This window comes from Pseudomonas sp. TMW22080, from assembly GCF_022496745.1.
Lineage (GTDB): Bacteria > Pseudomonadota > Gammaproteobacteria > Pseudomonadales > Pseudomonadaceae > Aquipseudomonas > Aquipseudomonas bubulae.
Genome location: NZ_SCFF01000001.1, coordinates 284,505 through 399,847, shown reverse-complemented (window position 1 = coordinate 399,847; position 115,343 = coordinate 284,505). Strand labels below are relative to the sequence as shown.

At 58.5% G+C, this 115,343-nt stretch carries 94 protein-coding genes, 1 pseudogene and 2 riboswitches (1 of these 97 only partly in view); of the genes and pseudogenes, 37 read left to right on the top strand and 58 right to left on the bottom strand.

What is annotated here, in order from left to right; all coding sequences use genetic code 11:
* Positions 1-716 carry the 3' portion of a precorrin-6A synthase (deacetylating) gene (cobF, locus tag EQV96_RS01805; RefSeq protein WP_095032581.1) on the top strand. It extends 46 nt beyond the left edge of the window, so 716 of the gene's 762 nt are visible here — the last part of the coding sequence; its start codon lies off the left edge, out of view; it ends in the stop codon at positions 714-716.
* Positions 717-908: 192 nt separating this feature from the next.
* Entirely contained in the window at positions 909-3,170 is a 2,262-nt protein-coding gene (locus EQV96_RS01800) for a glycoside hydrolase (protein ID WP_240881151.1), read from the top strand.
* Here the strand turns inward: EQV96_RS01800 and EQV96_RS01795 are convergent, their stop codons facing one another.
* Positions 3,171-4,463: a glycosyltransferase gene (locus EQV96_RS01795; RefSeq protein ID WP_095024696.1), complete on the bottom strand. Its 1,293-nt coding sequence runs from the start codon at positions 4,461-4,463 to the stop codon at positions 3,171-3,173.
* A gap of 220 nt (positions 4,464-4,683) precedes the next feature.
* Positions 4,684-4,865: riboswitch (cobalamin riboswitch) on the top strand.
* A 93-nt stretch (positions 4,866-4,958) separates the two neighbouring features.
* Here EQV96_RS01795 and cobW point away from each other — a divergent pair.
* From cobW to EQV96_RS01775, 4 genes are all read left to right on the top strand, one after another.
* Entirely contained in the window at positions 4,959-6,029 is a 1,071-nt protein-coding gene (gene cobW, locus EQV96_RS01790; protein WP_240881587.1) for a cobalamin biosynthesis protein CobW, read from the top strand.
* Positions 6,030-6,032: 3 nt separating this feature from the next.
* The gene (gene cobN, locus EQV96_RS01785) at positions 6,033-9,803 is read left to right on the top strand and encodes a cobaltochelatase subunit CobN (protein ID WP_240881150.1); all 3,771 of its coding nucleotides are present in this window, start codon (positions 6,033-6,035) and stop codon (positions 9,801-9,803) included.
* A 165-nt stretch (positions 9,804-9,968) separates the two neighbouring features.
* A complete protein-coding gene (locus EQV96_RS01780) occupies positions 9,969-10,973 on the top strand; it encodes an AAA family ATPase (protein ID WP_138738000.1) in 1,005 nt (334 codons plus the stop codon).
* 98 nt (positions 10,974-11,071) lie between these two features.
* Positions 11,072-11,626: a VWA domain-containing protein gene (locus EQV96_RS01775; RefSeq protein WP_130871505.1), complete on the top strand. Its 555-nt coding sequence runs from the start codon at positions 11,072-11,074 to the stop codon at positions 11,624-11,626.
* Between the two features lie 48 nt (positions 11,627-11,674).
* Here the strand turns inward: EQV96_RS01775 and EQV96_RS01770 are convergent, their stop codons facing one another.
* Positions 11,675-11,941 carry a hypothetical protein gene (locus EQV96_RS01770; RefSeq protein ID WP_095000290.1) on the bottom strand — a complete coding sequence of 89 codons (267 nt, stop codon included), beginning with the start codon at positions 11,939-11,941 and terminating at the stop codon, positions 11,675-11,677.
* A 333-nt stretch (positions 11,942-12,274) separates the two neighbouring features.
* Between EQV96_RS01770 and EQV96_RS01765 the strand changes: the two genes are divergently transcribed.
* Entirely contained in the window at positions 12,275-13,600 is a 1,326-nt protein-coding gene (locus tag EQV96_RS01765; protein WP_095000289.1) for a sigma-54 dependent transcriptional regulator, read from the top strand.
* A gap of 48 nt (positions 13,601-13,648) precedes the next feature.
* Here the strand turns inward: EQV96_RS01765 and EQV96_RS01760 are convergent, their stop codons facing one another.
* The 21 genes from EQV96_RS01760 to EQV96_RS01660 form a co-directional block, all read right to left on the bottom strand.
* On the bottom strand, positions 13,649-14,938 hold the full coding sequence (locus tag EQV96_RS01760; RefSeq protein WP_095019208.1) for a transporter: 1,290 nt from the start codon (positions 14,936-14,938) through the stop codon (positions 13,649-13,651).
* A 46-nt stretch (positions 14,939-14,984) separates the two neighbouring features.
* The gene (locus EQV96_RS01755) at positions 14,985-15,722 is read right to left on the bottom strand and encodes a hypothetical protein (RefSeq protein ID WP_240881149.1); all 738 of its coding nucleotides are present in this window, start codon (positions 15,720-15,722) and stop codon (positions 14,985-14,987) included.
* Between the two features lie 46 nt (positions 15,723-15,768).
* Positions 15,769-16,449: a C39 family peptidase gene (locus tag EQV96_RS01750; protein WP_095000286.1), complete on the bottom strand. Its 681-nt coding sequence runs from the start codon at positions 16,447-16,449 to the stop codon at positions 15,769-15,771.
* A 62-nt stretch (positions 16,450-16,511) separates the two neighbouring features.
* Positions 16,512-17,306: a hypothetical protein gene (locus EQV96_RS01745; protein WP_095019959.1), complete on the bottom strand. Its 795-nt coding sequence runs from the start codon at positions 17,304-17,306 to the stop codon at positions 16,512-16,514.
* A gap of 70 nt (positions 17,307-17,376) precedes the next feature.
* On the bottom strand, positions 17,377-17,952 hold the full coding sequence (locus EQV96_RS01740) for an adhesin (protein WP_170943695.1): 576 nt from the start codon (positions 17,950-17,952) through the stop codon (positions 17,377-17,379).
* Position 17,953: 1 nt separating this feature from the next.
* Positions 17,954-18,394, bottom strand: coding sequence for a hypothetical protein (locus EQV96_RS01735; protein ID WP_240881148.1), 441 nt, complete (start codon positions 18,392-18,394; stop codon positions 17,954-17,956).
* A gap of 362 nt (positions 18,395-18,756) precedes the next feature.
* Positions 18,757-19,311 (bottom strand): AAA family ATPase, encoded by a 555-nt coding sequence (locus EQV96_RS01730; protein ID WP_095019956.1) that lies wholly within the window; start codon positions 19,309-19,311, stop codon positions 18,757-18,759.
* Entirely contained in the window at positions 19,308-19,871 is a 564-nt protein-coding gene (gene pnuC / locus EQV96_RS01725; RefSeq protein ID WP_095019203.1) for a nicotinamide riboside transporter PnuC, read from the bottom strand. The genes EQV96_RS01730 and pnuC overlap by 4 nt, the downstream gene beginning before the upstream one ends.
* A gap of 109 nt (positions 19,872-19,980) precedes the next feature.
* Complete coding sequence (locus tag EQV96_RS01720; protein WP_240881146.1) at positions 19,981-21,588, bottom strand: phospholipid carrier-dependent glycosyltransferase; 1,608 nt, start codon at positions 21,586-21,588, stop codon at positions 19,981-19,983.
* A 75-nt stretch (positions 21,589-21,663) separates the two neighbouring features.
* Complete coding sequence (locus EQV96_RS01715) at positions 21,664-23,022, bottom strand: UDP-glucose/GDP-mannose dehydrogenase family protein (RefSeq protein WP_095024691.1); 1,359 nt, start codon at positions 23,020-23,022, stop codon at positions 21,664-21,666.
* Entirely contained in the window at positions 23,019-23,420 is a 402-nt protein-coding gene (arnF, locus tag EQV96_RS01710; protein ID WP_095019200.1) for a 4-amino-4-deoxy-L-arabinose-phosphoundecaprenol flippase subunit ArnF, read from the bottom strand. The genes EQV96_RS01715 and arnF overlap by 4 nt, the downstream gene beginning before the upstream one ends.
* Complete coding sequence (gene arnE, locus EQV96_RS01705) at positions 23,417-23,761, bottom strand: 4-amino-4-deoxy-L-arabinose-phosphoundecaprenol flippase subunit ArnE (RefSeq protein WP_095000278.1); 345 nt, start codon at positions 23,759-23,761, stop codon at positions 23,417-23,419. Before arnE ends, arnF begins: the two co-directional genes overlap by 4 nt.
* Entirely contained in the window at positions 23,758-25,407 is a 1,650-nt protein-coding gene (gene arnT, locus EQV96_RS01700; protein WP_095000277.1) for a lipid IV(A) 4-amino-4-deoxy-L-arabinosyltransferase, read from the bottom strand. The genes arnE and arnT (EQV96_RS01700) overlap by 4 nt, the downstream gene beginning before the upstream one ends.
* Positions 25,404-26,288, bottom strand: a complete 885-nt coding sequence (gene arnD / locus EQV96_RS01695) for a 4-deoxy-4-formamido-L-arabinose-phosphoundecaprenol deformylase (protein WP_095019952.1) — start codon at positions 26,286-26,288, stop codon at positions 25,404-25,406. Before arnD ends, arnT (EQV96_RS01700) begins: the two co-directional genes overlap by 4 nt.
* Positions 26,288-28,279, bottom strand: coding sequence for a bifunctional UDP-4-amino-4-deoxy-L-arabinose formyltransferase/UDP-glucuronic acid oxidase ArnA (gene arnA, locus EQV96_RS01690; protein ID WP_095000275.1), 1,992 nt, complete (start codon positions 28,277-28,279; stop codon positions 26,288-26,290). Before arnA ends, arnD begins: the two co-directional genes overlap by 1 nt.
* Complete coding sequence (arnC, locus tag EQV96_RS01685; RefSeq protein ID WP_095000274.1) at positions 28,276-29,289, bottom strand: undecaprenyl-phosphate 4-deoxy-4-formamido-L-arabinose transferase; 1,014 nt, start codon at positions 29,287-29,289, stop codon at positions 28,276-28,278. Before arnC ends, arnA begins: the two co-directional genes overlap by 4 nt.
* 478 nt (positions 29,290-29,767) lie before the next feature.
* A complete protein-coding gene (efeO, locus tag EQV96_RS01680; RefSeq protein WP_095000273.1) occupies positions 29,768-30,592 on the bottom strand; it encodes an iron uptake system protein EfeO in 825 nt (274 codons plus the stop codon).
* A gap of 25 nt (positions 30,593-30,617) precedes the next feature.
* Positions 30,618-31,928, bottom strand: a complete 1,311-nt coding sequence (gene efeB, locus EQV96_RS01675) for an iron uptake transporter deferrochelatase/peroxidase subunit (protein ID WP_095026274.1) — start codon at positions 31,926-31,928, stop codon at positions 30,618-30,620.
* Positions 31,929-31,945: 17 nt separating this feature from the next.
* Positions 31,946-33,139: an iron uptake system protein EfeO gene (gene efeO / locus EQV96_RS01670; RefSeq protein WP_095019948.1), complete on the bottom strand. Its 1,194-nt coding sequence runs from the start codon at positions 33,137-33,139 to the stop codon at positions 31,946-31,948.
* 8 nt (positions 33,140-33,147) lie between these two features.
* Positions 33,148-33,990 carry an iron uptake transporter permease EfeU gene (gene efeU / locus EQV96_RS01665; RefSeq protein ID WP_095019194.1) on the bottom strand — a complete coding sequence of 281 codons (843 nt, stop codon included), beginning with the start codon at positions 33,988-33,990 and terminating at the stop codon, positions 33,148-33,150.
* Positions 33,991-34,151: 161 nt separating this feature from the next.
* Positions 34,152-35,159, bottom strand: coding sequence for a DNA-binding protein (locus EQV96_RS01660; RefSeq protein WP_240881139.1), 1,008 nt, complete (start codon positions 35,157-35,159; stop codon positions 34,152-34,154).
* A 178-nt stretch (positions 35,160-35,337) separates the two neighbouring features.
* Here EQV96_RS01660 and EQV96_RS01655 point away from each other — a divergent pair, with 178 nt between their 5' ends.
* The 3 genes from EQV96_RS01655 (at position 35,338) to ahpF (ending at position 38,702) form a co-directional block, all read left to right on the top strand.
* Complete coding sequence (locus EQV96_RS01655; protein ID WP_240881137.1) at positions 35,338-36,276, top strand: site-specific integrase; 939 nt, start codon at positions 35,338-35,340, stop codon at positions 36,274-36,276.
* Positions 36,277-36,448: 172 nt separating this feature from the next.
* Positions 36,449-37,012, top strand: coding sequence for an alkyl hydroperoxide reductase subunit C (gene ahpC, locus EQV96_RS01650; RefSeq protein WP_016780891.1), 564 nt, complete (start codon positions 36,449-36,451; stop codon positions 37,010-37,012).
* 127 nt (positions 37,013-37,139) lie between these two features.
* Positions 37,140-38,702 (top strand): alkyl hydroperoxide reductase subunit F, encoded by a 1,563-nt coding sequence (gene ahpF, locus EQV96_RS01645; protein WP_095000267.1) that lies wholly within the window; start codon positions 37,140-37,142, stop codon positions 38,700-38,702.
* Between the two features lie 56 nt (positions 38,703-38,758).
* Here ahpF and gloA read toward each other — a convergent pair whose 3' ends face one another.
* The 3 genes from gloA to EQV96_RS01630 form a co-directional block, all read right to left on the bottom strand.
* On the bottom strand, positions 38,759-39,280 hold the full coding sequence (gloA, locus tag EQV96_RS01640; RefSeq protein WP_095019190.1) for a lactoylglutathione lyase: 522 nt from the start codon (positions 39,278-39,280) through the stop codon (positions 38,759-38,761).
* A gap of 541 nt (positions 39,281-39,821) precedes the next feature.
* Entirely contained in the window at positions 39,822-40,181 is a 360-nt protein-coding gene (locus EQV96_RS01635) for a histone-like nucleoid-structuring protein, MvaT/MvaU family (protein ID WP_095019215.1), read from the bottom strand.
* Positions 40,182-40,424: 243 nt separating this feature from the next.
* A complete protein-coding gene (locus tag EQV96_RS01630; protein WP_095019189.1) occupies positions 40,425-41,972 on the bottom strand; it encodes an EAL domain-containing protein in 1,548 nt (515 codons plus the stop codon).
* Between the two features lie 337 nt (positions 41,973-42,309).
* Here EQV96_RS01630 and hppD point away from each other — a divergent pair, with 337 nt between their 5' ends.
* The gene (hppD, locus tag EQV96_RS01625) at positions 42,310-43,386 is read left to right on the top strand and encodes a 4-hydroxyphenylpyruvate dioxygenase (RefSeq protein WP_095000264.1); all 1,077 of its coding nucleotides are present in this window, start codon (positions 42,310-42,312) and stop codon (positions 43,384-43,386) included.
* A gap of 57 nt (positions 43,387-43,443) precedes the next feature.
* Here the strand turns inward: hppD and EQV96_RS01620 are convergent, their stop codons facing one another.
* The 3 genes from EQV96_RS01620 to EQV96_RS01610 are packed head-to-tail and all read right to left on the bottom strand — an operon-like array spanning position 43,444 to position 48,390.
* Complete coding sequence (locus tag EQV96_RS01620) at positions 43,444-44,079, bottom strand: DUF1345 domain-containing protein (RefSeq protein WP_095000263.1); 636 nt, start codon at positions 44,077-44,079, stop codon at positions 43,444-43,446.
* Positions 44,080-44,131: 52 nt separating this feature from the next.
* A complete protein-coding gene (locus tag EQV96_RS01615) occupies positions 44,132-47,233 on the bottom strand; it encodes an efflux RND transporter permease subunit (protein WP_095000262.1) in 3,102 nt (1,033 codons plus the stop codon).
* Positions 47,234-47,235: 2 nt separating this feature from the next.
* Positions 47,236-48,390, bottom strand: coding sequence for an efflux RND transporter periplasmic adaptor subunit (locus tag EQV96_RS01610; protein WP_095000261.1), 1,155 nt, complete (start codon positions 48,388-48,390; stop codon positions 47,236-47,238).
* A gap of 170 nt (positions 48,391-48,560) precedes the next feature.
* On the opposite strand from EQV96_RS01610, the gene EQV96_RS01605 reads away from it, so the two are divergent.
* Together EQV96_RS01605 and EQV96_RS01600 are read left to right on the top strand one after the other, a co-directional pair.
* Complete coding sequence (locus EQV96_RS01605) at positions 48,561-49,262, top strand: response regulator transcription factor (protein WP_095000260.1); 702 nt, start codon at positions 48,561-48,563, stop codon at positions 49,260-49,262.
* Positions 49,263-49,266: 4 nt separating this feature from the next.
* Positions 49,267-50,562: an ATP-binding protein gene (locus EQV96_RS01600; RefSeq protein WP_095019187.1), complete on the top strand. Its 1,296-nt coding sequence runs from the start codon at positions 49,267-49,269 to the stop codon at positions 50,560-50,562.
* A 16-nt stretch (positions 50,563-50,578) separates the two neighbouring features.
* Here EQV96_RS01600 and rarD (EQV96_RS01595) read toward each other — a convergent pair whose 3' ends face one another.
* The 3 genes from rarD (EQV96_RS01595) to EQV96_RS01585 form a co-directional block, all read right to left on the bottom strand.
* A complete protein-coding gene (rarD, locus tag EQV96_RS01595) occupies positions 50,579-51,460 on the bottom strand; it encodes an EamA family transporter RarD (RefSeq protein WP_240881134.1) in 882 nt (293 codons plus the stop codon).
* A 320-nt stretch (positions 51,461-51,780) separates the two neighbouring features.
* Entirely contained in the window at positions 51,781-52,665 is an 885-nt protein-coding gene (rarD, locus tag EQV96_RS01590) for an EamA family transporter RarD (protein WP_095000257.1), read from the bottom strand.
* Positions 52,666-52,868: 203 nt separating this feature from the next.
* Positions 52,869-54,182, bottom strand: coding sequence for an MFS transporter (locus EQV96_RS01585; RefSeq protein ID WP_095000256.1), 1,314 nt, complete (start codon positions 54,180-54,182; stop codon positions 52,869-52,871).
* Positions 54,183-54,340: 158 nt separating this feature from the next.
* On the opposite strand from EQV96_RS01585, the gene EQV96_RS01580 reads away from it, so the two are divergent.
* The 3 genes from EQV96_RS01580 to pssA all read left to right on the top strand — a co-directional run bounded on the left by EQV96_RS01580 (position 54,341) and on the right by pssA (position 58,190).
* Complete coding sequence (locus EQV96_RS01580) at positions 54,341-55,438, top strand: sugar diacid recognition domain-containing protein (protein ID WP_095000255.1); 1,098 nt, start codon at positions 54,341-54,343, stop codon at positions 55,436-55,438.
* Positions 55,439-55,546: 108 nt separating this feature from the next.
* The gene (locus EQV96_RS01575) at positions 55,547-56,683 is read left to right on the top strand and encodes a glycerate kinase (RefSeq protein ID WP_095023899.1); all 1,137 of its coding nucleotides are present in this window, start codon (positions 55,547-55,549) and stop codon (positions 56,681-56,683) included.
* A gap of 163 nt (positions 56,684-56,846) precedes the next feature.
* The gene (gene pssA, locus EQV96_RS01570) at positions 56,847-58,190 is read left to right on the top strand and encodes a CDP-diacylglycerol--serine O-phosphatidyltransferase (protein WP_240881132.1); all 1,344 of its coding nucleotides are present in this window, start codon (positions 56,847-56,849) and stop codon (positions 58,188-58,190) included.
* 100 nt (positions 58,191-58,290) lie between these two features.
* On the opposite strand, the gene EQV96_RS01565 is transcribed toward pssA, so the two are convergent.
* The 3 genes from EQV96_RS01565 to EQV96_RS01555 form a co-directional block, all read right to left on the bottom strand.
* Positions 58,291-59,808 (bottom strand): glycosyltransferase family 39 protein, encoded by a 1,518-nt coding sequence (locus tag EQV96_RS01565; RefSeq protein WP_095019214.1) that lies wholly within the window; start codon positions 59,806-59,808, stop codon positions 58,291-58,293.
* Between the two features lie 5 nt (positions 59,809-59,813).
* Positions 59,814-61,514, bottom strand: coding sequence for a lipid IV(A) 4-amino-4-deoxy-L-arabinosyltransferase (arnT, locus tag EQV96_RS01560; RefSeq protein WP_095019940.1), 1,701 nt, complete (start codon positions 61,512-61,514; stop codon positions 59,814-59,816).
* Positions 61,515-61,604: 90 nt separating this feature from the next.
* Complete coding sequence (locus EQV96_RS01555; protein WP_095019182.1) at positions 61,605-62,264, bottom strand: hypothetical protein; 660 nt, start codon at positions 62,262-62,264, stop codon at positions 61,605-61,607.
* Between the two features lie 124 nt (positions 62,265-62,388).
* Here EQV96_RS01555 and EQV96_RS01550 point away from each other — a divergent pair, with 124 nt between their 5' ends.
* From EQV96_RS01550 to EQV96_RS01540, 3 genes are all read left to right on the top strand, one after another.
* On the top strand, positions 62,389-63,792 hold the full coding sequence (locus EQV96_RS01550; RefSeq protein WP_240881128.1) for an MFS transporter: 1,404 nt from the start codon (positions 62,389-62,391) through the stop codon (positions 63,790-63,792).
* Between the two features lie 278 nt (positions 63,793-64,070).
* Positions 64,071-64,676 (top strand): SCO family protein, encoded by a 606-nt coding sequence (locus EQV96_RS01545; RefSeq protein ID WP_016780913.1) that lies wholly within the window; start codon positions 64,071-64,073, stop codon positions 64,674-64,676.
* 29 nt (positions 64,677-64,705) lie between these two features.
* The gene (locus EQV96_RS01540) at positions 64,706-65,170 is read left to right on the top strand and encodes a copper chaperone PCu(A)C (RefSeq protein WP_240881127.1); all 465 of its coding nucleotides are present in this window, start codon (positions 64,706-64,708) and stop codon (positions 65,168-65,170) included.
* A gap of 61 nt (positions 65,171-65,231) precedes the next feature.
* Here the strand turns inward: EQV96_RS01540 and EQV96_RS01535 are convergent, their stop codons facing one another.
* The 8 genes from EQV96_RS01535 to EQV96_RS01500 form a co-directional block, all read right to left on the bottom strand.
* A complete protein-coding gene (locus EQV96_RS01535; RefSeq protein ID WP_138737992.1) occupies positions 65,232-66,575 on the bottom strand; it encodes an OprD family porin in 1,344 nt (447 codons plus the stop codon).
* Positions 66,572-67,012, bottom strand: coding sequence for a pseudoazurin (locus EQV96_RS01530; protein WP_095038811.1), 441 nt, complete (start codon positions 67,010-67,012; stop codon positions 66,572-66,574). Before EQV96_RS01530 ends, EQV96_RS01535 begins: the two co-directional genes overlap by 4 nt.
* A 22-nt stretch (positions 67,013-67,034) precedes the next feature.
* Positions 67,035-67,796 (bottom strand): ABC transporter ATP-binding protein, encoded by a 762-nt coding sequence (locus tag EQV96_RS01525; protein WP_095019938.1) that lies wholly within the window; start codon positions 67,794-67,796, stop codon positions 67,035-67,037.
* Positions 67,793-68,809, bottom strand: a complete 1,017-nt coding sequence (locus tag EQV96_RS01520; RefSeq protein ID WP_095019937.1) for an iron ABC transporter permease — start codon at positions 68,807-68,809, stop codon at positions 67,793-67,795. Before EQV96_RS01520 ends, EQV96_RS01525 begins: the two co-directional genes overlap by 4 nt.
* On the bottom strand, positions 68,806-69,819 hold the full coding sequence (locus EQV96_RS01515) for an ABC transporter substrate-binding protein (protein WP_095024681.1): 1,014 nt from the start codon (positions 69,817-69,819) through the stop codon (positions 68,806-68,808). Before EQV96_RS01515 ends, EQV96_RS01520 begins: the two co-directional genes overlap by 4 nt.
* A 115-nt stretch (positions 69,820-69,934) precedes the next feature.
* Positions 69,935-70,133, bottom strand: a riboswitch (cobalamin riboswitch).
* A 33-nt stretch (positions 70,134-70,166) separates the two neighbouring features.
* Positions 70,167-71,324: a DUF1624 domain-containing protein gene (locus EQV96_RS01510; protein ID WP_240881125.1), complete on the bottom strand. Its 1,158-nt coding sequence runs from the start codon at positions 71,322-71,324 to the stop codon at positions 70,167-70,169.
* Between the two features lie 102 nt (positions 71,325-71,426).
* A complete protein-coding gene (locus EQV96_RS01505; RefSeq protein WP_240881124.1) occupies positions 71,427-72,725 on the bottom strand; it encodes an MFS transporter in 1,299 nt (432 codons plus the stop codon).
* Between the two features lie 34 nt (positions 72,726-72,759).
* Entirely contained in the window at positions 72,760-73,533 is a 774-nt protein-coding gene (locus EQV96_RS01500) for an SDR family NAD(P)-dependent oxidoreductase (protein ID WP_095000241.1), read from the bottom strand.
* A gap of 182 nt (positions 73,534-73,715) precedes the next feature.
* On the opposite strand from EQV96_RS01500, the gene EQV96_RS01495 reads away from it, so the two are divergent.
* The gene (locus EQV96_RS01495) at positions 73,716-74,051 is read left to right on the top strand and encodes an RcnB family protein (RefSeq protein ID WP_095000240.1); all 336 of its coding nucleotides are present in this window, start codon (positions 73,716-73,718) and stop codon (positions 74,049-74,051) included.
* A gap of 95 nt (positions 74,052-74,146) precedes the next feature.
* Here EQV96_RS01495 and EQV96_RS01490 read toward each other — a convergent pair whose 3' ends face one another.
* From EQV96_RS01490 to EQV96_RS01460, 7 genes are all read right to left on the bottom strand, one after another.
* A complete protein-coding gene (locus EQV96_RS01490) occupies positions 74,147-74,650 on the bottom strand; it encodes a PaaI family thioesterase (protein WP_240881122.1) in 504 nt (167 codons plus the stop codon).
* A gap of 77 nt (positions 74,651-74,727) precedes the next feature.
* Entirely contained in the window at positions 74,728-75,174 is a 447-nt protein-coding gene (locus EQV96_RS01485) for a MaoC/PaaZ C-terminal domain-containing protein (protein WP_095026262.1), read from the bottom strand.
* Positions 75,171-76,808, bottom strand: a complete 1,638-nt coding sequence (locus EQV96_RS01480; protein ID WP_240881121.1) for an AMP-binding protein — start codon at positions 76,806-76,808, stop codon at positions 75,171-75,173. The genes EQV96_RS01485 and EQV96_RS01480 overlap by 4 nt, the downstream gene beginning before the upstream one ends.
* A gap of 29 nt (positions 76,809-76,837) precedes the next feature.
* Positions 76,838-78,223, bottom strand: coding sequence for a GntP family permease (locus EQV96_RS01475; RefSeq protein WP_095000237.1), 1,386 nt, complete (start codon positions 78,221-78,223; stop codon positions 76,838-76,840).
* A gap of 105 nt (positions 78,224-78,328) precedes the next feature.
* The gene (locus EQV96_RS01470; protein ID WP_240881120.1) at positions 78,329-81,388 is read right to left on the bottom strand and encodes an efflux RND transporter permease subunit; all 3,060 of its coding nucleotides are present in this window, start codon (positions 81,386-81,388) and stop codon (positions 78,329-78,331) included.
* A gap of 9 nt (positions 81,389-81,397) precedes the next feature.
* A complete protein-coding gene (locus tag EQV96_RS01465; protein ID WP_179292895.1) occupies positions 81,398-82,510 on the bottom strand; it encodes an efflux RND transporter periplasmic adaptor subunit in 1,113 nt (370 codons plus the stop codon).
* Between the two features lie 89 nt (positions 82,511-82,599).
* Positions 82,600-84,147 carry an efflux transporter outer membrane subunit gene (locus tag EQV96_RS01460; protein WP_130871483.1) on the bottom strand — a complete coding sequence of 516 codons (1,548 nt, stop codon included), beginning with the start codon at positions 84,145-84,147 and terminating at the stop codon, positions 82,600-82,602.
* Positions 84,148-84,388: 241 nt separating this feature from the next.
* Between EQV96_RS01460 and EQV96_RS01455 the strand changes: the two genes are divergently transcribed.
* The 7 genes from EQV96_RS01455 to EQV96_RS01425 all read left to right on the top strand — a co-directional run bounded on the left by EQV96_RS01455 (position 84,389) and on the right by EQV96_RS01425 (position 93,464).
* On the top strand, positions 84,389-85,825 hold the full coding sequence (locus EQV96_RS01455; RefSeq protein WP_095019932.1) for a coniferyl aldehyde dehydrogenase: 1,437 nt from the start codon (positions 84,389-84,391) through the stop codon (positions 85,823-85,825).
* A gap of 112 nt (positions 85,826-85,937) precedes the next feature.
* Positions 85,938-87,107 carry an acyl-CoA dehydrogenase family protein gene (locus EQV96_RS01450; protein WP_095019168.1) on the top strand — a complete coding sequence of 390 codons (1,170 nt, stop codon included), beginning with the start codon at positions 85,938-85,940 and terminating at the stop codon, positions 87,105-87,107.
* A gap of 32 nt (positions 87,108-87,139) precedes the next feature.
* The gene (locus EQV96_RS01445; protein WP_240881119.1) at positions 87,140-89,002 is read left to right on the top strand and encodes a long-chain-acyl-CoA synthetase; all 1,863 of its coding nucleotides are present in this window, start codon (positions 87,140-87,142) and stop codon (positions 89,000-89,002) included.
* A 136-nt stretch (positions 89,003-89,138) separates the two neighbouring features.
* Positions 89,139-90,380, top strand: a complete 1,242-nt coding sequence (locus EQV96_RS01440) for a helix-turn-helix transcriptional regulator (protein WP_240881118.1) — start codon at positions 89,139-89,141, stop codon at positions 90,378-90,380.
* 101 nt (positions 90,381-90,481) lie between these two features.
* Positions 90,482-91,519: a Rieske 2Fe-2S domain-containing protein gene (locus tag EQV96_RS01435; protein ID WP_095000229.1), complete on the top strand. Its 1,038-nt coding sequence runs from the start codon at positions 90,482-90,484 to the stop codon at positions 91,517-91,519.
* A 23-nt stretch (positions 91,520-91,542) separates the two neighbouring features.
* Positions 91,543-92,733: an MFS transporter gene (locus tag EQV96_RS01430; RefSeq protein WP_095000228.1), complete on the top strand. Its 1,191-nt coding sequence runs from the start codon at positions 91,543-91,545 to the stop codon at positions 92,731-92,733.
* Positions 92,734-92,852: 119 nt separating this feature from the next.
* Positions 92,853-93,464, top strand: coding sequence for a dTMP kinase (locus tag EQV96_RS01425; protein ID WP_095024674.1), 612 nt, complete (start codon positions 92,853-92,855; stop codon positions 93,462-93,464).
* Between the two features lie 21 nt (positions 93,465-93,485).
* On the opposite strand, the pseudogene EQV96_RS01420 reads toward EQV96_RS01425, so the two are convergent.
* A pseudogene (locus tag EQV96_RS01420) lies at positions 93,486-94,452 on the bottom strand (endonuclease).
* A gap of 118 nt (positions 94,453-94,570) precedes the next feature.
* Complete coding sequence (locus EQV96_RS01415; RefSeq protein ID WP_240881110.1) at positions 94,571-96,394, bottom strand: NAD(P)/FAD-dependent oxidoreductase; 1,824 nt, start codon at positions 96,392-96,394, stop codon at positions 94,571-94,573.
* Between the two features lie 244 nt (positions 96,395-96,638).
* On the opposite strand from EQV96_RS01415, the gene EQV96_RS01410 reads away from it, so the two are divergent.
* The 3 genes from EQV96_RS01410 to EQV96_RS01400 all read left to right on the top strand — a co-directional run bounded on the left by EQV96_RS01410 (position 96,639) and on the right by EQV96_RS01400 (position 100,825).
* Positions 96,639-98,534 carry a sigma-54-dependent Fis family transcriptional regulator gene (locus EQV96_RS01410; RefSeq protein WP_095032302.1) on the top strand — a complete coding sequence of 632 codons (1,896 nt, stop codon included), beginning with the start codon at positions 96,639-96,641 and terminating at the stop codon, positions 98,532-98,534.
* A gap of 262 nt (positions 98,535-98,796) precedes the next feature.
* The gene (locus EQV96_RS01405; RefSeq protein ID WP_240881108.1) at positions 98,797-100,167 is read left to right on the top strand and encodes an amidohydrolase family protein; all 1,371 of its coding nucleotides are present in this window, start codon (positions 98,797-98,799) and stop codon (positions 100,165-100,167) included.
* A 28-nt stretch (positions 100,168-100,195) separates the two neighbouring features.
* Positions 100,196-100,825, top strand: a complete 630-nt coding sequence (locus EQV96_RS01400; RefSeq protein ID WP_095024669.1) for a glutathione S-transferase — start codon at positions 100,196-100,198, stop codon at positions 100,823-100,825.
* Between the two features lie 135 nt (positions 100,826-100,960).
* Here the strand turns inward: EQV96_RS01400 and EQV96_RS01395 are convergent, their stop codons facing one another.
* Genes EQV96_RS01395 through EQV96_RS01385 form a run of 3 tightly spaced genes read right to left on the bottom strand, consistent with a single transcriptional unit; the run spans position 100,961 to position 104,888 of the window.
* Positions 100,961-102,544, bottom strand: a complete 1,584-nt coding sequence (locus EQV96_RS01395) for an aldehyde dehydrogenase (NADP(+)) (protein ID WP_240881106.1) — start codon at positions 102,542-102,544, stop codon at positions 100,961-100,963.
* Positions 102,545-102,556: 12 nt separating this feature from the next.
* Entirely contained in the window at positions 102,557-103,549 is a 993-nt protein-coding gene (gene araD1 / locus EQV96_RS01390; RefSeq protein WP_095019923.1) for an AraD1 family protein, read from the bottom strand.
* Positions 103,550-103,565: 16 nt separating this feature from the next.
* Positions 103,566-104,888, bottom strand: a complete 1,323-nt coding sequence (locus EQV96_RS01385; RefSeq protein ID WP_095019922.1) for an MFS transporter — start codon at positions 104,886-104,888, stop codon at positions 103,566-103,568.
* Positions 104,889-105,078: 190 nt separating this feature from the next.
* Here EQV96_RS01385 and EQV96_RS01380 point away from each other — a divergent pair, with 190 nt between their 5' ends.
* From EQV96_RS01380 to EQV96_RS01370, 3 genes are all read left to right on the top strand, one after another.
* A complete protein-coding gene (locus EQV96_RS01380) occupies positions 105,079-106,815 on the top strand; it encodes an IlvD/Edd family dehydratase (RefSeq protein ID WP_095019921.1) in 1,737 nt (578 codons plus the stop codon).
* 106 nt (positions 106,816-106,921) lie between these two features.
* Positions 106,922-107,635, top strand: coding sequence for a FadR/GntR family transcriptional regulator (locus EQV96_RS01375; RefSeq protein ID WP_095019920.1), 714 nt, complete (start codon positions 106,922-106,924; stop codon positions 107,633-107,635).
* 384 nt (positions 107,636-108,019) lie between these two features.
* Positions 108,020-109,519: an MFS transporter gene (locus tag EQV96_RS01370; protein ID WP_346769597.1), complete on the top strand. Its 1,500-nt coding sequence runs from the start codon at positions 108,020-108,022 to the stop codon at positions 109,517-109,519.
* A 197-nt stretch (positions 109,520-109,716) separates the two neighbouring features.
* Here EQV96_RS01370 and EQV96_RS01365 read toward each other — a convergent pair whose 3' ends face one another.
* Positions 109,717-110,724 (bottom strand): hypothetical protein, encoded by a 1,008-nt coding sequence (locus tag EQV96_RS01365; protein ID WP_095038796.1) that lies wholly within the window; start codon positions 110,722-110,724, stop codon positions 109,717-109,719.
* 271 nt (positions 110,725-110,995) lie between these two features.
* On the opposite strand from EQV96_RS01365, the gene EQV96_RS01360 reads away from it, so the two are divergent.
* Complete coding sequence (locus EQV96_RS01360) at positions 110,996-111,484, top strand: GNAT family N-acetyltransferase (RefSeq protein ID WP_095019918.1); 489 nt, start codon at positions 110,996-110,998, stop codon at positions 111,482-111,484.
* Between the two features lie 518 nt (positions 111,485-112,002).
* Here the strand turns inward: EQV96_RS01360 and EQV96_RS01355 are convergent.
* Positions 112,003-112,245, bottom strand: a complete 243-nt coding sequence (locus EQV96_RS01355) for a hypothetical protein (RefSeq protein ID WP_240881104.1) — start codon at positions 112,243-112,245, stop codon at positions 112,003-112,005.
* Positions 112,246-112,265: 20 nt separating this feature from the next.
* On the opposite strand from EQV96_RS01355, the gene EQV96_RS01350 reads away from it, so the two are divergent.
* Entirely contained in the window at positions 112,266-112,469 is a 204-nt protein-coding gene (locus EQV96_RS01350) for an AbrB/MazE/SpoVT family DNA-binding domain-containing protein (RefSeq protein ID WP_240881102.1), read from the top strand.
* Positions 112,470-112,475: 6 nt separating this feature from the next.
* Positions 112,476-112,757, top strand: a complete 282-nt coding sequence (locus EQV96_RS01345; protein ID WP_240881100.1) for an XRE family transcriptional regulator — start codon at positions 112,476-112,478, stop codon at positions 112,755-112,757.
* A 332-nt stretch (positions 112,758-113,089) separates the two neighbouring features.
* On the opposite strand, the gene EQV96_RS01340 is transcribed toward EQV96_RS01345, so the two are convergent.
* Entirely contained in the window at positions 113,090-114,655 is a 1,566-nt protein-coding gene (locus EQV96_RS01340) for an alkaline phosphatase D family protein (protein WP_240881098.1), read from the bottom strand.
* Positions 114,656-114,837: 182 nt separating this feature from the next.
* Here EQV96_RS01340 and EQV96_RS01335 point away from each other — a divergent pair, with 182 nt between their 5' ends.
* Positions 114,838-115,320, top strand: coding sequence for a cupin domain-containing protein (locus EQV96_RS01335; protein ID WP_095019149.1), 483 nt, complete (start codon positions 114,838-114,840; stop codon positions 115,318-115,320).
* Positions 115,321-115,343 lie beyond the last annotated feature (23 nt).

Sequence of the window (115,343 nt, the reverse complement as noted above, 5' to 3'; positions counted from 1 at the left end):
ACATCACCGTCCAGGGGATCAACGCGCTGAATCGCGCCAATGTGCTGTTTGTGCTCGACAAGGGCCAGGCCACCGAAGACCTGGTGCGCATGCGCCTGCAGATCTGCCAGCGCTATATCCGTGAGCCGGGCTACCGTGTGGTGCAGGTCAACGACCCGCAGCGTGACAGCTCAACGGCGTGCTACACCGATGGCGTCGAGGATTGGCACCAACAGCGGGCCGAAGTGTTTACCCACTTGATCGAAGACCAACTGGCCGATGGCGAATGCGGGGCTTTTCTGTTGTGGGGCGACCCGGGGCTGTATGACAGCACCTTGCGTATTCTCGACCGTGTCCGGGCCGGGGGCTGCAGCGACTTCGAGCATGAGGTGATCCCCGGTATCAGCAGTGTGCAGGCCCTTGTCGCGCGCCATCGCATTGCGCTCAACACTATCGGCCAGCCGATCCGCATCACCACCGGACGCAAGCTGGTGGCCGAGGATCTGGATAATGTCGTGGTCATGCTCGACGCACATTGTGCCTTTGAAGCCTTTGTCGATGAAAATGTCGATATCTATTGGGGCGCCTATATCGGCACTGCGGACGAGATTCTGATCGCGGGCAAACTGAGCGAAGTGTGCGAGCAGATCAAGCAGGCCCGCAGTACTGCCCGAGCAAGCAAGGGCTGGATAATGGACACGTATCTGCTGCGCAGGCGCACCCACCTGAGTGAATAGGCAGTTGCGTCGAAGTCTTTTTCGTACATGTTTTGTAGAATTAGATTATGGCGTCAAGTTGATACAACTGCCTACAGTTTGGCTCCTGTATTGCGTCGTTTACATGAGTCAGCTATGAAAGCCCATCTTGCCTGTTTGCGTTGTTACCGTGGGTTCTTGTGTGTCCTGCTTTTTGCAGCATGGGGGCTTGTGATGCCGAGCCCTGCTAATGCCACTGGCAGAGCCAGTTTTGCTGTCGCTCAGGGTACCTTCGATGTGAACCGGGCAACCCTTGAGGTGTTCTTGCTACGGCCCGACAAAGCGCCCTTGTTGCTCAGTGGCGGTGCATTCAGGCAGGACAGCGAGGTCACTGAACTGGCTTCCGACAGCTGGACGATTAGCCAGGAGGGGAATCAATACCGGGTCGACATCAAGGTTGAGGACGACAGGTTGCGCGTTTCGATACAGGCGTCCCGCCCTGCAAGCTTGCGTTGGCCGCGCCTGCAAACCGGCATTCGTGCCTACGCCATTCCTTTTGGCGAGGGTAGCTATATACCGGCCAATGACCCCGGCTGGCTTAGCTGGCTGGTCAAGCGCTACTCCGGCGGGCAGTTGCTGGGTGAGTTGAGCATGCCGTTCTGGACTCAATTGCACGAGGACCTGTCGGTCACCTGGATAGTAGAAACGCCCTTCGACACCCTGTTTAGTATCAAGCGAGTCAAAAACACTGCGGTGCCGCAATTGCAGCATGACTTCAACCGGCTTGCACCTGATGCGCCCTTTGTGATCAGCATCGCCCCCGGCCCTGCACAACCGTTATATGGCGCAGGGCTATATCGCAAATGGCTCAAGAGCAACGGCCAGTTCGTTTCACTGACAGATAAAATTCGTGCGGTGCCGCAAACTGCCCTGCTCGGCGGTGCACCCCATATCTACGTTTGGGACGCAGGGCCGCTGAAAACCACAGACGTCCTCAACTGGGCAAGCTTTATCACGGCTTTTGACCGGGCGCGCCGTACCCCCGGGCATCTGGCTGCCAGTTTATGGGCAAGCTTTGATCCGCAAACCCGCAGCGTATTTGACATGAGTTTGTCGAGTACGCGCTCACGGCTACGAATGGTTTCACCGTTCAATCAACTGCAACTGGTTCGTGCCATCAACCAGGGAATGCGGCAGGTTGTAGCGGTACCCGCCAAGGAACCTCTGGACGGGGGGCATGATCCGGCTGGCGAGGTGCTGTGGGGGCAGGCGGCCAGAACTCAGCTGGTCGAGGCTTTCGGGCCTTACCTGTTACCGGCCGAGCGCTGGGGAGGAGGGCTGTCTGTGGATACGGTCAATGCGCTCAAACAAGCCGGGCTCACCCGTGCCTGGCTGGGAGCCAAGGACTGGCTTGATGCATTCTGGCACCCGCAGGCTGTGGCATTGGCCAAGCAAGCCGGGTTTCTGGTGGCGGTGTACGACAACTACGCAGACGCTCATGCACCCGCCGAACCGGAAACCTGGGCCGCTGCGCAAATGGGCGCGAACCTGGCCAGTGCAGGGCAGCATGACGCGAGCGGTACTACGAGCAAGGGGTTTAATGGCATTGGCGTCTTTGCCAATCCCCGGGAGGCCCAGGACTATGCGCGCCAGCGCATCAAGGCTGTGGCAGGTGCTGCCGGGCTCAACAGCTATTTTCTCGATGTCGATGCTGCGGTCACTGCACAGGCGGACTACACCCCCGGCCGGGAAACCAGTGAAAGTGAAAATGCCCGGGTGATTGCCCGGCGCCTGGATTACCCGGGCGAGTCGTTGGGGCTGGTCACGGGCAGCGAGGGGGCGGTTTCTACGTTTGCAGCCAATATTGCCTACAGCCACGGCATTGCCACACAACCATTCGACTGGACCGACCCTGACATGTCCGGTAATCAACAGTCACCTTTCTTTGTAGGGCAGTACTGGCCCCCGGAGACGCCAACACTGTTTTTCAAGACTGTTCCGATCAAACGGCAACTGGCAACCTATGTCCGCTCCTGGAAGTACCGCTTGCCGCTTTACCAAATGGTGCTTCACGACAGTCTGGTCAGCACGCATCACTGGGCCTACCCATCGTTGAAATTTTCCAATGAGCAGCAGAACACGGCACTGCTGCAGCTGTTGTACATGACGCCGCCCATGTACCACCTCAATGCCGCCGTGCTGGAGCGCGACTTGCCCTTTATCGCGGCCTACAACGAGGTTTTTTCGCCCTTGCATCAACGGCTTTTTACCCAGGCACTGGTTGATTTTCAGGTGCTCAGTGCAGACCGGAGCCTGCAGCGCACGGTGTTTGATGATGGAACCCGAATTACGGTCAATTTCAATCCAGACAATGCGCAAAGTGCCGACGCCATGCAATTTGCGCCAATGTCGGCAAGCGTCCAGATACCGGGCGAAAAAGACCGCATCATCATGATTGCCGAGATGTTCAAGGCGACGCGACTGGCACAGCCCTAGTCAAACCGTTCGATTCTTTGCCTCGATCCACTGCGACATGTACTGGGTACTTTTATGCTGATGATGGCGCAGCATGGCACCGGTGAAGTTGTTGCGCCGATGCTGTTGCAGGCCGGCGCGGCAGGCTTCGATGCACTCGACCAGTGCCGGGCCGTGGGTACTTTGCAAATAGCGCTGCGCCAGTAGTGCCGTTCCGTGCTGCTGGGCCTGATGCCAGGCGTCAGGGCTCTGATACAGCTGCACCGCAGCGGCAGCAATCGCACTGGCACTCTGTTCGATGGCACCTGCCCACGGCAGGTCGCCATGCATGCCTTCGGCGCCTACGGGAGTTGTGACGTTGGGCGTGCCGCAGAGCATGGCATCGGCGATTTTGCCCTTGATTCCTGCACCAAAGCGCAGGGGGGCCATGCAGATCCGCGCATTGCTCATCACCTCAAGCGCATCTTCGGCCCAGTTGAGCACGTGAAAACCCTGTGCCGGGTTGTGCAGTGCAGTGGCCTTGGGCGGGGTGTAAGCACCATAGACATGCAATTGCGCCGTGGGCAGTTGCTGACGGATCAATGGCCAGATCGCGGTTTTCATCCAGAGCACGGCATCCCAGTTGGGGGCATGACGGAAATTGCCGATGCTCAGGAAATGCTGGCGCTGGTCAAAGGGTACGAACTGCCCAGGTACGCTGTCGACCATCAACGGGCACCAGTGCAGCAGGGCTCGGGGCACCTTGAAGTGCTCTACGAGCAGATCGATTTCGTATTCGGAAATCATCAGGTTCAAGTCGCATCGATAAATCGCCGCGATCTCCCGTTGCGCCAGATCGGTAACGGCCATCTGCTCGAAGGTCTCCCGTTGTGCAGGGGCGAACAGGCTGCTGAAATCATCAGTGTCGGCGTCGAGTTTGAGGCGCGCCTTGAGCTGTTGCTGGCGGGCGTCGCGCAGGCTTTGCAGGTCGGAGGTTTCCAGCACGCGCAGGGCCTGCGGGCAATGCTTCTCCACGCGCCAGCCGAACTGCTCTTCCATCATGAAGCGGTCGAACAGCACGATATCCGGGGCCAGCTCGGTGATGAAGGTATCGAAGCTGCTGTTATTGAGCGCGATACTGACTTCATCAATGCCCAATGTCGCCAGATCAGCCTTGTGTTCGCCAATGCCTGCCGGGCTGCTGAAGGTGATGTGCCAGCCTTGCTGCAAGAAACTTTCGATGATCTGCATCATGTGTCCGCCCGCCGCCGAAGAGCGGGGCTCGGGCCACACGTAGCCAATAATCAGGACGCGGGTTGGGCGAGTGGACGGCATGGGCAGATCCTTGAAGAGCTATGGCTGAAAAAAAGGCGGCAATTAGAACACAAGTTGCCTACAACACCTGTGGTCGCTGCCTCTTACCTTGTGAGCGGCTACAGGAATACTGCACCTGTGGGAGCGAGCCTGCTCGCGAAGGTCGTTCGCGAGCAGGCTCGCTCCCACAATAGGTCAGGGTATCTAAACGTATCTGTGTTGACCTGTTACAAAGCACTGCGTAGCCTTGCGCGTTCGAGGTTCTTCGCAGCGCGAAGCTAAGAAGGGAACGCGGTATGCCGCGGCTGCCCCCGCAACTGTAAACGGTCGTTGATCTTGCAATGCCACTGCTTCACAGGCGGGAAGGCGCAAGGTAGGTATCAGCCGTAAGCCAGGAGACCTGCCTCGTAACAGATTCTTACTTCAACCGGGCGGGGTGATCCGGTGGCGAAGACTGACCGCGCACTGCTTGCGGCCGTCGTCCCGTATGCCCGCCGTTTTGCCAAAGGGCATCCGATGAAAACACTGGCCAAAACCCCCGTCACTATCGTTACCGGCTTTCTCGGTTCGGGCAAGACTACCTTGCTGCGTCATATGCTGGACAACGCCAACGGCCGTCGCATTGCAGTGATCGTCAACGAATTCGGCGAACTGGGTATCGATGGCGAAATCCTCAAGCAATGCACTATTGGCTGCACCGAAGAAGAGGCCAAGGGACGCGTCTATGAACTGGCCAATGGCTGCCTATGCTGCACGGTACAGGAAGAATTCTTCCCGGTGATGCGTGAGCTGGTGGCGCGCCGTGGCGATATCGACCATATCCTTATCGAAACCTCGGGCCTGGCCCTGCCAAAGCCGTTGGTTCAAGCCTTCCAGTGGCCGGAAATCCGCAGCGCCTGCACGGTTGACGCGGTGATTACCGTGGTCGACAGCCCGGCGGTGGCGGCTGGCACTTTCGCGGCCTTCCCGGATCAGGTAGATGCCCAGCGCAAGCTCGACCCTAACCTGGACCACGAGTCGCCGCTGCACGAGCTGTTTGCTGACCAACTGGCCAGTGCCGATCTGGTGATTCTCAACAAGGTTGACTTGATCAGCCCTGAAGACCTGGCCCGTGTACGTGCCGAAGTGGCTGAAGAACTGCCACCGGCGGTCAAGATCATCGAAGCCAGCAGCGGTCGCTTGCCGCTGGACGTGCTGCTGGGCCTGGAGACGGGTTCGGAAGACCATATCGATGGCCGCCACAGCCATCACGACCATCATCACGATGGCGATGATGACCACGACGACCACGATCACGATGCCTTCGACTCGATCTCTATCGAGCTGCCTCAGGCAGAGGAGCGCGCGCTGATGGATGCTCTGAGCCAACTGGTGGTCAAGCACGGCATTCTGCGGGTCAAGGGCTTTGCCGCGATTCCGGGCAAACCGATGCGCTTGCTGATCCAGGGCGTGGGCACGCGCTTTGACAAGCACTTCGATCGCGCCTGGGGCAGCGACGAAGCGCGCACCACCAAACTGGTGCTGATCGGCCAGGACCTGGACGCGGCCCTGCTCGAGTCCACCCTGCGTACAGCATTGAGCGCCTAAACCATGCATTTGCTCAGGACCCAGCCCGGCGGCTTTGTAGCGGACGACAATATTGCCGACCTCGGCCAGACCCCCGCCGAGCTGGTGATCCTGTGCAGCGGTGATTCAAGCCTGGCCCTGCTCGCCGAAGCGGCGCAGCAGTTGCCTGACGATTATCCAAGCCTGCGTCTGGCCAACCCGATGCAGGTGCAAAACCACGGCTCGGTCGACCTGTATGTCGATGAGGTCCTGCAACACGCCAAGGTGATTTTGTTGTCGCTGCACGGTGGCATCGGCTACTGGCGCTACGGCATTGAACGGCTGGTGCAACTGGCTGAACGCGGTGTGACCCTGATTCTGGTGCCGGGCGATGACCGCCCCGACCCGGAACTCAGCGCCCTGAGCACAGTGCCCGTCGAGCAGGCCGAACGGCTCTGGCACTTTTTGCGCCAGGGCGGGCGGCATAACGCCCTGCAGCTTTATCGTTGCCTGGCCAGCCAATGGCTGGGCCGCGACTATGCCTGGGACGAACCGCACACCTTGCCCCGTACTGCCATTTATCATCCGGCCCATTCCAGCCCTGCACTGCAGGACTGGCAAGGCGACTGGCAGCCGGGCCAACCGGTGGCGGCGCTCTTGTTCTATCGCTCGCATTTGCAGGCGGCCAATACGGCATTTGTCGATGTGTTCTGCCAGCGTCTGCAGGCGGCAGGGCTAAATCCGCTGCCGATTGCGGTCGCCAGCCTGAAGGAGCCGGGCTGCCTGGCGGTGGTACAGGACTTGCTCGATGAAGTCGGCGCAGGGGTCATTCTCAATACCACCGGGTTTGCCCAGTCCAGCCCGGAAGCTCCGCATTTGCGCCCGTTTCGCCGCAATATCCCGGTGATCCAGGCCATTTGTGCCCAGGACAACCAGCCCGGCTGGCAAGCCAGCGAGCAGGGTCTGGGCCCGCGGGACCTGGCCATGCACATTGCCTTGCCGGAACTGGACGGGCGGATCATCAGCCGGCCGATCAGCTTCAAGGACCTGGCGTGGCGCAGTGAGCGCAGTCAGTCGGATGTGGTGTGCTACAGAGCGCATCCCGAACGGATGGATTTTGTCGCAGAACTGGCACGGCGCTGGGTGGAGCTGGCACGTGTGCCGAACCCGCAAAAGCGTATCGCCCTGATCCTGGCCAACTACCCGACCCGCGATGGCCGTATCGGCAATGGCGTAGGGCTGGATACCCCGGCTGCGGCGCTGAATATTTTGCGCGCCTTGCAGGGCGAAGGCTACCCGGTGGCTGCTGAGCTCCCGGATACCGGCACCGCGTTGATTCAAGCTCTGTTGGGCGGTGTCAGCAACGACCTCGACAGCCTCGACCTGCGCCCGTGCCATCAAAGCCTTGGGCTGGATGAATACCAGGCGATGTTTAATCGTCTTCCAGAAGCCAATCGCCAGGCGGTGATTGAGCGTTGGGGCGAGCCACAGCACGACCCGATGTTTCGCAGCGGTCGCCTGATGATTGCCGGGCTGCGTTTTGGCCTGACCTTTGTCGGCATTCAACCGGCGCGGGGATATCAGGTAGATGCCAGTGCGGTCTACCATGACCCGGACCTGATACCGCCCCATGCTTATCTGGCGTTTTATTTCTGGCTGCGCAACACCTACGGCGCCCATGCGGTGGTGCATGTGGGCAAGCATGGCAATCTGGAATGGTTGCCGGGCAAGGGCGTCGGGCTGTCTGAACACTGCTGGCCGGATGCTATTTTGGGCCCCATGCCCAACGTCTATCCGTTTATCGTCAATGATCCGGGTGAGGGCGCACAGGCCAAGCGCCGGACCCAGGCGGTCATTATTGACCACTTGATGCCGCCGCTGACCCGGGCCGAAACCTATGGCCCTCTGCGTGACCTGGAGCTGCTGGCCGACGAGTATTACGAAGCGCAACTGCTTGATCCGCGCCGGGCGCGGGAGTTGCAACGGGATATTCTCAAGCTGGTGCGCGATACCCATATCGACCGCGAGCTGCAACTGGACGCACACCTCGACAGCGACAGCGATGCCGCAATCTGGCTGCCACGGCTGGATACCTACCTGTGCGACCTCAAGGAATCGCAAATCCGCGACGGCCTGCATATTTTTGGTGAGTCGCCTGCCGGGCGTCTGCGCATCGACACCTTGCTGGCATTGCTGCGCATCCCCCGCGGTGATGGCCGCGGGGCGCAATCAAGCGTGCTGCGGGCGTTGGCCAAAGCCTTCGGGCTGAGTTTTGATCCGCTGGACTGTGCGCTGGCCGAGCCCTGGACGGCACGTCGCCCCGCGCCTTTGCAAGCAGTCAGCGAGGCGCTGTGGCGCACCGCAGGCGATACCCGCGAACGTCTGGAACTGTATGCTGCGCAGCTGATCGAGCAGGCGTTGGCGGGCACGCTGCAATTGCCCGACACCGAGCAATGGAGCGAAGTGCGAGGGATTTTTGAGGAGTTGCTTGGGGTTGTTGCACCGCGTCTGGATGCCTGCGGCCCGGCCGAGATGCAGGGTCTGCTTGATGCTCTGGCGGGGCGTTTTGTCCCTGCCGGCCCCAGTGGTGCACCGAGCCGCGGGCGCCTGGACGTACTGCCTACCGGGCGTAATTTCTTTTCCGTGGATGTACGCAACTTGCCCACCACCACGGCCTGGCGTATCGGTTTTCAGTCGGCCAACCTGATTCTTGAGCGTCATTTGCAGGACCACGGCGATCACCTGCGTCAGCTCGGCCTGTCGGTATGGGGCACTGCGACCATGCGCACCGGCGGTGATGATATCGCCCAGGCCATGGCGCTGATGGGCGTGCGCCCGGTGTGGGCCACGGGTAGCCAGCGGGTGGATGACTTTGAAATCCTCCCGGTGAGCCTGCTGGACCGGCCGCGGGTGGACGTGACCTTGCGTGTATCCGGGTTCTTCCGTGATGCCTTTGCCAATCTTATTCGCCTGTTCGATGCCGCTGTTCAGGCGGTGGCGGCGCTGGACGAACCTGATGACCTGAATCCGCTCGCGGCAAAAGTGCGAAGCGAGCGTGAACAGCTGGAGCGCGAAGGGCTGGCCCCGGAACTGGCGGCCCGTCAGGCGGGCTGGCGGGTGTTTGGTGCCAAACCCGGGGCTTACGGTGCCGGGGTACAGAACGCAATCGATGGGCGTTTGTGGCAAAGCCGCGACGACCTGGCCGAGGTGTATCTGAACTGGGGCGGTTATGCCTATGGCGGCGCCGATGAAGGCACGGCGGCTCGCGGTCAGTTTGCCCAGCGATTGGGGCAGATGCAGGCGGTGGTACAAAATCAGGACAATCGTGAACATGACCTGCTCGATTCCAATGACTACTACCAGTTTCAGGGTGGCATGCTGGCGGCGGTAGAGAGCTTGCGTGGGGAGGCAGCAGCCAGCTACCACGGCGACCACAGCCAGCCGGATCTGCCGAAGATCCGTACGCTCAAGGAAGAGTTGAACCGGGTCATCCGTTCCCGTGCGGCCAACCCGAAATGGATAGAAGGGGTCAAACGCCATGGTTACAAAGGCGCATTTGAAATGGCCGCTACCCTGGACAACCTGTTTGCCTTTGATGCAACCACGCACCTGATCGATGATCATCAATATGCATTGCTGGCGGATGCCTATTTGCTGGACCCGGATACCCGTGAGTTTGTGCGTGAGCACAACCCGCATGCCCTGCGCGACATGACCGAACGCATGCTCGAAGCGCAGCAGCGCGGGCTGTGGAGTGAACCGGGGGAGTATCAAGCGGCGCTGGAGAATCTGTTGCTGGATATAGAGGAAGAGTAACCAGGCAACCCTCACCCTAACCCTCTCCCGGAGGGAGAGGGGACTGATCGGGGGATGTTCAGGATTTATACCTCACCAAAAATCGGCCCCCTCTCCCTTTGGGAGAGGGCTGGGGTGAGGGGCTATTAAGGCCGATCACTATTCTAAAATCTGGAGCCCGAAAACATGACTGACACCCCACATTTCCCGTTATCGGCGGTGGTCGGCGCGGACTCATTGAAACTGGCGCTGTGCCTGACCGCCATTGACCCGAAAATTGGCGGCGTACTCATCGAAGGCCCGCGCGGCATGGCCAAGTCGACGCTGGCACGCGGTCTGGCCGACCTGCTTGCCAGCGGCCAGTTTGTCACCTTGCCGTTGGGCGCAACCGAAGAGCGTCTGGTTGGTACCCTCGATCTGGATGCCGCACTGGGCCAGGGCAAGGCGCAGTTCTCCCCGGGGGTGCTGGCCAAGGCCGACGGCGGCGTGCTTTACGTCGATGAAGTCAACCTGCTTGCCGACCATCTGGTGGACGTGCTGCTGGACGTGGCAGCGAGCGGCACCAATGTGGTCGAGCGTGATGGTATCTCCCATCGGCATGCTGCGCGTTTCGTGCTGATTGGTACCATGAATCCGGAAGAAGGCGAGTTGCGCCCGCAGTTGCTCGACCGCTTCGGCCTGAATGTGATGCTCAGCGGCCAGCCGCAACCGGAAGAACGCAGCGAAATCATCCGCCGGCGCCTGGCCTTTGACGCTGATCCGCAGAAGTTTTGCGCGCAATGGTATGAGGCGCAAACGACCTTGCGCGAGCGCTGCCAGCAGGCCCGTGAACGGCTGGGCAGCATCGCTCTGGATGATCAGTCTCTGGCTGTTGTAACTGAGCGCTGTTTTGCCGCCGCGGTGGATGGCATGCGTGCCGACCTGGTTTGGCTGCGCGCAGCGCGGGCCCATGCCGCCTGGCGCGGGGCCGCGGCCATCAGCCTGGACGATATTGATGCCGTGGCCGAGTTTGCCTTGCGTCATCGCCGCCGAGAACCTAAAGGCCAGGCGTCAACACCACCGCCGCAGTCACCCCCTCAGGCCAGCAATGCTTCGCCTCAATCGGGGCAGGGCCAGTGGGGCGAACTGCCTGCACAGGTGCAACCCATGGGCGCGCGCCGTGAAGTGCCGAGCTGGCCAAAAAAGCCCTAGGCATCCGCCCCCGTTCTGCAGTGGGGGCGGATGCCAGGCCCCGGTCAGGTCAGCTCTCTGCGGGCAAGCAAGGCGCAAGCCGCAGCGCCGGCAGCGGGATGATCGACTGGGTGCAAACCCTGCTCGGCGGTCGTCCCCGGCTGCACGCTGATCTGGCCTGGAAAACCCGGCAAAGTGCAGCGCCGGAACTCTGGCTGGTGGTGGTGGATGCGTCTGCTTCAACCCGTCGCCATCAGGCGCTGAGTGACGCCAAGGGGCTACTGGCCCAACTGTTTGAAGATGCGTATCGTCAGCGTGTGCGGGTGGCGGTGATGACGGTCAGCGCAAAGGCGCCGCAGTGGCAGGTCATCGGCTCCAAGGCGTCTGCTGCCTTGAATGACTGGTTGCAGGGCTTGGGTGCTGGAGGCGGGACGCCTTTACTGGAGGCCTTGCAGGAAGTCGCTGACTGGCTTGAAAGGCGCCGCAAACAGTGTCCCGAGGAACAACAGCGCTTTTTACTGTTGACCGATGGCCGACTGAAAGAGTGGTCAACGCTGCCGGCCATTGACTGCCCGGGACTGTTGATCGATATCGAGCGTGGCCCGATTCGTTTGGGCCGCTCGCGTCAAATGGCCGCCGAGTTGAATGCAGAGTATGTGCACATTGATGGCTGATTATTTGTGGGAGCTGGTCAACCAGCTCCCAAATCAGTCAGCCGCTTCTCAAGCAGGCATGACCCAAGGCTGCAGGGTGTAGCCTTCGCTGCTGATCTCGGCGCGGGCTTGTGCCAGCAGGCTTTCCAGCTGAGCGGCGTCAGCGCAGGCGCTGCGCGGGATCTGTTTGCGGCCGATACGGGTATTGGTGCGATCGATAACAGTCAGGCTCAACTCGCCATGACCATCCTGTGCAGCCCAGGCAACGCATTGAAAAGGTTCAAAAGCGTGGCCGGCAATCAAAAGAGCTTCGTTGAAACGGAGCGGGGCGTTCATAGGGTGTTCTCTCAAGTATGCCCATCAAGTGATTAACCGTCGGCTGGGCTTACCGTTCGGTTGGTTACTTGTACTGATGACTTTAGAGGGGCATCAGGTCACACACTTTCGTCATATTTTTAAAAGTTTTTTTATATGACTGATCCAGATCAATTTTCAGTGAGTGTATCTATCGCCCCTGCTCTTGGAACGAGGCTGTACAGTTTGATTGGCTATTAGGGTTATAAACAAACGATCCAGAAAGCGCCCAATGGCTTGCTAAGGTTACGCGTAAGTTGAACAAGGGACTGTTTTTAATGCTGTTTTATGTTTTTCTGGCGCCAAGGAACAGTCATGCTTGCAATGTCCTCTCCCCGACGTCTGCTGGTGGTCGATCCCTGTGCGGATTGTCATGAATTGCTCCCCGGTCTGCGAACCATAGGCTGGGCGGTCGACAGCTGCACTCTGGCAACCGTTGTTGACCGCTCTTGCGATGTTGGCCTGTTCAGGCTGCAACCTTTTCATCTGGAACGTCCCGAAGCGGTAAAAGACATGATCAGTCGCAGTGGTACCGAGTGGATTGCGGCGCTCACCCCTGACGTACTGAAAATGAACAATGTGGGGGATTTTGTCTGCGAATGGTTTTTTGACTTTCACACCTTGCCCTTTGACGTCTCCCGGGTCCAAGTCACACTCGGCCGGGCCTTTGGCATGGCGTGCCTGCGAGGGCAAACTTCAACCCCGTCCGATGTACAGGAAGATGAACTGCTGGGTGACAGCCGATTGATGCGGGACCTGCGCATGACGGTTAGCAAATTTGCACCCACCCAGTCGCCCATCCTGATTCGCGGCGAGAGCGGTACGGGCAAGGAGCTGGTCGCCCGCACACTGCACCGTCAATCCCAGCGCAACGGCAAGCCCTTTATTGCAATCAATTGCGGCTCCATTCCCGACCACTTGATCCAGTCTGAGCTGTTCGGCCACGAAAAGGGCTCCTTCACCGGCGCCCATCAGCGCAGGGTTGGACGCATTGAGGCCGCGAATGGCGGTACGCTTTTTCTGGATGAAATTGGCGATCTGCCGTTGGAATTGCAAGCCAGCCTGTTGCGTTTTTTGCAGGAAAAACACATCGAGAGAGTCGGCGGCAACCAGCCGATCCCCATCGATGTTCGTATTCTGGCAGCGACCCATGTTGATCTCGAGGCGGCAGTCGCCAACGGTCAATTTCGTGAAGACCTGTATTACCGCCTCAACGTGTTGCAATTAACCACCGCCCCCTTGCGAGAGCGACATGGTGACCTGGCCATGCTGGCCAGTCACTTTGCCCGTTTCTACAGTCTGGAAACAGGCCGTCGCCCGCGTACGTTCAGTGACGAGGCGTTGATTGCCATGGGCAATCATGGCTGGCCGGGAAATGTCCGCGAGCTGGCCAACCGCGTGCGTCGTGGGCTGGTATTGGCCGAAGGGCGGCAGATCGAAGCGCATGATCTGGGCCTGGAGTTGCGCCCGTTGTTGGTCGGCACGATGAACACCCTTGAACAATACAAGGACCGCGCCGAACGCCAGGCACTGTGCGAGGTGCTGGACCGGCACAGCGACAATTTGAGCATGGCCGCCAAGGTGCTTGGGGTTTCGCGGCCGACGTTTTATCGGTTACTGCACAAGCATCACATTCGTTGAAAGCAGCAAAAGGCCCCCAGCGCTCAAGCGCGGAGGGCCTTTTGCTGTTTAGAAGTAGTAAGGGAATTTCAGGCTGAAGGTGAAGTCTGGCGCATCGTCGGTCAAGCCTATGGACAGGTTGGGCACGATGGTCAGGTTATCGGTCGCTGCTACGGTCATGCCGATATTGAAGTAACCGGCGTTGGCATCACTGGTGGTAACAGTTTGCCAGTCACCGCCATCCTGCTTGAGTTTGCTCTTTTTCTGAATCAGGTCGGACACGGAAAACGACATACTCATTTTTTCGTTGAGGGCAAAAGCAACCCCTGCGCCAATCTGGAAGCTGTCACCCAGTTTGACCTTGCCAGGCTGCTTCAGGTTTTGCGTGGAACTGATGTCGTCAAATGACTCTTCAAGGTTATGGGTATACGAGAGAGAGCCGAACAGCACAGCTGGGTCGAAGGTCTTGACCAGGGAAATGGCAGGGCTGATCGACCACACACCATTGCCGGTGGGCAGGTCTTCAGGGACAAACAAGTTGGTGTTTTCAGAGGCTTTGACCAGTTTGATGCCAAACGGGTCCTTGCCGGTGGGGGCCTTGACCCGCACGCTGAAGACTGCATCCGGGGTATTGACCGACTCGTCGAGGAACTTGTACGCGACTCCGAAGTTGACGTCGCCAATGGTCGGGTCGCGGGTAACCGTTTGCTCTGAAGTGGCTTGCGCATCACCGCCGTTGGCCCCGCCGGACTGGTAAGTACTCTCGCGGTAAATCACCGGAACGTTAACGTCAAACTGCCAGCGGTTATCCAGGTTATAGCGTCCGGTGAGGTCAAGGGTCCAGTTGTCGGCCTTGATCCGGTCGAGGTTGAGGTTGCCCAGGAAAATTGAATCCAGCGCCAGAAAACCATTGAGAATCAGCTGGCGTGTGTCATAACGCGAATAGGTAATACCCGTTTCGAGGCTGAACTTGCCGCCGCCGAAAAAGCCGCTGGCTTCATCGTAGAGGTTGACCACACTCTGGGCGGGGGCGGAGTCATCCTTGAGCGCGGCGCCATAAGAGCTGCCTTGTGCAGCGGTACTGGTGCCACTGGCAGCCGTAACGTTCTGGTTGCCCTTCATGTCGGCCGGTGATTTGGCCAGGCGCCTGGGTTGCGGCGTCGCAGGCTGATCCTCAACTTCACGCACCCGTTGCTCAAGCACTGCCAAGGCTTTTTGCTGTTGATCGTAACGTTGGCGAAGCTCCATAAGTTCTTGTTTTAGTAGCGCTAGATCGGCATCAGCCGCTGCATATAACAGGGGTGACGGGAATATAGTGCTCATACATACAACTGCGCGAAAGGTTATCGATCGATGCATGAAATAAGCCGTCCAGATAAGCCAAGTTGTAGAGCCTGAGCCTAGTTCAATAACCCATATTGCGAAGGCCTTTTAATTGATTGAGGTTGCAATCGAGCGCGCCGGGGCTGGGCAGGTTGTTACCCAGTACCACGTTAAGTTGTGCCATGTTATTGACCCTATTACCGCCGCCCAGCAAAGTAGTGCTTTGCAATACGCCACCCTGGGCGATTTGCTGCAGTGAGCTGCCTTGATTGTTGTTGGCCTGAATGGCCAGCTGAACGCCCCCAGCCGTGGCCGAGACGGTCACATTGCCGGCACCAGCAGCCTGGGTGATGGACGTATTGGTCGTGAGTAAAACCCCTTGCTGGTTGACCACGGGGGCCTGGTCGGCCTCGCTGACATTGATGTCGACGTTGTTATAGGCGCTGTTGTTGTCACCCGCAGCCCGAACGCTCTGGGTGACGCCCTGGGCTGTGGTCAGGCCCGCACCACCGGTAACCGAACCAGTGCCGTTTGAGCCAGGGGCACCGTTACCGGCAGAGCTGTAAGTGGACACGTAAAACTTGGGTTCAATGGTGTTTTGCACATACATGGAAGTACTGGCGCCGACTACGCCACCATTGCTGCTGGTCCAGGTACTGTTCATCACGATGCCGAAACTGATGATCCGCCCGGGCATCACATAACGGCCGCGCAACTCGGCCATTTCAGTGTCTCTCAATTCAACCGGTTTAAAGGACGCCGCCTGGGCGTGCAGGCTGGTCGCAAGGCATGCGGCAATCAGCCAAATGGAAGTTTTCATGTACGGCTCCTGGAGCGTCGGGCCCCGTAGTCATGATTGACGCACCTTAAAAAAAGTCGCTTTGGATAAAACCGAAGTCCATGAGTTCTGCGTCTTTAACCGGGTTAAACCCGTCGAGCTGGTTTTTTGCGGTCAGCGGGGCAGGCGGGGTCAATAACGCATTGGTCTTGTCGTAACCGGGGCCGATGATGGCAAACACAATGCCATTCCAGCCTTTGAGGAAATCTGCGTGGGAGTAGCGCTTGTGCCCCAGGACAGGGTCGCCGATATACACCCAGTCTTTTTGCGCGCGTTGCAGCACCACAAAGTGCTTGTAGCCACGGATATCCAGTAGCACCACAACGGGTATGTTCACGCTTTCAAGGCTCTGCGCCGGAATTCGGTAACCCCTGGCGCGCATGCCGATGCTCTCAACGTAGCGCTTCATGTCGAGCATTGAGAAGCCCTGGGTGCGAACCAGATCCTGATCAGCGTTTTGCAGCATCCCCTTGATGATCTGGTCTTCGTTGACGTCCAGCCAATAGGCCTGACGCAGCACGGTGGCGAGCGCCGCAGCGCCGCAACTGAAATCGGTTTTTTGTTCAACAATATCCGCAAAGCGCCTTTCACGAATGCTCTGCACCTGCTTGAACACCAGGTTGCCGCCAGGCAGGGCAGCGATTGGCATCTGTGCGGCATGGGCCATTGCGCTCAGGCCGAGGAAGAGGGTGAGGGCGACAATACGCATGATTGATACGCCTGAATAAGGAAAAAGGGTCTCATAAACGAGACCCTTCTTTAGCGTCGCGACTACATGCAGACCTTGCAGCCGGCAGCGATGGACAGCGAGTTGCTTTGTTGGTTGCCGGTACCTGCCGCAATATTGGCACCGCCATTACCCGAGTAGCCATTGAACGAATGGTCCATGGTGGCGTTGTTGACGACAGGGGTTTTGTTGTTCCAGCCCGACCCTTGATTCCAGGTATTCACATTGCTCAGGTAAGACGCACCGGCTTCGTTGATCACCGACAGGTTGTTCGAGGTTTGCGAGGCGGTTGCCCCGGCGCTGGCGATACGACCATTGGATACGGCGATGGCCAGGTTGTTTTTCTGTTGGTTGAACTCGCCCGAAGCAACGTTTATGCCGACGTTACCCGAACTGCCATTGGCCGAGCTTTTGATCGATGCGTTGTTTTGTGCGCCATAGTTGTGCGAGTTGTTGTGGCTGTTGGTCTGGGTGGCGCTGGTCAGGGACGCAGCGGTACCAAACACAAAGCTCTCGTCTGAAGTGGCGATCGCTACGGCGTTGTCTTGCTGGTTGCCGGAGCCGGAAGCGGCGTTCGCGCCCATGTTGCCTTCAGACCCTTTGATCGAGTCCTTGATGGTTGCATTGTTTTCGACCGCCTTGTTGGTCACTTTGTTGTTGTGACTGTTTTGCACGTCAATCACGACTGCAGCGGCGGCGGCATTAGGGTCAAGGGTGTATGCAGGCGGTGTCGATGGAGGCGGCGGATTGTTGTTGCCGTTACCGTTGGCTTGAGCAGATACGGCCACCAGTGTTGCCAGAGCGAAAGCCAGTGGCTTCAGAGCGATTGACGGTTTCATGGTGTTTCTCCGTGCATCATTAGTTGGGTTAAGTGTTGGCACTTTCCAATTGCACTGCGTTGTTGCCGGGTCAGTCAGCAACCCGGATATTCAGGGTGTTAGCCATGCGGTTCCCCACCCCTGCACTCTGGTTCAACTGCACCACCCCTCGGCTGCCGGTGAAGGCCTGATCGCTGGTAACGATCTGGCGACTGCCGCTGGCGGGGGATGCGGTACCCGAGTCTGGAAGCAGCGCCACGTTCTGCTGGGACAAGGCGCTGTCGTCGATACCTTGCGGCTGGGCACTGATGCTGACCCGCACGGCATTGACCATCTGGTTATTGGCTCCGGCTGACTGGTTGATACCGATCACACCGCTGCCATTACTGAAGGAATTGCCACCGATAGTTGCCCGGGCATTGAGCGAGGTGTCGGCGGGGGTATTGAGTTTCTGGGTCACTGCAGTCGTAGCGCGTGCCTCGGTGCCGATGGCAATTGCACGGATATTGACTTGCTGTTGCTGATCGCCAGAGGCCTGGTTAAGCGAGACATTGCCATGGTAGTTGGCCCCCGAATCCTTGATCGTGGCGTTGTTATCGGAAGCCGCCACAGCGAAGGAGGTGACCAGCAGCGCGGCAATCAGTGCAGGCAGGCGGCAGGCAATCATGTTATTTCCCCTGGCCCAGGGCAGAGAGCGGGCGCATCCCTTGGCTAATGCTGTTGCCAATCGTGCCGGAAATGCTGTTTGCGCTGCCGCCAGCATGACCATTGCTTATGCCTGGCAGGCCGTTGCTGGTGGTGAGGCCGGGCAGTGTGTTACCACTGGGCATAATGGACCGGGTGATCGCAGTTCCGCTGCTGACGCTGGCAAAATCACCATCGCTCAGTTCACGGGTTGCACCCATGACTTGAGCCAAGGGGCTGGCATTGACGGTTAGCGGGTCAGGATCGGGATGCATGGGCGGATTGCCCACCGCATGGGGTTGCACGGTACGGGTAAGCACTATTTCGCCATTACCGGCGGCCTGAACAATGGCGCACCAGCCCAGCAAGGCGCTCAGGCTGCAAGCCATCAGCAGGTGACCATTACCACAACATGCGTGCCCCATGACTGTGCTCCCTTATCGACGCTGGCCCTGGCAAGCGTGATAGGAAGAGAGCATGAGCTGTGCCATTTCCAATTTAATGTTTGAAAACAACAGCACACAGCACGATGACTGTTCCGGGCGGGATCAGGTGTAACGAACATGAGATGTCAGTGTGCAGCCCCGGCCCTTGTACAATAAGGGCCGGGTTGCAAATTACGTGGGTCAAGGGGGTGTCTCGTTAACCTTACAATTGCGCAAAGTCGTGCCTCAAACCAATGTTTTAGAGGCTTCACGAAATTTTCATGTAACAGCAACGGACATTGGCAAGAAGCTGAAAGCATTAAGTAACTCGCTTGCCAGTTGTTTGTTGTAAACAACCTAACTTATGGACTAATACTGTCTGAGCAAGTTTCCCGACTACCCATTAATTGTTCGACTGCGGCGCAGGCATGCTGTTGCCGGGCCTGCCAGTCGCCGGTTATCACTTGTACGGTTTGTTGATGATCGGTGAGCCAGTCAAGACTGGCCGCAAAAAACGCCTGGCGTTCCGCCAGTGAGGGTTGGCAGCGTTGACCGTCAGCGGTCCACTCCACATCGTCGGGGGACAGCAGCAAATGCAGGTCGTAGTGGCGCTTGAGCAGTTCAGTTTCAAGCCACTGTGGGCAGTCACCAAACAGGGTCTGGCTCCAGAGGATATTGCTGAGTAAATGGGTATCCAGAATCAGCAGCGCGGGTTGTTGGGCGCGCGCTTCGTCTTCCCAGCGAAGCTGCCCGAGAGCGATGTCCGGAATATCGGCCAGGCAGGTCTCGCGAGGGTTTTGCTCGATAAAGTAGCGCACATACTCGCCCACCATCGTGCCGCCAAAGCGCTGCTGCAATAACGCAGCGAGCCAGCTCTTGCCACTCGACTCCGGCCCTGCCAGAACGACCACCTTCATGTGCGCAGCGCCGGGTCGCGGCGCCAGTCACGCCAGCCTTGAATGGCTATCAGGGTAAACAACGCGTACAGGCCGGCGGTGAAGTACAGGTCCTGCCAGGCAAAAAAGCCGATATAAAGCACATCGATGACACACCACAATGCCCAACACTGCAGGCGTTTTTGCGCCATCCATAATTGGGCAACCAGACTGAAGGCTGTCAGCGTGGCATCTGACCAGGGGAAAGTGGAGTCGGTCCAATGGGCCATTGAGGCGCCGAGAGCGACGCTGCCGATGGCGCCTGCAATCACCCCGCCGAGCACTTGCAATGGGCTTAACCGGCTGACGACACGGCCTTCATGCTGTGCCCCTGCGCGTGTCCACTGCCACCAGCCATAGACTTGCAACAGGGCAAAAAATACCTGCAACAGCATGCCTGAATACAGTTTGATCTCGAAGAAGATCCAGCTGTAGAGCAGCACCATCACCAGACCGATGGGCCAGCACCAGGGGTTCTGTTTGACTGTCAACCAGACAGCAATGACGCCGAGTGCGGCGGCAAACAGTTCAAGCCCTGACATTGGGATTCCTTGGGGAGAGAGAAGGGCGGGGATTGTACCTGCAGGCGCACTGTTTGTGCTCTGGCGTTTTGCCGTAGTTGTGGGAGCGGGGTTGCCCGCTCCCACAGGATCAAGGCCGATGCAGCAACACATAGTCGTTCTTGTCGAAACGACCGCTCAGCGTCGGGGCAATATTACCCAGGTCACTGCCTTGCAAGGCCTCATAGTCCTTGCGATCCATGATGATCCAGGCCGGAGTCGGCAATGCTGCCAGTTCAGCGGATGACTGGGTAAACAGCGGTAGCAGATCACGATCCACGTTAACCATGAACTTGATCGCCTTGGCGTCCTTGCCCATGCCATGCAGTACTACTGGGGCCGGAGCCTGGTCGATCAGTTGCATGGCCTTGAGGGTAAAGTTACGCGTATCGTAAAGGCTGCGCTCTGCAGGTTCGAAGACCATGATATAGCTGCTCCACATCGCCAGCACCGCACAGGTTGCCAGCCCCGCAACACGCCATTGGGCTTTGAACAGTACGCCAACGGCCAGAACCTGAAGCACGGCCAGGGCCACGAATATGACGGTCAAGGGTGGCAACTCTTCACCAAAACGCTTGCGTACAACCAGCAGACCGATAATCAGTAAACCCGGCAGCAGCAGGAACAACCCCTGAATCAAGCCGCGCAGGCCAGCAAATACCCGCCCGTGCATGACCTGGAACGGGTAGGCCGCAATAATCGCGGCCATCGGTAACATGGGCAGCAGGTAACGGGCCTTTTTGGCCTGGGGAATCGACAGGCCGATCATCACGATCAGGGCTGCACCAACGCAGTACTTGACCAGTTGCAAGGCTGGCCCCGACGGCTTGCGCCCGGTAATCAGGATCGCCAGCAGCACCAAAACGGCCAGCGGATAAGCCAGCGCGTAATTGCCCATGGAACTGGTGAAGTAATACAGCACGCCGCTGGCGCCTTCGGTTCCATCCATGCGTCCTGTCACTTGCATGCGGATGACTTCATGTACAAAAGCCTCACCGCCACTGATCCAGGCCAGCATCAATAACGTGCCAATACACAGGATCAGCAAGACCAGCGCTTGCAGGCCAAAGCTGATCAGGCGCCGCCACTGGCCATTAAGCAGGTAATAGCTGCACAGGATACCGCTGGGAATGACCAGGCCGATCGGCCCGCGCACGGCAAAACCCAGTACCAGCAGGGCCAACAGCCAGAAATGACGGCGTGGTGCCGCAAAGTGATCGTGGGCGTAAGCCAGGTAGAAGGCACTGAAACTGAGCGCTGCCAGCATCTGGTCAAGCGATACCGCACGTGTTTCGGTGATAAAAGTCATGCTCAGCAACAGCAGTGCCACGCTGACCAGCGCCCAGGTGCGCGATTGCGCCGCTACCAGGCGATACATCAAGGTCACAATGCTTGCACTGGCAATGGCCGTAGGTAGCCAAGCTGTCAGGCTGGTGACTTTGCCAAAGGGCAGGGACAGCAGCCAGGTAAGCAGGGTCGAGGTTGCGCTGTAGTCCGCGTAAGGCTGGCCGTAGGTGGTCGGGAAAAAACCGGGGCCGTGACGCAGCATTTCATTGGCGAACATGACAAAGCGCGAATCAAAGCCAATCGCGGCCTCTTGATGGTTGCCCAGGATAAACAGCAGCAAGGCGAGCGCGCCCAGAATCAGCGATTGCCTGCGCAAGGTGAGCAGGGCGGGGGAGGTGAAATCGGCACGCATGTCGAGTTTCCTTGTCTCATCGGGACGCACAAAAAAAACGCCGCCATTGTTGCCAATGGCGGCGCTGCTGAATCATCAAAGGGTTGTTGACCCGACCGGCAAGTTGCACGACTCGCCACGCCCCATCGGGAAGTACTGCAAGCCGGCCTTGGCCAGGCGCTCACCGTCATACAGGTTGCGCCCGTCAAAAATCACCGGCGCGCTCAGGCGTTGCTTGATCAGGTCGAAGTCCGGCGCCTTGAATTGCTGCCACTCGGTGCAGACGATCAATGCGTCGGCGCCATTAAGGGTAGATTCCGGTGTGCCCATCAGGCTCAGGCGCGCTTCATCGCCGTAAAGGCGCTGGGTTTCCTGCATGGCTTCGGGGTCGAAAGCGCGCACATTGGCACCCGCAGCCCACAGGGCCTCCATCAATACGCGGCTGGGTGCGTCGCGCATGTCATCGGTATTGGGTTTGAATGCCAGGCCCCACAACGCAAAGGTCTTGCCTTCAAGGTTGCCCTTGAAAAACGCGTTGATGCGTTCGAACAGCTTGTGCTTCTGCCGCTCGTTGATCGCTTCGACCGCTTGCAGCAGATCGCTGGAGCAATTGACCTGCTGGGCACTGTGGATCAGCGCGCGCATGTCTTTGGGGAAGCACGAACCGCCATAGCCGCAGCCAGGGTAGATGAAGTGATAGCCAATCCGCTGGTCGGCGCCAATGCCCAGGCGCACGGCTTCGATGTCGGCCCCCAGGTGCTCGGCCAGTTCGGCGATCTGGTTGATAAAGCTGATCTTGGTCGCCAGCATGCAGTTGGCGGCGTACTTGGTCAGCTCGGCGCTGCGCAGGTCCATGAAAATGATCCGGTCATGGTTGCGGTTGAACGGCGCGTACAGGTCGCGCATGACTTCACGCACTTCTTCACGGGCACAGCCAATGATGATGCGGTCCGGGCGGCGGCAATCAGTGACGGCCGAGCCTTCCTTGAGGAATTCCGGGTTGGACACCACGTCAAATTGCAGCGAGCGTCCGGCCTGCTCCAGGGCCTTGTTGATATGGGCGGTCAGCGCGTCGCCAGTGCCTACGGGCACGGTGGATTTCTCGACCAGGATCAGCGGCTCCTTGCGGTGGCGGGCAACGGCGTCACCCACGGAGAACACCTGGCCAAGATCAGCCGAGCCGTCCTCGCTCGGAGGCGTGCCCACGGCGATAAACAGTACCTCGCCGTGCTCGACAGCGGTTTTTTCATCGCTGGTAAAACGCAGGCGCTTGCTCTCGAGGTTTTCACGCACCAAGGCTGAAAGCCCGGGCTCGAAAATGCTGACGTGACCTTGTTGCAGCGACTCGACCTTTTTCTGGTCAATGTCCATGCAGATGACGTCATGGCCGACTTCCGCCAGAACCGTCGCCTGCACCAGGCCTACATAACCACTACCAAATACACTGATTTTCATGCGCTGTTTCCGGAAGTACGTCGAGAATTGATCACAAGCACCCCAAGAATGACCAGCGTCACACCGAGGGTTTTTGAAAGGGTGAAGCTTTCATGGAAAATCGGCAGGCTGGCAGCCAGCAGGTAGACCAATGCATAGCTGACACTTAGCAGCGAATAGGCGCGGCCCAAGGGCAAATCGCGCAGGGCCAGCAACCAGCAGAGCATCGACAGTGCATACGCGACAATGGCGGCAACTACCATGGCCAACGCCGGGAGCGAGAAACTGCCCTGGCTGAACGCTTCAAGCCATTGGGCGGGCTGCGGCAACCGCGTCATGCTCCAGCGCATGCCCAGTTGGGCGCCGCTGACCAGTAATACACTGCCTGAGGCAAAGGCAAAGCCACGGTACAGGCTCATGCGTGTTGCCCCAGCAAAACCACCCCGGCTATTACCAGCCCAACGCCCAGCCAATGGCGCAGGTCGATGGTTTCTTTAAACAGATAACGGGCCACCAGGGTGATCAGTACAAAATTTAGGCTGAGCATCGGGTAAGCAACCCCGACCTCGAGCCGTTGCAGTACCAGCAACCACACCAGCAAACCCAGGCCGAGACATAGCAGTGCCAGCCATAACCAGGGGGAGCGCAGTTTTTGCGCCACCCCGGTGTCAACCCCGCGCCAACCTTCGACCGCGTATTTCTGGGCGATCTGGCCAGCACAGGTCAACAGACAGGCCAACAGCAATAGCGTCAGGGTCATGGAGCAATCTGCGGGTAAATCAGAATCACCATATTGCCTTCGTCATAGCGCTTGGCGTCTTTGGGCAACTCGTCCATTTCATGGCTTTCATCGCTGTCCTTGACGCGCATTACCACACCGACCGGGCCTTTGCGGCGAGCTTCAGCCATCCACGGGCCAACTTCGGCCAGGCTAATGCTTTTACCTTTGGCATCGTCGTAGGTCAGGCCGTACTTGACCTCACCCTGGGTGTTGTAAAGTGTCACGTCAGGTCGGCGCAGACGCCAGGCCAAAGCAGACGCTGCGCCCAGGTCGTTACTCAGAAATGTCTTGGCCCGGGACAGCTCATCCATATGTTCCAGGATAAACTGGTCAGGCATTTTGTTGTGAACCACGCTGCTCGGCATGGCGGCTGGCAGTACCAGTACCAGAACACCCATGGCCAGTGCCGGCGCAGCCCACATTTTCAGAGGTTTGGTCAGTGTCAGCAGGCCGGTAATGATCCACGTCAGCAGCACCACGACCAGCAGGGCCATATGCAGCGGTTCGTTGTCATAGAAGGGCTGTTTGACCTGGAAATACACCAGGGCCAGCAATGCCGCACTGCCGCCGATCAGGTTGACCGCGCCATTGAAGCGCAGGGCGCAGGTTTTGGCCTGTTCAACCCGTTGCATCATTGCGTGGCCCAGCAGCAGTGCCAACGGCAACATGCACGGCATGATGTAGGTTGGCAGCTTGCCCTTGCTCAGGCTGAACAGCCCCAGTGGCAGCAGCAGCCATAGCAGCACGAACACAATGCTTGCATGGCGTTTGTTGCTCCAGGCGTCCTTGAAGGCCACCGGCAACAACGCTGCCCAAGGCAGGCTGGAAACCACCAGCAGCGGCAGGTAGAACCACCATGGGCGACCGTGCTGGGCATCGTCACCGGCAAAACGGCGGATATGCTCGTGCCAGAAGAAGAAGCGCCAGTAGTCAGGCTCCTGGGCGTGTACTGCCAACACCCACGGCAGCGAGACAATGGCCGCCACCAGCATGGCCACCAGGCCGTACTTGACCAGTTCCAGAAAGCGCTTTTGCCAGAGCATGTAGGGCAGGGCGATCAGTACCGGCAGCAGCAGAGCCAGAAAACCCTTGGTCATAAAGCCCATGCCGCAGGCAAAACCCAGTACCGCCCAACTGATCAGGCGATCACGATTGGAGCTGCTGTCGACGGCAAACCACAGCGCCACCAGGCTCAGGTTGACCCACAGGGTAAACTGCGGATCAAGGTTGGAATAACCGGCCTGGCCTGCAATCAGGCCAAAGGTCATGTACACCAGGGCACAGGCAAAGCTCTTGCGCGGATCGTTCCACAGGCGACGGGCCACGGCATAGGCCAGGAACACGCTCAAACCGGTGGCGATGGCCGAGGCAATGCGCACGCCAAACAGGTTTTCGCCAAAAATGGCCTGGCCGATGGCAATCATCCAGTAGCCGGCAATCGGCTTCTCGAAGTAACGCAAATCCATAAAGTGCGGGGTGACCCAGTTACCATCGATCAGGATTTGCTGGCCGATCTGCGCGTAGCGCGTTTCGTCCGGGATCCACAAGCCGTGGGTGCCCAATGGCAACAGGTAAAAGGCGATAAAGGCCAGAACCAGCAGCGGTATTGTCCAGCGTGAAGTCATGGCTTCTGCACTCCCAACCAGCCTTCACGGCCTTCCAGCACGCCACGGCTCAATTGCCCGGCGGGCAGGCTCTCGAGGTCGGCGGGCAGCAAGTCCCGCAGGGGTTGGAAATGAATGTCACGGGCACGGGCCTGCGCCAGTAATTGACGGAAGTCATTGGCCATAAGAATCCCTTCTACTTCAGCATGGATGGTGTACGCATTCAGCTTTTGCGGGCTGAAGCGGTCAAGAATGAATGAGTTGAAATCGGCGGCACTGAGCTCGGGCCCGACCACTTCATCGAATGTGGGTAAGTCCACAGGGATTTGCGGCGCCCCCAGCCTGCCGTCGGCCAGCCTTGGCCGAAACAGGCTGTGCCCGCGGCAATCACTGTTGTAGCGAAAACCAAAGGTTTCCTTGGCCCGGACCACGCGCTCGTCGGCACGCCAGCCGGCAGCCGCCGAGCATTCGACGGCCTGCCCGGTGATGTCGCTCAGGGTGTCGACACCCCGGCGGATCTGCTCGATCAGCTGCGCCTCGCTCCAGCGCGCAGTATTGGCCTGCCAACCGTGGTGATCCCAGGCGTGCAGGCCGACCTCATGCCCGGCGGCAAGGGTCTGGCGCATCAGGTGCCCCAGATCCTTGCCGATCGGTTTGCCAGGCCAGGCGGTGCCAGCCAGCAAAATATCCCAGCCATACAGGCTGGCCGCCTTGGAGCGCATCATTTTCCAGAAGAACCGGGGCTTGATCAGCCGCCATAAATGGCGGCCCATGTTGTCCGGCCCCACGCTGAAAAAAAACGTCGCCTTGATCTGAGCTTCGTCGAGCAGTTCGAGTAACCGCGGCACCCCCTCTCGGGTGCCGCGGTACGTGTCGACATCGATACGCAGTCCAGCTTGCATCAGCGTTTTTCCGCGATTTCTACCATGGCTTCACGCAGGAAGAAGTCCAGGGTCTTGCCTATGGTTTCGCTCAGCTCGGTGGTGGGTGTCCAGTCAATCAGGCGGCGGGCGTTTTCCACGCTTGGCTTGCGATGGCTGACGTCCTGGTAACCGGTACCGTAGAACGACTGGCTTTCAACATCACGGAAACCGGCAAACGGCGGGAAGTTGTCACGCAGCGGATGCGCCTCGAACTGACGCAGTAACTCTTCGCCCAGTTGACGAATACTGGCTTCGTTGTCCGGGTTGCCGATGTTGATGATCTGGCCGTCGCACTTGCCATCCTTGTTGTCGATGATGCGCGCCAGGGCTTCGATACCATCGGCCACGTCAGTGAAGCAGCGCTTTTGTTCGCCGCCGTCAACCAGACGGATCGGGGTACCTTCCACCAGGTGCAGGATCAGTTGGGTGATGGCGCGTGAGCTGCCAACCCGTGCCGAGTCCAGGCGGTCAAGGCGTGGGCCCATCCAGTTGAACGGACGGAACAGGGTGAATTTCAGGCCCTTGGTACCGTAAGCCCAGATAACACGATCCAGCAGTTGCTTGGAGACCGAGTAGATCCAGCGCTGTTTGTTGATCGGGCCAACAATCAGGTTGGAGGTGTCTTCGTCGAAGTTCTTGTCCTGGCACATGCCATACACTTCGGACGTGGACGGGAAAATCACGCGCTTGTTGTACTTGACGCAGTAGCGCACCAGCTTGAGGTTCTCTTCGAAGTCCAGTTCGAACACGCGCAACGGGTTGCGGGTGTATTCGATTGGCGTCGCGATGGCCACCAGCGGCAGGACCACGTCGCACTTCTTGATGTGGTATTCGATCCATTCAGTGTGGATGCTGATATCGCCTTCCACAAAGTGGAAGTTGGGGTGGCTGCGCAGGCGATCGATAGCATCGGAGCCGATATCGAGGCCGTAGACTTCGTAGCGGTCGTCCTGCAGCAGGCGCTCGGACAAATGGTTGCCGATAAAGCCGTTAACCCCAAGGATAAGCACTCGGGTGCGGCGTGCCGGGCGACCGGACTCGCTGCCTCGCAGGCGCGAACCTTCTACCAGGCCCAGCTCGCGGGCCAGTTGCGGGCCGCTCAGGTACAGGCCGTTGTCGTTGCGCTGGCCTGCGGTGATGACCAGCGAGTCTGTGCCGCAGGCAATACGCAGCGGCTCGCAGCTGATGACCTGGCCAGGTGCATGGCCCTGGTTGCCGGCAACCACTTCGGCGCCCCACACAATCAGCTTGTGCTCACCCACGGCACAGAAGGCGCCCGGATAAGGTTGGGTCACGGCACGTACCAGGTTGAACAGTTCTTCAGCCGGGCGGTTCCATTGCAGCAAGCCGTCAGCCGGGGTGCGGCGACCAAAATAAGTGGCTTTGGATTCGTCTTGCGGGGTTTCGGTGAGCTTGCCTTGTGGCAGCAGTGGCAGGGCTTCGGCCAGCAGTTGGGCGGCGGTTTCGCGAAGCTTGGCGTGCAGGGTCAGGGCCGTGTCCGAACGCTCGATGCTGATACGATGCTGGGCCAGGATATCGCCTGCGTCAGCGCGTTTGACCATGCGGTGCAAGGTTACGCCGGTTTCGGTTTCGCCGTTTACCAGTACCCAGTTGGCCGGTGCGCGTCCACGGTAGCGTGGCAGCAGGGAACCATGCAGGTTGAAGGCGCCCTTGCTGACGCTTGCCAGCAACTCTTCGCCCAGCAGGTGGCGATAATAGAACGAGAAGATGTAGTCGGCGTTCAGTTTGCGAATGCGCTCGATCCACAATGGGTGGTTGGCGTCTTCAGGAGCGTGAACCGGAATGCCTTTGCGTGCACACAGCTGGGCAACCGAACCGTAGAAGTTGTTTTCTTTGGGGTCGTCAGCATGGGTGAATACAGCAGCAATTTCGTAGCCTGCATTGAGCAAGGCTTCGATGCCTGTGCAGCCAATATCGTGATAGGCGAAAACAACGGCTTTCAAACTCATGATTGAACCTGTGTCGAAGTAGAGGAAGTCGGGGTGCTGGTTGTAACGGAAGGCGTTGCAGAGTCGGCGCGTACGATTTTTTCAATGAAGAATCGTGGCCGTGCCCTTACATCGCTGTACATGCGGCCCAGGTATTCACCCAGAAGGCCCATGCCGATAAATTGGCCGCCGGTAAACACGAAGAGCACCGCAAACAATACGAAAGTACCGTCGCCGGCCCAGCTTGCACCGAAGATCAGGCGCAACATGATCAGGGCAATGGCGAATACCGCGCCCAGTGCTGCCATGCTGAAACCGATGATGCTCAGCAGGCGCAGGGGCGTGGTCGTCATGCAGGTGATCAGGTCGAACATCAGGTTGATCAGGCGCATGGCGCTGTACTTGGAGTCACCGTGCTCGCGCTCGGCGTGCTCGACCAGTACCTCGGTGGTGTGGCGGGCAAAGCTGTTGGCCAGGATCGGGATAAAGGTGCTGCGTTCGCGGCAGGCGAGCATGGCGTCGACGATGCTGCGACGGTAGGCGCGCAGCATGCAACCGTAGTCGCTCATGGCAACCCCGGTGGAGCGTTGTACGGCCAGGTTGATCAGCCGTGAAGGCCAGCGGCGCCAGGCGGAGTCCTGACGGTTGTTGCGTACCGTACCGACTACGTCGTACCCAAGAGCAGCCTGTGCCACCAGGCGCGGAATTTCTTCCGGCGGGTTTTGCAGGTCGGCATCCAGCGTGATCACCACATCGCCCTTGGAGTGCTCAAAGCCGGCCATGATTGCAGCATGCTGGCCGTAGTTGCGGTTGAGAATAACCGCAACGACGGGGCTGCCTTCACGTGCGGCAGCGTCTTCGAGAATTTGCGCCGATTTGTCCCGGCTGCCGTCGTCGACCAGTACGATTTCATAGGCCTGGCTCAGTTGTGCGCAGGCGGCTTCTGTGCGACGCAAGAGCTCGGGCAGACTTTCTTCTTCGTTGTAGACCGGAATGACGATCGACACACACTGGATTGGGTAGGGTTTCAAAGTATTCGTTCCAGTCAGTTTCAATGGCACAAGACGACATGTCTTTGTCGACCAAACTCAGGGCGCGTTAAAGATCCGGGCCCTTTACGAGTAAAGCCTGTTTCTAACAAAGGTAAAGTCGTTCTAAAGCGTTATCTACATGATTTTGTTGCAAAGTCTTGGGGCATTGCTTTCGTTGCTGTTGCATACGTTAAACGCGTCCTTGTGAAAAACCTATAAAAGTTGGGTCAACAGTGCATCCTATCTAAACGCTAGACAGGTGCTATTCAGGAAAGTATTTACAGCGCCCAAGCATTGTCTGACTTGACAGTAGTACTTTTCTTAAACAGGAAGATTCTTACATTGACTGAACGATTTTGAACAGTGATTCAGCACAGCTTTTATGACTAATGAGTAACAAGTGCGCAGGCAAAGCCCAGCGCCAACCTGCGGATATGTGACGTGAGTCACATCGGTTGGCGTTGCGAGAAACCTTGAATCAGTTCAAACCCAGCTTGCCGCGCAGGGTCGACAGGTCTTCGGCCAGGGTGTTGACCGGCCCGATGAGGGCCTTGCGGTCGTTTTCCCTGACCTTGTCATAGGTCTCAAAGCCGCCGTCGGCGGTTTTGTACTTGGCCAGGATGCTGTTCACCGTGGCGAAGTTCTTGTCGACCTTGGCAGCAAAGGCCTTGTCGCTCTGTTCTATTTGCGCACGGAACAGATCAAAGATCTTTTTCGCGCCGTCCACGTTGCCCTGGAAGTCATACAGATCGGTGTGGCTATAGCGGTCTTCTTCGCCGGAAATTTTGGTGGCGGCCACTTCTTCCATCAATGCTGCAGCACCGCCGACGACTTTTTCCGGCGGGAAGGTCAGCCCGGCAACGCGGGTCTGCAGGTCCTTGACGTCGTTATTCAGGCCGTCTGCGAGCGTGTCGAGCCCCTGGGTACTGTTCTCGGCAAACAGGCTGTACTCGATGCGGTGAAAACCGGTGAAGTCAGGCGCAGTGACGCCTTTTTCGTGATCATCTACGCGTGAATCGATCGAGGCGTCCAGGTCGCTGAACAGTTCGGCAATCGGCTCAATCGACTCGTAGTAAACGCGGGTCGGGGCGTAGAGCTTTTTGGCCGTGACCAGGTCACCCTTTTTCACGGCATCGGTGAATTTTTGCGTGTTGCTGGCCAGCTCATCCAGCTGCTCGGTGACGTAGATCTTGTAGTCGGACACGGGTTGCACCAAATCCAGTGGCGCGGTTGCAGCGAGCGCCGACAGAGGGGTGTGGAGCAAGCCCAGGGCCAGGAACAGTGCGAGCGGGGTCTTCTTCATGGGACTTTTTCCGGTGGGTTGAGGTTCAGGTGCGTGTAGCAGCATCGAGCAGCGAGCGGCCGATAAAATCCTGTTCGTCGCGCACGCCCGGCAGGGTGAAGAAGTATCCGCCGCCCACAGGCTTGAGGTACTCCTCCAGGGGTTCACCGTTGAGCCGGGTTTGCACGGCGATAAAGCCCTGTTCCAGGTCGCGCTGGTAGCAGATGAACAGCAAGCCCATGTCCAGCTGGCCGTTCTTGTTGACGCCATTGGAGTAGTTGAAAGGTCGGCGCAGGATCAGGCTGTTGCGTGTCTGTGCGGTACGCGGATTGGCCAGGCGGATGTGGGCGTCAAGTTTGGTGATCTTGCCGTGGGGGTCCTTGCTGTAATCCGGCACATCGGTCTCCCGGGCACCGTCCATGGGCGCGCCGCTGGCCTTGTTGCGGCCGAAAATGCTTTCCTGCTCCTGCAGGGGGGTACGGTCCCAGCGTTCGACGAAATTGCGGATGATGCGCACTGCCTGATAGCTGCCGTTGACCGCCCACTGCGGCTCGCCACTGTCGGGCTGAACCCAGACAATCTGGTTCATCGCTGTGTTGTCGTTGGAGTCGGGGTTGGCCGAGCCATCACGAAAGCCCAGGAAGTTGCGCGCACTTTGCGCCGGCTCGCCGGGCTTGACCGGTGCTTGCGGCGGTACGGTGCCTTCCTGCTTCCAGCGCACCAGCAGCAAGTCGGGCAGGTTTTTCACAATGTCACGCAGGGCGTGGATATTGGTGTCGGCGGTATTGGCGCAAAATTGCAGGCTCAAGTCGCCGTGGCACTGAGCCGGGTCCAGGGCATCGTTGGGGAAGCCCTGCATGCGGCTCAGGTGTTTGGGTTTGATCTTGGCCAAGGCAAAACGCTCATCGAACAGGGATTCGCCCACGGACACGGTAATGGTCAGGTTGTCGGGGCTGACCACCGGGCCGAGAATGCCCGAGTCCACCGGCGGCAGCTTCGGATCGACCTGGGCGACCGGGCCGCCTTTCATCAGGAAGGCGATGCGCTCATTCAGAGTGCGTAGCAGGCGTTCGAGACCTTCGCGGTCCGTGGCCAGTACATCAAAGGCCACCAGCATACCGGCGGCCGGGCGCGGGGTGACAATGCCATTTTGGTGCTGGCCGTGAAAGTCATGATGATCCTGGGTCTTGTCGCTGCTCGGCGCCTGGGTGACTTGAGCATTGGCCGGGTTGGCGGCGGCCATGGCCGGACAGCTCAGGGCGCCGCCAGCCAGTGCCGCCCCGGCGACCCCCATGCCCATCAGGATGCGCCGGCGTTGCAGGTTGAACTCGTTCGGGGTGTGTGGTGAATCGCTCATGTACGTCTCGTCTGCAATTACAGGCCGCTAAGGCCGAGGGCGGGATCGATTCCATCGAGTGCATCGGCCATAACCTTGGCCTTGTTGCTGATTTGTTGGCGCTGCGGGGCGCTGACGGTGTCGTAGGTGCGGTAGCCCTGCGGGGTTTTCAGGCCATTGAGTTCGGCATCCAGCGCGCTGCTGGCACCGTCTATGGTGTGCAGCAGGTCGGCATTTTTCTTGAGCAGCAAAGGGCGCAGCAGATCAACCACTTTGTGCGCAGCCTCAAGGTTGGCGGCAAAGCCATTGAGGTCAATATGGCTGTAGCGCTCCTCTTCGCCGCTGTTGGCGCGGTTATCCGCCAGGTTGTGCAGGGTGCGGGCGACGATGCTGACCAGTTGTTCGGGGGGCAACGATTGGGCAAGCAACTGTTGCTTGAGCAGCAGGCTATTGGCTTGCAGCTGCTGGACAATCGGCGCCAGGCCTTGAGTGCTGCGCTGGTCAAACAGGCCGTATTCCAGGCGGTGGAAACCGGTAAACCCCGGATCCTGTTCGCGCTTTTCGAAATAGTCGGCGCGAGCATTGATGGCGTTGTCCAGCTCGGCAAGGCGTTGCGCTGCCGGCGCCAGGCGTTGATAGGCCTCGCGTGCGGGGGTATACAGAGCCTGCGCCTGTTCCAGATCACCGGCGCTAATGGCTTGCGACAGGGCATCGACAGCCCTGGTCAGGGCGCTGCCCTGTTGGCTCAGGTAAACCCGAAACTCTGACAACGGCCCAACAAAGGCCACCATCGTAGGCCTGGCATTGGCGCTGGCTTCGGACGCTGCAGTGGGCGTCACATGCAGGGTGCCGCGGGGGTTGCTGAGCAGACCGCAGGTGATGGCGTAATCGCCGGGAGCGAGTGTCGCGTTGATCACCTGGCTCAGGCCCGGGGCAATGTTTTCCCGCTCTTCGACCACCAGCACGCCGTCGAGAATTTCCCACTCCACCGCGCGCTCGGAGGCATTGATAATGCGAAAGCTGTTGAAGCCGGCCGGTACAGTCAGGGCGTCGGGTTCGCAGCTATGCGGGTGGATGGTCACGGTTATTTCAGTGCCGTGAGCCTTGCGCTTGGCCGCGGCCAGTTGCGAGGCGTAGTAGAACAACCCGCCGGCTGCGATCATCACGATCACCGAGCCGGCCACCGCCCAGCGCAGGGCGCGTGGGGGTGTACCGCTTGCAGGGGTTGGCATGCTTGACCTTATGGGTTTGTTACTGAAGAAGGGTGTGCGGTTTTGGCGGGCGCCGGCGGGCGAAAGAACATCACCAGCGTGACGACCAGATAAATCACATACGCACCGAGCACGCTGACGGTGGGGGCGTCCTGATAGCCGAACATGCCAGCCAGTACGGAGCCTAGCGGGCCATCCATCGGCAAGTGGGCGCTGATATCAAAGACCACGTCTTGCCAGTGGTTCCACAGGCCTGCCTCGTGCAGGGCCTGTACCGAGTTGGCCAGGATGCCCGCAGCGACCACCAGAATAAACAGGCCGGTCCAGCGGAAAAACAGCCCCAGGTTCAGGCGCATGCTGCCGCTGTAAATGGCAAAGCCGACGCCGATGGCCAGCAGCAGGCCGAGCAGGGCGCCCAGGGGTGCGGCGGGGCCTTCGCTTTGCTGGAAGACGGCTAACAGGAAAAATACGGTTTCAAGCCCTTCCCGGGCGACGGCAAAAAAGACCATGGCAATCAGTGCCGTGACTTGATGCCGGGAGCCGGCGAGGGCGTGATCGAGGGAGGTGTGCAGCGAATGCTTGATTGAGCGCGCGACCTTGCGCATCCAGAATACCATTGAGCTGAGAATGCCCACGGCAATGAGGCCGACGATGCCTTCGAACAGTTCTTGCTGTTTTTGCGGGAACTCGGCGCTCATCAACTCCAGCCCGCCGCCCACCAGCAAAGACAGGGCGGCGGCCAGAAACACCCCGACCCATACGGCGGGCATCCACTGCCCGCGGCCTGTTTGCTTGAGATAACTGGCAATGATGCCGACGATAAGTGCGGCTTCAATCCCTTCGCGCAGCATGATCAGAAATGGAACCAGCATGGTGGGCTACCGCGTCACAAATTAGTTAGGGTGCTAATTTGTAACATACTGATACGTATTGCCAAACAAGAATCGATTGCATTTGCTGAACGGTTGCTGAACGAAGATGGGGGTGTCTATTCAGCTTCTGCGGGAGGGGGCCTGGATCGAATCAGGTAGTTCTACTGGTCTTTGGTGAGCACGCTTTGTTCAGCATCCTTCTTTAGCTCCTGCAGGCTTTCCAGCGCGGTTTCAGCCTTTATGGCGCGCAAGGAAAGGGCTGCGTGGCTTTCCTGGATCTGTGCGTGGGCCTGTTTCAAGCCTTCACTTTCCTGCGTGGCTACGCGCAGGCGCTCTTGAAGCAGGGTGCGTTCACTTTGCAGCTGACTGAGTTGGGTGTTGAGCTGCGTATTCTGGTTGCCCAGCTTGTGCTGCAGGTCATTGGCCTGGTTCAGTTCCTTGCCCAGTGCGCGGCTCTCGCTCAGTACGCGCTCATTGTCGCGATGCAGTTGGGTGATTTCATCCTGGCGTACCAATGCACTTTGCTGGGCCTGACGCAGTTCCATTTGCACCTGCTGCAACTGGCCTTCATGACGGCGCTGATCCTGCTCGCGCTGTTCCTTGGTCGCGCTGCGATAGTGCTCCAGCGCATCGCGGGCGTGCAGGTGCTTTTCTTCCAGCGAGCGAATCTGCTCGTCACGGTCTTTCAGGCGCAGGTCAAAGTCGCTGCACGCCTGGTTCAGGGCGGCATTGCGGGTCTGCTCGGTTTGCAGCATGGAGCGGGTGGCGTCGAGACTGGCGCTTTCCTGCTGCAGTGCTGTGCCCTGAATCTCCAGTTGCTGCTCAAGCTGTGCCCGAGCGTCCTGTGCTTCGTTCAACTGCGCCTGCAGTTGCACTTTGAGCTGTTCGTAATGCGCCTGAGCCCGGTCAATGGGCTCTTGTGCCTGCTCCTGCAGGCGCTGGGCGAGGCGGGCAACCAGCTCAGTCAGCTCATCATCGATTTGCTCACGAGGCACGCCACGGCGCGAGTCAACTTCGTCCAGCTCCTTTAGATAGCGATGGATCGTGGTTTTCGACCCGGTATTGCCCATCTCGATACGTACCGCATCAATGCTCGGGTGTTCGCCTCGAGCCAGGATCGCGGTGCGTGCAATTTGCACCACTGCCTTGTTTACGCCGCCACGGGCCATGGCCATCTCCTACGATTATGTACTGTGGTATGTATCATGTAATTACATACTAGATTAGCACATTTTATTGATGTTATTTAATGAAAAATAAGACGGGATATACTGGTATTATCCCGTGCCAGAGCCTTGAAACTGCTTTTAAGGCCTGTTTTCGGTACGCCACACAAGAGAACTGCCCATGAGCGAGCTGGATCGCTACCTGAACGCCGCGACCCGCGACAACACCCGCCGTAGTTATCGGGCGGCCATTGAGCACTTCGAAGTGACCTGGGGCGGGTTTCTGCCGGCCACCAGCGATAGCGTGGCGCGTTATCTGGTGGCTCATGCCGGGCAATTGTCGATCAACACCCTCAAGCTGCGCCTGTCAGCGATTGCCCAGTGGCACAACAGTCAGGGGTTTGCCGACCCGACCAAGGCGCCGATGGTGCGCAAGGTATTCAAGGGCATTCGGGCACTGCATCCCGTGCAGGAGAAGCAGTCGGCACCGCTGCAATTGCAGCATCTTGAGCAGGTGGTCGAGTGGTTGGAGGCTGAGGCCCTGGCGGCGCAAGCCAGTGGTGATCAGCCGGGGCTGCTGCGCGCAAGGCGTGACGTCGCCCTGATCCTGCTCGGTTTCTGGCGCGGATTCCGCAGTGATGAGTTGTGCCGCCTGCAAGTCGAGCATGTGCAGGCTGTAGAGGGGGCAGGCATTACTTTGTATCTGCCACGCAGCAAAAGTGACCGCGACAACCTCGGCAAAACCTTTCAGACCCCGGCCCTGCTGCGACTGTGCCCGGTGCGCGCCTACATCGAATGGCTCAATACCGCGGCGTTGGTCCGCGGCCCGGTGTTCCGTGGAATCGATCGCTGGGGCAACCTGGGGGAGGAGGGCTTGCACGCCAACAGTGTGATCCCGTTGCTGCGCCAGGCGCTGGAGCGTGCGGGCATTGCGGCCGAGCAATACACCAGTCACTCCCTGCGTCGCGGTTTTGCGACATGGGCCCATCAAAGTGGCTGGGACTTGAAGTCACTGATGAATTACGTCGGCTGGAAAGACATAAAGTCAGCCATGCGCTATGTTGAAGCCACCCCGTTTACCGGGATGAGCATCACCGCGCAAAAAAACATCGGCAACTGATCGACATCAAGTTGAAACCTGTTCAGGTGGATCATATTTAGTTTTCGGCTATTTATAGGTACGCCTGATAGCTAAAACCAATCGTCAGCATCAGCTTTGCCAATGAGCCAGATACGAAATGTGTTGTTAGGATTCACCCCATCAACTTTTCAACCCTGACGGAGAGTCAACGATGCCTATCATCAACAGCCAAGTTAAACCATTCAAAGCAACTGCCTACAAAAACGGCAGCTTCGTGGAAGTGTCGGACGCTGACCTGAAAGGCAAGTGGTCGGTGGTGTTCTTCTACCCGGCCGACTTCACCTTCGTTTGCCCAACCGAACTGGAAGACCTGGCTGACAACTACGAAGAGTTCAAAAAACTCGGCGTGGAAATCTACAGCGTGTCGACTGACACCCACTTTGCCCACGCTGCCTGGCACAACACTTCGCCAGCCATCGGCAAAATCCAGTACACCATGATCGGCGACCCTACGCTGACCATCTCCCGCAACTTCGACGTACTGATCGAAGAAGCAGGCCTGGCTGATCGCGGCACTTTCGTGATCAACCCTGAAGGTCAGATCAAGATCGTCGAGCTGAACGATGGCGGTGTTGGCCGTGACGCTTCCGAGCTGCTGCGCAAAATCAAGGCCGCTCAGTACGTTGCTGCTCACCCGGGCGAAGTGTGCCCTGCCAAATGGAAAGAAGGTGAGTCCACCTTGGCTCCATCGCTGGACCTGGTTGGCAAGATCTAAGGCCGTGAACCAGCCAAGGGCGGTGATCCGCACCTGAGTTGTAAGCCGCATCGCCCTTAAAACGCCCGGGCGAGATTCGCTCGGGCGTTTTTTTGTAAAAAATTCATGTTCAAAGGAGATCGCCCGTATGTTGGACGCCAATCTAAAAGCTCAGTTGAAGTCATACCTGGAGCGGGTCACGCAGCCGATCGAGATTGTTGCCTCTCTCGACGACGGTGCGAAATCCCGTGAAATGCATGACCTGTTAAAAGAAATCGCCAGCCTTTCCAGCATGATCACCCTGCTGGATAACGGTAACGATGTGCGCAAGCCTTCGTTTTCGCTGAACCGCCCGGGCGGCGATATCAGCCTGCGTTTTGCAGGCATTCCGATGGGCCACGAATTTACTTCGCTGGTGTTGGCCTTGCTGCAAGTAGGCGGCCACCCATCGAAAGCCAGTGCCGAAGTAATTGAACAGATTCGCTCCCTTAAAGGCGAGTTCAACTTCGAGACCTATTTCTCGCTGTCCTGCCAGAACTGCCCTGACGTTGTGCAGGCGCTGAACCTGATGGCAGTGCTTAACCCGAATATTCACCATGTGGCGATTGACGGTGCCCTGTTCCAGGACGAAGTGACCGAGCGTCAAGTGATGGCGGTACCCAGCGTTTACCTTAACGGTGTCAACTTTGGTCAGGGCCGCATGGGCCTGGAAGAGATTCTGGGCAAGCTGGACACCAGTGCAATTGAGCGTCAGGCCGAAAAAATCAGCGCCAAGGAAGCTTTTGACGTGCTGGTGATCGGCGGCGGCCCGGCCGGTGCTGCCGCGGCGATCTATGCTGCCCGCAAAGGCATCCGTACTGGTGTGGCTGCCGAGCGCTTCGGCGGTCAGGTGCTGGACACCATGGCCATCGAGAACTTTATCTCGGTTCAGGAAACTGAAGGGCCCAAGCTCGCCACTGCACTTGAGGAGCACGTCAAGCAATACGACGTCGATATCATGAACCTGCAGCGTGCCGACAAGCTGATTGCCGGCAAGGCAGGTGAGTTGCACGAGGTGAAGTTTGCCAGCGGCGCTTCGCTCAAGGCCAAGACCGTAATTCTGGCCACCGGTGCGCGCTGGCGTGAAATGAACGTGCCCGGCGAGCAGGAATACCGTAGCCGTGGCGTGGCTTACTGCCCGCACTGCGACGGTCCGCTGTTCAAAGGCAAGCGCGTCGCGGTAATCGGCGGCGGCAACTCTGGTGTCGAAGCAGCCATTGACCTGGCGGGTATTGTGGCGCATGTCACCCTGCTGGAGTTCGATACCAAGCTGCGTGCCGATGCCGTGTTGCAACGCAAGCTGCACAGTTTGCCTAACGTGAAGGTCATCACCAATGCACAGACCACCGAGGTCACCGGTGACGGCCAGAAAGTGAACGGCCTGCGCTACAAGGATCGTCAGTCCGGTGAAGTTCATACGGTCGAACTGGAAGGGATCTTTGTACAGATCGGCCTGTTGCCAAACACTGACTGGCTCAAGGGTACTGTCGAGCTTTCGCCCCGCGGCGAGATCGTTGTCGATGCCCGCGGTGAAACCTCGATCCCCGGCATTTTTGCCGCCGGTGACGTGACCACCGTGCCATACAAGCAGATCGTGATTGCAGTGGGTGAGGGCGCCAAAGCCTCACTGAGTGCCTTTGATCACTTGATCCGTTCTTCAGCGCCGGAATAACCGGGCGCAAACAAAAAACCCCATGAGCAGTCATGGGGTTTTTTTTCGTTCGATTTTTACATCGGTTGTGGCTGGATGATTTCGACCCAGTAACCGTCCGGGTCCTTGACGAATGCCAGGGATTTCATGCGCCCATCGTTCAGGCGCTTCTGGAAGTCCACATTCAGAGCTTCAAAGCGCTCGCAGGCAGCACGAATATCCGGTACCGAAATGCAGATATGGCCAAAGCCGCGCGGGTCGGTGTTGCCGTTGTGGTAGACCACGCTGTCATCGGTTTCTGAACCGTGGTTATGGGTCAGCTCCAGGATGCCGGGGATGGACTTCATCCACAGTGTACGGGCTGCGTCATCTGCCGGGATCTGCGCCTTGTCCACCAGGGCCAGAAAGTACAGGCTGAACTCGGCTTCAGGGAAGTCGCGCTTCTCAACCAGCGAGAAACCCAGGACGCGGGTATAGAAATCCAGGGATTTCTCGATGTTCTTGACGCGCAGCATGGTGTGGTTGAAAACGAAGTTGTGCGTAGCGCTATCCGGGGAAGCAGTGACGCCGGGAATGTTGTTCAGGTCTTGCAGGCTCATGAACCCTCCGAAAATAAGGCATAGGTGATCGGTCGCTACGTTGAGCGTGATGGGCGAATGATACGGAATGTGACGTCTGGCGCCAAACCCGTTTTCAGGGCGCAAGCGGTCTGCGGCAGGGAGGCAGTTGGGTTGCGGGGCAAATCACGGGCAAAAAGAAGCCCGCCGAAGCGGGCATGGGGCGCTAGTCCTTTAGCAGCCTCTATCCTGTGACCCGCGATGTGAAAAAATTGTGAAGCGCCGGCGTGTTCACGGTCTTTTGGACGCATGGATGTCACAACAGGATAATTCCTACTCGGTATTACTGTTTTAGCCGTAGTCAGTTGAGTGTTGGCGCACGGGCGGGGCAGTTATTGATGCAGGCATATTCAACGACGGAAGCGGGCAGTGCCTTTTCTGGCTGGCACCTTCATGTGGTGCATTAAACATCCGCCCAAGATTAAGCAAAGTTGAATCAAGTTGAACCTTTTAGTTAAACAGCTTTAAAAGTTGTGCGGATAAAAAAGCCCTGCACAGGCAGGGCTTAGAGTGTGCACGGGCTTTATGCACGAAGCCAGGTATCCACGGTGGCTGCGCCGTATTCTTCTTTCCAGGCTTTCAAACCGCGGTGGTTGCCGCCTTTGGTTTCTATCAGCTCGCCGGTGTGCGGATTCTGATAGACCTTAAGCACCCGCGCCTTGCGCTGCTTGGGCGCAGATGCCCCTTTTGACGCCGCAGGGTTGGGGTCAAGGATGGCGATGATGTCCCGAAGATTTTTACCGTAGGTTTTCATCAAGGCTTGAAGTTTTTCTTCGAACTCGATTTCTTTTTTAAGTCCGGCATCATTTTTCAAGGCTTCCAATTGAGCCAGCTGTTCTTGTAGCGCTTTTTCAGCAGCGCGAAACTCAGCAAGTCTAGACAAAGTCATTACTCCATTCACAGCTTCGGTGGTACGTGACCGAGGCGAATTAATGATGTTTGGTTTGGAATGCACAAGATTTACAGTGCGTGCGTCCAAGGGGGTTGCTCCTGGTCGGCACGCCTGTTGATGCAATCATTTAAAGTTCGTGTCGCGACAAAAAAATTGTAGTTGTTAATTCTTGTGCTGCCAAGTCCCGCGCGGGGCAGTTTGAAAAAAGTTTTTAAACTGCACGGCTGTTTATTATTAAGTGGTCGTTAACTGCGCCTGCAAAGCCCGGATAAAGTCGACCGGTTGCATTGGCCGGGCAAATAAATAGCCCTGCAAAAAATCAACCCCATGGTCGGCCAGGTACTGGCTTTGCTCTTGTGTTTCTACGCCTTCGGCGACAATGCCCAGGTCCAGCTTGGCGCTTAGTTCAATAATGCTCTCCAGAATATGCCCGGACAATGCATCGGCGCCGATCATGGCGACAAAGCTCTGATCGATTTTCAAGTAATCAACGTTGAACTCGCGCAAGTAACTCAAGCTGGAATGGCCGGTGCCAAAATCATCAATGGCAATCATGACCCCCAGTGCGTGCAACTGGCTAAACAATTGATGGGTTGTGGTGCTCGGTACGATCAACTCGCGCTCGGTAAGTTCCAGTACAAGATTGATATGCCCTGGCGGGAACGCTTCGAGAAAGCGCCGGCAGTCCTCTACCAACTCCAGATTCTGGCAATGATGAGCGGTAATATTGAATGCCAGGTGAAACCCGCGCTCCATGCTATTGGCATGAGGGGCCAGCAAGAGTGCGGTTTGTTCCATCAGCGAGCGCGTCATCGGCACAATCAATCCCGAATGTTCTGCGAACGGGATAAACAGATCGGGACGAACCAGCCCTTCTTTAGGGTGTTGCCAGCGCATCAATACTTCGGCGCCGGCCCATTGTTTGGTGTCGCCCCTTACAACCGGCTGCAAGTAAGGAATAAATTCGGCAGCGTCCAGGGCTCGCTGCAGTTCATGGGTGGGGGAGGTGGCGCGTTTTTTGAGTTGATGAACTGTCGCCGCAGAAATAACCCCGAGGAACATAAATAAAGCCATCAAGCCCGGGTATTGCGAGGCGACATAGCGCCAGACTTCACCCTCATTAAACCCGGCGACTACGCGGTAGGGGTAATCAGTTGAAGGTACTGTTGCTTGAGCTACGGGCAGATGAGGTGACGGTGTGTTGCGCACCAGGCCATAGCGATCAATCCATACATTGCCAACTTCTATCAATAATTGGGTTTTCTGATTGATCAGCCCTAAAACGTTAACCAGATGAAAACCGTACAGGCTGATCAGCACGCCGCGCTTTTCCTGGTTTTGCCGATAAACCAGGACGGGGTCATTGGGTGTCACCAGCGTGCCTGGCATCAGCCACAACACACCACCCGCATAGTTTTCGGGGGTTACGGCTTCTTTGAAATTGCCAAATAAAGAAGTGCAGTAAATCTGGTTGTCCCACACCAGGTTAACCGAACGCACGAAGGGTCGGCGCGTGACCTGATCGCGCAAGGCCAGTTCAACGTGCTCGCAGTCCTGGCCTGCCAGCGGCAAGACGACATCGGCAGCAAGCTTTGCATTGTCCAGCATCAAGTCAAACTGACGCACTGCCTCTTGGGCGGTTTGTGTGGTCTCCTGTTTGAGTGACCGGTTGGCCTGCCAGACAATGATCAGAACCCCCAGTACTACCGGCAACAAGCCGCTAAGTACAATCAGGGCGTAGCGATCAGTCCATTTTCGGCTCAGCTTCAGAGTGAGTGGCATGCAGGATCCTGGTAACGCGTGGAGATGGCTTGGGTGCAAACTGACAGAACAATAGTAAAGGCATGCGCCGCACACAGGGCAATTTCATATGGCGTAGGACAAATATGATTACGCCATGTAGAATCGGCTTACGCATACAAGAATAACGACTTCTGCGAGCAGAAGCCCTACCGCGTAAGAGATGGATCGAAATGAAGCGATTCGGGTTGCAATTGATCTACGGTGATTTTCTCGCGCGCAGTGTACGCGGGATCTCCTGTGCGCCTCCTGCCAGCATCCGCATTCTTAGCAAATAACCTCTGTTAATTCTAAAAATGACCATGATGAGGCGCCAAAAATGGCTGATCTATACGAAAACCCGATGGGCCTGATGGGCTTTGAATTCATCGAATTCGCGTCCCCTGTACCCAATACCCTTGAGCCTGTATTTGAAATCATGGGCTTCACCAAGGTAGCAACCCATCGCTCCAAGGACGTGCACTTGTATCGCCAGGGCGATATCAATCTGATCCTCAACAATGAGCCCCACAGTGTTGCGTCCTACTTCGCGGCGGAACACGGTCCTTCGGTTTGTGGCATGGCTTTTCGCGTGCGCAATGCGCAACAAGCCTACAACCGCGCGCTGGAACTTGGCGCACAACCAGTGCATATCCCTACAGGGCCAATGGAGCTGAACCTGCCAGCCATTAAAGGCATTGGCGGCGCGCCGCTGTATCTGATTGATCGCTACGGTGAAGGCAGCTCGATTTACGATATCGACTTTGTCTTTATCGAAGGTGTAGACCGCCACCCGGTAGGTGCCGGGCTCAAGATCATCGATCACCTGACCCATAACGTGTATCGCGGGCGTATGGCTTACTGGGCCAACTTCTACGAGAAGCTGTTCAACTTCCGTGAAATTCGTTATTTCGACATCAAGGGCGAATACACCGGCCTGACCTCCAAGGCCATGACCGCACCGGACGGCATGATCCGCATTCCCTTGAACGAAGAGTCGTCCAAGGGCGCAGGCCAGATCGAAGAATTCCTGATGCAGTTCAATGGCGAAGGCATTCAGCACGTGGCTTTCCTCAGCGATGACTTGATCAAGACCTGGGACGCCCTGAAAAAAATCGGCATGCGCTTTATGACGGCACCGCCTGAGACCTACTACGAAATGCTGGAAGGGCGTCTGCCGAATCACGGCGAGCCGGTTGAAGCCCTGCAATCGCGTGGCATATTGCTGGACGGTTCCTCTGACTCGGATGACAAGCGTCTGCTGCTGCAGATCTTCTCGGAAACCCTGATGGGGCCGGTGTTCTTTGAGTTTATTCAGCGTAAGGGTGATGACGGTTTTGGTGAGGGCAACTTTAAAGCGTTGTTCGAATCCATCGAGCGCGACCAGGTACGTCGTGGCGTATTGAGCGCTGACTAACAGAGCTGCTGACTAAAAGCCCCTCTCCCAAAGGGAGAGGGGCTTTGAACTGCCCGGTTAAAACAATCCCGCCGCAATATTGATCGAAAACCCCAGCACGGCCGTGTTGAACAAAAACCCCAGCAGTGAATGCCCCAGCACCGCCTTGCGCATTTCTCGGGTAGCGATACTCACATCAGCTGTTTGTACCGCAACACTGAGGGTGAAAGAGAAGTACATAAAGTCCCAGTAGTCCGGGTTCAGTTCCCCTTCAGGGAAGCGCAACGCCGGCTCAGTCCCTTCGTTGTTATAGAACAGTCTTGCGTAATGCAGGCTGAAAATCACCCCGATCATCAACCACGAACCCACCACCGTCAGCCCGGTAAAACCGTAATGCATCAGGCGATCGTCATCGCTGAGCTTGCTGCCTGACAGTTCAAGGGTAACGGCAGCCAGACTGGCAATCGAAGCAATGCATACGGTGATCAACACCATACTGGCGTTTTCATCTTCCACTTCGGCTGTACTTTTCACGTCACTGGCTTTGGAACGGATCACCAGCCAGAGCGTCATTGCCAGATACAGCCAGACACCGGCATTCCAGCCCAGCAGGAATTTGCTGGTCAGAGTGGAGGCTGGAGCAAAGATGCCTACTGCCACCCCGATCAGGGTGGCGACAGTAAGGCGAGGATGGGTGCGGGCAAGGTGCGGCATAAACAATCCCTGTTACCAGTTAATACAGCACCTTAGCACGCAGCGCGCTGGCTTAACGCTGACGAGGTTTACTTCTTGTCAGTTTCATTACAACAACGAAGAACACTGGCACAAATACCACTGCCAGGGTGGCGACGATCATGCCGCCAATCACCCCCGTACCGATGGCCTGCTGGCTGGCCGAGCTGGCCCCCGTGGCAATGGCCAGTGGCACTACACCGAGGATAAACGCCAGCGATGTCATGACAATCGGCCGTAGACGAAGGCGGGCGGCTTGCACGGTAGCGTCCACCAGATCATGGCCTTCGTCGTACAGCGTCTTGGCAAACTCGATGATCAAGATGGCGTTCTTCGCGGACAAACCAATAATCGTAATCAGGCCTACTTTGAAGAATACGTCATTGGGCATCCCGCGCAGCGTGACTGCCAGCACGGCGCCCAGGACGCCCAATGGCACTACGAGCAACACCGCAGTCGGTATCGACCAGCTCTCGTACAACGCTGCCAGGCACAGGAACACGATCAGCAGCGACAAGGCCAGCAGAACCGGTGCCTGCGCCCCGGAAACCTGCTCCTGCAAGGACAGGCCGGTCCATTCCAGCCCCAGACCTGCAGGCAACTGGTCGACCAGACGCTGCACTTCTACCATCGCCTCGCCGGTGCTGTGGCCGGCAGCCGACTCGCCGGAGATGCTAATCGCCGGGTAACCGTTGTAGCGGGTCAACTGCGATGGCCCCTGGATCCAGCGGGCCTCGACAAAGGCCGAGAGCGGTACCATCTTGCCCTGGTCGTTGCGCACATTGATTTTCAGCAAGTCTTCGACCTGGCTGCGCTGGTCGCCTTCAGCCTGCACCACGACCCGCTGCATGCGCCCCTGGTTCGGAAAGTCGTTGATATAGGCCGACCCTACGGCGGTAGACAGCACTGCGCCGATGTCTGCAAAGGAGATGCCCAGCGCATTGGCGCGCTTGCGATCGACCTCCAGCTGCACTTGCGGGCTCTCTGCCAGTGCTTCTTCGCGGACATTGGCCAGCACCGGGCTTTTTTCCGCCAGTGCCAGCAGTTCGCTGCGGGCTTGCATCAAGGCGTCATAACCGACCCCGCCGCGGTCTTGCAGGCGGAACTCAAAACCACTGGACGTACCCAGGCCGCTGACCGGGGGTGGCAAGATGGCAAAGGCAATCGCGTCCTTGATTTCACTGAAGGCAGCGTTGGCCCGATCGGCGATGGCAGACGCCGAGTCTTTGGCGCCGCGTTGCGACCAGTCCTTCAGGGTGGTGAAGGCCAGTGCCGCGTTTTGCCCGCTGCCCGAGAAGCTGAAACCCAGAATCATCGTGGTGTTGCCCACGCCGGTCTCGCTGGCGTTGTGGGCCTCGATCTGCTCGACCACGTTGATTGTGCGGTTCTGGCTGGCACCCGGCGGCAACTGGATATCGGTGATGATGTAACCCTGATCCTCGACCGGTAAAAAAGACGAGGGCAGGCGCGCAAAGCACAACACCAGAACCACCAGCAAAGCACCATATAGCAGCAGATAGCGGCCGCTGCGCTTGATCAGATGCACCACCCAGTTTTCATAACCTGCGCTCAGGTGCTCGAACTTGCGGTTGAACCAGCCAAAAAACCCGCCCTTGGCGTGATGCTCGCCCTTGGCGATCGGCTTGAGCAGGGTTGCGCACAGCGCCGGGGTCAATGACAGGGCCAGAAATGCCGAGAACAGAATCGAGGTCGCCATCGACAGCGAGAACTGCTGGTAAATAACCCCCACCGAGCCCGGCATGAATGCCATCGGAATAAACACCGCCACCAGCACCAGGGTGATGCCGACAATCGCGCCGCTGATCTGGGTCATCGCCTTGCGTGTGGCCTCGCGGGGCGACAACCCCTCGCTGACCATGATCCGCTCGACGTTCTCCACCACCACAATGGCATCGTCCACCAGAATACCGATGGCCAACACCATGCCGAACATGGTCAGGACGTTGATCGAGAATCCCAGCACCAGCATCGTGGCGAACGTGCCCATCAGCGCCACCGGCACCACCAGGGTCGGGATCAGGGTGTAGCGAATGTTCTGCAAGAACAGGTACATCACCAGAAACACCAGCACCATGGCTTCGACCAGGGTGTAGATGACCTTGGTAATCGAGACTTTGACAAAGGGCGTGGTGTCATAGGGGATGGTGTACTCGACACCGGCCGGGAAGTAGCGGCTGAGCTCGTCCATCTTGGCGCGAATCAGGTTGCCGGTATTCAACGCGTTGGCTTCTGGGGCGAGCTTGACGCTGAAGGCGCTGGCCGACTTGCCGTTCAAGCGGGTGCCGTACTGGTATTCCTGGCTGCCGATCTCAACTCGGGCCACATCGCTGACGCGCACGGTTGAACCGTCCGGGTTGGCACGCAGAACAATATCCGCGAACTCTTGCGGGGTTGAGAGCTGGCCCTTGACCAGTACGGTCGCGGTGATCTCCTGGGTGGAACGCCCCGGCAAGTCGCCGATGCTGCCTGCCGATACCTGGGCGTTCTGGCTGGCAATGGCCTGGTTGACATCCGCTGGGGTCAGGTTGAAACCGATCAGCTTCTGCGGGTCGATCCAGATGCGCATGGCCCGCTCGGCACCATACAGCTGGGCCTTGCCGACGCCGTCGATACGCTTGACCTCGTTCATCACGTTGCGCGCCAGGTAGTCGCTTAGCGCGACCTCGTCCAGCGTGCTGGTGCTGTCGGCGGTCAGGGTCACCAGCATCAGAAAGCCCGAGGAGATCTTCTCCACCTGCAAGCCTTGCTGGATAACCGCCTGGGGCAGGCGTGACTCCACCGCTTTAAGGCGGTTCTGGACATCCACCTGGGCCATTTCCGGGTCAGTGCCGGGTTTGAACGTCGCGGTAATGCTGGCACTGCCCAGGCTGCTTTGGGATTCGAAATAGAGCAGGCCGTCGGTACCGTTGAGCTCCTGCTCGATCAGACTGACTACGCTTTCGTCCAGGGTTTGTGCCGAGGCGCCGGGGTAAATCGCGTACACCTCGACCTGCGGCGGTGCCACATCGGGGTATTTGGCGACGGGCAGCTGCGGGATGGCCAAAGCCCCCGCCAGCATAATGAACAACGCAACGACCCAGGCAAAGACCGGGCGGTCGATAAAGAACTGCGGCATGCTCACCGATCCGTGGAGTGTGCGAGAGGAAGTGTCGGGTCATCTATTTGTACTTGTTCGCCCGGGCGGGCGTGTTGCAGGCCTTCAGTGACAATCCGGTCACCGGCCTTAAGCCCGGACGTGACCGCCCAGCGATCATTCTGCGCGCCGCCCAGTTGTACCGGTTGCAGCTGCACGCGGTTGTCGGCATCGATCAGCAGCACCTGGGCGATGCCGGCGCTGTCGCGCAGGATTGCCCGTTGCGGCACGCTGATGCCTTCCTTGTTGACGGCCTGTTCCAGGCGTACCCGCACAAAGCTGCCGGGCAACAGGTCGTAGTCCGGGTTGGGGAACTCGCTGCGCAGAATGATCTGCCCGGTGCTCGGGTCCACGGTGACGTCGGTGAACAGCAGCTTGCCCGGCAACGGGTAGAGACTGCCATTGTCACGAATCAGGGTGGCCCTGGCCTGTTGCTTGCCAACTTGTTGCAATTCGCCAGCGCGGAAAGCTTCACGCAGATTATCCAGGTCGCGGGTGGACTGGGTGAGGTCGACATGGATCGGGTTCAGTTGCTGGATGCGCGCCATTGGCGTGACCTCGCCCTGGCCAACCAGTGCACCTTCCGTAACCAGCGCCCGGCCAATGCGCCCGGAAATCGGCGCGGTCACAGTGGCATAGCCCAGGTTCAGCTTTGCCCGCTGGACCGCGGCCTTGTTGGCAGCCACATCGGCGTTGGCCTGCTGGGCCGCTGCCCGTGCGTTGTCATGATCCTGGCGGCTGATGGCATTGATGCCGATCAGCTCGGCATAACGCTGGTCCTGCAGTTTTGCCTGCAGGGCCACTGCCTCGGATTTGCGCAATGCTGCCTGAGCACTGTCCAGATCGGCCTGAAACGGTGCAGGGTCGATCAAAAACAGCACGTCGCCCTGTTTGACTTCACTGCCTTCGATGTACACGCGCTTGAGCACCACGCCTGCAACACGGGCACTGACTTGTGCCACGCGCGGGGCGACCACGCGCCCGCTCAATTCGTTATTGACCGACAGCGGCGCCGTAGCGATGACTTCGCTGCGCACTTTGGCCAAAGGAGGTCGGGTTTCAGCGACCGGACTTTTGTCACAGGCACTGATGGCCAGGGCCAGGGCCGTGAGAAATAGAGGGGCGAAGAGCTTTTTCAACGATCGTGCCTTCTGAAATATGCGGGATGTTTCTGTTTGGCATGCTAAGCGCAGCACGCAAGGGGCGTTGTGAAGCTATGTAGAGGGAGTGTGAAAAAGTGTGAAGGTTATGCGGCTATCCCTGCCAGGTTGTATATCCTTCGGGTTTCCCCCGGTTGTAAGCAGTTATTATGCCCACTATTTTGCTGGTCGAAGACGATGCCGCACTTTCGGAGCTGATTGCCAGCTATCTGGAGCGCAATGGCTATCAAGTCAGCGTGATTGCCCGAGGTGATCAAGTCTGTGACAGGGCGAGAAGCAACCCGCCTGACCTGGTCATTCTTGACCTGATGTTGCCAGGCCTTGATGGCCTGCAAGTCTGCCGTTTGCTCCGTACCGAGTCAGCAAGCCTGCCGATCCTGATGTTGACAGCCCGCGACGATAGCCATGATCAGGTGCTGGGGCTAGAGATGGGGGCCGACGATTATGTGACAAAACCTTGCGAGCCACGGGTGTTGTTGGCCCGGGTACGCACTCTTTTGCGTCGCAGCAGCCTGGCCGAGCCGCAAGTAGCCAGTGACCGTATCGTTATCGGCAACCTGTGCATCGACCTGTCGGAACGCACCGTCAGTTGGCGCGGGCAGATGATCGAGTTGTCCAGCGGCGAGTACAACCTGCTGGTGGTGCTGGCCCGGCATGCCGGCGAAGTGCTGAGCCGTGACCAGATTCTGCAGCGTCTGCGTGGCATTGAGTTCAACGGTACTGATCGCTCGGTCGATGTGGCCATTTCCAAGCTGCGGCGCAAGTTCGATGACTGCGCCGGCGAAGCGCGCAAGATCAAGACCGTATGGGGCAAGGGCTACCTGTTCAGTCGCTCGGAATGGGAATGCTGAATCCATGCTCAAGATTCTGATACGCCTGTATCTGGTGACCATCGTGACGTTTGCCACGGCCAGTTACCTGATCCCCGGGGTGATCGTGTCGCTGTTTCATGAGCGCTTCATGAACTACAACATCGACATGTCGCGGGGCATGCAGGCCTTGCTGGTCAAACAGTTCCATCATCTGCCCCCTGAGCAATGGCCTGAACTCGCCCGAGAAATCGACACGCAGTTCCAGCCGATACGGGTCAATCTGCTGCCCATTAGCGATGCCAAGTTCACTGCCGACGAGCAACAGCAGTTGAAGCAGGGGCAGGGCGTGTTGCGCATTGGCGAGTGGGGCTGGCGTACGCTGGTGGTTTCACCGCTGGACGATCAGGTTGCAATCGAATGGGTCATGCCGCCAGACCCCTTTGACATGAATGTGCTGTATTGGAGCATCAACGTACTGATCGGTGCCGCCATGCTCGGTGGCTTGCTGCTTTGGCTGCGACCGCACTGGCGCGACCTGGAGCGACTCAAACTGACCGCGGCACGTATCGGTCAGGGGCAACTCAGCGAGCGTACGCAGATCTCCCAACGTTCCAATATTCACGGCCTGGCCACGGTGTTCGACGCCATGGCGCAGGATGTCGAGCACCTGCTCAACCAGCAGCGGGACCTGCTCAATGCGGTATCCCACGAGTTGCGTACGCCATTGACGCGCCTGGACTTCGGCCTGGCCCTGGTTTTGTGCGACGACTTGCCCCGGGCTAGCCGTGAGCGCCTGCAAGTGCTGGTGGGGCATATTCGCGAACTGGATGGGCTGGTGCTTGAGCTGCTGTCATTCAGCCGCCTGCAAAACCCGGCTTTGATGCCGGAAAGGGTAGAGGTCTCGCTGGACGAGTTTATCGACAGCATCCTCGGCAGTTTCGATGAGGAGCTCGAAGCGCCCGAAATCGTGCTGGATGTGTTGTTACACGGTGCTCAAGAGCGTTTTGCCCTTGATCCGCACCTGACTGCCCGGGCGCTGCAAAACCTGTTGCGCAATGCCATGCGTTATTGCGACCGACGAATTCAGGTGGGTGTAAGCGTCACTGCGCAAGGCTGTGAGATGTGGGTAGATGACGATGGCATCGGCATTCCCGAACAGGAACGCGAGCGAATTTTTGAGCCGTTCTACCGCCTGGATCGCAGTCGCGACCGGGCAACCGGGGGCTTCGGCCTGGGCCTGGCGATCAGTCGTCGCGCCCTGCAAGCGCAGGGCGGGACGCTGAATGTCGAACAATCGCCTCTGGGCGGCGCCCGCTTCAAGCTCTGGTTGCCGGCCTGAAGAAGGAGACTGCGACCTAGATGGAACGTCGCTGGCGACTCACATGCTTCAAGCCTTCAATAATCAGCACGACCACCGCGAGCCAGATAGGGCCATAGGTCAGCCATTGGCCCTCTTCCAGGCTGTCGCCCAGCAACAGGGCGACAGCGACCAGCAGCACCGGCTCGACATAGCTGAGCAAGCCAAACAAGCTGAAGGGCAGCAGTCGGCTGGCCAGGATGTACGAGAAGCCTGCCGCAGCACTGATAATGCCCATCAGCGGCACCAGCGCATACAGTGCCTGGTGTTGCTCGCCAAGGTCGATATGCGGCCCTGCCAGCACAAACCACAGGGACGCCGGAACCATCAGCAACATGTCCAGCCAGAGGCCACCCAGGTTGTCGATGCCGATCTTCTTGCGCAGCACGAAGTACATCGGGTAGCCGTTGGCCACCACCAGGGTCGTCCAGGAGAAGCCGCCGGTGCGATACAGCTCATTGGCCACACCGACCACGGCCAGGGCCGTGGCGATTTTCTGCAGGTGCGACAGGTGCTCGCCGTACACAATGCGGCCGGTGAGGATCATCGTCAGGGGCAACAGGAAGTAACCCAGCGACACATCCAGACCGTGTCCATTGAGCGGCCCCCACATAAACATCCACAGCTGTAGACCGACCAGGAAACTGGTAAGCAGCACGCAAGGAATCAGTAGAGGTTTATCGCGTAAGCGTTTGAAAATTATAGGAACCCATTTCCAGTCGCCAGAGAGGCAGATAAACAGGGTCATGAAGGGCAGCGAGATCAGTATTCGCCAGCCGAAGATTTCCTGGCCATCGAGGGGCCAGAGAAGGGAAGTGAACCAGTACAGAACGCCAAACAGACAGGAAGCCAAAATCGATAGAACAATGCCTTTAGACACAACAACCTCAATGGATCTACAACGTTACTCGTGTGAGTGGGCGCATAGCTTGAGGCTGTTGGCGGTCATTGGCAAACGCCTTTTAAACCAGTTACTTGGGAGTAATTCTTGTTGGTGATGTTTAACTTTGAAAATCGCAAGCAATTACTGGGCCAAAGTCGTTTAAAACGTGCGTTCGTGTTTTGAAAAAAACTGATTAACGGTGGGCTGTTACGGTGCAAAAGGGCAGATTGTGGGAGCGAGCCTGCTCGCGAAGCAGGCAACGCGAGCATTGCAGGAAATCGCAGTGATGCCTTCGCGAGCAGGCTCGCTCCCACTGTTTACACAGACCGGCGCTGGCGTACCAGATGCTTGAAGCCTTCAAAAATCAACACCAGCACGGCCAGCCAGATCGGCAGGTAGGTCAGCCATTGCCCGGCGCTGATGCTTTCACCCAGCAGTAACGCCACCAGCACCAGCAATACCGGTTCGACATAACTGAGCAGGCCAAACAGGCTGAATGCGAGCATGCGGCTGGCGAGGATATAGCTGATCAGGGCCAGGGCACTGATGCCTCCCAGAACCGGAATCAGCGCGTACAGTGCCGGGCGATGGCTGGCCACATCAAAGCCTTGTTCGCCGCTTTGCACAAACCACCAGGCCACCGGCATCAACAGCAACATGTCGACCCACAGGCCGCCGAGGTTGTCGGTGCCTGAGCGCTTGCGCAGCACGAAGTACAAGGGGTACCCGATGGCCACCACCAATGTGGTCCAGGAGAACCCACCCACTCGATACACCTCGTTGGCAACCCCCAGGGTTGCCAGCGCAGCCGCGATTTTTTGCAGATGGGACAACTGCTCGCCATACACCAGGCGCCCGGTGAGCAGCATGGTCAGCGGCAACAGGAAGTAACCCAGCGAAACGTCCAGGCTGTGGCCGTTGAGCGGTGCCCACAGAAACAGCCAGAGTTGCACGCCCACCAGGGCACTGGACGCCAACAGCACGGCAAGGAATTTCGGTTGTTGGCGCAGCCGCGAGAAAATCACCGGCACTAACCGCCAATCGCCGGAAAAACACATGAACAGGGTCATGCAGGGCAGGGTCAGGAGCATCCGCCAGCCGAAGATCTCGGCGCCGCTCAAGGGCCAGAGCAGGGATGTGAAGTAATACATGACACCGAACAGGCTCGATGCCAGAACAGACAGAACAATACCTTTGGACACAACAGCCTCGTTGAAACACGCATTTTGATTATTAGAAGTGCGTAGCTTGAGGCTCTGCGCGCTGCAGGGCAAATGCTTGATTGATTGTGGGCGCCAGATAATCAGTGGGAGCTGGTTTGCCTGCGATGCAGACGCCGCGGTCTGTCTGTCAGACCGCGGCGTCTGCATCGCAGGCAAGCCCGGCTCCCACAGGTTGTGCTTGATTATGCGTTTTTGATTCCGCGGGTCATGCGCAGGGCCAGCAGGCTGCCGCCCACGATCACCGCTGCCAGCAAGTACAGCGCCACGTCAGTGGAACCGGTGGCGTCTTTGACAAAACCCACCAGGTACGGGCTGAGGAAACCGGCCATTTGTCCCATTGAGTTGATCAGTGCCAGGCCGCCTGCGGCCGCCCCTGCACTGAGCATCGCCGTCGGTACCGGCCAGAACATCGGCAAACCGGTCAGTGCACCCATGGTGGCAATGGTCAGGCCCAGAATCGCTATGGCCGGCTGGGTGGCGAAATTCACCGCAATCACCAGCCCCAGCGCACCCATCAGCATCGGCACCACCAGGTGCCAGCGCCGCTCTTTGTGCAGGTCTGCCGAGCGCCCGACCAGCAGCATAAATACCGCTGCCAGCAGGTAGGGAATGGCGCTGATCCAGCCAATCACCAGGGTGTCGCTGAAACCCAGGTTCTTGATGATCGACGGCAGCCAGAAGTTGATCGCGTACACGCCACTCTGGATGCAGAAGTAAATCAGGCCAAAGGCCCAGATGGCCGGGTTTTTGAACACTGCCAGCAGCGAATCGGTGGAAGAGGCCGGCTTGCTGTCCGCGTCCAGGCGATGGTCGGCTTCCAGTACCGCCCGCTCGTGGGCACCCAGCCATTTGGCGTTGGCAAAACTGTCACTGAGCAGGTAGATCGCCAGGCCGCCCAGCAACACTGTAGGCACGCCTTGCAGCAGGAACATCCACTGCCAGCCGGCAAGGCCGCCCTGGCCTGCAGCGAAGTGGCTGAGGATCCAGCCGGAGAACGGCCCACCGATCAAGCCCGAAACAGGAATGGCACACATGAACAGCGCCATGATCCGGCCACGACGAAACGTCGGGAACCACTGCGACAGATACAGCACCACGCCCGGGAAAAAGCCCGCTTCAGCCGCGCCGGTCAGCAGGCGCAGGGTATAGAAGCCAGTAGGCGTGGTGACAAACATCAGGCAGGTCGACAGTGTGCCCCAACTGATCATCATCACTGCAATCCAGCGCCTGGGGCCGAATCGGGTCAGGGCCAGATTGCTCGGTACGCCACACAAGACGTAGCCGATAAAGAAGATCCCGGCACCCAGGCCGTAGACCGTTTCGCTGAACTTGAGGGCGTCAAGCATCTGTAATTTGGCAAAGCCAACGTTTACCCGGTCGAGGTAATTGAACAGATAGCAGATAAAAATAAACGGAATCAAGCGCAGGGTGATGCGTTTGTAGATGGCGTTTTTATCGTCATCGCTGATCAGCGATGCGGTGGCGCTCTGTGACATCTTATGTCTCTCTTTATTATGTTTTTTCACGATCCAGGGGTAACGTTGACCGCAGCTTGAGTCTCGGTCACCACAACGCTGCTGTCTTTGTGCTGTCGCACAGCATTTCGCCAAGCGCTCTGTGCCCGTGAACAAATGTACCCAAGGATAGTCACCCCATGTTTGAACTGGACCACGATTTGGCGCAGGACATCGTTGACCGTGCGATGGCCATTTTGCCTTACAACGTAAACGTTATGGACAGCCAGGGCCTGATCCTGGGCAGTGGCGAGCCCGAGCGTATCAATACCCGGCACGAAGGGGCGCAATTGGTGCTGGCCAATGGACGGGTGGTGGAAATCGACGCACAAACGGCCAAATGCCTTAAGGGCGTGCAGCCGGGTATCAACTTGCCACTGCTGCTCGACCAGCGACTGATCGGGGTGCTGGGCCTGACTGGCGAGCCCGAACTGCTGCGTACCTATGCCGAACTGGTGCGCATGACCGCTGAAATGCTGGTGGGCCAGCGCTTTCAGCAGGCCGAGCAACAATGGCGACGCCAGCGTTGTGATGACTTGGTGGCTTTGCTGCTCAGCGAGGGCGGTGACTCCCCGCGCCTGATTGATGAGGCCCAGCAGCTGGGGCTCAAGCCGCAGCTGTCTCGCATCCCCTATCTGTTCGAGCTGGGTAAGGGACAAAGTGCCGAGGCTTTGAGTGCCTGGTTGCAATCACGCTACCCGGACAGCTGGTGTGTGTGCCCGGCAACCGGGTCCCTGCTGTGGTGCCGCCCTGCAACCGCTGCACTGGATGATCTGCGTTTGCTGGAGAGGCTCGACGGCCAAGGCTGGCAGGTATTGCGCATTGCTGCGGGCGGGCAGGCCGATGCGCTCAAGGGGTTGCGCCGCTGTTACCGCCGGGTGGGGGATTTGCTGGCCTATGGCCGTGATGTGCTACCGCACACCCGGTTGTTAACCCTTGATCGCTATCGCTTGCCGGTAATGTTGTGGCGCCATCGCAATGATGATGCATTGGAAGAACTGCTCGGCCCGCTGCACAAAGTAGTGGCCAAGGACGCCAATGGCCAATTGATTACCACACTGCGCAGTTGGTGCGAGCACGACGGCCAGAGCCAGGCCTGCGCCGATGCACTGGGGATTCATCGCAACAGCCTGCGTTATCGGATGGAGCGCATCGCGGAATTGAGCGGCGTCGACCCCTTGAGCCTCAATGGCATGCTGGCTCTTTATCTGGGGGTGCAGTTACTGCCCCAGAGCTGAGCATTGTCCAAATGAACAACAAAGCCCGTGATTGCTTGTGCGCCCGACTGGCGTGTTTATGCCCGGTTACTGGCAGCATGGATGGCATAAGAACTGGAGATGCGCCCCATGAAAATCGTGATTGCCCCCGACTCGTTCAAAGACAGTCTGAGTGCCGAAAAAGTCGCCGATGCGATCGCTGCCGGTCTGGCTGATGTCATGCCCCACGCGCAGTTGGTCAAATGCCCGATGGCCGATGGTGGTGAAGGCACGGTCGAAGCGATTGTCGCCGCCGGTAATGGCCAGTTGCGCCGCAATCATGTGCAAGGCCCTCTGGGCGCGCCGGTCGAGGCCCATTGGGGCTGGCTGCCGGACAGCCACACAGCCATCATCGAAATGGCCGAAGCCAGCGGCCTGCAACTGCTCAAGCCGGAGCAGCGCAATGCCTGCATCACCAGCACCTTCGGTACTGGCGAACTGATCAAGGCCGCCCTGGACGCCGGTGCCCGCAGGGTGATCCTGGCTATCGGCGGCAGTGCAACCAACGACGCCGGGGCAGGCGCGTTGCAGGCCCTGGGTCTGGGCTTGTTCGATGCCCAGGGCAATCACCTGCCGCGTGGCGGCCTGGCGCTGGCCCATGTGGCGCGTATCGAACTGTCAGGCCTGGACCCGCGCCTGGCCGAAGTACGCTTTGAAATTGCCGCCGACGTCAACAACCCGCTGTGTGGCGAGCACGGTGCTTCGGCAATCTTCGGCCCGCAAAAAGGCGCATCCGCCGAACAGGTGCGCTTGCTGGATCAGGCGCTGGGGCACTTTGCCGATCACTGTGCAAACGTGCTGCCCAAGGATGTGCGACACGAGCCGGGCTCGGGCGCTGCCGGCGGGCTGGGGTTTGCTGCCAAGGCGTTCTTCGGCGCGCAGTTTCGCGCCGGGGTTGAAGTAGTGGCCGAGCTTGTAGGGTTGGCAGAAGCGGTGAAGGGCGCAGACCTGGTGATCACCGGTGAAGGCCGTTTCGATGCCCAGACCCTTCGCGGCAAAACCCCCTTTGGCGTGGCGAGCATCGCCCGCGCTGAAGGGGTCCCGGTGGTGGTATTGGCCGGCACGTTGGGCGAGGGGTATCAGGCGCTGTATGAGCACGGCATCAACGCGGCATTTGCAATTGCCAGCGGCCCGATGACCCTGCAGGACGCCTGCGCCCGGGCAGCACCATTGCTCACCGACCGGGCGCGGGATATTGCGCGGTTGCTGATCCTGGCCCGGGGTTAAATACCCCCCTGTGGGAGCGGGCTTGCTCGCGAAAGCATCGCTGTGGTTTGCCAGACCGACCGCGTCGTTTGCATCGCAGGCAAGCCAGCTCCCGCATTGAGGCTACACATCACAGAATCGTGTAAGCTTTGCGGCTCTTCGCATTCGACCCTTAGCGAGCCCTATGCCGTCGCTCTTCAAACGCTCCTTGCTGCCTAAACTGCGCAGCTTTCCGTTGTCCGCCGATGCGCTGAGCATCTTGCCCAGCCCTGCGGATTTTCGCCGCTGCCTGCTGGAGCAGATTGCAGGTGCACGCCATCGCATCACGCTGGTGGCCTTGTACCTGCAACAGGACGAAGCCGGGCAGGAGATCCTCGATGCCCTGCACGCCGCCAAGGCCGCGCGCCCCGAGCTGGAAATTGCCGTGGTGGTTGACTGGCTGCGCGCCCAGCGCGGGTTGATCGGTGCAGGCAAACAGCCCGGCAACGCGGCCTGGTATCAGGCACAAACCGCAGCCCACGACACCCAAGTGCCGATTTATGGCGTGCCGGTGCAGACCCGCGAACTGTTCGGGGTGCTGCATCTCAAGGGCTTTATCGTGGATGACTGCGTGATCTATAGCGGTGCAAGCCTGAACAACGTGTACCTGCACAAGCTCGACAAGTATCGATTCGACCGTTACCACCTGCTGCACAACAAGCCGCTGGCTGACAGCATGCAGCACTTTGTCCAGCATGATCTGATCGAGAGCAAGGCCGTGCATCGCCTCGACCTGCCCACATTGCCTACCACTCGCAGCCTGCGCAGCGCTATCGGGGACTTTCGCAGCCACCTGAAAAAAGCCAGCTACGATACCAGCGCCGGGACTGTCGGCCACTTTGGCCTGTCGGTCAGCCCGCTACTGGGGGTGGGTAAAAACAATCAGCTGAGCCGGGTTATTTGTGAACTGATCGCCAGCAGCCAGCAACAGCTGACCATCTGCACCCCGTACTTCAACCTGCCATTGCCGGTGACTCGTGAAATCAACCGGGCTCTGGAACGTGGAGTGCGGATTGATATCGTGGTGGGCGACAAGACCGCCAACGACTTCTATATCCCGCCGAGCGAACCGTTTCGGGTTATCGCAGCGCTGCCGTATCTGTATGAGCTGAGCCTGCGCCGCTTCGCCAAGAGCCATCAGCGCATGATCGACAACGGTCTGTTGAACCTGCATCTGTGGCGCGAAGGTGACAACACCTACCACCTTAAAGGCATGTGGGTGGATGACCGCTACACCTTGCTGACCGGCAATAACCTCAATCCACGGGCATTCCGCCTGGATCTGGAAAACGGCCTGTTGATCGACGACCCACGCCGTGAATTGCTGGAACCGCGCTGCAAGGAGCTGGAAGCGATCTTCGCCCACACCCAGCGTATCGACAACTTCAAGGACCTGGAAACCCTGGCTGATTATCCGCCAGCGGTGGCCAAGTTCCTGCGTCGCGTAAGCCGGGTACGGATCGAACGCCTGCTCTACCGAATTCTCTGAATACCTGTGGGAGCGGGCTTGCTCGCGATTGCATCGACGCGCCGTGACAGGTACACCGCGTCGCTTCTATCGCGAGCAAGCCCGCTACCAAAGGGTATGGTCAGGGTAATTGCGGGATATACACCACGCTGCCACCTTCGCGTTTGTGCAACAACCGGTCGCCATTGTCCGGCTGGCTGGTGAGGGTCTGGTGATCCATGCTCAAGTAGCCAAGGGGCAGGGGATCGCCACTGCGGTACTGGGCAAAAATCAGCGTACGTTGCGGGTTGAAATGCTGGCCGCTGGTTTTGTCCAGCCAGGCCATTAACCCGGCACTGTCGCCATCGCGAGGGTAATCCTGGCTCTGGTCGATATAGAAGAACGGCTCGCCTTCATTCTGCACATACATGGGCAGTTTGTTGTCGACATCAATCATCACCATGCGCCACTGATCCCAGGGCGCCTGCTGGCTGGCCCGCGCTTTCACATCCTGGCCAAACTGGATAACCCCGCCGCCGCCGTTGGACCACGGATAGAACACCCCCAGCACCAACAGCAGTAACGTCGCACTCATGCCGAAACCGATGTTCCAGCGGCGCGGGTTGGTTTTGCCTTGCGCCATGCGCCGGGTCACCCACCAGGCCGCCAGCAGCTGGGCCAACGGCACCAGCGGCAACACGTAATAACTGCGCCGGCTGCCGCTGGCGGTGAAAAATACAAACAGCAAACCCAGCCCCCACACCAGCCACCGCGTATTGGGCTCGATATGCCGCCATTGACGTACGGCCACCCACAGCCCGATCATCCAGAATGGTGCCCAGGGCAGGGTGTAGGCCGGCAAGTAGATCAGGTAGGTGTAGATCGGCCCCATATGGTCAAAGGGGTTGAAGAACCGCACCACGTTTTCACGTAGCACCAGTTCCAGCCCGCTTTCGCCATAGGTGGGCGCGCCATACAGGTGGGACAGCACGAAGGGCAGCATATATACGGCCCCGGCAACCACCAGGGCGAGGAGCAAGCGCAGGTTCAGATGACGCTTCCAGCGTTGTTCACTTAGCAGATGAGGCAACAGCACCAGCCCTGGCAGGATAAAACCGATCAGCCCCTTGAGCAGCGAGGTCAGGGACAGCAACAGGAAAAACACACAGTACCGGCTCAGACGGGTGTCATCGGGGCCGCGCCAGTACCACCAGACTGCCGCCAGCAAGCCGAACACCGTAAGGATGTCCGCCGTGGCCACCCGCGCCCAGAATACAAAGTAGAAGGTCGTGGCCAGCATCCAGCCAGCGATCAGCCCGGTGCCCTTGCGAAACAACTGCTCGCCGAGCAGGTACACCAGCCACACGCTTAGCCAGGCGGCAATAACGGATGACAGGCGCAAGGACCAGTTGCCCAGGCCACCCATCAAGCTTGCGGTTGCCGTGATCAGCCAGTACGAGGGCAGGGGCTTGTCGTAGTAGGGCGAGCCTTTCAGATAAGGATCCAGGTAATCACCGCTCTGCAGCATCTGCAGGGCGATATTGGCCCAGCGGGTTTCCGGGCCCCAGAGCTCCCGTGAACCCAGGCCCAGCAACAAGAGCAGGGCAGATACGGCCAACAACACCAGCAAGCCTTTTTGCTCGCTGTTCCAGCGTTTGATCAGAGTCATTCAGGCTGAACCTTGGGAAAGATGAAAATCGCGAGATCACCGCGTTCGTAGCGCTTGCCACCCAGCGGCAGCAGCTCGACTTCGTGGGTTTCCAGTGCCGAATGAGCGCGCATGACCACGCCGACCGAGCCGCGTAAACGTGCCTCCTTCATCCAGCGATCGATGCTATCCATATCAACCTGACGCCCGGCTGAATCGGCATAACCCAAACCATATTTAAGCTCTCCGGTGCTGTTATAGAGCGTGATATCAGGCCGACCCAGGCGCCAGGACAGGGCCGATGCCGCGCCCAGGTCATTGCTGAGCAGCGTGCGGGCCTGACTCAGTTCCTGTACATGCTCGGCAATAAACTGATCGGGCATTTTGCTGTTGATGATCACTCCCGGCATCGCAGCGGGCAACAGCGCCACCAGCACACCCATGCCCATCGCAGGTGCTGCCCACAGCAGCAGCGGGCGTAGGGCTTGCAGGGCGTTGCTAAGCAGCCAGCCCAGCAACACGATATAGGCCAGAGACAGGCTGAACACCTCGGTGTTCTCATACACCGGGCGACTGAATTGCAGGTAAGCCAGTCCAACCAGGCCGGCAACCGCCAATAGCACATTCAACAGGCCGTTGATACGCAGGGTGCGGCCCTTTGCCTGTTCAATCCATGAAACCACGGCTCGGCCCATCAGCAGCGCCAAAGGCAGCAGGCACGGCATGATGTAGGTCGGCAGCTTGCCCTTGCTCATGCTGAAGATGGCCAGTGGCAGCAGCATCCACAACAGCAGAAAGCCGATCGCAGGTTGGCGCTTGTGTTTCCAGGCATCCATCAGGGTTTTCGGCAGCAAGGCCGCCCAGGGCAGGCTGGCGGCCAACAGGATCGGCAGGTAGAACCACCAGGGTTGGGTATGTTGTGCATCGGCCGCGCTGAAACGGCGTACGTGTTCGTTCCAGAAAAAAAACTGCCAGAAGTCCGGTTCCTGATGGTGGATCGCCAGCGCCCACGGCAGGCAGACAGCCACTGCGACAAGGATCGCCAACGGGCCATGGCTCAGCACTTCCTTGACGCGCCGCTGCCACAAGGCATAGGGAGCGGCGATCAACACGGGCAGTAACCAGGCCAGAAACCCCTTGGTCATAAAGCCCATGCCGCAGGCCACGCCCAGCACGGCCCAGGCACCGATGCGCGCGCGGCGGGTGGTGCTGTCAAAGGCATACCAGAGTGCTACCAGACTGAGGTTGACCCAGAAGGTGAACTGCGGGTCGAGGTTGGCATAGCCGGCTTGCCCGGCCACCAGTCCAAAACTCATATACAGCAGTGCGCTGGCAAAACGCTTGCGCGGGTCATGCCACAGGCGCCCGGCAATCAGCCATGCCAGCCAGACACTCAGCCCGGTACTCAGTGCCGAGGCGATCCGCACACCAAACAGGTTGTCACCGAATACAGCTTGCCCGATGGCGATCATCCAGTAACCGGCAACCGGCTTCTCGAAATAGCGCAAGCCCATAAAGTGTGGGGCTACCCAGTTGCCGCTATGGAGCATTTCCTGGCTGATCTGGGCATAGCGGGTTTCGTCAGGTATCCATAAGCCGTGGCTCATCAGCGGCAAAAGATAAAATACGACAAAAGCCAGGATCAAACCGGGTATTGCCCAGCGCTCAACACCTCGAGTGCGGGTATTGCAAGGTACAACGCCAGCCATGCTTTCCATCTGCGCGCCTGTTATCGACGTAAGTTATGGCCAGCACGTTAATCGGGAGGAAGTGGCGGAGAGGTGAAGCCTATGTGAAAAAAATGCGCGTCAAGCAGGGGTTACCCGATACACGCAACGGCGACTGCCTGTGATCATGTGTTCTGTTCGCTCAACCTGCCCCGAGTCCCCGATGGCCGCCTGAAACACTTGCAACTCTGCCCGGCAAAAGCCCTGGCATTGCTGCGCTGCAACACAGATCGGGCAGTGATTTTCGATGATCAGCCAGTTCTCGCCTTCAGCTTCCATGCTCGCCATATACCCGGCGCTGTCGCGTATGGCCACCAGCACCTGAACTTTCTCTTGCAGGTTTCGCCCTTGCTCACAGGCTGCAACGTATTCGCGGGTATTGGCCAGTTCCATGCTCTCGACCACTTTGTCGATCCCTTCATTGCCGTAGATCAGCTTGATTGAATCAATCAACTGCGCCGTGAGCTGCGCATGGGTATTGGGGAATCTGGCTTGAGCGGTATCGGTCAATACCCATTTTTGCGAAGGGCGCCCGGCCCCAACCGGCGGCATCAGGCAGCCAACGATCATGGCGCCGTCTACCAGCTTCTGAATCTGCTGGCGCGCAGCTTCCGGGGTGATATCGAGCATTGCCCCAAGATCCGCGGTTTTCAATGGCCCACGGGTTTTAAGCAGAAACAGGATCCGCTCGGCAGTGGCCCCGGTGTTGCGTGCAATATCAGGAGAGTCGGTCACGGGCATCGTACAAAGTCATCAGGGTAATGAGGTTTATCGGGGGATCATACCGCCTGGAGGATAAATAATTACCAAAGCATTTGCTTTTATAATAGGCTGATTGCATCGAAATGGAACTCAAGGAAGGGAAATGACAACGGCATCGGGATGGTCGGCATTGCTATGGGGCCGCAACGGGCTGCGATCGGTGGCACTGGCAGGCGGAGTGGCGTTGCATGCCATCAACGTGTATCTGGTGACAACCATTTTGCCCTCGGTGGTCAAGGATATCGGCGGGCTGGATTACTACGCCTGGAACACCACACTGTTTGTGGTGGCCTCGATCATTGGCTCGGTAGTGTCGGCCAAATGCCTGTCGGCCCTTGGCCCCAGGCTCGCGTATAGCCTCGCCGGGCTGGTCTTTGCGCTGGGTTGCGGGGTGTGCAGCAGCGCCCCTGACATGGCCGTGCTGGTGTTGGGGCGCACCATTCAAGGCCTTGGCGGCGGACTGTTGTTTGCCCTGCCGTATTCAATGATCCGACTGGTGTTCAACCAAACCCTGTGGCCAAGGGCAATGGCCCTGATTTCAGGAATGTGGGGCGCCGCGACCTTGATTGGCCCAGCCGTTGGCGGGGTGTTTGCGCAGTACGATGCCTGGCGTGCAGCATTCTGGGCACTGATCCCGGTGACCCTGCTGTTTATGCTGCTGGCCTGGGCCATGCTGCCCGGAAAAAGCGTCGAGGCATCACCTCGTCTGGTCTTGCCCTGGCTGCAACTGTTGCTGTTGACTGGCGTGGTGATGGCGATAGCCCTAGGCAGCATCAAGCCATCGCCGCTGTATAACGCGCTTGGGCTGGTGATCGGGCTGGTACTGCTGTATGCCGTGTACCGTGTTGAAAGCAGCGACAGGCACCGCATGTTGCCCAAGCACAGCCTGAGCCCTGGCAGTGCGCTGTTGCCGATATATCTGTCGATGAGCCTGATGGTCATTGGCATGACCAGCGAAGTGTTTGTACCGTACTTCTTGCAGGTTTTGCATCTGCAAACCCCGCTGGTGGCGGGCTATATTGCAGCGCTGATGGCGGCCGGCTGGACCCTTGGCGCCTTTTACAGCAGCGGCCTGGCGCTGGCATCTGCCAACCGGGCAATCTGCTGCGGCCCTGTATTTGTGGTGTCGGGGCTGGCACTGGCGGCTGTCTGTGTGCCGCAAAGCGGCAGTTCATTGATCAGCCTGACCGGCGTTTCCCTGGCAATGATCGGCGTCGGTACAGGGATCGGGCTGGCGTGGCCGCATCTGCTTACCCGAGTACTGGCCAATGTGCCTGACAGCGAAAAGGACATTGCCGGTGCGTCCATTACCACCGTGCAACTGATTGCCACGGCGATTGGCGCGGCACTGGCGGGGATGATTGCGAATATGGCCGGTTTATCCGCTACGGGTGGCGTGGAGGGTGCCGCCAATGCTGCCGCCTGGCTCTTTGGCCTGTATGCCGTGTTGTCTGCGTTGCTGTTTATAACGGTGCGACAGGTGATTGCCCATAGTGCAAAGCGCTGAATCCGCCAGAAATCATGCCTGTGTCGATTTGTCGCAGGCGTTGCTGCATCCCCCGGTTTTACAGGCTGCTGGCGCTGTAGTGCACCATTGAGGGGCGTGACTGCCGTGCGACAGCCTAGCGACAGTGGTAAATTCTGCGCCCATGCAACACGTCTACCCCACAGCAATCGTGCGCGCCAAGCCGGTCACTCCTGGCATCGGGCAGCGTACACACCTGCCTGATAATACGCAGGTTAAAGGCCTTTTCCGTTGGAAAAGGCCGCTTAAAGGAACCTGACATGAATGATTTACTGACTCGCCGCCGCGTAGTCACCGGTCTTGGCTTGCTCAGCCTGGGCTTGATCGCAGGTTGCGACCCTGGCAGCGGTTTGTCATACAAGTACGGCAAAGACCTCAGCAATGAAATCCTCGGGCGCAAGTTCAAGCTCAGGGATGCTCAAGGCAACGAGATGATGCTGGGCAGTTTTCGCGGGATGATGCCGATGATTTTCTTCGGCTTTACCCAGTGCCCGGCCGTGTGCCCGACCGCGCTGGCCCGTGCCGCCCAGGCGAAGAAAATGATGGGCCCCGACGGCGACCGCTTGCAGGTGGTGTTTATCACCCTGGACCCGGAGCGCGACAAGCCGGCGATGCTTGATGCCTATGTAAAAGCCTTTGACCCGAGCTTTATTGCCTTGTCCGGCACACTGGAAGAAACCGCGGCTACGGCCAAGGAATTCAAGGTGTTTTACGAGAAGATCCCTACCGGTGACTCTTACACCCTGTCTCACACCGCAACCAGTTTCGTTTTCGATTCCCGTGGTGTGTTGCGTCTTGGCCTGTCGCCTTCACTGTCAGCCAAGCAGTGTGCCGAAGACCTGCTCACCGTGATGTCAGTCTGCTAATCCTGTGCACTTTGGAATGAGCCAACCCTATGAAGCCTGTTAAGTATCTACTGTTGTCACTGCTGGGCATGAGCCTGCACGTTTCTGCGCAAACCGTTGTTGATGATGCCTGGGTGCGCGCCACCGTGGCCGGTCAGCCTTCGACCGGTGCCTTTATGCACATTACTTCGAGCACCGACAGCAAGCTGGTTGAAGTCCGTTCTCCGGTAGCCAAGACCGTACAGATCCACGAATCGAAGATGCAAAACGACGTGATGAGCATGCAGCCAGTGACATCGGTAGCGCTACCGGCGGGCAAGGGCGTGGCCATCGAACCTGAGGGCTACCATGTGATGCTGATTGACCTGGTCAATCAGGTCAAAGCCGGTGACCAGGTACCTTTGATCCTTATTGTTGAAGACAGCAAAGGGGTCAAGGAACAGATTGAGGTGAAGGCCGAGGCGCGTGCACTCAATAGCATGCCGATGCACCACGATCATGGTTCGATGCACTGATTCGCAGTTAAACGCCGTAGCAGCAGCCTCGTTCCTTCGGCAGCTGCTACGGTTGGTTTACCTAAAACCGGCCCGTCAGCGGGTATTCGACCGCCAGGCGTATCTGGTCCGCATCCAGTTCGGCCTGTGCGGTATTGCCGCGATGGACATTATGTCGCAATGACATGATGGTGCCCTTGGCTGCACCGCTCTGCACCACATAGCGCGCTTCGAGATCCCGTTCCCAGTGCTTCCCGCCTTTGCCATAGCCCAGGTACGCATAGCCGCCCCGCGGATCCACATGGCTGCCGTCAATCTGGCTACCTCGCACATACGCTGCGCTGAACACCAGCCCCGGCATACCCCAGGGTGTCATCGCCAGGTCGTAACGCGCTTGCCATGATTGTTCGTTAGGTGCGTTGAAGTCAGATAGCTGGACCGCATTGGTCAGGAAAATCGCGCCCCGTGTCACATAATCAAATGGCGTGTTGCCATGCACTTTCTGATAGCCCACGCTGAAACTGTGCGGGCCCTGGGCATAGGTGCTCAGCAAACTCCAGGTGGTGTTATCGATATTGCCCGACAGCGCCTTGCCTTCATCGGTTGTGCGGTACAGGTTGAGGTTCAGCGACAGCGAGCGGTTTTCATCCAGCGCGTGGCTGAAGACGGCGCCCAGGTAATGCTGGTTCCAGGTGTCTTCGTAGCGCGAGGTGTAAAGGCTGGCGCTGAGGTTTTTGCTCGGGGTATACACCAGCCCGGCCAGGTCGAATGCATTGCCTTTGGGGCCATTGGAATAATTGACCACAAAGCCCTGATTGTGGCTGCTGGCATTGCGGTCGGTGCTTTCGGTGAAATGCCCACCGACCATTTTAAGGGCATTGAACTCGTTGCTGGTGAGGAACACCCCCGTGGCCGTTTCCGGCAGCAAGCGGCTGTCGGATGAGCTGAACACCGGGGTCTTGACCCGCTGCTCACCCCAGGACAGCACCGTGTTGGACATACGCAGCTTGAGCGCCGCGCCACCTCGGCCGTAGTTGTCCTTGGGGTAGCCGTCGTTGTCCAGCCCAAGCAGGCGGGCCTTGCCGGCGCGACCGCCGCCACTGTCCAGCTTGAGGCCCATATAGGCGTGGGCATCCACCCCGACACCGATCAGGCCCTGGGTAAAGCCTGATTGCAGGGTGCCCATCAAGCCGTAGGCCCACTCTTCGCCATAGCCATTGCGATCGGAGCGCGATTTATAGGCATTGCGTGCGCCGCTGTTGCTGGCTCCGTGGCGATACTCACGGCTGTCGTAGACCGTACGGTTGACCACACTCCAGGTGCTGTCTTCAATAAAGCCCTTGGCTTGCTCCTGGGCCGACTCCGCCACGGCCAGGGGGCTGGCGAGGGCGATCAGGATCGCGGAGCGTGTACCCACGGCACTCATTTCGCCACCTGCTGCTGTTGCAGTGCAGCAGTCAAACGGTCCAGTGCGCGTTTGGGTAACGTGGCGGGCAGCACCGGGGGCTCGGTAGAAGGTTCGCCCACCTGAATCAGCATGACCATGCCCATGGCCAGGTGCGGGGTGCATTGAATGCCGTAGAGGCCGGGCACGCTGAAGGTTTGCTCTACCTCCTGGTTGATCTTGCCCTTGAACGGTTGCGCACCTTCAGGCAGCAGTCCGGGCAGTGTGGCCGCATTGTGGCCGCTTTGTGTGGGGATGAACCTGACCGTGTCGCCGGGGGCGATCTGCAGGTAATCCGGTTCATAGACCATACCGGCCGTGGCACTGCGGGTGAGCATTTTCACTTCGTGGGTTTGTGCCAGTGCCGAAGTACAGAGCAGGGCAGTGGTCAGCAGCAGGGTCAGGGATGAAATACGCATGGGTGGCTCTCTTAAATAGTATTCAAACGCACATACGCAGGATCTGCGCGCCGTCAAAAGGGTCAGTCAGGTAATGCGCCTGTACCCCGAATGTGCTCTGCAGCCGTTGCGGGGTCAGGACTTCAAGGGGTTTACCAAGCGCCATCAAGCGGCCACGTTCAAGAATCGCCAGGCGATCACAGCTCAGGGCCTGATTGAGGTCGTGCATGGCGATCAGGGTGGTCACGGGCAGGGCATGTATGGTTTTTAATATGGCCAGCTGATGCTGGATATCCAGATGATTGGCGGGCTCATCCAGCAACAGGATTTGCGGGCGCTGGGCCAGGGCCCGGGCGATATGCACGCGTTGTCGCTCACCACCCGAGAGCCCGCGCCAGGTACGGTTGCGCAGATGCGTAGCATCCACATCGGCCAGTGCCTGCTCGACAATGGCCGTGTCCCTGGCTGACCACGGGCTTAGCGCCGACAGCCAGGGTGTACGGCCCAGCGCGACGGCATCAAAAACGCCAATGCTGTCGTGGGTGTCGGCATGCTGCTCGACCACCGCCAGGGTTTGCGCAATGTTGCGCTGGCTCATTTTGCGCAGCGCTTGCCCGTGCAGTAAAACCTGGCCCTGGCCGGGCACCCGCAGGTTGGCCAGCAGCTTGAGCAATGTGGACTTGCCGGAGCCGTTGGGCCCGACTATCCCCAGGGTTTCGCCGCGCTGCACACTGAGGGTGATGCCCTGCAACAGCTGGGCATCACCCACGCGGTAACTCAGGTTGCTACAACTCAGTACCGTCATCGTGCATGTCTCCGGCCGATCAGGATCAGCGCAAATACGGGCGCGCCCACCAGGGCAGTGACCACGCCGACGGGAATCACCTGGCCTTTTATCAAGGTGCGTGACAGCACATCGGCGGCAATCAGGAACAAGGCCCCGCCCAGGGCGCTGACGGGCAGCAGGCGGCCATGCCCGGTACCGGCCAGCAAGCGCACGGCGTGGGGAATGACCAGCCCGACAAAACCGATGGAGCCTACAATCGACACCATCACCGCCGTCACCAGCGCCGCACAACTGATCAGCAATAGCTGCACCCGGCGCACCGGGATACCCAATGAGGCCGCTGAGTCCGCACCAAAGGTGAACGCATCCAGCGCCCGTCGATGCCACAGGCACACCGCCAGCCCCAGCACCGCAACAGGCACTGCCAGCCATACCGAAGGCCAGCGCACGCCACTGAGATTGCCCAGCAACCAGAACATGATCCCGCGAGCCTGCTCGGAACTGGCCGATTTGGTGATCAGGAAGGCAGTGATTGCGTTGAACAACTGAGAACCGGCAATGCCTGCCAGGATGATCTGGGCACTTACACCGGAGGGCCCGCTGGCCCGTGCCAGCAGAATAACCAGGGCAAAGGCGCAAATCGCCCCGGCAAAGGCCCCGGCCGACAGTGAAATGGCCCCGGCGCCCAGACCAAGCACCGCGACCACAACGGCACCTGTGGACGCTCCGGCAGAAATGCCCAGCAGGTAGGGGTCGGCCAGCGGGTTGCGCAGCAAGGACTGCAATACCACGCCGCAGATGGCCAGCCCCGCACCGCAGGCTGCGGCCACCAGGGCTCGGGTCAGGCGATAGTTCCAGACAATGCCTTCGTCGATCGGGTCCAGTGCATGCCCGGCGCCCCACAGTTTGTTGGCCAGTACCTGCAGCACCACATCGGGTGCGATCGGAGTTTCACCGATAGCGACCCCGGCGAGTACAGCCAGCAGCAGTGCTGTACAGGCGGCGAAGGCAGTGATCAACCGTGCAGTCATTTAGGCAGGTCGTGGCGGCTGATCGCAGTTGCGAGTGTTTCGATGCCGTCGAACAGGCGCAGGCTGGCCTGCATCCCGTGGGCATCGAGGACAATGATGCGGTTGTTTTTCACGGCATCCATATTGCGGGTTACCGGGTCGGTACGCAGGAATTCAAGTTTTTTCTCGACGTCATCCGCCGGGAAGCGTCGGCGATCCATGCGCGCGATGACCAAAAATGTCGGGTTGGCCTTGGCCAGGGTTTCCCAGCCGACAGTTGGCCATTCTTCATCGGACTCCACCACATTGCGCACGCCCAGGGTGTTGAGCATAAAGTCGGGGATACCCTTGCGCCCGGCAACATATGGGTCGATATCCATGTCCGCACTGGAGAACCAGAACAGCGCACTGGTGGCGCTCAGGTCCTTGCCCTTGAGCGAGGCAATGGATTTTTCCAGGCTCGCCTTGAGCTGGTTGTTCAGTTGTTCACCGCGCGCCTGCACATCGAAGATCTCTGCCAGCTGGCTGATGCTCTTGTAGACAGTGTCGATACTGAATGGCTGCATGCGCGTGCCGTCGGCGCCAACCAGGTTGTCTTTGCCCTCGCAGTCAGAAGGCATCAGGTAAGTCGGTATCTTCAGTTCGTGAAACTGCTCGCGGGTGCCCACCACACCCTGCGGCCCCACCATCCACTCCAGCTGCACGACCACCAGCTCCGGGCGTTTCCCAATGACGGCTTCAAAGCTCGGGTCATTGTCGGCCAGGCGCTCAACCTTGTCGTTCTGTGCCTGGTATTGCACGGGGACATCGTTGAACCACAAAGAAGTACCCACCAGCCTGTCACCAAGGCCCAGGGCATAGAGCATTTCGGTGCCGGCCTGGCCAATGGTTACCGCGCTTTTGGGGGCATGCTCAAACGTCAGCGGGGTGGCGCAGTTCTGCAGGGTCAGGGGGTATTGCGTGGGGGTCGCATGAGCCAGGGCCGGCAAGGCCAGCGTGACCATGAGCGTAACAACGCGGTGCAACAGCATGATGCAATCTCCATTTGATCGTACACGGGGCATAGGTGCACGGACGGGAATGCATCATCGGGTACTGCTGCAGCAACAGTACAAAGCAGGATGCCTCCCCGGACACCCCGCCGGTTAGTGTGTGGACTTTGCCGGCAGGTCTCCTGACTGATGGGTCATCGCTTGCTCCAGCCTTCCCGGGGGGTATCCCAGTGGCAATCTTGGAGCAGGCTCGTCATCTACAGTTGCGGGGGCAGTTCCGTTGGGTGCTGAAAAAGCACTGCGGATTCCCTTTTAACCCCCCGCTAGGGGGGACCGGCGGCGAGATGATAATCGATCCTGTTGGGCAAAGGGGGGCGCCGTCAGAATCAGAAATACTTGAGCCAGGTGATATCCCGCCGGCGGGCTTTCAAGTTGGCGAACCAGCGCACCGGCAAATACAACGAAATGGCCAGCAGCACGGCCGTTAACCACACCGCCCCGATACTGTCGAAACCGAAATAGTTGCCCTGATTCAAGCCAAACAGGGCAACACTGGCCAGGTACAGCACTTTGAGTGCATACAGATGCAACAGATAGAAAAACATCGGGGCTGCGCCAAAGACGGCCAGGGTGCTGATCCACTTGCGCTGTTGTGCCCGCTCAAACGTCAGCAACAGCAACAGGCCCACACCCAGGGTCAAGGCGAGAAACAACAGCGAAGGCGGGTATTTAGTGATATTGAAAAAACTCATCACGCTGTGCATGGCGGAGTCATGGCTTGCCCAGGGGGCTTCGCCATAGCCATTGAACAAACGCAGCAGCATAAAGCCGAGCAGGGCGCCACTGCCTGCCAGCAACAGATAGCGCTGGCGCAGGGCTGGCGGGGTGGAGCGGGTGAACCAGGGGCCCAGGCAATAACCCAGAGCAATCACGCCGATCCACGGCAACACCGGATAGGACGTGCGCATGCGCAAGCTGTCGCCCACTTCAATCCAGCCGCGATCATGCAATATCGCCCAGGGCACATGCATCATCGACCCCGCCGCAAAATTCAGGTTATCCAGCAGATTGTGCCCGGCGATGATTCCCAGGCCAAGTATCAGCAAGACCGGGCGTGGCAGCCACACCAGGGCGGCAAGGGCGATCATGCTGACGCCAATGGCCCAGATGACCTGCATGTAGATCACCGACGGCGGCAACTGGAAAGTCCAGGCGAAGTTGACCAGAGTGAACTCCAGCAGCACCAGAAACAGCCCGCGCTTGAACAGGAACGCCGAAACATCGCCTTTGCCCTGATACTTTTCGCCATACAGATACGCCGACAGACCGGTCAGCAAGACAAATACCGGCGCACACAGATGGGCCAGGGTACGGCTGAAGAATAGTGCAGGGTCGGTGATCTCGATATTCATCGGGTCGGCTACTTGCCGGTGCAGGAAGAATGTCTCGCGCACGTGGTCCAGCAGCATAAAGAGGATAACCAGGCCGCGCAGGGCATCGATGGACAGCAGGCGCTGATTCAAGGGGGGAGTAGGGAGGGTCATTGAAGGGTCGCTGGCAAGGGAATGTTATAAAGTACTGATACTGTATAACATTCCCTGTTTCCCTGTCACCCCTTTGAGAAACACTCTCAAAGCTGGATATGTCTAGCGCAGCACTTTCACCCAGGCCATCAGCAATGCCGAAGACAGCACCCCGGCCGTCATAAAGATATACGCCGCCCCCGGATTGCCGGTAAGGCCGATCAGGTAGCCCACGATCCAGGAGCCGACAAAGGCCCCCAGGGCGCCACAGGCATTGATCAGGCCAATGGCTCCGCCGAACACGTTCGAAGGAATAATCTCCGGTATCAGTGCGAAAAAAGGCCCATAAGGTGCGTAAAGTGCAGCGCCGGCAATAGTCAGCAAAGCAAACGACAACCAGAAATGTGAAGACCCGAGCAGGAACGAGCAGAAGAAGGCCAGCGCCCCCAGGGCCAGCAGCGGCCAGATGAAGGGTTTGCGCTGCTGGGTTTTGTCCGAAGCCCAGGACACAGCCAGCATCGTCGCTACCGCTGCGACATAAGGAACTGCGCTTAGCCAGCCAACTGTCACGATGTCCGCCGCCGCTGCCTGTTTGATAATGCTCGGCAGCCACATGATAAAACCGTACACGCCAATGCTCCACAGCGCATGCACACAGCACAACTGGATCACCACAGGGCTGGTAAACGCCTGACGGTAATTACGCACTTGTTGCATGCCTTTCTGTTCATCAGCCAGGGTCGCCGCCAGTCGGGCTTTTTCCTGTGGCGTCAACCAGTTCACCTGTTCAGGCCTGTCTCGCGCCATGCGCCACCAGACGAAGGCCCAGAGCACCGCTGGCGCGCCTTCAATGATGAACATTTCGCGCCAGCCCCAGGCCTGGATCAGGTAGCCGGACAGTACCGACATCCACAATACGGTCACCGGGTTGCCCAGCACCAGGAAGGTATTGGCCCACGAGCGCTCTTTGCGGGTGAACCAGTTGCTGATGAAAATCAGCATGGCCGGCATCACGGCCGCTTCGACAATGCCCAGGGAAACCCGAATAAACATCAGCATCGGGATATTGGTCACCAACCCCGTGGCCATGGCGCAAAAGCCCCACAGGATCAGGCTCCAGAACACCAGTTTGCGCACGCTGTACTTCTGCGCGTAGATCGCCCCCGGTACCTGGAAGAAAAAGTAACCGAGAAAAAACAGCGCACCGATCAGCGAGGACATGCCCTTGGTGATGCCCAGGTCCTGCTCGATGCCCGCCGCACTGGCAAAGCCGTAGTTGGCCCGGTCCAGGTAGGCCAGGCTGTAAGTAATGAATATCAGCGGGATCAGATACAGCCAGCGTTTGGTCGCGAAGCCCTGGGTCTTGACCTGCGCACTGCCGATCTCGCTCAAGGGCAGTGCTGGTTCTTTAAGCGTGCTCATGGGGTGTTCCTTGTTATTGTTTTTCAGGTGCGGGTCAAACAACGCTGGTCAGGCCCCCGTCCACAAACAGGGTTTGCCCGTTGATAAAGTCCGAAGCCGGCGAAGCCAGGAACACCGCGGCTCCGCACAGCTCATCAACCCGGCCCCAGCGGCCAGCCGGGGTGCGCTTGCACAGCCACTCGGAAAACTCCTGGTTATCGACCAAGGCGCGATTCATTTCGGTGGCAAAATAGCCCGGGGCCAGGCCATTGGCCTGGATGCCATGCCGTGCCCACTCGGCGCACATGCCTTTGGTGAGCATCTTCACTGCGCCTTTGGAGGCGGCATAAGGGGCGATGGTCGGGCGTGCCAGCTGGCTTTGCACCGAGCAGATATTGATGATCTTGCCGCGACCGCGGGCGATCATGTGCCGCGCAACAGCTTGGGAAACATGGAACACACCGTCCAGGTTGGTGCGCATCACGTCGTGCCAGTCGCTGGCGCTGAAGTCCTCCAGTGGCGCACGACGCTGGATGCCGGCGTTGTTGACCAGAATATCGATGGCCCCGACATCGCTCTCAAAGGTGTTGATCGCGGCTAGCAATTGCTCGCGGTCGGTCACATCGAAGGCCACGGATTCAGCCTTCAGCCCTTCGTCGCGCAGTTGAGCGGCCACGGCACGAGATTTATCGATATTGCGAGTGTTGATCACCACCGTTGCGCCAGCTGCGCCCAGGCCGCGGGCCAGTTCAAGCCCGATACCCTGGCCTGATCCGGTGATCAGGGCCCGACGCCCCTCAAGCTTGAAGCTGTTGATATTGAATGACATGCTGTTCTCCACAAATGGCCGTTTATTATTTTCAGCGGCCTTGTGGTTACTTCACCTCAAGCTATAAGTGCAGTCCAATCGTCATTGCTGATCTCGTGATCAATATTCTTGATTAAGATATTGGAACGTACTGCAGTGAGGGCTTGTCCATAAAGCCTGTACTCCCATACGTTGAGGTGAACATGCGCAGCTTGATTTCTGCATCAATAATGGCCGGTCTTTTGTGCGCCATGCCTTACGCAGCACAGGCTGATGACGACAAACCCGGGGACTGCAAGCCGGGGCAGATACTGGCTGAGTCCATGGACCTGAGCAGTTGCTATGGCAACGGCGACAAGGCGCCTGATCAATTCATCCGGGACGCGGAGGCGATCAAGGACTGGCACGCCCGGGGCCTGCCAAAACCTGATGAACATGAACAGTGGGTGCAAATCAGCGGCCACTATGTGCTGGTCAATCGCGTCAATGCGGTAATCAAGGAGATCCGCACCAAAGACGCCAGAGTCCTGAGTAAATAACGGCTGGATCCCGGACCAGTCAGCTCCCACCGATTGCGCTGCTGGCAATCAGGGTGGGAGCGAGCTTGCTCGCGATGATGTCACGCCGATCAGCTTTAACCCGCAGCGCGGCCATGGGCTGCCGTGGCCAGTTGCCCGGTGTCGACCCGTACGAAAATCGAATCGCCCACCGCCGTCAGCACATCCCCGGCATAGACCTCGCATATAATCCGCGTTTTACGCCCCACGTCGCCTTCCACCCGGGCCCGCAAGGTCAGCGGCACGCCCATGGGCGTCGGTTTGATAAATTTGACTCCCAGGTTGCCCGTGACGCAATTGATCCGCGGCAGGCTGGCCGCATCGCGCTGCTCCATGCGGTAGTGATAAGCCATGGCCGTCCAGTTCGAATGGCAGTCCACCAGCATGGCGATCATGCCGCCGTATACCAGTTCGGGCCAACCGCAATATTTGGGGTCCGGCAGGTGTTCGGCGATCACATGCACACCGTCTGCGTGCCAGTAACTCTTGATATGCAAGCCGTGAGGGTTGTGGCTGCCGCAGCCATAACAGACTCCATCGGGGGCTGCGGTGTCTTGCAGAGAGGTCGTTAGCCGGGACATATCATATTCATCCTCAAGGACCCGCCGACTTGTCGTGGCGGGCAATGTTCACAGCCAGCCGGGCTGTTGGAAAAGGTCTAAACCGGCGTCCGATTGCTGAGCAAAATCTTGCCGCTGGCCTCGGCAATCTGCTCGCCGCTCTGGTTGCTGCAATAGCCGCTGAGTACCGCAATACCGCCATTGCTGCGGGGTTTGTCGAGGGTTTCGGTAATGGTCCATTCGACACTCAGGGTGTCGCCTGCAAACACCGGAGCGATAAACCGGCAGTTATGCTCAAGGTAGGCCACGGCGGTGCCGTAGAAGTACATGCCGATGGAAGCAGACATGAAGGCGCTGGTCATTGGCCCATGCAGGATCGGTCGACCGAAACGGCTGCTGGCACAAAATTGGGCATCGCTGTGCAACGGGTTGAAGTCACCAAACATGCCGCAGGCACGGCTGATGTGTGACGCATCGATGGTCAGCGACTGGCCAAACGTTTCGCCCCGGGTAATTTCGTCGAAAGCCTTTCCTAGAAAATTCATGCTTGCAGCTCCATCGCAGTACGTTGTTCTTCCAGTTCGCGCAGGGCCTTGCGAATGATTTTGCCCGTCGTGGTCATGGGCAGTTCGTCGAGGAATTCAATTTCACGGGGGTACTCATGGGCGGCCAGTTGTGCGCGAACATGCGCCTGCAGCTCGCGTATGGTGTTGTTGCTGGCGGCGTAGCCGTGGTTGAGGACGACAAACGCCTTGACCACCTCGGTACGAATCGGATCTTTCTTCCCGATAGCCGCCGCCATTTTCACCGCCGGATGCTTGATCAGGCAGTCTTCGATGGGGGTCGGTCCGATGCGATAGCCTGCGCTGGTGATGACGTCATCGTTGCGTCCAAGGAAGAAGATATAGCCATCCTCATCCATCGAGCCCTTGTCGCCCGTCACCAGCCAGCCGTTGAGGTATTTCTCGGCAGTGGCCTGGCTGTTTTCCCAATAGCGCAGCATCTGGCTGCCGTTGGGCGTGGCCACGGCAATATGCCCTGAACCACCTGTGGGCACGGGCACGCCATAGTCGTCGACGATGGCCACGTCAAACCCCTCGACCGCGCGGCCAATGGCATGGGGGCGGTAGATCCCCTGGCTGGCGCAGGAGGACACCACCAGATTGCATTCGGTCTGGCCATAAAATTCATTGATGCGCACGCCCAGCGCCTGGTCGCCCCAGGCCAACAGTTCATCACCCAGTGACTCGCCACCACTGGCAACCGACCGCAGCGCGAGATGCCAGCGCTGTTGCGGGTTTTCGACAGGGCGTAACAGCTTGAGGGCGGTGGGCGGGAAGAAGACATTTTTAATCTGCAATGCTTCAATCAGGGCAAATACGTCTTCAGGTACAAACTTGTCAGCGCGGTGGGCCACCACCGGCACGCCGTGATACCAGGCAGGTAGCAGCACATCGAGCAACCCGCCAATCCATGCCCAGTCTGCCGGGGTCCACATCCGGTCACCGGGCTGGGGGAAGTCGTCGTGTGAATTGCGCACGCCGGGCAAATGCCCGAGCAACACGCGATGGGCATGCAAAGCGCCTTTAGGATGGCCGGTGGTGCCGGAGGTGTAGATGATCAGTGCCGGATCCTCGGCCGCCGTATCGAGGGTCTCGAACTGGTCACTGTGGCACTGCAGTTGCTCATGGTAATCAAGCACGTCATTACGATGCGCGGGTGCATCGATAACGTAGCACAGATGTAAGTGGGCAAGGCCGGCACGAATTCCGTCGATCTTCTGCAGGCCGCTGGCGTCGGTGATCAGCGCACGCATTGAACAGTTCGAAGCGCGATGTTCGATGGCGTCCGCACCGAACAGCTTGAACAGCGGAACCGCAATGGCGCCCAGCTTGTACAGCGCGATATGGGCGGTGCCGGCCTCCAGGCCTTGAGGGAGCATGATCCCGACCCTGTCACCTGCGTTGATACCTTGTGCGCGCAAACTGTTGGCCAGGCGGTTGGCCTGTTGTTGCATGGCCAAAAAGCTGTGGTATTGAACCGTGCCATCGGCATTTTTCTGGATGATCGCAATGCGTTCGGGGTCGTCAGCCCAGCGGTCACAGCAAGCCCGGGCAATATTGAAACGCTGCGAAGCATCCCGTTGCGGGTCGCTGGGAGAGAGAGGTGCCGTGTTCATGGTCGAGTCCTTGTTGTTATGCGCCATGGTCAGAAGCTGCCGAACGTTGAACCCAGCACCATGACCACCAGCAAGGCGGTCATGGGCACAACGGTCGTCATCATGAAAATTTGCGGGTAGGACTGGCGGTGCGTAAGGTTACAAATTGCCAGTAAGGTGATCACCGCGCCCGAGTGGGGCAGGGTGTCCAGGCCGCCGGCAGCAATGGTAGCGACCCGGTGAAACAGGTCGGGGCTGATGCCCGCGGCTTCGATCATGCGCAGATAGTCCGCGCCCAGGGTGCGGAAGGCGATGCTCAGGCCTCCGGACGAGGAGCCGGTAATGCCTGCCAGCACGTTCATGCTGAGCACGGCCGAAATCAGCGGATGCTCCGGCGAGACATTGAGGATGGTGTCCTTGATCAGCGCAAATCCGGCCATACCGGCGATCACCGCGCCATAGGCCACTTCCGAAGCTGTGTTGAAGATCGGCAGCAGGGCGCCGATGGTGCCCTTGTTGAGGGTGACCGTCAGGTTGTCCCAGCGGCGCCAGTTGAGCAGGATCACAAATACGATTGCGCACATCAGGGCCAACAGCACGGACCACAGCCCTATGACGCTCACCGGGTCGATATTGCCAAAGCGCTCTTCACGCAAAACGCTGAGGTCCAGGGCAGGCAGGATCCAGTAGCTGAACGCCGCGTTCAGGCCGATCACCACGATTATCGGCAGCAGGGCTACGAGCAGTCCGGGTTTTTTTATGCTGGCATTCGACGCAATTTCGTCGTCATGGGGGCCGTAGCCTTCACCCTTGGCCATGGCCTTGCGGGCTCGCGATTGCAGCATCCAGCTGCCCATCCACAGCATGACGATCGACGCGATGATGCCCAGGCCCGGGGCGGCGAAGGTGGTGGTGCCCAGATAAGCCGTGGGAATCGAGTTCTGTATCGACGGTGCGCCAGGCAGCGCGGTCATGGTGAAGGTAAAGGCCCCCAGCGCGATGGCCGCTGGCATATAGCGTTTTGGCGTGCCGGACTCACGAAAAATTGCCGCCCCGATCGGGTATACGGCAAAGGCCACCACAAACAGCGATACGCCACCGTAGGTCAACAGCGCACAGGCCAGCACTACGGTGAGAATTGCATGGCGATGGCCGAGTTTGCGCATAAACCAGTCAGCGATGGTATGCGCTGCTCCGGAGTCGGCGACCAGCTTGCCGAACAGGGCACCGAGTATGAACAGGGGGAAAAACTTGATCACATAGAGCCCCAGCTCCTTCATGAACAGCTGGGTAAAGGTGGGCATGATATCTGCGGCTGCCCCGCTGAGAAGAACGGCCAGCGCGGCCATCAACGGCGCCAGGATCAAAACCGTCACGCCCCGGTAGGCGAAAAACATCAACAACAGAAGGGATATCAGTATCGCCATCGTGCTCATGGGTGGCTCTCTTATAATTATTGTTTTGGCTTGTTTTTGTGCTTACGTTTACGTTTGCGTCAACCTAGAGCACGTATGCGACCCTGTCAACCTTGCTCCCTGTATTCATCCGCCGCGCGGATCTGTCGAGGGTCGTGCAGCCTGGAGGTGATGGCTGGAACCGATAAACATATACATCGCCGGCACCATGAACAGCGTCAGCAGGGTGCCGATAGACAGCCCGGCGAAGATCACCAGACCCATGTCATGGCGCCCTGCAGCCCCGGCACCGGAAGCCCAGACCAGCGGCACCACGCCCAGTACCATCGCGGCCGTGGTCATCAGGATCGGCCGCAGACGCACGCCGGCGGCTTCCTCAATGGCCTCACGCTTGCTGCGGCCTGCGCTTTGCAGTTCATTGGCAAATTGCACGATCAGGATCCCGTGCTTGGTGATCAGCCCCAGCAGCGTCACCAGGCCCACCTGGGTGTACACATTGATCGAGGCAAAGCCCATGGTAATAAAGGCCAGCGCACCAAACAGTGCCGGCGGCACCGAGAACAGAATGACCACCGGATCGCGGAAGCTTTCGAACTGGAAGGCCAGGGCCAGGTAGACGATTAATATCGAGAACAGCAGCAAGCCGACAAAGCCGCCGGACTCTTGCATGAACTGACGCGACTCGCCGGAAAAGTCCGAGGTGTAACCCGAGGGCGCAATATCGTTCAGGATAGTGTTGAGCCTGGCCAGCAACTCGCCCTGGGCCACACCGCTGACGCCCGAGAGGGTCGCCGAGTTCAACTGCTGGAAGTGATTGATCGACTCGGGTTGTGTCGAGGTCTCGATATGCGCCACCGTGCGCGCCGGGATCATCACACCGGCGGGCGTACGGATGTAGTAATCGAGAATCTGCTCGGGGTTGAGCCGGTCAACCTGCAGTACTTGCGGGATGACTTTGTATGAGCGCCCGGCGGTCGAGAAGTAATTGACGTAGTTGCCACCCAATGCAGCTGACAGGGCTGCGCCGACATCTGCCTGGGTCATGCCCAGTGCGGCAATTTTTTCCCGGTCGACCACCAGTCTGGCCTGCGGTTTGTCCAGTTTCAGGTCCATGTCGGCAAACCAGAACAAATGTTGCTTCTGGGCTTCGGCCATCACGGCCTGAGCCACTTCATTGAGGTTTTCTACCGAGTCTGTGGTGGTGATCACAAACTGCACCGGCAATCCCTGGGCGCCCGGTAACGAAGGCAATGGGAAGGCAGCGACGGTGGCCCCCGGCACCTGATTCCATTTTTGCTGAAGATCGAAGATCAGCTCGGCCTGGGAGCGTGTGCGTTCGCTCCAGGGCTTGAGCAAGACCCCGCCCAGGCCCTGATTGAGGGCGGGCAGCCCGGTCAGCTGGAACATCTGCGCGTATTCAGGCTCCTTGCTGGCGATCTGAAACGCCTGGTCGGCAATGCGCTCCATCTGTTGCGGTGCAGCTGTCGGCGGGCCTTTGATCATCATGAACACCAGCCCCTGGTCTTCGGTCGGTGACAGTTCGCTTTTGGCGGTCATGCCACTGGCGGCGACCAGTACAAACAGGACAAAGCCAAAGGTCACCAGCACCGGCCAGATATCCAGACCGGCTGACAAAACGCGATGGTAACGCCCGCGCAGCCAGTCAAAACACTGATCGAGCCGGCGCGCGAAGCGACCTTCATCCTGCCCGGGTTGCAACAGCCGGGAGGTCATCATCGGTGACAGCGTCAAGGCCACCACTGCCGATACCGTTACCGCACCGGCCAGGGAAAAACAGAACTCCTTGAACAGTGCCCCCGTCAAGCCGCTGCGCAGCCCGATCGGCACATAGGCGGCAATCAGCACCACCGTCATCGCGATGATCGGGCCGCCCAGTTCACGCGCCGCCATCAACGCGGCTTCAAATACACCTTTGCCTTGCTCCTTGATATGCCGGTCGACGTTTTCCACCACGATAATCGCGTCGTCCACCACCAGACCAATGGCCAGAACCAATGCAAGCAAGGTCAGCAGGTTGATCGAGTAACCCAGCAGGTACATGACAAAGAAGGTGCCGACCAGCGACAGCGGTATCGCCACCAGTGGCACTATCACCGCGCGGAATGAGCCGAGGAACAGGTAGATGACCACCGACACTATGACCATTGCTTCCACCAGGGTCTTGACCACCTCGACAATCGAAGTATTGATGAACGCTGTGGAGTCATAAACGATTTCGCCGCGCACGCCTGCAGGCAATTGCGCTTGCAGTTCGGGGAAGGCGTCGCGCACGCTGCTGGCAACGCTGAGGATATTGGCATTGGGCGCGGCTTTGATACCGACAAACACCGAACGTTTGCCGGAAAACGCCACGCTGCTGTCGTAGCTTTCTGCACCCAGGGTCACCGTGGCGACATCTTCCAGGTACACCAGGGCATCGTCGTTGTTCTTGATCACCAGCCGCTTGAATTCATCTACCGTGTGCAAGTCGGTTCCGGCCGTCAGGTCTACCGTGACCATTTGCCCGCGGGTTGAACCCACGGCAGACAGGTAGTTGTTGTTGGCCAGCGCCGCGACTACGTCCTGGGCGGTGACGTTATGGGCCGCCAGTTTGTCCGGGTCCAGCCAGGCACGCAGGGCGAACTGGCGCCCACCGAGGATTTCTGCGGTTTGCACGCCCTGGATCGAGTCGAGCTTGGGTTTGACCACCCGCACCAGATAATCGGTGATGTTATTGGTGGGCAGGGTGTCGCTGTAGAACCCCAGGTACATGGCATCCGTGGTTTGCCCCACCGCAACCGACAGCACCGGTTCCTGGGCCTGGGCCGGTAGCTGGTTCTTGACCGAGTTGACCTGGGTGTTGATCTCGGTCAGGGCCTTGCTGGCGTCGAAGTTCAGCCGCAGCGTGGCGGTAATGGTCGAGACCCCGGTAATACTCGACGAAGACAGATAATCGATGCCCTGGGCCTGGGCGATCGCCGACTCCAGTGGCTGGGTGATAAACCCGGCAACTGTGGCTGCATCGGCGCCGTAGTAGGCGGTGGTAATAGTGACCACCGCATTTTCGGTTCGCGGCCATTGGTTGACCGGCAATTCGAAGATCGAACGTAGCCCCAGGATCAGGATAAACAGCGAAACCACTACGGCCCAGACCGGGCGCTGGATAAAGGTATCGGTGAGCTTCATGGGTCACCTTTAATGTTCTTGAGGCGTTGGCGCCGCATCGTTGAGCGGCGCAGCACTGTTGTCGATCTGCACCGGCGAGCCATTTTTGAGTTTCATCTGACCACTGGTGATCAACAGATCGCCTTCCTTCACACCGGACAGGATGGCGACCTGATCGCCACGGGTCGGTCCGGTCTTGATAAAGGTCTGTTGTGCCGTGAGAACGTCTTCACCCTTGTCGTTCTTGCTCGACAGCGCGATAAAAACGGTGGTGCCGTAGGGGTTATAGGTGACGGCTGTCTGTGGCACGGTCAGGTAGCGCAGCACCGCCCCCGAGTCGACAACTGCGCGGGCAAACATGCCGGGCACCAGGTTTTTCCCGGGGTTGGCAACGCTGGCTTCGACCGTGACGTTACGCGTGGTCGGGTCGAAGCGGGTGTCTATGGTGCTGACGCGCCCCGTGAATGTCTGGTTGGAGAGGCCGTCGGCGGTCACCGATACTTTTTGGCCGACAGCAATGGCTTCCAGTTGGGTCTGGGGCACGTTGAAGTCGATATAGATGGGGTCGAAGGTTTGCAACGTGGCGATTTTGTCACCGGGGTTGAGGTATTGCCCGGGGTTGACAGCAGTAATGCCTATACGCCCGGCAAAGGGCGCACGAATGGTTTTTTGCGCCACCAGCGCCCGCTGCTGTTCTGCGGCGGCCAGTTTGGCTTTGAGGTCTGCGTTGTCGGTGTCCACTTGCGCCTGGGACACGGCGTTGACCGCCAGTTGTGCGCGGTCACGCTTGAGGACGATGGCGGCCAGGTCCGCCGTGGCTTCCAGCGAATGGAGCAGGGCGATGTCCGAATCAGCATTCAATTGAACCAGCAGCGCCTGTGCTGCCACTTCCTGGCCCGGTGTAAAACCGATGCTGCGCACAATGCCGCCCGCTTCGGTGGTCACATCGACCCCGCGCACGGCTTTTATCGAGCCCACGGCGGTCACCGTCGGCTGCCAGTCGTCGAACGGTACTTGCATGGCGGTGACGACGGCGGCGGGCAAGGGCTGCTTTGCCTGGTTAATCATGGCTGAGATCTGCGCGAACTTGACCCCGGCGATGATCGCGACAATCACCAGCACCACCCCGATCATGATAAGCATCGGCCGCCACAGCCTGCGCCTTGCAGTGGGTTGCGCGAGTGAGTCGTTGTTGACGTCAGCCATGGTTGTTCTCGCTGTTTCAATGGTATTCAGTCGAGCCGCGTGGGTTTGGCGGGCGCGGTCTTGTTGTGACTCGGCATGAGTTCTTGCCAGGTCGGCAAGCCGAATCGGTCAGGGCGGCCCTGGGGGTCAGGGTCGCTGCGGTTCCACCAGCCGCCGCCCAGAGCCTGGAACAGCGCTGCGGTATCGCTGTAGCGCACGGCCTGGGCCTGGACCCGGCTGAGCACGGTGTTCTGGTAGGTTTGCTGCGCCGTGAGCAGGTTGATATAAGCCACCGCTCCCAGGCGGTACTGCGCCTGCACCAGGGCAAGGCTGGCCTGGGCGGACTGCTCCGCAGCCACTTGCTGCTTGAGCGCCTCGGCATCGGCCTCCAGCGCCCTGAGCACGTTGGCCACATCCTGGAATGCGGCAAGCACCGTACCGCGGTACTGCGCCGCCGACTGGTCATATGCCGCAACCGCCGCCCGTTTTCGGTGTTCAAGCGCACCAGCATCGAACAGCGGTTGGGCAATTGCCCCGGCCAGGCTCCATACACCCGAGCCTGCGGAAAACAGCGTGCTGCCGCTGGCTACCGTGGAACCCAATGAACCGGTAATGCTGAACTGTGGCAACTGATTGGCCACCGCCACGCCAATATTGGCACTGGCCTCATGCAGTTGCGCCTGAGCGGAGCGCACATCCGGACGCTTTTCGACGATTGCCGAGGGCAGACTCACTGGCAATTCTTGCGGCAGATGCAGGGACGCCAGGTTGAAACGCTCGCCCTTGTCCTGATTGGGGAACCTGCCCAGGTAGGCCATCAACTGGTTCCGGGTTTGCGCCAACTGCTTTTGCAAGGGCGCCAGAGTAGCGCGGGTTTGCGCCAAGGCAGTTTGCTGGGTCAATACATCGGTATCGGCAATGGCACCGAGGCGCCGCTGCGCCTGCAGCAGGTCGAGCTGGTCGCTCTGTAGCTGGATGATTTGCCCGGTCGCCGCAATCTGATCGCGCAGGGACGCCAGGCTGACGGCGGTATTGACCACATTGGTGGATAGCGTGAGGTAGGTGGCCTCAAGCTGAAAACGCTGGTACTCGGCTTGCGCCGTGGACGACTCGATCTGCCGGCGCGTACCGCCGAAGACATCCGGCGCATAGGACACGCTCAGTGACGCGGAGCTGAGTGTGAGAATCGGCGACGACGCCGTACCGGATGTGGTCCCGGAGACTTTCTGGCGGGTTTTCGACAAATTGCCGTTCAGGACGGGAAACAAGGAAGCCTGATCGACATACACCTGCTCATTGGCCTGGCGCAATGCTGCTTGCGCGGCGCTGATATCCGGGTTGGCGCGCAAGGCCTCTTCCACCAGGGCGTTCAATTCCGGCGAGCGGAACAGTGTCCACCATTGCCCGGGTATATCCATGCCGGCAATCAGGCGTTGCGCAGCGCCGCCAGCGTCGATATCGGCCCGGGCGGTGGTCGTGAGGTTGTGCGTGGAGTAACCGGCATCCGCAGCAACTTCGGGACGAACAAAATCAGGCCCCAGGGTACAACCTGCGAGGGCAATGAACAGCAGACTCAGCGGCAAGCACCGTTGCATCCGACAGCCCTCCTGAAAGGGCAGGTAGTGACGGGATTCAAGTCACGTTGGCAGTTGGACTGAACGTTAATCCAAGCGCGGGACAACCGCAACCAGAGGAAACCTTCGCCATTGGCGGGGTGTACAGGTTACGGGGCCACTCTGACTTACTCGTCCACTTGGACGAGGCGCTTGCACGCAGGATCGGGCTAGCTTTCGATCAGGGTGTTGTGCGGGCCCTTGTTCAGTTGAGGAGGCATCAATGAGTTGTGCAATTTCTTGCGCTGATGGTCTGGCAGCCCTGTTGCTTGAGCAGAAAGCCGCGTTCAACGCTCAGGGCGCAGTCAGCGCTGCGCAGCGCCGGGCGCGAATCCAGCGGGTAATCGACATACTGGTGGACCACCACCTGGCGCTGGCCGAGGCGATGGATGCCGACTTTGGCGGTCGCCCCCGGGGGTTCTCATTGATGAACGATGTGCTGGGGGCACTGGGCTCGCTCAAGCACGCCCGGGACCACCTCGAAAGCTGGATGCAGGATGAACCGCGACAGGTCTTCAGCCCCTATGACCAGCTCGGTGCCCAGGCATGGGTGATGTACCAGCCCAAGGGCACCGTGGGCATTCTGGGGACCTGGAACGCGCCGCTGTACACACTGCTCAGCCCGCTGGCTTCGGCGCTGGCGGCAGGTAACCGGGCGATCCTCAAGCCCTCGGAGGTGGTACCGCGCACTGCCGCGCTGGTTGCCAGGCTGTTTGCCGAACTGTTCGACCCGCTGGAAGTGGGGGTGGTCACCGGCGGCGCCGACCTGGCCCAGGCTTTTACTGCGCAACCCTTTGATCACCTGGTGTTTACCGGCAGTACCGCCGTGGCCCGCTCGGTGATGGGTAATGCAGCGCAAAACCTGGTGCCGGTGACACTGGAACTGGGCGGTAAATCGCCAGTGATCGTTGCCCGCAGCGCGGATCTGGCCACGGCGGCCTTTCGCATTGCTCTGTCCAAGACCACCAACAGCGGTCAGGTCTGCATCAACCCGGACCTGGTCTACGTTGCCCGTGAGCAGCTTGAGGCGTTTATCAATGCCTTTGCTGGCGCTTACCGCGGGTTCATCCCCGAGGTAAGCGACAACCCGGATGTAGTTGCCGTGGTCAACCCACAACATCTGGCCCGGGTGGAAAATCTGGTTGACCAGGCCCGTCAAGCCGGTGCCCGGGTGATAAGCCTGCCCTATGCGCAAGCGGTCGATATGCAAAACCGTCGGCGTCCGTTGCAACTGGTTATCGACCCGCCTCAAGACAGCCTGATCATGCACGAAGAGATCTTCGGCCCGGCCATGGTCGTGCTGCCCTACGACGAGGTCGACCAGGTGATTGCGCATATCAATGACCGGCCACGGCCACTGGCCCTCTACTACTTTGGCAACGATGCCCTTGAACAGCGTCATGTGCTGGAGCACACCCTGTCCGGTGGCGTCACCCTCAATGACGTGATGATGCATGCCGCCTTGCATGATGCTCCGTTCGGCGGTATCGGCGGCTCGGGCATGGGCCATTACCACGGCCGTGAAGGGTTCCTTGAATTCAGCCACCTGCGCACCGTACTCAAGGCACCCGACCACGATCCGCGCGGCGAATGGGGCTTGCTGCCGCCTTATAGCGAGCATTTCGAGGCGGCAATGCTGGCGCAGATCACTCGGGATTGATCCTGGCAGACGGTTGTTTTGTTCGTCCATACAGACGAAGCGGCGGGGCGCAGACAGCCTTAGAGTGAGCCGCACACAAGCACGTTTTCTAACAGTCTGGAGGCGCGTCCCCATGTTTGTCGATCTCACCCCTGAACAGCATGCATTGCGACTCAAGGTCCGGGACTATTTCCAGAACCTGATGACTCCCGAGCTGCGCCAGCAGATGCGCGGTACCGAAGGTGGCGAGCTGTTTCGCCGCACCATCGCGCAAATCGGTCGCGATGGCTGGCTGGCGGTAGGCTGGCCCAAGGCCTATGGCGGGCAGGGTTATGGCCCGACCGAGCAATTGATTTTCTTTGAAGAAGCCAATATCGCCGGCGCGCCACTGCCATTCGTGACCATCAGTACCGTTGGCCCGGCGCTGATGGCCCACGGCTCGGCGTTGCAAAAGGATAAATTCCTGCCAGGGATCGCCGCCGGGGACATCAACTTCGCCATCGGTTACTCCGAAGCCAGTGCTGGCAGCGATCTGGCGGTACTGAAAACCACCGCCCGTGAAGATGCCGACGGTTTTGTGGTCAATGGCAGCAAGCTCTGGACCTCGGGCGCCGATGCGGCCGACTTCATCTGGCTGGCGGCCCGTACCGACCCCGAGCAGGCGCGTCACAAGGGCATTTCGATCCTGATTCTCGACACCCTTGCCCAAGGGTTTTCCAGCACCCTGATCCCGACCTCCGGCAACCCTACGGCGGCCACCTATTACGACAATGTGCGGGTGCCACGCAACATGCTGGTGGGTGAGCTGCATGGCGGCTGGAAACTGATTACGGCTCAGCTCAACCACGAACGCCTGGGCCTGGGGGCCTGGTCCGACAAAGTGGTCAGCCTGTTCAACCGCGTCTATCTGTGGGCACGTTGCGCCGATGAGCAGGGCCACCGCGCCACCGATGTGGCCTGGGTCAAGCGCGATCTGGCCGAGTGTTATGCCCGGCTTGAAGCGATGCGCCTGATCAATTTCCGGATTGCCGCCGACCTTGAACGCGACCGTGTGGACGTCGCACTGGCCTCGACCACCAAGGTCTACGGCTCGGAGTCGGCGATCGAGATCCTGCGCAAGCTGTCAGCCATCCTGGGTGCCAGTGGCCTGACCCGGGCCGGTTCGGCAGCGGCTTATCTGCTTGGCGAGCTGGAATATGAGGTGCGGGCATCGGTCAACCTGACCTTTGGCGGTGGCACCAATGAGATCCAGCGCGAGCTGATTGCCCAGTTCGGCCTGGGCATGCCGCGCACACAACGCTGAGTTACGCAGTGGCCCCAATATCGGAGATAAGGATGAACGATTTCAACAACGCAACCCTGCTGTCCAGTGCCGAACGCGCAGTTGTGCCACGGGAGCAGACGCAGGCAATTCTCGATTTGCGGGCCGCCGCCAGTGCCCGGATCAAACCGGCCGATCGCTACACCCTTGCCGATCGCCTCGAAGAGCAGGCGCAGCGTCACGGCGAACGGCCCTTTATCATTTATGGCGAACAGCGTCTCAGTTTCGCCCTGATCAATGCCCGCGCCGACCGTTTGGCCCATGTCCTGTATGCCCGCGGCCTGCGTCCGGGTGATGTCTGCGCCCTGGCGATGGAGAACCGCCCGGAGTTTTTCTGTTGCTGGTTCGCCCTGGCCAAGCTCGGCGTGGTGGCGGGTTTCGTCAATACCCAGGTCAGCGGCCGGCCACTGGTGCACGCGCTGCAGGCGATCGATGCCAAGGCCATGCTGGTCGGCGAAGAGGTGCTGGGCAATGTGCTTGCCACTCAAGGCTTGCCACCGCTGCCCTTATGGCTGGTAGCGGATACCGAGCAGCCATGGACCGGGGCCATGCCGTCACAGGTCGATACCGGACTGGCTCAAGCACTGGCCACAGCCCCCGCCATGCCATTCCCTCGTGATGTGCGCGCCGACCTGAGAGCCGAGAGCCCGTGCCTGCTGATCTTTACCTCGGGCACCACCGGCCTGCCGAAAGCGGCGCGCTATAGCCATATGCGCTGGATGTCGACCGGTGACATCATGGAAATCACCCTGCAAACCACCGCCCATGACGTGTTCTATTGCTGCTTGCCGCTGTATCACGGTGCAGCCGCCACGTCAGTGACGTCCACCGCGCTGAAAACCGGTGCAGCCATTGTGGTACGGCGCAAATTCAGTGTCCGTGAGTTCTGGAACGATGTGCGCAAGCATCATGTGAGCGTGTTCCAGTACATCGGTGAAATCTGCCGCTATCTGCTCAACCAGCCCGAGGTGGCCGGTGAACGTGACCACGGTCTGCGCTGCATGCTCGGCGCCGGGTTGACCCGCGAAAGCTGGCAGAACTGGCTGCGCCGTTTCGGGCCGATCCACGTGTTTGAAGGCTGGGGCTCCACCGAGTCCAACACCAATGTGGTCAATGTCGACAATTATCTGGGGGCTTGCGGCCGTGTGCCGTACTGGGAAAAGAGCAACTTGCGCCTGGTGCGCTATGACGTTGAAACCGACAGCCACCCACGGGACGAAAATGGCTTCTACCAGCTGTGCGAGGAGGGCGAGGTGGGTGAGGCCCTGGGTTTTATCATCAACCATCCCGACATCGGCGGCGGGCGTTTCGAGGGTTATACCTCAGCCGAGGCGACTGCCAGCAAGATTCGTCGCAATGTGTTCAGCCAGGGCGATGCCTACTGGAGTTCAGGTGACCTGCTGCGTTTTGACAAGGACGGCTACCTGTATTTTATCGACCGCATTGGCGACACTTTCCGCTGGAAAAGTGAAAACGTTTCCACCCTTGAGGTGGCGGCTGCGCTGGGCGACTTCGAAGGCCTTGAGCTGATCAACATTTATGGCGTGCAAGTACCCGGGCAGGAGGGGCGCGCCGGTATGGCGGCGGTGTTGATGCAGCCGGGCCGCCGCTTCGACCCGCAGGCGTTCTATGCATTGACCGAAACGCGCTTGCCGCGTTACGCCGCCCCGGTGTTCGTACGGGTATCGGCAGCGGCTGACCTGACCAGTACCTTCAAGTTGCGCAAGGTCGACCTGCAACGTCAGGGCTATGCCCCTGCAGCATTCAGCGACCCGCTGTTTATCCGTGATGACAGCAGCCGCAGCTATGTGCCGTACAGCGCACAGGTGCTGGAGCGCATTGGCCTGGCCGCTTTTGTCGGGGACACCAGCCAGTGACCGGTCGGCCTGCGGGGCAGGTCTTCTGCACGATGCCCCGCATACCGTTTACAGCGACTGTCGGTAAACCTCAGTCAGGCACGACATAACAATAACAACGGGCAGGGCCCAGGCGGTGTCCCGTGAGGAGAGGGCGATGGATAATAGCGGCTTGAGTGTTCAGACCCTGGCAGACATGGGCTTGAACCTGACCGAGTATGACAGCCTTATCGGCGAGTTTTACGACGGCTCGCTGGAGCCCAGGCTGATGGCCAAGACCCTGCGCCATGTGCGCAATCTGTACCAGGCCAACTATGTCATCCTGATCTTGCGCGTCCCCGAGCAGCCTGACCTGGGCCTGATGATCGTAGTGGGTGACATTGAGCGCGAAGGCGAGGTGAGTTACTGGGCCTACCCACAAGCGCTCACGCCATTCAACAACCCGCCAATGGACCGGGTATTCACTGTCGACGACCTGATGAGTGAGGAGCAGTGGACCCGCTCGGCTTACTTCAAGACCTATGGCACCGTGCACGACACCTACCACATCATGGCTGCCGATATTTCCACGCCTGATGGCGGCAAGCTGCGCTTTCGCATTACCCGGCCAAAATCCGCGCCCAACTTCAGTGCCAGCGAACGCAGCCTGTGTGGCATGTTCATACCGCATTTGCGCCGTGCCATGCATGTGCACAACCTGATCGACCGCAGCGAGTCGATGACCGAGCTGTACTCGCAGGCGATCAGTCGCCTGTCGGTGGCCACCATTGTGCTGGATCAACAGGGCAAGGTCCTGAGCCTGAACCCGATGGCCAGCGAACTGCTGGAGCAGGCAGACGGCCTCAAACTGGTTGGCGGACACCTTGAGGCGACTTACCCCAGCGACAATCGCGAACTGCAGCGCCTGGTCCGCAACGCCTTTACCCGTGACACCGGCAATGTGCAGGAAGGCACGCAGGCTGAAGCCATGTCAGTCTCCAGGCCCTCGGGGCAGATCAACCTGGGGGTGGTGGTCGAGGCCATTACGACCCAGGACTGGGCCGAGGGCAAAGGCACCCCAGGGGTGGTGGTATACATCCGCGACGCTGCAGGACGGTCCATGGCCAGCGAAACCCTGACCAAGCAGCTGTTCAACCTGACCCGGGCTGAAACCGCCCTGGCGATGGAACTGGCCAATGGCCTGTCCCTGGAAGAAGCCGCCGAGGCGTTGAATGTGCGTCGTAATACTGCAAGGGCACACCTGCGCTCGATTTTCTCGAAGACCGGTGTGCGCCGCCAGACCGAACTGGTGCGCATCATCCTCAACAGTGTGGTTGCCCTGGGCAAGCCAGGGCTGGCGTTATTGCCCGGCGCCAAGGCCAGCAGAAAAAAAACCGGATTGACGCAAAACAGTGCCTGAAAGCAGGCATTGTTAGTCCATGCGGAGGATGAGGACGGCATCGGGTTCGGTGAAAATCCAGCGGGCATAGGACCGGGGATTTTCACACGAGGACAATAACAATGACCAAACTCGCTGCAATCAATGTTGACAGTATTCTGGCACCTCGCTTTGGCCGGGGCTGGCATTGCCTGGGTGATGCGGCCGACTACCGTGATGGCCAGCTCCATACACTGAATATTTTCGGCACACGCTTGCTGGCGTTTGCCACGGCCAGTGGCGAGATCAGCGTGATCGATGCCCATTGCCCGCACATGGGCGCCGACCTGTCACAAGGCACCCTGGAAAACGACCGGGTTGTGTGCCCCTTTCACCATTGGCAATACGACGCCAGTGGCAAGTGCGTCGAGATTCCATATTGCAAGCGCATCCCGCCCAAGGCCAAAACCCGCCGCTGGTTGACCTGTGAAGAAAACAACCTGCTGTTCGTGTGGAACAACCCTGAGGGCAAGGCCCCGGCAGACAATGTGGTGATCCCGCATTTGCCGGAGCAGGACAGCGATGAATGGCTGCATGACTGGCACATGGACAAACTGGTCATCGAGACCAACCCCCGGGAACTGGTCGACAACCTCGCGGACGCCCAGCACTTCGGCCCGGTGCATGGCACGCCGACCAAGTACTTCGCGAATATTTTCGAAGGCCATATTGCCCAGCAGATTTTCCACGGCGACTCGGACCGGCTGGGCGGGGACCTGGTTGCCGAGTCTGCCTATTACGGCCCGGCGACGCATTTTACCCGCATGCGCGCAGTGTTCGAGGGCATGGAAATTCACTCGATCCTGCTCAACTGCCACGTCCCGATCGACGCCAACAGTTTCGAGCTGCGTTTTGGTTGCATGGTGAAAAAGATCCCGGGCTGGAGCGAAGAGCAGAGCAGGGCGCTGGCCCAGGATTATGTGCTGCGTAATCGCGATGCTTTCTATCAGGACGTGGTGATCTGGCAGCACAAGATCCGGGTCGACAAACCGGTGCTGGCTGAAGGTGATGGTCCGGTCTATCAACTGCGCGACTGGTACGCCCAGTTCTTTATGGACGAAGACAGCGTGCCGGCATCGACTGCCGGGCGCAGTGAAATCATCACCGTCGACCATCGCTGATCAACTCCGGGCAGGAACGCGCAATGAACATGAGTGGCCGCAAGACAATGGCGATCATGCTGGCCGCCAGCTTCGCCTCGACCATTGGCGGCTTGCCGTTCAATACCTTGCCGATCCTGCTTGGCTCGATGGTTGACAGCCTGGGCTTCAGTGTCGAACGGGTCGGCCTGCTGGGTGCCGTTTGTTTTGCCGGCTACCTGCTGGGCACCCTGATGGCCGTCGTGCTGATCGACCGTTTGAACTGGCGCTGGCTGACGCTGGGCTGCGCCACTGGCGCGGCTGCAGCGTACTGGATGACGTCATGGCTGCCCGCCACGGCGCAGTTGCCGTTGTGGGCGCTGATTGGCTTTTTTGCCGCACTCATGACCTGCCTGGGCATGCGTATCATGGGCGAAATGGCCAACAAAGAGCGCGCCCTGGGCTTGCGCCTGGGCATTGAATTGGGGTTGGTGGCAGCCGTGTTATTCGCGCTGCCTTCACTGGTCATCGCGTATTTCCACTACACCGGTGCCGTAGTAATGCTCGCAGCGATCATCCTGCTGCTGAGCCTCAGTGCCCTGGCATTGCCCAGGCGCGAGGACTTTATCGGAAGAGACACACCACCGCGGGATGGTTCGGTGTTGTCACGTTTTCAATTACCGCCAGCGGCTTATGCCGCGCTGGGGTTTTTCTTCCTGTTCGGCGCCGGGCAAATCGGCCTGTGGGCTTTCCTGGAGCGACTGGGCCATGGCCTGGCACTGCAACCGGGCGAACTGGGTATCGTTTTTGCCGTATTGAAACTGCTGGGAGGGGCCGCAGCACTAACTCTGGCCGCGGTCGGTGACCGCCTGGGCGTACGCGTGCCGCATCTCATCGTCATGCTGGTGCTGGGCACCGGGCTGTTGTTGCTGGGCAATGCCGAAGGCTTTGTGATGTATGCCGCGGGCGCATGGATCTGGGAAGTAGGTTTCACCTGGGGCTGCGTTTATCAGACAGCAGCAATTGCACGGCTGGACCGCAGTGGCCGCTCGATCATGCTGATCCCCGGCGCGTTTGCCTTGAGCTCCATGGCCGGGCCGGCACTGGCCGGGCAACTGGTGGGTCAGGGTTACACGATGCTGTTGTGGATAGCCGCTGCCTGTGCCGTGATTCCGGTACTGGCGTTCACCTGTTTGCTGGCCCGACGCTTGGATGGGGAGGGTGTTGCGGTCGAGCGGGTGGTGGTGGCGGTGTGAAACGCGATGATTGCTGGTTGGCGGCTTTGGCTGCAGCGGCTGTAAGCCTGTAATTTTCAGGCCCGTTGGTACCTATTCAGGTTAGAGTGCTCATCAATGAATCAATTGTTAAGTGAAGAATGAACCGTGCGCTGTTTGTTTCTCTGGATGGGCCCAAGGGCGCTGGAAAAACCACACTGCTGGAGGCCGTCACCAAAGCTCTGAGGGCAGACAACAAAAAGGTGATCCGGCTTTGCGAGAAAAAAAGCGATCCCTATCGAGGTGAAACAATGGCCCTCGTCAACAAACTCGTCAGAAATCCCGGCCGGGAATTAGAGTTGCGGGTTTGTGAACGCCTTGCTGACAGCCGTACCTGGATATCCCGGCACGTATTGGCTAAGCAGCCACCCGACAGCATCATCCTGATTGATCGCTGGTACCCCTCTGATGCCGCATTTCGCCGGATAATCCCGTTTGCAGAGATTCTGCAGTTGAACATTGAGCGAAACGTGCAAGTCCCGGACCTGCATGTCGGGGTTGTCACCGACCCTGATATTTCATGGGCGAGGGCAGCGGCCCGCTCGCGAGGGCTGAACAGTACGGTGATCCATAAGCTGGAAGAACATGTTGCCTGTACCCAGGCGTTCGAGCGGGCGATTGCAGATCACGGCTGGGTTTTATGCCGTAATGAAGGAACCATCGAAGACGCAACGATGCAGGTGATTTCGCAGATCCATAGAGTGCTTCGATAGCCCGGTATTCACCGAAAGCAACTATTTGCAGTTGCCTGCCTTTCGATATCCTGCTGCCTGAGCCTCAGATTCGGAGTCAAAGGTTACTTGGTTTTTCGCTGACACCTGGCCATAACCAGGGCACCCCATCGAGAGGTGGTAAAGCTGGCTTTTGCGGTTACCAATGATCGAACTCACGCCACTCGCGCTCGCCAGGACCGGCTGTGCGGGTACACGAGTGGTGTTGAGCAGGAATGGCACCGACTACCCCCTCACCGACGGTCTTGTACCCTTGCGTCCAGCGACGATCACCGGTTACGAAAGGATTGGAGTGCCCCATGATTGCTGCAATGCGGCGATCTCGCTCTTTCTCCCAGGGCGAAACCGGATATTGCTTGTCCCAGGCCATCAGCAGCTGTTGCTGCTGACGAGACATGTTCAGTTTATATCTGTCGAACATGTAAAAAGTTGTCCTCGCGACCAGGCCTTTGACCTCGTCACGCGGCTCCGCAGCACGTTGATTGAAATCAACCCGCGTCTTGCATTGCCCATATTGCGGCGCTACCCCGGTGGTCATGCCGTAGTTGAAATTACTACGGTCGCCGTTCACCTCGCCAACAGAGGGGTAGAGGTTGAACAGATCGGCTTCCATCGCCCGGAATACGGGATCGTCATCCACACAATGTTCTCGACCACCGTTCTTCCAGCATTGACGTTGGTTACCGAATGTCCAGGCAGGAACGATGTGCTCCCATTCAGTGCGTTGCGCGCGACTCTGTTGTTTCCTGGTTTGAAGGCCGCAAGACTCCGTATCAATACGGCCCCCCGACTTGCCTACCCATGTCCATTTGCAGCCGCAATACAGCTCGCCCATGGCACTGTTCGCCTGGTCGAGGTAGATCTTCTGCTTTGCGATGACCTTTGCTTCGGAAAATGTCGATGGAGGGCTTGAAAAGGCGGGGGTAATTACCGAGAGGGTCAGCGCTACTACAGAAAACAGTTTTTTCATTGGACAGCTTAAGCGATTGATAGGAAACACATTGTACTCGAACGCCTGCAGCTTTTAGCCCGGAATGTATCCGGAATATTGTGCAAAGGCGCCCAACCACAGCTGGGCGCCATTTGAATCAGCCAGTGTGGTGACTCTTTGCAAGGCCGTAGAAGGAGGTATTGATCCCTTCGAAGCGCGCTTTTAGCTGCAGCGCCAGATACAGCGAATAATGCCGCGACTGATGCAGGTTGCCACCGTGGAACCAGAGGTTTTCCTGCTGTGTCGGCTTCCACATGTTGCGCAGTTCGCCCTCGTAAGGGCCAGGATCATTCGTGGTGCCAGAACCCAGGCCCCAGCAGCGCCCGACTTTGTCAGCTACTTCCTGGGAAATCAGCTTTGCCGCCCAACCATTCATTGAGCCATAGCCTGTGGCGTAGACGATCAGATCTGCCGGTAGGCGGCTGCCATCGTTGAGTACGACGGCATCGGCTTCGATACATTCGACACCAAGGCCAGGTGCGCTCTTGAGCTTGATCGTGCCGTTAGCGATCAGTTCGCTGGCGCCGACATCGATGTAGTAACCCGAACCACGGCGTACATACTTCATGAAAAGGCCAGACTCATCGTCACCGAAATCGAGCATGAAACCAGCCTTGGCCAGGCGCTCGTAGAAGTCCTTGTCACGCTCCTTGATCGCCGCAAAGATGGGTTGATGAAAGCCTGGCATCACCTTGTACGGGATCGAGGCGAACAGCATGTCGGCCTTGTCCGTGGTCAAACCCGTCTCCAGGGCGTCTTCCGAGTAGAGCCCGCCGAAGACCAGCTCCATCAGACTGTCGGAACGCACGATGTGGGTGCTGGAGCGCTGCACCATAGTCACCTCGGCGCCGTTCTCCACCAGATCGGCGCAGATGTCGTGAGCCGAATTGTTCGCACCGATGACCACCGCGCGCTTGCCGCTCCAGGCGTCGCCACCGAGATGGCGGCTGGAATGATACTGCTGCCCATTGAAAACCTCGGCACCCTGATAACGTGGCACATTGGGTACGCCAGACATGCCGGTGGCGAGAATCAACTGGGTCGGTTGTAGCGTCACAGGTTCGCCATCACGCTGTACTTCAACCTTCCAGGTGCCACTTTGCTCGTCAAAGCTGGCGCTCACGCATTCCGTACGCGGCCAGTAATTGAGCTCCATGACTTTGCTGTACATTTCCAGCCAGTCGCCAATCTGGTCTTTTGGGGTGAAAACCGGCCAATGATCGGGGAAGGGCAGGTAAGGCATATGGTCGTACCAGACAGGGTCGTGCAGACATAGCGACTTGTAGCGACCACGCCACTGATCGCCGGGTCGGTCAGCCTTGTCGATGATCAGGGTAGGCACGCCCATTCGCTTGAGCCGCGCAGCGAGCCCCAGCCCCCCCTGACCGCCGCCAACGATCAGGCAATAGGGTTGAGTGGTGATCCCCAGCGATGCTTCTTCATCGCGGCGGCGCTCCAGCCAGTTGCGCTTGTCAGCGTGGGCGTGACCATGACTGGCACCCATCGGACGACGGCGACCACTGGGTTCTTCAAAACCTTTGAGCTCGCGCATGGCCGTCAGCAGCGTCCAGCACAAACCATCCTTCAGCCGCACATAGCCTTTACCTCGCGCCGCTTGTGTTTCCAGGCTGATCCAGCCTTCGAGTACACCGTTATTCAGCGCCGCTTCACCTTCCACTTTCCACCGCTCGGGGCGAGTCTGGTCGAGGCGTGTTTCAAGCAGGTCGCGAATGGCAGGTTTGCCTTCCAGGGTCACCAGGTTCCAACTGAAAAGCAGCAGGTCGCGCCAGTGACACTCGCTGGCAAACAATGCCAGCGTGCCGTCCAGATCACGCTGGGCGAGACGTTCGTTGAGGCTCTCGATCCAAGCGGCAAGCTGAGCCGTAGGCGTGTGCAGGGGGGTTTCGACAGCGATGTTCATGGGGGCTTCTCCCGATCTTGTTGTTTTAGTAACAACTTACCCAGAGCAAGGCCCGGGCCATCTCTATCAAAACCCCGTTGCAGAGCCGTTGCGGCAATACGGCTCAGATCTTGATCCGGATCTCTGTCACGTTTCTGGAAATGCTGATGACAGAGTGTCACCCGGTGCAAAAAGCGCTCGTTGCAATCTTTTCATATAAGCTGCCAACAGACCCGTGTCCTGACCGTAACGGAGAACAAGAATAATGAAGCCGGCCTTGATCAACGCCCATGCACAACAAGTGCTACAAGCCGTGCAGGGCACTGTCGCCAGCCACAGCCCTGGTGCTGACCTGGCCATTACACGCTCCTGGCGCCGCTGCCTGGACCAGTATCAGCTCGACCCTGCCAGTCGCCGCGCACCTAACGTGGTTGAGCATCCACGCTTGCAGGATCACCGCGCGCCACTGGAGCACATCATCGCCGTGGCGCATTGGCAGATGAGCAACTTGCACCAACAACTCGGGCGTGACGGCCATGTGGTACTACTCACCGATGCACGGGGTGTGGCCATCGACAGCGTGTTCAACGAATCCGAGCGAGCAGAGGTTCAGCGTTCCGGGTTGTGGCTCGGCTCGGTATGGAGTGAAGATTGTGAGGGCACCAACGGTGTCGGTACCTGCCTGGTCGAGCGACAGCACGTCACCATCCGCCGTGATGAGCATTTCCGTGGCAAGCACGTCGGACTTACCTGTTCGGCGAGCCCGATATTCGATGCGAGTGGAGAGCTGCTAGCCGTGCTCAACCTTTCATCCGTGAGGGATGACCACAGCCTTCAGCAACACTTCCAGGCCATGGCATTGACCAGCTTGTCAGCCAGGCTGATCGAGAGCTCGTTTTTCCTGGGGCATGACCCGCATCGCTACTTGCTGCGCTTGCACCCTGAGGCTGGTTTCGTCGGGCTGCTGGGTGAAGGTCTGCTCAGTTTCGACGAGAGTGCCCGTATCTGTTCAATCAATCATGCTGCGCTGGATCTGCTGGGCCTCAGCCGTGACCAGGTGGTTGGGCAGCCTCTGGCAATGCTGCTGGAAACACCTGTGGATCAGATAATGAGTCAGACCAGCGCTCAGACGAGTGTCTGTTGGCCAATGCGGCTGGTGGACGGGCGCCTGATCTACGGACAGTTGCGTGAACCCGTGCACCGATCGCCTTTGCTAACGCCGCCAGCGCCCATCATCAACGACGTGCATGTATGCCTGGAAGACCCGCGTCTGCAACGCGGCTTTGCCCGCGCATTACGGGTTTTGGAGCGAGACGTTCCCGTATTTTTACAGGGCGAAACCGGTACCGGCAAAGAAGCTTTTGCGGCAGCGCTGCATCGTGCCAGCTCCAGAGCGGGCCAGCCGTTTGTGGCGATCAATTGCGCGGCCATTCCGGAAACGCTGATCGAAAGCGAGCTGTTCGGCTATCGTGGTGGCAGCTTCACCGGCGCACGCAAGGACGGGATGATCGGTAAACTTGAGCAGGCCCATGGCGGCATTCTATTTCTCGATGAAATCGCCGATATGCCCCTGGCGCTTCAGACCCGACTGCTGCGAGTGCTGGAGGAGCGTCAGGTGATGCCGCTAGGTGGCGCGACAGCACGTCCGCTCGACGTACGCCTTATCAGTGCGAGTCACCAGGATCTGAACGCCGGTGTGGTCGGGGGGCGCTTTCGCGAAGATCTGTTTTATCGCATTGCCGGGTTCACCGTGCAGCTTCCACCGTTGCGTGAACGATCAGACAAGGGCAGTGTGCTCGACCTTCTGCTGCTCGAAGAGACAAAAGGTACAAGAATCCGGCTGGAGGCCGGCGTCAGAGAGCGCTTGCTGAGGCAACCCTGGCCGGGCAATGTCCGGCAGCTGCGTACGTGCCTGCGCACGCTGGTAGCGTTGTCATTGGAGGGGCGTGTCACTCTGGACGATTTGGCGGAGTTGCTGCCGGCAGTAGCAGTGCCAGTCGCGTTGGCCGAAGATCCGCTTGGCGTATCCGAACGGCAGACGCTACTGGCATTGATCGAGGCAGAACATTGGCATATCGCCCATGTTGCAGCCCGCCTGGGGATTAGCCGAAATACGCTCTATCGCAAATTGCGACACCACGGTATTGCACGGCCTGGATGAAAGGAAAGCGAAGTGCCGCGCTTCCTGTCTCTGTGTACCTGCACCGGGGATAGAAACGATAAATGTTCTCGAGCTTTCCCCTCGATCAGCGTTTTTAATTCGATCTATAGTCTCTGTTCCTGAAAATGCTTACGGAACGTTCGATATGAGGCTTAAATCTGCCAGGTCCAATACGCGTTTTACACCCAGTCATCATGTTGAACGTGAAGTACATGACCTGTGCACCTGTAGCTCGCCGGATATACAGGACTTTCACGCGAGAATGATGCTTGATCTGTCTCGACGTGACGTCTATAGCGGTATCAAACCCAAAGGTGCACAACTTTCTGCAGTGCGCGCATCGAGTGCCTCAGGACAAGGTACAAACGCTGAATCCAGCGCGAGCACGCTGTTGCTCAAGAATCTTCGCTTATTCAACGGTAGCGCTGTGCTTGACGATAACGTCTGCATCCTGATCAAGGATGGCGTGATCGACTCACTGCTACCCGCCAATACAGAGGTTGAAGGCGCCGTGGTTATCGATTGCGGGCGAAGAGTGGTGATGCCGGGATTGATTGATGCCCATTGGCACACTACGTTAGCGGGCATCACGCAACTTGACGCGATGAGCGCAGACCCGGGCTATATCCATTTAGTCGCCGCCCGCGAAGCAGAAAGCACCTTGATGCGCGGCTTTACGACGGTTCGCGATCCTGGAGGACCTTCGTTCGCATTGAAGCGTGCCATTGATGAGGGTGTTATTGCAGGGCCTCGTATTTATCCTTCCGGCGCAATGATTTCACAGACCTCTGGCCACGGTGATTTCAGGATGCGATCAGAGATTCCCCGCAGCTCACTCAGACCACTGAGCGTGACTGAGCAACTGGGTGCTGCAGCCATAGCTGATGGCGATGCCGAAGTGCTTCGACGGGCCAGAGAACAGCTTATGCTTGGGGCATCACAGCTAAAATTGATGGCAGGTGGCGGCGTTGCGTCTACGTATGACCATCTCGATAGCACCCAGTTTATGGAGTCAGAATTAAGAATGGCGGTTGAAGCCGCTGCCGATTGGGGCACCTATGTGATGGTGCATGCGTACACGCCCAGAAGTATCCAGCGTGCCATTCGCGCCGGTGTGAAATCGATCGAGCATGGCCAACTGGCGGATGAAGAAACCGCGCGCATGATGGCAGACAACGATATCTGGTGGAGTCTTCAGCCTTTTCTGCAAGATGAAGATGCCAATGTTTATACTGATCCTGTACGGCGTGAGCGCCAGCGCGTGGTGGCTGAGGGTACCGCGAGAGCCTATGAGTTTGCTCAGCGCTTCAATATAAAAACGGCCTGGGGGACTGATGTTTTATTTAATCCGCAAAAGACATCCACTCAGGGAAGACAGCTTGCAAAGTTGACCCGGTTTTACGCTGCACACGACGTCGTGAACATGGCGACAAAGATGAATGGGGAACTGTTGGGGCTGTCGGGAGCCCGCAATCCATATCCCGGTAAAATTGGCCGGATAGAAGCAGGTGCATTGGCTGATCTGTTGGTTGTCGAGGGAGATCCCACGGTGAGCCTGGGGTTTCTGGAGGCCCCGGATGCAACTCTCAGCATGATTATGAAAGGCGGGAAAATATATAAGAAGAACTTCTAATCATCCATCATAAACAGAGAGAGTCTTCATGATCACACTTCACCACCTCAACGCGTCCCGATCACTGCGTATTCTTTGGCTGCTTGAAGAAATGGGAGAGCCTTACACCCTGATTCGCTATCAGCGTGATCCTGCCACTCATCTCGCCCCGGCCTCACTGAAAGACATTCACCCGCTGGGCAAGTCACCGGTGATTGAGCTCGACGGACAGGTGCTGGTTGAATCCGGCGCCATCGTCGAATACTTGATTCGCCGCTTTGCGCCCCGGCTGGAGCCCGCGTTCAGCTCACCAGATTATCTTCAGTACCTGCAATGGATTCATTTTGCAGAAAGCTCGGCGATGGTGCCGGTGCTACTCAAGCTGTTCACCCAGTTTGAAATTAATGCAGGGACTCAACTCAAGTTCCTGGACGGCTATACCCGGACTGAGTTCGATAAAGTACTGGGGTTTCTGGACAGTGCGCTTGCGAACAGAACCTTCATTGTGGGGGACACATTGTCAGGGGCTGACTTCATGCTGGCTTTTGTTGCCATCACGGTGGTCGAGCAGATGAAGTTCGGGGCGCAGTACCCACATCTGCAGGCTTACCTGCAACGTCTGGCAGCACTGGACAGCTGGAAGCGAGCATTGAAGCTTGAGCATGAACTCGACGAATAGTTGAGAGGCGGCTGGTCATAGGGGGGACGGAGAAGAGACTCTGGCCCCAGGTAGGCACGCAGATGTAACGCAGACACCTTGGTATCTGCGCATATCATCGCGTAGTTTCGGGAATTTCCCTCTATGACGGCAGGATCAACCCAGCGAGCGGTCTGACAACTGACCATCCACCAGGCGGTGAAGGCCCAGAGGGTTGGCGTTTTTCAATGCGTCAGGCAACAGGTTGTCGGGGTAGTTCTGGAAACACACCGGGCGCAGGAAACGATCGATCGCCAAGGTGCCCACTGAAGTGCCCCTGGAATCGGAGGTGGCGGGGTACGGACCGCCATGGACCATCGAATCGCAGACTTCCACGCCGGTCGGGTAACCATTTAGCAGGATGCGTCCGACTTTCTGCTCCAGCAGCGCAGTCAATTCGCCAAACTGATCAATGTCAGACACTTCGCCGATCAAGGTGGCCGTCAGTTGGCCATGCAAGCTGTTTATCGCGGCGCTGAGCTGAGCCTGGTCCTCAACTTCAACCACCACAGTGCTTGGCCCGAAGACTTCATCCTGTAACACCTCATCCCCTTCAAGCAATAGGCTGACATCAGCCTTGAACAGCTGCGGCCAAGCCTGATTGCCCTGCTGCGCTTGCCCGGCCAGGCGCTGGATAGCGTCATGGGCAAGCAGCTTATCCAGGCCTTGGCCGTAGCTGCGCAATGTGCCGGGGTTAAGCATGGTCTGCGCGGGTTGCTCGCTGATCTGCCCGGCCAGCTGTTCAATAAAAGTCGTGAACGCAGCCGAGCGCAGGCCAATGACCAGCCCAGGATTGGTACAGAACTGCCCGCAACCCTGCACAACCGAGGCGGAAAGTTCGCGGGCGATAGTGGCGCCGCGTACGACAAGGGCCTGGGGCAGGACGATCACCGGGTTGATACTGGACATCTCGGCAAACACAGGGATAGGCCGCGGGCGTGCCGCCGCCATGTCACACAACGCGCGGCCGCCCTTGAGCGAGCCGGTAAAACCTACGGCATGAATCGCCGGATGCTTGACCAGTGCCTCACCAACGCCGGCGCCGTAGATCATGTTAAAGACTCCGGCAGGCATGCCGGTGCGTTCGGCGGCACGCATCAAGGCATCGGCGACCCATTCTGCAGTAGCCATGTGCCCGCTATGGGCCTTGAACACTACCGGGCAGCCGGCTGCCAACGCCGAGGCGGTGTCACCACCCGCTGTGGAGAACGCCAAAGGAAAGTTGCTGGCGCCAAACACCGCCACTGGCCCCAGGCCAATGCGGTACTGGCGCAAGTCGGGACGAGGCAGCGGAGTGCGATCCGGTAGTGCCTGATCGATGCGTGCGCCATAAAAATCACCACGGCGCAGCACCTTGGCGAACAAGCGCATTTGTCCGCTGGTGCGTCCACGCTCACCCAGAATACGACCCGCAGGCAATGCAGTTTCCCGGCAGACAACCGCCACGAAGTCATCATCCAGGGCATCCAGCTCATCGGCAATCGCGTCCAGGAACCTGGCGCGGCGTTCCGCACTCAACGCGCGGTATGCCGGGTATGCCGACGCGGCAGCTGTGGCTGCGTGGTCAACTTCCTCGGGGGTGGCCTGGTGAAAGTCGTAGGCGAGGGCCTCGCCGGTACTGGCGTCGACACTCTTGACGATGACGCTGCCCAGGGCGCTGCGTTGGCCACCGATGTAGTTGTGACCGAGAATCTGAGTCATTGAGGGTCTCCTTTAAAGTGTGCTCATGCCGCCGGGCGCGAACACCCCATCGACCGGGGTGATACCGTTGATCAATGGCGCGCCGAAATCGGCCTGGCTGATCTCGAAGCGGTCACCCGGCTGTGTGCGAATGCCGTCGGCGAACGACAAGGTCGCCGTGCCGAAAAAGTGGATGTGCACATCACCTGGACGCAGAAAATGGCTGTACTTGAAGTGATGATATTCAAGGTTTTCCAGACTGTGGCACATGTTGGCTTCGCCACTCAAAAACTCGTTTTCCCACAGCACCTCGTCATCGCGCAGGATCCGGCTGCAGCCCGACAAATGCTGGGGCAATGCACCGACCCGCAGTTCAGGGCCAAAAGAGCAGCTGCGCAATTTGGAATGAGCCAGGTACAGGTAGTTTTTGCGTTCCATCACGTGATCGGAGAATTCATTACCCACCGCGAAACCCAGTCGATAGGGTTTCGCGTCATGGCCGATGACATACAGGCCGCCGATTTCCGGCTCCTCGCCTGCGTCTTCGGCATACGGTGGCAGTGGGAATGCAGCTCCAGGCCGTACGACGATGCTGCCATCGCCCTTGTAGAACCATTCCGGTTGCACGCCCGCCTGACCGGCGGCGGGCTTTCCGCCTTCCACACCCCATTTGAAAATTTTCATGGTGTCGGTCAAAGCCGCTTCGTCACCAGCCTGCTGGTGCATTTTATCTCGCGCAGAGGCACTACCCAGGTGGGTCAGGCCCGTACCGCTAATCAGCATATGGGCCGGGTCCGGATGATCCAGAGGAGGCAGGATGCGCAACTCGGCCAATAACGCCGGGTAGTCATGGGCAATGCCCAGACCGCGCTGGTCGACCTGCTGTGCCAGGCTCACACCCGCTTCGATGGCGGCGAGGGCCAAATCACGCACGCTGTTGGCACCCAGCACTTCACGTACCAGATCACCGTCTACCAGGCCGACGCGGCGCTCACCGGTGTTGAGTTCAAATTGTACTAATCGCATATGAGGTGTCCCTTGATTAAAGATGAGTCGCCGCACGGGCGCTGGCGGCAAATTCGCTCGACTGCAGCACGTGTTTACGTTCGAGGGTGCGATACACCACGAGCGTCAGGAGTAGCCCGAACAGCATCACCCCGGACAGAAAGTACAAACCCGAGGCCAGGTTGCCGGTGTATTCCTTGAGCGCACCGATCACAAACGGTCCGATGTAGCCACCCAGGTTGCCCACCGAGTTGATCAGGGCAATGCCAGCTGCGGCACTGGCACCGGCGAAGAAGCGTCCCGGCAATGTCCAGAAGATGGCGGTACAGGAAAACAACGAGAACGCCACCAGGCTCAAGGCCGCCAGTTGCAGCATCGGAGCCGTCAGCCAGGCGCTGAAGAACAGGCCGGTGGCGCCCAGCACATAGAGCACTGCCAAGTGTCCATAGCGATCATTGAGGCGGTCGGAACTGCGAGGAATGATAAGCAAGCCGATAATGCCGAATACATAGGGCACTGAAGACACGAACCCGGTGCTCAGGTCACTGCCGCCAAACTGCTTTATCAACGTAGGCAGCCACAACCCCAGTCCGTAAATACTCAGGGTGACGGGCAGATAGAACAGGGCAAGCAGCAACACGCGCTTGTCTTTCAACGCATGCAACGGGTTGCCATGGCGGGTTTGGCCGTAAGCCTGCAAGTCCTTTTCCAGCTCGCCTTGCAGCCAGTCCTTCTCACCCTGATCCATCCACTTGACCTGCTGTGGACCGTCCGGCAAGTAACGCAGTACGGGCCAGGTCAACAGAATGGCGGGCATGCCGATCACAATGAACAGCCATTGCCAGCCATGCAGACCTAGAATGCCATCCATGCCAAGCAAGCCGCCGGACACGGGCCCGGTGATCATCATTGCGATAGGTTGCGACAGGATAAACAGGCCCAGGATCTTGCCGCGATGACGGACCGGGAACCATTGGGTGATGTAGTACAGCACGCCAGGAAAGAATCCCGCTTCGGCGACCCCCAACAGGAAGCGCATGACATAGAAGCTGTGCGGTCCCTGTACAAAGGCCATGCCAATGGTGATGGCGCCCCAGGTGACCATGATCCGCGCAAACCAGCGCCGGGCGCCGAAACGCTCGAGCATCAGGTTGCTGGGGATTTCCATCAGGAAATAACCAATGAAAAACAGCCCGGCGCCAAGGCCATAGGCTGCATCGCCAATGCCGATATCAGCGCCCATGTGCAGCTTGGCAAAGCCCACTGCCGAACGATCTACGTAAGCAATCAGGTACAGCAGGATCAGGAACGGAATGAGTTTAAGCGTAATGCGACGAATAAGCCGGAGTTCCTGGCTCATGAGACGGTCTCCCATTGTTTTTGTTATGGCACCTCTGGAGTGGCCTCAAGCGGGTTTTCGCCAGGATCAACTCTCAGTGAAAACGACTATATAGTATTACTATTTAACCAACAACTCTTCCACAATGGCTTTTTTACGGCTAATTTAGCGGCACGAAAAATAATTAGTCATACAATAAGAGCCCTCCATCATGTCAGACAAATTTCCTCCCCTGCGTTCTGCCCAATGGTTTGGCAGCGCTGATAAAAACGGTTTCATGTACCGCAGCTGGATGAAGAACCAGGGCATTGCCGATCATCAGTTCCAGGGCAAGCCCATCATCGGTATCTGCAACACCTGGTCGGAACTGACGCCTTGCAATGCTCACTTTCGGACCATCGCCGAGCACGTCAAACGCGGTGTCATTGAGGCCGGTGGCTTTCCGGTCGAGTTCCCGGTGTTTTCCAACGGCGAATCCAATCTGCGACCTACCGCCATGCTGACGCGCAATCTGGCGAGCATGGATGTGGAAGAAGCCATTCGCGGTAACCCGATCGATGGAGTGGTGCTATTGACCGGCTGCGACAAAACTACCCCGGCGCTGTTGATGGGCGCTGCCAGCTGTGACGTCCCGGCCATTGTGGTTACCGGTGGACCGATGCTGAACGGCAAGCACAAAGGCAAGGACATCGGCGCCGGCACCATCGTCTGGCAGATGCACGAGTCCTACAAAGCCGGCACCATCAGCCTCGACGAATTCCTCTCGGCCGAGGCCGGGATGTCGCGCTCGGCGGGCACCTGCAACACCATGGGCACGGCCTCGACTATGGCCTGCATGGCTGAAGCCCTGGGCACCTCGCTGCCTCATAACGCGGCCATCCCGGCGGTGGATTCGCGCCGCTACGTGCTGGCCCATATGTCGGGCATGCGTGCCGTCGAGATGGTCCGCGAGGATTTGCGCCTGTCCAAGGTGTTGACCCGGGAAGCCTTTGAAAATGCCATCAGGGTCAATGCCGCTATTGGCGGTTCGACCAACGCCGTGATTCACCTAAAGGCCATCGCCGGGCGGATAGGCGTGGATCTGGAGCTGGATGATTGGACCCGCATAGGGCAGGGCACCCCGACCCTGGTGGACTTGCAGCCTTCGGGACGCTTCCTGATGGAAGAGTTCTACTATGCCGGGGGCCTGCCGGCCGTGCTGCGGCGCCTGGGTGAGAACGGCCTGATTCCGAATCCGCAAGCGTTGACCGTCAACGGCAAAAGTTTGTGGGAGAACGTTAAAAACTCACCGATCTATGGTGACGACGAAGTCATCCGGGCAATCGATAACCCGCTGGTCGCCGACGGCGGGATCTGTGTATTGCGGGGCAACCTGGCGCCTCTGGGTGCGGTACTCAAGCCATCCGCTGCGACCCCGGCCCTGATGAAGCATCGCGGACAGGCCGTGGTATTCGAGAACTTCGACATGTACAAGGCCCGCATCAATGACCCTGAGCTGGCGGTCACTGCCGACTCGATTCTGGTGATGAAGAACTGTGGTCCAAAGGGTTACCCGGGCATGGCCGAAGTCGGCAACATGGGTCTACCCGCCAAGCTGCTGGCTCAGGGCGTGACCGATATGGTGCGCATTTCCGATGCCCGCATGAGCGGAACGGCGTACGGCACAGTGGTGCTGCACGTGGCTCCGGAAGCCGCAGCCGGCGGGCCACTGGCGGCCGTGCAGGAAGGTGACTGGATTGAACTGGATTGTGTCAGTGGACGCTTGCACCTGGATATCTCCGATGCCGAACTGACCGCCCGCCTGGCCGATATCGAACCGCCAAAAAACCTGTTGATTGGCGGCTATCGCCAACTCTACATCGACCATGTCATGCAGGCCGACCAAGGTTGCGATTTCGATTTTTTGGTGGGCTGCCGAGGATCGGAAGTACCTCGTCACTCCCACTAAGTTTCGACACCCGCAAAGCGAACCCGCATGACAATCAGAGCAGGCGCAATTCAACCCGCGCCTGCTATGATCCGCGCTTTCAACCGAAAGGATCGACCAGCGCCCCATGGATTATCGTCAGCCCTCCGACCGCAAAAGCATGCATACGCGCATCGTTCAGGAACTCGGCCTGCAGATTGTCTCCGGGCGCTTCAAATCCGACGACAAACTGCCGGCCGAAGCATTGCTCTGTACAGAATATGCGGTCAGCCGCCCGGTATTGCGCGAAGCCACCCGGGTCCTGGTTGCCAAAGGCCTGGTGTACTCCAAGCCGCGCGTGGGTACCGTGGTCAAACCGCGCCGCGAGTGGCACATGCTCGACCCTGATGTGTTGCACTGGTTGCTGCAGGCCTCACCCCAAAATGAATTTTTTGGCTTGCTGACCACTGTGCGCAGCATTATTGAGCCCGCGGTGGCAGCTCTCGCAGCCCAGCATGCAACTGCAGAAGATGTGGCATCGATTCATGAAGCCTACCAACGCATGGAAAGCGCTTCCAGCCCTGAAGAGCTACTGCAACCCGACCTGGACTTTCACAGCCGGATTGCCGACGCAACCCATAACGACTTACTGGCCAACTTGTGCAACATGCTGTCATTGGCCTTGCGCGAAGCCATGAAGCACTCCAACCGGCGACCCAACCTGCACGAGCTTGCACTGCCACGGCACAAGGCAATTTTGACCGCGATCGAAAGTCGCGACGCTTTGGGCGCGCGTCAGGCCACACTGGTACAGCTCGAAGACGCGCGCATGGCGCTGGATGTGGTGTTGAGCCAGGGCTGAGGGCGGTAGATACCAGCGAGCCTGGTTCGACCTGGAACGGCGCCCAACCAAGGGCCATGCGCTGTACTTGACTGCGCAAACTCGTAGCGTTGAGTGTTTTTACCCCGACAGCATTTGACCGAACCGATAGAGGTCGAGCAGGCCGCTGCCTGGGCGCCGATAGTGTCTTTTCATCAGGCCAGATTACAGTTTCCAGGGCAGGGCTGGATCGTCCTGGTTCAAACCCTGGACTTCACAAAGCTTCACATTTGCACGGCGGGAAAGCCGGGGGATATGGGTTAGCATCGCGGCGCAGCCTTGGGGCGCAAGCGTGGTAACAACAACGGCTTAAAACGGCTCATAACCGTTTGAAGACCGGGATCCCGGTAAAAAGGTCTCTTTATTGTGTCTAATGGCAACTCAAACCGTTGGTTAGTCCTCATGTCGGTCATTCTGGCTTTTATGCCGATTGTCCTGGATTACACCATTCTTCATGTCGCGGTTCCGTCACTGACCCTTGCGTTGCAAGCAACGGGCACCGAGATTCTGTGGATCATCGACATCTACCCGTTGTTGATGGCCAGCCTGCTGATTCCCATGGGCACGCTTGCGGACAGGGTCGGCCATCGCCGAATGCTGCTGGCCGGGCTGGGTATCTTCTGCGCAGGTTCGGTATTGGCCGCCTTTTCTCCCAATGTCGGATCGTTGATCGGGGCACGGGCGTTCATGGCCTTCGGCGGCGCCATGGTCATGCCCAGCGTCCTCGCGATTATTCGACAAACCTTTGAAGATCAGAGCGATCAAGCAGTAGCGCTGGGTATCTGGGGCGCTGTTGCCTCCACCGGAGCCGCCATCGGGCCCTTGGTCGGTGGTGCATTGCTTGAGCATTTCTGGTGGGGGTCGGTGTTCCTGATCAATGTGCCCGTGATGCTGCTGGTCATACCCTTAGTGATCGCCTACATCCCGCGACGAAGTGTGGTCGGCGATGGAAACTGGACCATTGGACAGTCCTTGATTCTGATCCTGGGTGTCATGGCAAGTGTTTACGCCCTCAAATCGGGCTTCAAAACCAACAGCTCTGTTTTCGTAACCGGTGCCTGTTTTGTCTTCGGAGCACTGATGCTTGTCTGGTTTGTACGCAAGCAGCTTCACACCACGACCCCGATGCTGGATCTGAGCCTTTTTTCCATTCCGGCGGTCAGCACCGGTATCGTCATGGCCCTGGTAACCATGGGTGCGCTTGCCGGGTTCGAATTGCTGCTGGCTCAAGAACTGCAGTTCGTCATGGGGCGTACCCCCCTGGAGGCCGGTATTTTCATGATGCCGCTGATGATTGCGGCTGCAATCGGTGGGCCTCTTGCCGGGGTCATCCTGAAGGCGATTGGCCTGCGGTGGGTTGCGAGTTGCTCGTTGCTGGTGTCCGCGGCAAGTCTGGTCGGGTTGGCCCAGATACACCTGGGCAGCGGCGGGGTAGCCATTATTGTGATGCTGGTGGCACTGGGGCTTTCCCTGAGCATTGGTTTGACCGCCTCGTCAGTGGCGATCATGAACAGTATTCCTATGGAGAAAGCGGGCTCTGCCGGAGCCCTTGAGGCCACGAGTTACGACCTTGGCACCGGATTGGGCATAACCGTTTTCGGTATTCTTCTCGTATCCACCTATGAAAAATCCATACAGCTGCCTGACGGCATTCCATCTGCCATGGCCGAGACAGCCGTCCGGTCTATTGGTGAAACGATGATTGCGGCCAAAACACTTGGAGGCATTCAAGGCCAGCAGCTTGCTGCAGCCGGGCAAAAAGCTTTTAGTGCCTCCCACAGCATGGTTTTACTGACGGCGGCTGCACTGGTCGGCGCATTGAGCCTGTTGGTCTGGTTTGTGTTGAAGCACCACAAAAGCAAATAGGGTCATGCCCGTGCAGGCAGTTGAAAAAACTTGCCTGCACGGGAACAAAAGCTCTTCTGTTTACCCAGGTCGGCAATTGGGTGATCTCCCGAGTGTGCAAGCAAATCGCCGATTGGCAGCGGGCAGGTGAGGAGGGCACTCAGGTGACGGTCAACGTCTCCTGCCAGCAGACAGCTGATGAGACCTTCTCTAGATTCTCAGGTGACGAATGAGATTAATTTGACGACTCCCAGTTCGAATCTGAAAAGCCAATCAATAACGGGTTGTGCCAAATTACAATAGCTGTAGCTGCAGTTAAATTGCTGTATTGCTGGCGTCAAGTGATAGTGAGTTTGCACGAATAAGGGAGTGACCAGCAAAGCAATAGCAACACCCGCCACTGCATAAACCCTTATCTTTAGCCAGCTACCACCAGCCAATCCAAATACTTCACCTATGAAAACCAAGATGCTTAAGATCAGACTGAAAATGGTCGTGGCCAACACAACAGGTACAACGACAGTATTATTTACTCTTCGCAAATCGTAGTGGGCAGTATCAAATTCCCTTACAAAGCCTTCATATATCCAGTTATCTTTGGGCAGCCCCCATGGTTGCTGCTTGACTTGCGCGTCAACAGCATCATTGAAGTACAGTGCCATAAGGTCTTTGCCTCTGGTCTTGTCCCCTGTCACGAAAAGGGGGTCCTCAACCAAATAAAACATATTGACACTGAATAGCTTCGACTCAATTGTGCGAATGTTATCGCCGGAATATTCAGGGATGAGTACGTTTTTATAGCCGTTATCGCGCCACGCAAGACGTTGCACATAATAGGTGGAAATAGCGCGCTTGGCGGCGGCGGGGTACTTCTCAACCAAAGAAGTGCCAATATGAGATACCACAGCATTCTGGACGCCCCCCAAAACAAATCCAGATATTATGGCGGTAGCGATGATTGAATACAGGGCCTTTTCCAAATTAAACTCAAATTTAGACGCTACATATGCGGCAATCACAGCGCCAAGAATCGAAAACGTAACAAAGCCACCCAAGTCTGATTTCTTGGACACTGACTGGCTCCAGTCATACATCCTTAGACTGAGCAATTCCTCGACGCCAGAGACAGCAGAGTGATCGCTAAGTGTGTGGATCAAGTGCAAATTAATAAACATACCGAAAAGTGCAGCAACTGAAATTATAATTTTTGGCAGGGTTTTGATCATGCAATCTCAATCCTTAGTGATCGACTTGACTAGCGTGCTTATGGGTTTAGTGATTCTAGCAAGATTTGGCAGGATTAATGGCGCTGTCGCGCTATCTCGATGACGGCGGCGTACCCATTTTGAAGGACGTCCTCATGCGCCTGTCGACTCAGCGGGCAAGTGAGATTGCGGAGCTGCTGCCGCATCATAGGGTGCCCCGATAACCAGGCAAGGTATTTGAGCAAATAGTAGTGGGCTAGAATGCCGAATGCATAGACCTCAAGGACGCGCGATGATATTGCAACACAGGCCAGTGAAGGCAGATGACATCAAAACTATCTGTAGCTTTCCCCTTAACGCTCAGGAACTGTTTTATATGTTCCCGAAAGCTCAATACCCCCTGACTGAAGCTCAGCTGTCTAACGCTATTACTCAACGATTCGACTCGACGGTTGTCGAAGCGGGGAATAGCGTCGTCGGTTTTGCTAACTTTTATCGGGCTGAAACGAGTGGAGTTTGCTGTATCGGCAATGTCATCGTTGCCCAAGAGGCACGAGGTAAAGGTGTGGCGACCTTCATCGTGGAGACGATGACTGCTCTGGCGTTCGACCGCTATGACGCCACAGAGGTGCAGATCTCGTGCTTCAATGAAAATACAGCAGGCTTGCTGCTATATCCAAAACTAGGCTTCTTGCCCTTTGCTGTCGAAGAGAGAAGTTCTCTGGATAGTCGTAGATCAGCACTCATCCATATGACCCGCAGCAGAGCGGCCCGACCATAGCCTCACCTTGAAAGCCCGGTTAATGCAGCTGCTTTAGGTATTCATCTCCCAACAGTCTCAATTGTGAGGCTCGGGGGTCTCTAGAGAATCCGCGGCTATTCAACGCCAGAATCGACTCGAAGTGGCAGACCAAGATGACGCCATCCAAATGAGCGTCTCGACTTTGGGCATAGGTATAGAAAGCCTGGACCGCAGGCAGATGTGCCGCCGCCGATGGTAAGCGCGGTGCCTGAGTTTGAGTCGGACGTAGATGAACAGAACGCGTATGGGCAACGGCTCCGGGTTAGCAGCGTGCACGAGCAGCGGAACACGCTGACCTGAAGAAAAGCGGCACTGAATCAGCTTCATCGGCAGCCACCTCATCGAAGTCTATGGTCCGTTGGGAGAGTGGACGTCAAAAGCGGATTCGTCGATTCAGTACCTTATGAACTTCATGAACATGATTTAACATAATATACATTATGCGAAACAGCGTATTGGAATGTCAGGGCCAGTGGAGGCTGCTTTTCAACAGGCACTCAGTCGTCCAAGTCCAGATCCTTCCTTACGTCCGCCGCTGAATGCACAGCTTCTTGACCTTGGCGGACATGCTGCAAAATCTCCATTGCTTCAATGCGCATTTTTGCGCGTGCAACAACGGCCATCGCTTCGGCAATATAAGCCGCGTCGCCAGTGTCGTTAGCATCAGCTAAAAAGATGTTTATGGTGTCAGTATCAACCAGCGAGTCTGCCGGATCGTAATCAGGAATTGGCTCTGTCATTTGAATACCTGGGGAAAAATATGAACCCAACACATGACCTCAAAAGTAAACGTTGGACAGTCACATGCCAAGACGCTGCCGACGACACTGGCGACATGATCGTGCCGTTGCCCGATGATCTGCTCAGCCAAATGGGCCTTGTCATTGGTGACACGTTGACCGTAGAAAAACAGCCTGACGGTTCGTTAACGCTGACCAATATTTCTCAAGCCACTCAAGGTTAATCAGCCATGAAAATAGAGAAAAGCTCTGGCAATGTTTACGCAGATATCGGCGTGGCCAACCCTGAACAGATGCTCAGGAAGGCCCTAATTGTTGCGCAAATCAGCCAGGTGATTACCTACTCAGAAGACCGAATCTCAAGGGCTGTGGGCATCTTGGGGCTCAGTGAAACAGAGCTGAAAGAGCTTCTACACGGACACTTTCATGACTATCGGGAGGCCGATCTGGTTGAATACCTTGAGAAACTCTACCAGGACAAGAGTTTCGCGGGCGCGAAACTGGGTGAATGAGAGGTCAATCCTGCTATTATCGACCTTATAAGATGATTAAGTTATAACTCTACTAAATGGTTGTTTAGTTTAGTTATAATAGGAGTTTTTGAATCTCAGAATAAAACGCCCGTCCCGCCCGGAAAGTATCCCTCTGAAAGCTGGCTGGCGAATCGACCTGATGCCCAGACCGAACAACGGCGAATCAAGCCGGTTCAAGCAGTTCTCCTCCCCCTGTTTCCCCTTCCGGACTGCTACTGGCGCATGGTGACATGCCCGCTCCGGCAGGGTCAGCGGATCAGGACTACCCTCCACTCGCCCGGATTTACGACTGGCTCCACTCTTAAGCCTGCCTATACCTCATGCCCGAAAGGCTTCAACTGCTGCTCAAACACCGCTACACCGTCCAGGTCGCGAAGGGTTACCGTGAGACTCTTGTCACGAGCATCAATGTTGACCTCGCCGAAGAACTGCAGCCCTGCCAGGGGCGAGATGTTCGGTTCAGTCGGTGCCTTCTCGAAGACCACCTGCGGGCCAAAGGTCATGTCCAGAGCACAAGACGGAAAACTGCCCGCATTTAAAGGTCCGGCGACAAATTCCCAGAACGGCTCAAATTGCTGGAACGCTGCTCGATCAGGATGATAGTGGTGAGCTGCACAGTAGTGCACATCGGCAGTTAGCCACACAACATCACGGACCTGTCGTTGGCGCAGGAAATCCAGTAACTCGGCAATCTCCATTTCTCGTCCCAACGGTTTGCCATTGTCGCCGTTGGCTATTGCCTCCCAGCGCGGTACTCCGGGCGACATTTCGCCATCCGCCACGGCCAGGCTAAGCGGCATATCGGCAGCGATCACTTTCCACTGGGCCGTTGAATGTGCCAGCGCCTGCTTGAGCCAGTCGAGTTGCGTACGCCCGAGAAACGCCGTCTGTGGGCCCGGGACAGCGGACAAGTTGGCGTCATTGCTCCCTCGGTAACTGCGCATGTCCAGCACAAAGAGCTCCAGTAAAGGTCCATAAGGGAGGCTCCGGTAGATGCGACCGCCCTTATCGCCAGGCTGAGGACGCATCGGGGAGTACTCGAGCCAGGCTTGCCGTGCCGGACTGAGCAGATCCCTGATGGCGGCACTGCCATAGCGTGAGTCAAGCTGTTTGCCTGACGACCAGTTGTTGGTCGTTTCATGGTCGTCCCACTGCCATATCTGCGGCACCTCGGCATTAAACCGCCGCACGTTCTCGTCCATCAGGTTGTATCGGTAGTTACCCCGGAAGTCGTCGACAGTCACCGCGACATGGCTTTTGGCTTCAGTGGTCAGGTTGCGCCAGACGCGACCATTTTCCACGACCTGTTGGGCCGGAACCGGGCCGTCTGCGTAGATAGTGTCGCCACTGTGCAAGAAAAAATCCGGCAAGCGTCGACGCATGGCGTCGTAGATGCGCATGCCGCCTATGTCAGGGTTGATGCCGAACCCTTGACCGACCGTATCACCACTCCATACAAAACGAATGTCCCGCGGCTGCCCTGGCACACTGCGCAGGTGCCCGAACCACGGTTCGCCCGCTGTTCCGGTGCGGGCGTCCTCGAACCAGGCGCGATAAAAGATAGATTGATCGGCGGGCAGCCCTCTGAGTTCCACCCGGGCGGTGTAGTCAGTGCCTGCATGTGCCTGCGCCGAAGCGGCGCGCCGGGGCTGAGCAAAAGTGCTGGTGGTGTCCCACTCAACCACCAGTTTGGCTGGCCGGTCACTACGGCTCCAGACCATCGCGCGGTCACCCAGTAGATCCCCGGATTGCACGCCATCTGTCATCTGGGGCCTGTCCTGGACATTCGCCAGAATAGCCGGCGCGAGGCTGGGCAACACAAGTCCCGCAGAAAGCGTTTGGATCAGGCTGCGACGGCGGACTGGAAACTGTGACATGGATGATCTTCTCGAGTGGAAGGAGTCACTATTTAAGCCCCTGCCAATGACAGCCATGTTTCAGAGCAGCACAGCCACGTGCCGGCTATGCTGGATGTCTGATGGCACTTTCAGGCAGTGCAGATTGCCAAGGCGGTTGCACTGCCCCTCTGTGTTTGGCTGTTGATCTTGAGGGACGCACCATGATCCGCCCCACTGAGCAAGGCCCGATCAATGCTTGCGATGCAGCGCAGAGAACCCGCCCCAGCAACTACCCCGAGCCCTTCGCGTCCCTGATGCAGGGCCGCACCAAACGGCCTCTGGGTGATCTGTTCAACTTGAAGAATTTTGGCGTCAACCTTGTACACCTGCCGCCAGGCAGTCTCTCCGCCCTTCATCACTCGCACTCATTACAGGACGAATTTATCTATGTCCTGGAGGGTCATCCGACCTTGTTCAGAGGTGATGAAAGCGTGCAACTGGCTCCGGGGATGATTGCGGGCTTCCCCGCCAAAGGGCTTGCCCACCATCTGGAGAATAAAACTGACACCCTCTGCGTGGTTCTTGAAGTAGGCGACCGTAGTGTCGGAGATAGCGTGACTTACCCGTCAGACGATATACAGGCGGTGACGGCAGTCGACGGCACATGGCACTTCGTCCATAAAGATGGCAGCCCCTATGGCTGAAGGGCATCTGCGCGCCCTTTGCC

Bases quoted from the DNA above. Each gene is read 5' to 3' on its own strand.
- EQV96_RS01780 (WP_138738000.1), top strand. From the start codon at position 9,969: ATGACTGACACCCCACATTTCCCGTTATCGGCGGTGGTCGGCGCGGAC.
- EQV96_RS01395 (WP_240881106.1), bottom strand. From the start codon at position 102,544: ATGACTCAGATTCTCGGTCACAACTACATCGGTGGCCAACGCAGCGCC.
- EQV96_RS01555 (WP_095019182.1), bottom strand. From the start codon at position 62,264: ATGCCCGTGACCGACTCTCCTGATATTGCACGCAACACCGGGGCCACT.
- EQV96_RS01765 (WP_095000289.1), top strand. From the start codon at position 12,275: ATGCTTGCAATGTCCTCTCCCCGACGTCTGCTGGTGGTCGATCCCTGT.
- EQV96_RS01340 (WP_240881098.1), bottom strand. From the start codon at position 114,655: ATGTCACAGTTTCCAGTCCGCCGTCGCAGCCTGATCCAAACGCTTTCT.
- EQV96_RS01580 (WP_095000255.1), top strand. From the start codon at position 54,341: ATGTTTGAACTGGACCACGATTTGGCGCAGGACATCGTTGACCGTGCG.
- EQV96_RS01515 (WP_095024681.1), bottom strand. From the start codon at position 69,819: ATGCTGTTGCACCGCGTTGTTACGCTCATGGTCACGCTGGCCTTGCCG.
- pnuC (WP_095019203.1), bottom strand. From the start codon at position 19,871: ATGTCAGGGCTTGAACTGTTTGCCGCCGCACTCGGCGTCATTGCTGTC.
- EQV96_RS01450 (WP_095019168.1), top strand. From the start codon at position 85,938: ATGTTTGTCGATCTCACCCCTGAACAGCATGCATTGCGACTCAAGGTC.
- EQV96_RS01755 (WP_240881149.1), bottom strand. From the start codon at position 15,722: ATGAAAACTTCCATTTGGCTGATTGCCGCATGCCTTGCGACCAGCCTG.
- EQV96_RS01795 (WP_095024696.1), bottom strand. From the start codon at position 4,463: ATGCCGTCCACTCGCCCAACCCGCGTCCTGATTATTGGCTACGTGTGG.
- EQV96_RS01360 (WP_095019918.1), top strand. From the start codon at position 110,996: ATGATATTGCAACACAGGCCAGTGAAGGCAGATGACATCAAAACTATC.
- EQV96_RS01775 (WP_130871505.1), top strand. From the start codon at position 11,072: ATGATCGACTGGGTGCAAACCCTGCTCGGCGGTCGTCCCCGGCTGCAC.
- ahpF (WP_095000267.1), top strand. From the start codon at position 37,140: ATGTTGGACGCCAATCTAAAAGCTCAGTTGAAGTCATACCTGGAGCGG.
- EQV96_RS01440 (WP_240881118.1), top strand. From the start codon at position 89,139: ATGGATAATAGCGGCTTGAGTGTTCAGACCCTGGCAGACATGGGCTTG.
- pssA (WP_240881132.1), top strand. From the start codon at position 56,847: ATGCCGTCGCTCTTCAAACGCTCCTTGCTGCCTAAACTGCGCAGCTTT.
- EQV96_RS01405 (WP_240881108.1), top strand. From the start codon at position 98,797: ATGATGCTTGATCTGTCTCGACGTGACGTCTATAGCGGTATCAAACCC.
- EQV96_RS01480 (WP_240881121.1), bottom strand. From the start codon at position 76,808: ATGAACACGGCACCTCTCTCTCCCAGCGACCCGCAACGGGATGCTTCG.
- EQV96_RS01335 (WP_095019149.1), top strand. From the start codon at position 114,838: ATGATCCGCCCCACTGAGCAAGGCCCGATCAATGCTTGCGATGCAGCG.
- arnD (WP_095019952.1), bottom strand. From the start codon at position 26,288: ATGCAAGCTGGACTGCGTATCGATGTCGACACGTACCGCGGCACCCGA.
- EQV96_RS01545 (WP_016780913.1), top strand. From the start codon at position 64,071: ATGAATGATTTACTGACTCGCCGCCGCGTAGTCACCGGTCTTGGCTTG.
- EQV96_RS01500 (WP_095000241.1), bottom strand. From the start codon at position 73,533: ATGTCATTCAATATCAACAGCTTCAAGCTTGAGGGGCGTCGGGCCCTG.
- EQV96_RS01715 (WP_095024691.1), bottom strand. From the start codon at position 23,022: ATGAAAATCAGTGTATTTGGTAGTGGTTATGTAGGCCTGGTGCAGGCG.
- araD1 (WP_095019923.1), bottom strand. From the start codon at position 103,549: ATGCGATTAGTACAATTTGAACTCAACACCGGTGAGCGCCGCGTCGGC.
- EQV96_RS01740 (WP_170943695.1), bottom strand. From the start codon at position 17,952: ATGATTGCCTGCCGCCTGCCTGCACTGATTGCCGCGCTGCTGGTCACC.
- EQV96_RS01530 (WP_095038811.1), bottom strand. From the start codon at position 67,012: ATGCGTATTTCATCCCTGACCCTGCTGCTGACCACTGCCCTGCTCTGT.
- EQV96_RS01750 (WP_095000286.1), bottom strand. From the start codon at position 16,449: ATGCGTATTGTCGCCCTCACCCTCTTCCTCGGCCTGAGCGCAATGGCC.
- EQV96_RS01375 (WP_095019920.1), top strand. From the start codon at position 106,922: ATGGATTATCGTCAGCCCTCCGACCGCAAAAGCATGCATACGCGCATC.
- EQV96_RS01770 (WP_095000290.1), bottom strand. From the start codon at position 11,941: ATGAACGCCCCGCTCCGTTTCAACGAAGCTCTTTTGATTGCCGGCCAC.
- EQV96_RS01350 (WP_240881102.1), top strand. From the start codon at position 112,266: ATGAACCCAACACATGACCTCAAAAGTAAACGTTGGACAGTCACATGC.
- EQV96_RS01735 (WP_240881148.1), bottom strand. From the start codon at position 18,394: ATGGGGCACGCATGTTGTGGTAATGGTCACCTGCTGATGGCTTGCAGC.
- EQV96_RS01525 (WP_095019938.1), bottom strand. From the start codon at position 67,796: ATGACGGTACTGAGTTGTAGCAACCTGAGTTACCGCGTGGGTGATGCC.
- EQV96_RS01475 (WP_095000237.1), bottom strand. From the start codon at position 78,223: ATGAGCACGATGGCGATACTGATATCCCTTCTGTTGTTGATGTTTTTC.
- efeO (WP_095000273.1), bottom strand. From the start codon at position 30,592: ATGAAGAAGACCCCGCTCGCACTGTTCCTGGCCCTGGGCTTGCTCCAC.
- EQV96_RS01520 (WP_095019937.1), bottom strand. From the start codon at position 68,809: ATGACTGCACGGTTGATCACTGCCTTCGCCGCCTGTACAGCACTGCTG.
- EQV96_RS01575 (WP_095023899.1), top strand. From the start codon at position 55,547: ATGAAAATCGTGATTGCCCCCGACTCGTTCAAAGACAGTCTGAGTGCC.
- EQV96_RS01660 (WP_240881139.1), bottom strand. From the start codon at position 35,159: ATGGCCCGTGGCGGCGTAAACAAGGCAGTGGTGCAAATTGCACGCACC.
- EQV96_RS01505 (WP_240881124.1), bottom strand. From the start codon at position 72,725: ATGAGCACGCTTAAAGAACCAGCACTGCCCTTGAGCGAGATCGGCAGT.
- cobW (WP_240881587.1), top strand. From the start codon at position 4,959: ATGAAAACACTGGCCAAAACCCCCGTCACTATCGTTACCGGCTTTCTC.
- EQV96_RS01345 (WP_240881100.1), top strand. From the start codon at position 112,476: ATGAAAATAGAGAAAAGCTCTGGCAATGTTTACGCAGATATCGGCGTG.
- EQV96_RS01495 (WP_095000240.1), top strand. From the start codon at position 73,716: ATGCGCAGCTTGATTTCTGCATCAATAATGGCCGGTCTTTTGTGCGCC.
- EQV96_RS01510 (WP_240881125.1), bottom strand. From the start codon at position 71,324: ATGACCCTCCCTACTCCCCCCTTGAATCAGCGCCTGCTGTCCATCGAT.
- EQV96_RS01365 (WP_095038796.1), bottom strand. From the start codon at position 110,724: ATGATCAAAACCCTGCCAAAAATTATAATTTCAGTTGCTGCACTTTTC.
- EQV96_RS01620 (WP_095000263.1), bottom strand. From the start codon at position 44,079: ATGCCGCACCTTGCCCGCACCCATCCTCGCCTTACTGTCGCCACCCTG.
- EQV96_RS01760 (WP_095019208.1), bottom strand. From the start codon at position 14,938: ATGCATCGATCGATAACCTTTCGCGCAGTTGTATGTATGAGCACTATA.
- EQV96_RS01600 (WP_095019187.1), top strand. From the start codon at position 49,267: ATGCTCAAGATTCTGATACGCCTGTATCTGGTGACCATCGTGACGTTT.
- EQV96_RS01605 (WP_095000260.1), top strand. From the start codon at position 48,561: ATGCCCACTATTTTGCTGGTCGAAGACGATGCCGCACTTTCGGAGCTG.
- arnA (WP_095000275.1), bottom strand. From the start codon at position 28,279: ATGAGTTTGAAAGCCGTTGTTTTCGCCTATCACGATATTGGCTGCACA.
- EQV96_RS01415 (WP_240881110.1), bottom strand. From the start codon at position 96,394: ATGAACATCGCTGTCGAAACCCCCCTGCACACGCCTACGGCTCAGCTT.
- EQV96_RS01540 (WP_240881127.1), top strand. From the start codon at position 64,706: ATGAAGCCTGTTAAGTATCTACTGTTGTCACTGCTGGGCATGAGCCTG.
- EQV96_RS01460 (WP_130871483.1), bottom strand. From the start codon at position 84,147: ATGCAACGGTGCTTGCCGCTGAGTCTGCTGTTCATTGCCCTCGCAGGT.
- EQV96_RS01430 (WP_095000228.1), top strand. From the start codon at position 91,543: ATGAACATGAGTGGCCGCAAGACAATGGCGATCATGCTGGCCGCCAGC.
- EQV96_RS01435 (WP_095000229.1), top strand. From the start codon at position 90,482: ATGACCAAACTCGCTGCAATCAATGTTGACAGTATTCTGGCACCTCGC.
- arnF (WP_095019200.1), bottom strand. From the start codon at position 23,420: ATGAGCCTGTACCGTGGCTTTGCCTTTGCCTCAGGCAGTGTATTACTG.
- EQV96_RS01380 (WP_095019921.1), top strand. From the start codon at position 105,079: ATGTCAGACAAATTTCCTCCCCTGCGTTCTGCCCAATGGTTTGGCAGC.
- EQV96_RS01720 (WP_240881146.1), bottom strand. From the start codon at position 21,588: ATGCGTGCCGATTTCACCTCCCCCGCCCTGCTCACCTTGCGCAGGCAA.
- arnE (WP_095000278.1), bottom strand. From the start codon at position 23,761: ATGACCCTGACGCTATTGCTGTTGGCCTGTCTGTTGACCTGTGCTGGC.
- efeO (WP_095019948.1), bottom strand. From the start codon at position 33,139: ATGCCAACCCCTGCAAGCGGTACACCCCCACGCGCCCTGCGCTGGGCG.
- arnT (WP_095019940.1), bottom strand. From the start codon at position 61,514: ATGGAAAGCATGGCTGGCGTTGTACCTTGCAATACCCGCACTCGAGGT.
- EQV96_RS01745 (WP_095019959.1), bottom strand. From the start codon at position 17,306: ATGAAACCGTCAATCGCTCTGAAGCCACTGGCTTTCGCTCTGGCAACA.
- arnT (WP_095000277.1), bottom strand. From the start codon at position 25,407: ATGACTTCACGCTGGACAATACCGCTGCTGGTTCTGGCCTTTATCGCC.
- EQV96_RS01630 (WP_095019189.1), bottom strand. From the start codon at position 41,972: ATGCCACTCACTCTGAAGCTGAGCCGAAAATGGACTGATCGCTACGCC.
- hppD (WP_095000264.1), top strand. From the start codon at position 42,310: ATGGCTGATCTATACGAAAACCCGATGGGCCTGATGGGCTTTGAATTC.
- EQV96_RS01485 (WP_095026262.1), bottom strand. From the start codon at position 75,174: ATGAATTTTCTAGGAAAGGCTTTCGACGAAATTACCCGGGGCGAAACG.
- EQV96_RS01490 (WP_240881122.1), bottom strand. From the start codon at position 74,650: ATGTCCCGGCTAACGACCTCTCTGCAAGACACCGCAGCCCCCGATGGA.
- EQV96_RS01535 (WP_138737992.1), bottom strand. From the start codon at position 66,575: ATGAGTGCCGTGGGTACACGCTCCGCGATCCTGATCGCCCTCGCCAGC.
- EQV96_RS01550 (WP_240881128.1), top strand. From the start codon at position 62,389: ATGACAACGGCATCGGGATGGTCGGCATTGCTATGGGGCCGCAACGGG.
- EQV96_RS01465 (WP_179292895.1), bottom strand. From the start codon at position 82,510: ATGCTTATCATGATCGGGGTGGTGCTGGTGATTGTCGCGATCATCGCC.
- efeB (WP_095026274.1), bottom strand. From the start codon at position 31,928: ATGAGCGATTCACCACACACCCCGAACGAGTTCAACCTGCAACGCCGG.
- EQV96_RS01655 (WP_240881137.1), top strand. From the start codon at position 35,338: ATGAGCGAGCTGGATCGCTACCTGAACGCCGCGACCCGCGACAACACC.
- cobN (WP_240881150.1), top strand. From the start codon at position 6,033: ATGCATTTGCTCAGGACCCAGCCCGGCGGCTTTGTAGCGGACGACAAT.
- EQV96_RS01800 (WP_240881151.1), top strand. From the start codon at position 909: ATGCCGAGCCCTGCTAATGCCACTGGCAGAGCCAGTTTTGCTGTCGCT.
- EQV96_RS01355 (WP_240881104.1), bottom strand. From the start codon at position 112,245: ATGACAGAGCCAATTCCTGATTACGATCCGGCAGACTCGCTGGTTGAT.
- EQV96_RS01470 (WP_240881120.1), bottom strand. From the start codon at position 81,388: ATGAAGCTCACCGATACCTTTATCCAGCGCCCGGTCTGGGCCGTAGTG.
- EQV96_RS01400 (WP_095024669.1), top strand. From the start codon at position 100,196: ATGATCACACTTCACCACCTCAACGCGTCCCGATCACTGCGTATTCTT.
- gloA (WP_095019190.1), bottom strand. From the start codon at position 39,280: ATGAGCCTGCAAGACCTGAACAACATTCCCGGCGTCACTGCTTCCCCG.
- EQV96_RS01425 (WP_095024674.1), top strand. From the start codon at position 92,853: ATGAACCGTGCGCTGTTTGTTTCTCTGGATGGGCCCAAGGGCGCTGGA.
- ahpC (WP_016780891.1), top strand. From the start codon at position 36,449: ATGCCTATCATCAACAGCCAAGTTAAACCATTCAAAGCAACTGCCTAC.
- EQV96_RS01585 (WP_095000256.1), bottom strand. From the start codon at position 54,182: ATGTCACAGAGCGCCACCGCATCGCTGATCAGCGATGACGATAAAAAC.
- EQV96_RS01730 (WP_095019956.1), bottom strand. From the start codon at position 19,311: ATGAAGGTGGTCGTTCTGGCAGGGCCGGAGTCGAGTGGCAAGAGCTGG.
- EQV96_RS01385 (WP_095019922.1), bottom strand. From the start codon at position 104,888: ATGAGCCAGGAACTCCGGCTTATTCGTCGCATTACGCTTAAACTCATT.
- EQV96_RS01455 (WP_095019932.1), top strand. From the start codon at position 84,389: ATGAGTTGTGCAATTTCTTGCGCTGATGGTCTGGCAGCCCTGTTGCTT.
- efeU (WP_095019194.1), bottom strand. From the start codon at position 33,990: ATGCTGGTTCCATTTCTGATCATGCTGCGCGAAGGGATTGAAGCCGCA.
- EQV96_RS01615 (WP_095000262.1), bottom strand. From the start codon at position 47,233: ATGCCGCAGTTCTTTATCGACCGCCCGGTCTTTGCCTGGGTCGTTGCG.
- EQV96_RS01410 (WP_095032302.1), top strand. From the start codon at position 96,639: ATGAAGCCGGCCTTGATCAACGCCCATGCACAACAAGTGCTACAAGCC.
- EQV96_RS01445 (WP_240881119.1), top strand. From the start codon at position 87,140: ATGAACGATTTCAACAACGCAACCCTGCTGTCCAGTGCCGAACGCGCA.